The following is a 110,875-nucleotide window of genomic DNA, read 5'->3' as shown; positions in this document are numbered from 1 at the left end:
GCCTGGCTGGAGGGGCTGCTCGTGCGCGCCCGGCCTGCCGACGCGCTGGATGCCGCGGCCGGCGCCTGGCGCCTGGACGGCGAAGAAGCCGCCGTGGCTGCCTGGGCACGACGCCTGGGTTGCAGCGAGCGGCATCTGCATCGCAGCTTCGTGGATCGCACGGGCCTGTCGCCGGCGCTGCATGGCCGGCTGCTGCGGTTCCAGGGCTTGATGGACGCGCACCTGCGCTCGCCGCGGGCGTCGTTGACAGAGCTGGCCCATGCGGCCGGCTATTTCGACCAATCGCACTGCGTGCGCGACTGCCGGGCTTTCACCGGCCAGCCACCGCGGGCTTTCCTCGCGGCCTGGCCGGACCTGGGCAGGCGCTAGCGTCGGCATGTCCGATCCATCCAATCGCCGCGGGCGGCACCTGCCTAGAGTGGGGCCATGTGCCTTCCGCAGCCCCGCCTTGCCCTGCCGTCACCCCGCCGCCGTTCCTGGCTGCAGCAGGCGCTTGGCGCCGCCAGCCTGCCCCTGATCGGAACCCTGTCCATGCCCACGCCCGCCAGCCCCGCCCTTGAACCCGCCGTCACCGAGCTGCTGCGGGTGATGGAAGACACCTGGAACGCGTCGGACATGGACGCGATGTTTGCCGTCGCCACGCCGGACATCCACTGGGTCAACGTCGTCGGGATGCACTGGCAGGGGCATGCCGACGTCAAGAAGGCGCACGCGGTCTTCTTCGACCAGATGTTCCGTGGCGTGCCCCTGAAGCTGGAGGCGGTTGAGCATGTGAAGCCGCTGCCGGGCGGCCTGCGCCTGCTGGTGGTGCGCTGGCTGCTGGGGGCTTACAAGACGCCGTCGGGCGAGCCGCGCCCGGCCTCGCAGAACCGCATGTCCATCCTGGCCGTGCCTGGCCCGGCAGGCTTGCTGATCAGCCACGTCGCCAACATCGAGGTCAACGCGCACGCGGCGCGCCACAACCCGGTGTGACCGACGGCCGTGCCGGGTAACGGCGGCAGAATCGCGGCCTTCCCACAAGGAGAGGCCATGAAACCCGTGCTGATGACCCTGGCGGCGCTGTTGTGCGTTGCCGCGCAGGCGCAACCCAAGCTGCCCGCCCCCAACTTCCCCACGTTCGCGTCGACCGCCGACGTGAAGTCCCGCTGCGACGCCGGCCTGAAGGGCGCGAAGCAACGCGTGGCAGCTCTTGAGCGGCGCAAGGTGGACACCGGCTGGCTGGCCGCGCTGGACGACCTGACCGTCTACCTGGAAGACCACCAGTACCCGACCGACTTCGTGCTGAACGTCCACCCGGACAAGGCCATCCGCGACGCCGCGCAGGCCTGCTCGCTGCGCTGGGCCGATTTCGGCTCCAGCCTGGGCCAGAACGAGAAGCTCTACCGCGCGCTGCAGAAGGCGCCGAAGCAGGACGGCATCGACGCCGAGTTCGTGCGCTTGGCGTCCGGCCAGTTCGAGGACAGCGGCGTGGCGCTGCCGGGCCCGAAGCGCGCCCGCGCCAAGCAGATCCTGGACAAGCTGACCGAGCTGGACCAGCAGTTCAGCAAGAACATCCGCGACGCCGGCACGCGCGTGGCCTTCACCGAGGCCGAGCTGAAAGGCGTGCCCGCCAGCGTGTGGGAGAAGGCCAAGCGCGACGACCAGGGCCGCATCCTGCTGGGCGTGGACTACCCCAGCTACGTGCCCGTCATGCGCCTGGCCGAGAGCGGCGACGCGCGCCAGCGCATGTGGCTGGCCAAGACCAACGAGGGCGGCCAGGCGAACCTGGCGCTGCTGGCCCAGATCGTCACGCTGCGCGGCGAGTACGCCAAGCTGTTCGGCTTCGACAATTACGTGGACTTCAACCTGCGCCGCCGCATGGCCAAGGACGGCGCGACGGCCACGAAGTTCCTCGACTCGGTGACCGGCGCCGTCAACGCGCGCGAGAAGACCGAGCTGCAGGAGCTGCGCGCCGCCAAGGCCCAGCACCTGGGCACGCCGCTGGAACAGACCCAGGTCGAGCGCTGGGACGCCACGTTCTACAGCGAGCGCGTGAAGCTGCAGAAGTTCAGCGTCGACCAGAACGCCTTCCGCGCCTACTTCCCGCCGCAGGCCAGCCTGGAGTTCTCGATGCGCATCATCGAGAAGCTGATGGGCGTGAAGTACACGCGCATAGCCAACAAGCTGTGGCATGACGAGGCGCAGACCTACGTCGTCAGCGACGCGGCGTCGGGCCAGCCCATCGCGCAGATGTACGTGGACCTGTACCCGCGCGAAGGCAAGTACAACCATGCCGCCGTCTGGCCGCTGCGCGGCAGCGCCACGCGCATCAACCGCACGCCGACGGCCGCGCTGGTCGTCAACTTCGACCGCAGCGGCCTGACGCTGGACGAGGTGGAAACACTGCTGCACGAGCTGGGTCATGCGGTGCACGTGAACCTGTCCAAGACCCGCTACGCCGCCACGGCCGGCACGGCGGTGATGCACGACTTCGTCGAGGCGCCGTCGCAGATGCTGGAGGACTGGGTCTACGACAAGGACGTGCTGAAGCTGATGCTGGAGGTCTGCCCGACCTGCAAGCCCGTGCCCGACGCGATGGTGGCGCAGGCCCAGGCCGCCAAGCAGGACGGCAAGGGCGGCCAGTTCGGCCGCCAGCACCTGTACGCCAGCTACGACCTGACGCTGCACCAGCAAGCCAAGCCCGAGCCGCTGCCGCTGTGGGCCCGCATGGAAGGCGCCACGCCGCTGGGCCATGTGCAGGGCACGATGTTCCCGGCCGGCTTCGCGCACATCGCCGGCGGCTATGGCGCGGGCTACTACGGCTACCTGTGGAGCCTGGTGGTGGCGATGGACCTGCGCACCGCGTTCGCGGCCGACAAGCTCGGCGCCGACGTGGGCCGGCGCTACCGCGACGAGGTGCTGGGCCAGGGCGCGCAGAAGCCGGCGCCGGAGCTGGTGAAGGCCTTCCTGGGCCGCGAGTCGAACTCGCAGGCGTTCTTCGAGTACCTGAAGAAATAAACAAGGGCCGCGCAAGCGGCCCTTTCTTCATGCGCGCGGGGGCGTCAGTGCCCGCAGCTGCTGCTGCCGCAGCCGGCGGCGCCAACCTCGGCCGTGACCGCCTCGCGGCACTCGCCGGTGGCCGGGTCGAAGCCGCGCTGCTCCATCGTGAACACCAGCGCCGCATCCATCATCTCGGCATGCTGCGGGAACCAGCCCGCCAGCTCGGTGCGCAGGATGTTCAGCGGTTCGCGGTCGTTCAGCTCGGTGGCGTAGCGCAGCGCTTCACGCATCACGTTCAGCACCATCGCGTGCTGGCTGCTGTGGCAGTTCTGCGGCTCGAAGCCGCAACGCGCCATCCAGTCCTCCTCCATCGCGAAGTGGGCCTCGGTGTGGGCCAGCAGCGCGTGGTAGGCGGGCAGGGCGTCCTCGCCGGCATCCAGCGCCGCACCGAAGGCGTTCAGGTGCTCGACGAACTCCTGGTGGGTGGTGTCCAGCGTGGGCTGGTTGAGGACGAGGTTGTCGGTCCAGGCGAGGGTGGTCATGCGGGAATGCTAGTCAGGCGTTGTCGTGGCGGCGTTGAGCCAGCTCAAGCGAGGCGAGCGCGGTGGCGGGCCACCTGGGCGCGTACCTGGGCCGGCGCCGTGCCGCCCAGCACGTTGCGGGCGTTCAGCGAGCCTTCCAGCGACAGCACGTCGAACACATCGGCCTCGATGCGGGCGTCGAAGGCCTTCAGCGCGTCCAGCGACAGCGCGGCCAGGTCCACGCCCTGGGCGGTGGCCGTCTTCACGGCGTGCGCGACGACTTCGTGCGCGTCGCGGAACGCCACGCCCTTCTTGACGAGGTAGTCGGCCAGGTCGGTGGCCGTGGCGTGGCCCTTCAGCGCCGCGGCGCGCATCGCCTCGGGCTTGGCGGTCAGGCCGGCCAGCATGTCGGCAAAGATGCGCAGCGTGTCCTTCAAGGTGTCCACCGTGTCGAACAGCGGTTCCTTGTCTTCCTGGTTGTCCTTGTTGTAGGCCAGCGGCTGGCCCTTCATCAGCGTGACCAGGCCAATGAGGTGGCCCACCACGCGGCCGGTCTTGCCGCGCGCCAGCTCGGGCACGTCGGGGTTCTTCTTCTGCGGCATGATGCTTGAGCCGGTGCAGAACGCATCGGGCAGCGCGATGAAGCCGAAGTTCTGGCTCATCCACAGGATCAGCTCCTCGGACAGCCGCGAGATGTGGATCATCACCAGCGACGCGGCGGCTGAGAACTCGATCGCGAAGTCGCGGTCGCTGACCGCATCCAGGCTGTTCTGGCACACGCCTTCCATGCCCAGCGTGCGGGCCACGCGTTCGCGGTCCAGCGGGTAGCTGGTGCCGGCCAGCGCGGCGGCGCCCAGCGGCAGGCGGTTCACGCGGCGGCGGGTGTCGAGCATGCGCTCGGCGTCGCGGGCGAACATCTCCACGTAGGCCAGCAGGTGATGGCCGAAGGCGACCGGCTGGGCCACCTGCAGGTGCGTGAAGCCGGGCAGGATGGTGTCGGCATACTGCTCGGCCTTGTCCACCAGCACGCGCTGCAGCTGCGTCAGCAGGCCGGTGATGTCGTCGATCTCGCCGCGCAGCCACAGCCGCACGTCGGTGGCGACCTGGTCATTGCGGCTGCGGCCGGTGTGCAGCCGCTTGCCGGCAATGCCCACGCGCTCCGTCAGGCGCGCCTCGATGTTGAGGTGCACGTCTTCCAGGTCCAGCTTCCAGTCGAACTGGCCGGCCTCGATCTCGGCGGCGATCTCGCCCAGGCCGCGCTGGATGGCCGCGTGGTCCTCGGCGCTCAGGATGCCCTGGGCCGCCAGCATCTCCGCGTGCGCCAGGCTGCCGGCGATGTCGGCGCGCCACAGGCGTTTGTCGAAGCCCACGCTGGCCGTGTAGCGCTTCACCAGGTCGCTCATGGGTTCAGAAAACAGGGCGGACCAGGCTTGGGACTTGTTGGCGAGTTGGTTGTCAGACATGGGGCGGGGCATCGAAGTTCCGCGCGCACAATCGCGCGCAGCCCGGCATTATCGAACGCGCCCCCACGCCCATGCCTCTGTCCTTCTTCAAGCGCCGGCACGCCGCGGCGAGACACAGCTCCTGGCAGGACTCGCTGCACGTCAGCCAGTGGGTGGGCTTTGCCAACACCGAGCTGCCGCCGCTGGCCTCCGCGCCGCTGCTGGACCCGACCCGCGCCTTCGACGTCTGCCACGTGGGCCTGGTGCTGCGCGCCGTGCTGGGCGTGCAGCTGCTGCTGGCGCTGGGCACGGCGCTGGTGGCGCGCGACGCCGCGCAGTGGCTGCTGCTGGCCGCCAACGGCACCTTCGTCACGATGTTCGCGACGCTGTCCTGGCTGGTCATCGTCTGCGCCGCCAAGCGGCTGTGGCCGCGCCTGCCCGAGCCGGCGCAGTGGGGCGTGCTGATGGCGCTGGGCGCCGTGGCGGCCGTGCTGGGGTTCGCGCTGCTGAGCTTCACCGACACCGAGCCCGCCGGCGCCTGGCGCTGGGGCAGCGTGGCGGCGGCCGGCGGCAGCGGCGCGGCGCTGCTGCTGGCCTGGCTGAAGCTGCGCGAGCACAGCCAGCGCCCGGCGGATGCGCTGGCGCAGCTGGTGGAGCTGCAGTCGCGCATCCGGCCGCACTTCCTGTTCAACACGTTGAACAGCGCCATCGCGCTGGTGCAGATCGACCCGGCCCGCGCCGAGGGCGTGCTGGAGGACCTGGCCGAGCTGTTCCGCGTGGCGCTGGCCGACGCCACCGCCTCCGTCACGCTGGCCGAGGAGGTGGAGCTGGCGCGGCGCTACCTGGACATCGAGCAGATCCGCTTCGGCGAGCGGCTGCGCGTGACCTGGGATGTGGACCCGGCCACCCGCCACGCCCGCCTGCCGCCGCTGCTGCTGCAGCCGCTGGTGGAGAACGCGGTGCGTCACGGCGTGGAGCCCAATGACGACGGCGGCGACCTGGAGGTGACGACGGTGAAGCGCGGCGACGAGGTGGAGATACGCATCGTCAACAGCGTCGGCGCGCCGGCCCGCACCATCGGCCACGGTCTGGCGCTGCGCAACGTGCGCCAGCGGCTCAAGCTCATGCACGATGTTGCAGCTCGTTTCGATGTCGAAGCCACCGAACACCGCTTCGCGCTGCGTATCCTCCTGCCGCTATGACGTCCCTGCGCACCCTCATCGTCGACGACGAACCGCTGGCGCGGCTGCGCCTGCGCGGCCTCGTGGAGGCCATCACCGAACCCCGCTGCGAGGTGGTGGCCGAAGCCGCCACCGGCTCGCAGGCCGCCGCCTGGCTGCGCGACCATGGCTGCGACCTCGTGCTGCTGGACGTGCAGATGCCCGGCATCGACGGCCTGCAGTTCGCCGACACGCTGACCGGGCGCGCCGCCGCCGGGCAGCCGGTGCCGCTCATCGTGTTCGTCACCGCGCACGCGATGCACGCGCTGCGGGCGTTCGAGCTGGAGGCGGTGGACTACCTCACCAAGCCCGTGCGCCGCGAGCGGCTGCAGGCGGCGCTGGCCCGCGTGTACCAGCGCCTGACCGAGCGCGCCGCCGTGCAGGCCCAGCTGCCGCCGGACGCGCCGGTCACCACCGACGCGGACTTCATCACCATCACCGACCGCGGCCGGCTCAAGCGCGTGCCGGTGTCGGAGGTGCTGTACTTCAAGGCCGAGCTCAAGTACGTGACGCTGCGCACCGCCAGCGAAAGCCATGTGATGGACGGCGCGCTGTCCGACCTGGAGCAGCGCCACGGCGACCGCTTCCTGCGCATCCACCGCAACGCGTTGGTGGCGCGCTGGGCTGTGCGCGAGCTGGAGCGCCACGCGCCGACGAACTTCGGCGAGCTGGACGGCGGCGACGGTGGCGAGTCGGCCGACAGCTGGGCCGTGCGCATCGTGCACGTCGACGAATGGCTGGCCGTGTCGCGCCGCCAGGTGGCCGCGGTGCGGGAGGCGCTGGCCGGGCAGGGGCGCTGAGCCGGCATGCGCCGGCATCGGGAGCGCCCACGGTCGTATTCACGCCGGCAGACCGCCGCGGCTTGCCTATGCTGCGGCGCCATGACTGTCCACTTCAACCTGGCCTGACCGAGCATGCGCCGCAGAGTTCTCGCCGGTGTGCTGGCCTTGTGCGTCGCTGCGGGTGCCGGATGGCACGCGCGTCGCTCGTCATCGGCGCCGGCCTCCGTGCCTGCCGATGGCGTTGCCGCGGCGGCGTCCACGGCTGCCGCGGCGGGTGACGCCGTGCCGCCGGCCGCCCGCGCGCCGTCGCCGGGCGCGAGCGTCGCCACCCCGGCCCTGCCGGCCAACGAGCGCACCGGGCTGGCCCGGCGCATGAAGGCCGACTGGTGCGGCTTCGGCGCGGCGGAAGAGGCGCGGCAGACGGAGTCGGTGCATGCCCGCGCGACGGACCAGCGCGGCGGCGTCGACATGCAGGCGCTGGACGAGGTGCGGCAGACGGTGGGCGGCGAGGTGATGGCCGAGGCCATGGCCGACGCGCGGCGCCGCTGGATGCAGGCGCTGGCCCGGCGCGGCGACGAGCGCTCGCTGGCGATGGCCGACTACCTGGGCGGTGATGACGATGACGACGCCGCTTCGGCCGGCGCCGCCCGGGCCCGCCTGCAGGCGCGGGCGCGCCGGTCGACCGACCCGATGGTGACGGCGCTGGCGCTGCAGCGTGCGTGCTCGCCGGGTGCTTGCGCCAATGTCGAGGCGGCGCAGTGGTCGCGGCTGGAGCCGGGGAACCTGGATGCGTGGCTGGCGCTGGTGAACGCAACCGGCACGGGCGCGTCGCCTTCTCACGCGGCCTATGCGCTGGACCGCCTGGCGCAGGAGGCCCGCTACTCGCGCAGCTATCAGCGCGAGATGTATGCGGCGCTGATCGACCTGCCGCAGACGCAGGCGCCCGGGCTGGCGAACGAAGCCGAAGCACGGCTTGCGATGGAGGTGGTGTCTGGCTGGCTGTTGTTCAACATCCGGCCGTTGCTGGACCTGTGCCGCGGCGTCGCGGCAGACGCCGGGACGGTGGCGCGCTGCGAGGCCGCGGCGCGGCTGATGGTGCAGTATGACAGCGGGATTCAGCGGGCGCTGGGGCTGGCGGTGGCGCGGGCCGTCGTCGCCGCGCGGCCGGATCGGCGGCCGCATTGGGAGGCGACTGCCCGGGCCTACGAAGCCTTGCAGGAATGGGCGCGCAGCGAGTCGGAGCGCCTCTCGAATGAGGCGGAGCCCGCGATGAAGGCCGCGGAGACTGCTGGACCGCGCGCGTCGCCCTGCGCGGACACGCCAGTGACACTCCGCATGCTGTACGACGCAGTCATGATCAGCGAATGGGAGCGCCGGCGCGAAGGCATGGACCGGTCCGGGCTCAGCGAAGCCACGCTGGCAGCGCGCTGGCGCCAGCGCGAAGGCCGTAGCGTGCTGGACCCTATGCTGGCAACCCGGCCAGCTTCGGCGCCGGCATCAGGCCGGTGATGGCGGCCCAAGGAGCGAGGCCGGTGCCGTGGGTGGAAGGCGCATGAGCAAAAGGCAGCGGTGGCTGGTGTGGGGCGGCGCGGTGGCCCTGCTGCTGGCCGGTGGCGGCTGGCTGAGTAGTCACGGGAGGCTTGCTGGCGAGGCCGCGGCGGGCCGTGCCGTTGCGGAGGCGGCCTCGGTCGCGTCGCCGGGCCACGCGCGACTCGCTGCCGACGCGCCCGCCAGTGCAGCGCCCCGGGCGAAGGTCGGCCCCGCAGGCGACAGCGTGGCGGCGAGCTCGCCCGCAGGCACCGATGACGACGCCATCCCGCCGGAAGGCCTGGAGGTCTGCGGCGTGCGCCGGGTCAGCGCCGACGAGCTGCGGCGCTGGAAGGCCGACCCGGCGCGCGGCCGCGCCGAAGCCGACAAGGTGTCCGAGCAGATGCAGCGGGTGGGCGACGCCGCCCTGGCACGGCTCGCCGCACGGCTGGCGGCGGGTGATGAGCGCCAGCAGGTCGCTGCGCGGCTGTTGATGCAGGACCGGGACGGCGCCGCGCTGCTGGCCGCGCGCAGCAGCGATGCGCTGGCCTACCAGATGGCCTTGACGGCCTGCGGCGGGCCCGGGGGCGACACGCCCCACTGCGCGCGCCTGACGCCGCAGCGCTGGGCGGCGCTGGACCCGTCGGACGCGCGGCCGTGGCTGCGCTTGATGGAGGCGGCCCAGCAGCGCCAGGACGCCGCCGGCGTGGCCACTGCGCTGGCCGAGGCGGCGGCGCGGCCCGGGTTGTCGCGCGGGCAGTTCCTGCTGGAGCGGCAGGCGGTCGTGGTAGCCGGCGCCGTGCCGGATGTCGCGGGCATCGGGAACGCGTTGGTCGCCATCCTCGGCATGGACGCCGCGTTGCCGGTGTTCGACCTGGGCGCGCCGCTCAGCGCCTGCAGTGGCGACGCGCTGCGCGACGCGACGCGGCTCGCGCAATGCCGTGCGTTGGCGCGCCAGGTGCTCGCGAACGCGACCGACCTGGACGAGGCCGCGGTCGCGCAGAAGCTGGCGGACCGCGTGGGCGTGCCCCGCGAGCAGCAGGCCCATGACGCCGCGACGCTGAAGGCCGCGCAGGACCGCTACTTGGAGCGGGAGTTGACGGACATCGGCAGCGGCTGTGCGGCGATGCAGCGCCTGACGCGGCTGTCCACCGAGCGGGCCGCGACGGGCGAGCTGGGCATGGCGCTGTCGCTGCTGCCGGCGCGATGAGCGATGCTGCGGGTGATGGACAGCGACGTCATGCAGACCAGGACCGCACGGCACAGGCGCTGGCGATGGGCGGCCGCCATCGTGCTGCTGTTGTCGGCGACGGGCGGCTGGCGGTGGTGGGCGGCCGGTGACCTGCCCCACCAGCCCGACCCGGCCGACGCGGCCAGCCAGGCGGCCAGTGCGGCAGCAGGGGATGCCGGCGCAGGCGGCCGCGCGCTTGCCGGCACGGCGGCGTCTGCGGCCTCCGGCGTGGCGGCGGCCCCGGCCGCTGCTGGCGCCGTGGTGAACCTGGCGCTGGGCGCGGAGACCGTTGCGGTGCCGGCCGACGGGTTCACGTTCTGCGGCGCGCGGCGCGTGTCGGTGGACGAACTGAAGCGCTGGGCGGCCGACCGCACGCGAGGCCGTGACGAGGCCCGGCGGCTCGAAGCGCAGATGCAGGTGGCCGGCAAGGCCGGGCTGGTCCGGGCGTCGGCGCGGCTGGCCATGGGCAGCGAGCGCCAGCAGGTGGCCGCGCGGCTGTTGATGCGCGACCTGGATGGCGCCGCCGCGCTGGCCGAGCACAGCCGCGACGCGCAGGCCTACCAGATGGCCTTGTCGGCCTGCCGCGGCATGGGCGGCAGCGGCGCGGGGCCGGCGTGCACGCGTCTGAGCCCCCAGCGCTGGGCCGAGCTGGACCCGACGGACGCGCGACCCTGGCTGCGTTTGATGATCGAGGCCCATCTGCGCCAGGACGCGGCCGGTGTGGCCGCGGCGCTGGCCGAGGCGGCGAAGCGGCCGCGCTGGTCGCGCGCGTCGTCGCTGCTGGAGGGCCAGCTGCTGGCGGTGGCTGACGCGGTGCCGGACGCTGGCGAGCTGGGCAACGCGCTGGTGCTGGCCATCGGCTTCGATGCGGCGATGGATGACACCTGGGACGTGGCGGTGCTGGCGAGCCGGGCATGCAAGGGCGAGGCCTTGCGCGATGTGACCCGCGCGGCTCACTGCCGCGCACTGGCGCCGCGCATCCTGGCCCAGACCTATGACCTCGGCGAAGCCCGGGCCGCGCAGGCGCTGGCCGACCGCGTGGGCGTGCCTCGCGAGCAGCAGGCGCACGATGCAGCGACGCTGCAGGCAGCCGAAGCACAACGCGTCGAGGCGATGCCGGACGTGAACCCGACCTGCGAGTCGCTGCAGGCCCTGCGCCAGTTCTCCGCTGCGCGCGTCGCCTCGGGCGACCTGGGCCTGGCGCTGGCGGCGCTGCGGGCCAGTCAGCCGGCGCGCTGAGTCAGCACCGTGCGCAGGTGTTCGAGGATGAGCGGGTTGACGCGCTCCGCCTCGGCGATGGGCGCCATGTGGCCGGCGCCTTCCAGCATCACCAGCTCTACGCGCGGCAGTGTCGCGGCCAGCGTCTGCGCGACGCGCCTGGCGCTGGCGCGCGTGGCACCGCCGCAGATCAGCCGCACCGGCATCTGCAGCGTGGTCAGCGCGGCGTCACTCCAGCGCGCGTCGCCCAGCGCCTCGAAGTGTCGCCGGATGGTGGGCATGGGCTCGGCCAGGCGGGCGCGCTGGCCCTCGTCCAGCTCCGGCCAGACGTCACGTCCCTGCCAGTAGCCGACGAAGCCGCGCGCGGCCTGGTCCAGGTCGCCACGGTCCAGCGCGGCGGCCACGTCCGCGGCCACCTGCTGGGCTTCCCGCCATTCGGGCAGGTTCTCGCCCAGCGCCGGCAGCACGCCGAAGGCGACGGGCTCGTACAGCGTCAGGGAGCGCACGCGCTGCGGGTGCAGCAGCGCGAGCTGCAGCGCCGTGGCACCGCCATAGCTGTGGCCCACGAGGTGCAGCGGCTCTTCCGGCGCCAGGCCCAGGCCGGCGAGCACGCCGTTGGCCTCGACGCGCAGGTCGCCGCGCTGGCCCTCCGGCCAGCCGGCGCGGCCGCCGTGGCCGATCAGGTCGGGCATGTGCCAGCGCCCGGGCAGGCCAGCGGCGCTGGCGTCGGCCTGCAGGCGGCGCCATTGCTTGCCGCCGGCGCCGCTGGAGTGCAGGCAGACGATGGGCAGGGCGAAGGGGTTGATCATGGCGGTCGTCGCGAATGTCGGGCGCACATCCTACGGGGCGGCGCGAGGCGCCGCAGCCAGCGCCGGCCGGTCAGCCCGTGTTGCGCAGGCCGGCCGCGATGCCGTTGATGGACAGGTGGATGCCGCGCTGCACGCGCTCCATCGCCGGGTCATCCGCCGCGATGTGGCGGTAGCGGCGCATCAGCTCGACCTGCAGGTGGTTCAGCGGGTCGATGTAGGGGAAGCGGTGCTCGATGGAGCGCGCCAGCGACGGGTTGGCCGCCAGGCGCTTGGCGTCGCCGGTGATGAGGCCCAGCGCCGCCTGCGTGCGCTCGAACTCTTCCTTGATGGCCGCGAAGATGCGCTTGCCCAGCTTCTTGTCTTCCACCAGCTCGACGTAGCGCTCGGCCAGCGCCAGGTCGGCCTTGGCCAGCACCATGTCGAGGTTGGACAGCACGGCGCGGAAGAACGGCCAGCCCTTCAGCATGCGCTTGAGCAGCGCGAGGTTCTTGGCGCGTTGCGCCGGCTCATCGCCGAGGAAGGCCTCCACGCCCGAGCCGAACCCGCACCAGCCCGGCAGCGCCACGCGGGCCTGGCCCCAGGAGAAGCCCCAGGGGATGGCGCGCAGGTCTTCGATGGCCCGCGTGGCCTTGCGCGATGCGGGGCGCGAGCCGATGTTCAGCTCGGCGATCTCGCGGATGGGCGTGGACGCAAAGAAGTAATCGGCAAAGCCCGGCGTGCCGTAGACCAGCTTGCGGTAGGCCTCGAAGCTCGCGTCCGACAGCGCCTGCGCGGCCTGCAGATAGCCCTTGGGTGCGCTCTGCGTCGGGTGCAGCAGCGTGGCCTCCAGCGTGGCGGCGACCAGCGTCTCCAGGTTGCGCCGGCCGATCTCGGGGTGGGCGTACTTGGAGGCGATGACTTCGCCCTGTTCGGTCAGGCGGATCTGGCCGTTCACGGTGCCCGGGGGCTGGGCCAGGATGGCCTGGTAGCTCGGGCCGCCGCCGCGGCCCACGGTGCCGCCACGGCCGTGGAAAAGGCGCAGCGTGATGGGGCCGACGCGCTTGAGCTCGTCGAACAGCTCGACCAGCGCGATCTCGGCGCGGTACAGCTCCCACGACGACGTGAACATGCCGCCGTCCTTGTTGCTGTCGGAGTAGCCCAGCATGATGTCCTGCTCGCCGCCCGAGCGGTCCACCAGGCCGCGCACGCCGGGCAGCGCGTAGAACTCGCGCATGATCTCCGGCGCGATGCGCAGGTCGCCGATGGTCTCGAACAGCGGCACGATGATGAGGTCGCTGGTCGCGTACTCGGCAAGCACGCCGCGCAGCAAGCCGGTTTCCTTCAGCAGCAGCGCCACTTCCAGCAGGTCGCTGACCGATTCGGTGTGGCTGATGATGTAGTGGCGCAGCGCCTCGCGGCCGAAGCGGGCCAGCGCCTCGCGGGCGGCCTCGAAGGTGGCGAGCTCGAACTGGGTCTTGTCGGTGTAGCTGGCGCCGATGACGCGCAGCGGGCGGGCGTCGTTGAGCAGCTTCAGCAGCAGTTCGCGCTTGGCGGCCTCGTCCAGCGCCGAGTAGTCGCTCTCGATGCGCGCGACGGTCAGCAGCTCGGCCAGCACCAGCTCGTGCTGGTCGCTGCTCTGGCGCAGGTCCAGCGTCGCGAGGTGGAAGCCGAACACCTGCACGGCGCGCATCAGCGGCGCCAGGCGCGGCGCGATCAGCGCCTCCGCGTGGTGGGTCTTGAGGGACGCCTCGATGATGCGCAGGTCGGCCAGCAGTTCGTCGGGCGTGCGGTAGGGGTCCTGCGGCGCGACGGCGTGGCGCAGTGCCTCGGTGCCGGTCAGCGCGTGCAGCGTGGCGGCCAGGCGGGCGTACATGCCGGTCAGTGCGCGGCGGTAGGGCTCGTCCAGGCGGTGGGCGTTCTGGTCGGGGCTGCGTTCGGCCAGCGCCTGCATCTCGGGTGACACGCCGGTCAGGCGCAGCGAGATGGACAGGTCGGCGCCCAGCTCGTGCAGCTCGGTCAGGTAGTGGCGCAGCGCGACCTCGCTCTGGCGCTGCATCGCGCGCTTCAGCGTGGCGGCACCGACGTTGGGGTTGCCGTCACGGTCGCCACCGATCCAGTTGCCCATGCGCAGGAAGCTGGGCAGCTTGGTGCCGGGCAGGTGCTCCTCCAGCTCGGCGTAGAGCTTGGGGATCTGGCGCAGGAAGGTCGAGTGGTAGTACGACAGCGCGTTCTCGATCTCGTCGGCCACCGTCAGCTTGGAGTAGCGCAGCATGCGCGTCTGCCACAGCTGCGTGATGCGGGCGCGCAGCAGGCTCTCGGTCTCGCGCTGCTCGCGCTCGGTGCCGTCACGGTCGCGCTGCTCCAGCAGGCCGGCGACGGCGCGCTCGGCGTCCAGGATGCTCTTGCGCTGCACTTCGGTCGGGTGGGCCGTCAGCACCGGCGAGATGAAGCCGCGCTGCAGCACTTCGGCGATCTCGGTCGGGCGGATGCCGGCCTCGTGCAGATGCTCCAGGCAATAGGCCAGCGAGCCGGGCTGCAGGCTGCCGGCGCGCTCGTGCACATCGCGGCGGCGGATGTGGTGGCGGTCCTCGGCGATGTTGGCCAGGTGCGAGAAGTAGCTGAACGCGCGGATGACGCTGACGGCCTGGTCGCCCGACAGGCTCTTCAGCAGCTTGTCGAAGCGCTTGCCGGCTTCCTTGTCGTGCTTGTGGCGGTAGGCCACCGACAGCTGGCGCACGCGCTCGATGAGCTCGAACACCTCGCGGCCTTCCTGCTCGCGGATGACCTCGCCGAGCAACCTGCCCAGCAAGCGGATATCTGCCACCAACGGTTCGTTTTTGTCGGTCTTCTTGTCGACATCGGGGCGGGCAGGGGCGGCTCGTGAGGGCATGGCGGGGCGTCCGATCGGAGGAGGGAATCAAAAAGGTAACCAAGTTACCTAATTGTCACTCTAGCAGTTTCTTCTTCGAGGCGGGCCCTGCCGATGTCGTGTTGTTGCTCGAGTTACAGCCCGCCTGCCGTGGGCACGAAGCCGTCGGTCAACGTGTTCAGGAAGGCGACGACGTCGGCCACGTCCTGCGGCGTGAGCGCCGCTGGCTGGCCGGCGCGCCGGAATGGGGCGCCTTGCTCCACGTTGGCGCGGTAGGCCGCGGGCAGGTCGTTGAAGCGCTGCACCTGGCCGCCCGCGACCGGGTACCAGCGCGCCGGATCGAGGTCGCGCGTGGCGTAGAACGCAACCGTGTCTTCAAGCGTCGCGAAGCTCGCGTTGTGGAAGTACGGCGCGGTTACGGCCACGTTACGCAGCGACGGCGTGCGGAACAGGCCGCACAGCTCGGCGCGGCCGGCCAGGTCGGGCCGGCCGCACAGGCCCAGGTCGAAGAACGTCGGGTCTTGCGTGGCGCGGCTGGCGTTGCGCGGCACGCCTAGCGCGTGATAGCTGAAGTTGGTGAACAGCGCGCGGTTGAGGCCCTGGGCCGGGCGGCTGTCGTGGCAACTGGCGCAGTTGCCGCGTTGCGGGTCGTTGAAGACGTCCAGGCCGCGCTGCTCCTGGGCGGTGAAGGTGGCGCGGCCGTCCTGCACCGCGTCGAACTTGCTCGTGAACGGATGGAACCTCGCGTCGTCGGCCTGGTGGCGCGCCAGCGCGGTGGTGGCGGCGTCAACGAGCTGTTCGTCGGTGGCGGCCGCGGGCAGTGCGGCGGCCGTGCGCAGGTCGGCCGCGTAGGGCAGGGCGCGCAGCCGTGCGGCCAGTGCGGCGACGCTGGCGTTGGCCATTTCGTCGGCGTTGAACAGCGGGCCGCGGGCCTGCTCGGCGCGGCTGCTGGCGCGGCCGTCCCAGAACAGGCCGCCGCGCGGCCGGCCCTGGGCGTCGAAGGTGAACGGGCCGGCCTGGTCCAGATAGCGGGCGCTGGACGAGCTGCGCAGACCCTGGTGCGTGCCGTCCGCGCCGCCCAGCGGCAGGAAGCCGCCCGCCGCATCGGCATGGCCGCGGGCCTCGACGTGGCAGCTGGCGCAGGCGAGCCGGCCGCTGGCGGACAGCGTGGTGTCGTCGAACAGCCGCGCGCCGACCTGGGCCAGCGTGGGCGCGGGCGTGGGGGCCGCGGTGGCCGTCATCGTCGCGGCCGCGGTGCCGGGGCTGCTGTCGCCACCGCCGCCGCAGCCTCCGAGCAGGCACAGCAGCAGCAGGGCGAACGGGCGGTGGCAGGTGGGCATGGCAGTCTCCGGGTGGTGATGCCCGCGAGGATGGCGGCCGACGTGGCGCCGACGATGGAGGAACTGTGGAGGCCGGCTCCACAGTTGCCCGGCAAGATGCGCGCATGCGTCTTGTTCACCAGCTCTCCCTGCTCCTCATCGCCACCGCGCTGGCCGCCGTGGCCGCCGTGGCCGGCCTGGTCGTCTGGAATCTGCGCGCCGGATTCACCGACTACCTGCAGGCGCAGGACGGCGAGCACCTGTCGCGGCTGATGGACGCCGCCGAGCGCGACCTGGCCCAGCGCGGCGAGTTGCCGCAGGACTGGCGGCCCGTGCTGCGGACGTGGCTGGAGGCGGCGCGTGTCGTCGCGCAGCGCGGCGGCCCGCCGGAGGGCCCGCCCGATGGCCGGCCGGACGGCCGACCGGAAGGGCGGCCCGACGAGCCGCCGCCGCCCGGGCACGACGGCCCCGAGGACCGCCCGCCGCCGCCCGAGGCGCGCCGCGACCCGCCACCGCCGCGCCGCGATCCGTCCAACTTCGGGCCGCGCGTCGTCGTGCTGGCGGCCGACGGGCGCACGCCGCTGGCCGGCCGCCGCGAGACGCTGGACCGGCCGGGCCAGACCCGAGAGGTCAAGCTGCGCGGCCGGACGGTGGCGGTGCTGCGCCTGGCCGAACGGGCCGGCCCGGCCGAGGGTGTGGATGCGAGCTTCCTGCGGCGGCAGTACCTGGGGCTGGCGGCCGTGGCGGCCGGCGTGCTGGTGGTGGCGCTGGTGCTGGCCCGCTTGCTGGCGGTGCGCTGGGCACGGCCGCTGGCCGAGGCGCAGGCGGCCGCGCGTCGCATCGCGGCCGGCGAGTTCGGCGTGCGCCTGCCCGAGCCGCGCGTGGGCGACGCCAGCGAGATCGCCGCGCTGCACGGCGACATCAACGCGATGGCCGGCGCGCTGTCGCTGCTGGAGAGCAGCCGGCAGCGCTGGATCGCCGAGCTGTCGCACGAGCTGCGCACGCCGCTGGCGGTGCTGCGCGGCGAGGTGGAGGCGCTGGTGGACGGCATCCGCCCGCTGGACCGCGCAGCGCTGGCGTCGCTGCAGGAAGAGGTGAAGCGGCTGTCGCGGTTGGTGGAGGACTTCCATCTGCTGGCCACGTCGGAGCTGCGCTCGCTGCCGTGCGAGTTCGAATCGGTCGCGCCGGCGGCGTTGCTGCAGTCCGCCATCGAGCGCGTCGCGCCGCGGGCGAAGACGCTGGGGCTGGTCATCGAGGCAGCGCTGCCCGCCGTGCTGCCGGCGGCGCGATGGGACGCCGTGCGCGTCTCGCAGCTGCTGGCCAACCTGCTGGAGAACAGCCTGCGCTACACCGAGGCGCCGGGGCTCGTGCAGGTGACGGCGCGGGCGCTGGGCGCGGCCATCGAGATCCGGCTGGACGACACGCCGCCGGGCGTGCCCGAGGGCGAGCTGGAGCGTCTGTTCGACCCGCTGTACCGTGCCGACCCGTCGCGCAGCCGCGCGTTCGGCGGTTCGGGCCTGGGCCTCGCGATCGCCAAGGCCATCGCGCAGGCCCACGGCGGGCGGCTGCGCGCCGAGCCGTCGTCGCTGGGCGGACTGGCCGTCGTGCTGACACTGCCGCTCAAACCGCAGGGAGGTGGGGCATGAGCGAACTCATCCTGGTGGTCGAAGACGAACCCAAGCTGGCCGCGCTGGTACGCGACTACCTGCAAGCGGCCGGCTACCGCAGCGAATGGCTGGCCGATGGCCGCGAGGCGCTGGCCCGGCTGCGCGCCGGCCCCATGCCGGCCGCCGTGCTGCTGGACGTGATGCTGCCCGGCCTGGACGGGCTGGAGGTCTGCCGCGCCGTGCGCGCGTTCAGCGACGTGCCCATCCTCATCAATAGCGCGCGTGTGGAGGAGCTGGACCGGTTGCTGGGCCTGGAGCTGGGCGCGGACGACTACGTCTGCAAGCCCTTCAGCCCGCGGGAGGTGGTGGCGCGGGTGAAGGCGCTGCTGCGGCGTGCACAGGGGCGGCTGGCGCCGGTGACGCTGGTGCCGGTGGGCGGCGGCTTCGCCGTCGACGAGGCGGGCCAGCGCATCCTGTGGCAGGAGCAGGAGCAGGCGCTGGCGCTGACGCCGGTGGAGTTCCGCCTGCTGCGCCAGCTGCTGCAGCACCCGGGCCGCGTCTTCGAGCGCGCGCAGCTGCTGGAACTCATTCATGAGGACTTCCGTGACGTGTCGGACCGCGTCGTCGACAGCCACATCAAGAACATCCGCCGCAAGCTCGCGGCGCTGGACCCGCCGCAGGAATGCATCGCGTCGGTCTACGGCGTGGGGTACCGGCTGGACCTGGCCTGACCACGACGGCGCGGGCACAGCGGGGCGGGTTGCCGGCGCGGACGGGGCTTGATGCCGATGCCGCGGGCGGCTTTGGGGCGGGGCGGACAGGGCGTGTGGTTGATGTCACCTTGGTGATTGCCCGGGGTCGTTGCGTTTTCGCCATCCTGGGGGGTGTCATGCAAACCCGATTGCAGCGCCAAATGGAATCGACTATCGTTGACAGCGTTGTCAATTCATTGCCGGGACGGTTGTTTTCGATCAGCACGGGATCGTGCTGAGATCGCTACCAATTTCTGTCCGGAGAGTCGTGATGCCTTGCACTTCCTGCGGCAGAGTTGCACGTCATCCGGGCGCGTCGGCGGGTGTTGCGATTTGCGCTAAGTCACTGCTGCAACTCGCGTAAACCCCAGCAGAACGCGGTGGGGCAAAAAAATACAGTACGTTTGGCATTTGAGGTGACAGCTCTGTCCAGAGGTTGTTTGTTAACGCTAACAATCTTGGTATCAACAAGCCATAGCCAGCGCCCTCCGGCGCGGGTGCTTGGTCCAAAGCAAGCAAGGAGACAAATGAAACACCCCCAGATTTCCAAGACCCGGCGTCAGTCCGCGCAAGTGCGTCTGAACCCTGTGGCGCTGGCCTCGACGCTGGCACTGCTGACGGGTGCAGGCGCCGTCCAGGCCCAGCAGGCCGCAGCGCCGAACCAGTCGCTGGAGACCGTCGTCGTCACGGGCATTCGCAAGTCCCTTGACAGCGCTGTCACCCTCAAGCGCGAATCGCGCGGCCTGGTCGACGGCATCGTGGCCGAAGACATCGGCAAGTTCCCCGACACCAACCTGGCCGAGTCGATGCAGCGCATCGCCGGCGTGTCCATCGACCGCAACGCCAGCGGCGAAGGCTCCAAGGTGACGGTGCGTGGTGTCGGCCCCGACTTCAACATGGTGCTGCTGAACGGCCGCCAGATGCCGACGGCCGTCATCAACCCGTTGAATCAAGGCGCCAGCGGCTCGCGCGCCTTCGACTTCGCCAACCTGTCTTCCGACTCGATCTCGGCGCTGGAGGTCTACAAGACCGCACGTGCCGAATCGCCGACGGGTGGCATCGGTGCCACCATCAACGTCAAGACGGCTCGTCCGCTGGATGTGCGTGAGCGCCTCGCCAGCATCGGCATCAAGGCCAACTACGACGACTCCAACAACCGCCTGCCCGACTCGTTCAAGGGCGACAAGGTGACGCCGGAAATCTCCGGCATCTACAGCGACACGTTCCGCGACCGCACGCTGGGCATCGCCATCAGCGGCAGCTACTCCAAGCGCGCTTCGGGTTCTAACAACGCCTACACGCAGAACGGTTGGCACACGAACAACCCCAACGTCATGAACGTTGCGCCGGCCAGCAACATCCCGGTCAAGCCGACCGGTCTGTATGCGACGACCAACGACATGCGTTACTCGTTGACGGCGCTCGACCGTGAGCGGCTGAATGGCCAGGTCACGCTGCAGTTCGCTCCCACCAAGGAAGTGAAGTTCACCGTCGATCACACCATGGCCGTCAACACGGTCAAGGCCAAGAACGCCGAGAACTCGGCCTGGTTCAACAACGAGTTCTCCGGCGACCTGAAGACCAGCCCGCCCACCAAGTTCACGACGGGCCCGGTCCAGACGCCCATCGTGCAGACGGTGATTTGGCCTGGCACCCACGACTACGGCATGAACATCGGCCAGTTTGCGCAGAAGAGCAAGCTGAATTCGACCGGCTTCAACGTGGACTGGAAGATCAGCGACGCGCTGAGCGTGGACCTGGATGCGCACCATTCCAAGGCCAAGACGTCGCCCGACAGCCCGTACGGCACGTACGCGATCCTGGACCTTGCCTTGTTCAATCAGGGCAACATCACCGCGTACTACGACAAGGATCTGCCGATCATGACCTCGCCGGGTCTGGTCTATGACGCGAACAAGACCACGGTGACGGGTTCGCAGTTCAACAGCAACCTGAGCGACCAGCAGGTCGACCAGTTCCAGGCGCGCGGCACCTACAAGCTGGGTACGGATGACAAGCTGCTTGCAGGTCTGGGCTTCTCCAAGCTCAAGAACCGCGCGGCCAACGTGAACAACTTCCACGGCGACTGGAGCGGTGTCGGCGCACAGGGCTCGTTCAAGAACGTGCCGGTGGCCATCTCCAACCTGGGCGGCTACTTCAGCCGGATTCCTGGCCACGACGACCCGCGGCTGTTCCCCTACTTCTTCACGCCCGACTTCGACGCCGTGCTGAAGCAGTCGGTCGCCAACTCGCAGATCACCGGCACGCAGAGCACCGGCAACGTGCCGTTCACGAAGGCGCAGGCCGAGGCCTACTTCCGCGCGCTGCCCGACTACTCGTCCGCCGGTGCCAACGACTGGCGCACCACGGAAAAGACGACGTCGGTGTATGGCCAGTGGGACCATTCCTTCGACACCAAGATCCCGATGAACCTGTCGATGGGTCTGCGTTACGAAACCACCAAGGTCGAGTCCTCCTCCAAGGTCACCGCCTACTCCGGCACCAACTGGAATGCCGAGAACGAGGTGATCCTGACCGGCGGCACCAGCAGCTTCGGCACCAAGTCCGGCAAGTACTCCTACTGGCTGCCGAGCATCGACTGGGATGCGGACCTGGCCGACAACGTCAAGGTGCGCGCCAGCTTCGGCATCAACATCGGCCGTCCCGGCTGGGATCAGATGCTGGGTGGCGTGACGTTGAACCAGGTGGCCAACCGCTCGACCGGCGGCAACGGCTCGACCGGCGATCCGACGCTGAAGCCCCTGAAGTCCAAGAACCTCGACCTGTCCGCCGAGTACTACTACGCGAAGTCGAGCTATGTGGCGGCAGGTGCCTTCTACAAGAAGATCTCTGACTTCATCGGCGCGACGACCGTCACCACGACGATCACCGGTCTGAATCAACCGGCCAGCGGCACGTACTACAACGCGGCTCGCGCGGCGGGCAATACGTCGTCGATCGACATCCGCAACTACATCTTCAACAACTACGCGGGCCAGGCGGGCGTGAAGATCACCGATGGCAGCAATCCGGCCTTCATCATTGGCGACATCACCGGGGCGGTTGCCGGTGCGCAGCCGATGGTGTTCCAGATCAACAGCTACGCCAACGGTGACGGTGACAACGTCAAGGGCCTGGAGCTGAACTTCCAGCACATGTTCGGCAGCAGCGGCTTCGGCATCTCGGGCAACTACACCTATGTCAAGAGCGGCCTGAAGTTCAACAACACCAGCACGGGCACCCAGGCCCCGTTGCTCGGACTCAGCAATTCCGCCAACCTGGTCGGCTTCTTCGAGAACGACTCGTGGTCGGTTCGCGGTGCCTACAACTGGCGCGGCCAATTCCTGGCAGCGCGCACGTACGACAACGCCAACGATCCGATCTACACCGAAGCCTATGGTCAGGTGGACCTGTCCGTCGGCTACAAGATCGGCAAGAACCTGACCCTCCAGGCTGACCTGCTGAACCTGAACGATGGCTACATCCGCCAGCACAGCCGCACGAAGGAAATGCTGGTCTCGGCACAGCAGACCGGCCGTCGCTACCTGATCGGTGCCCGCTATCGCTTCTGAGCGATAGGTTCCGCCGCACGGTGACCACCCCTCGGGGTGGTCTGCCGGCGGCAGACATTGGCCGGGGCGGGCGCGCAACGCCTGCCTCGGCCAAATCTCTTTGCAGAATTCCCCGGTCTGCGCAGCCCGCAAGGCGGCCGCGCTGACCCTCATTTCGAGATGAACGCCGAGTTGACAGCGGTTCGACGCATTGTGGTGCTGGGTGGCGGGTCGGCCGGTTGGCTGACGGCGGCGACGTTGGCCGCGGAGCTCGGCGGCGACGGCCCCGATGCGCTGCAGATCACGCTGATCGAGTCGCCCGACGTGCCGTCCATCGGCGTGGGCGAGGGCACCTGGCCCACGATGCGCGCCACGTTGCACCGTATCGGCCTCAGTGAGGTTGACCTGATCCGCGAGTGCGATGCCGCCTTCAAGCAGGGCTCCCGCTTCGAAGGCTGGGTGCACGGCGGTGAAGGCGACCGCTACGACCACCCGTTCACGCTGCCTCACGGCTGGGGCGATGTCGACCTGGCTGGCGCCTGGCAGCAGGGCGACCGCGCGCAGCCTTTCGCTGCCAGCGTGGGCGCGCAGCCTTCGGTTTGCGACGCGCATCTGGCGCCCAAGCAGACGACGACGCCCGACTTCGGCGGCGTCCTGAACTACGGCTATCACTTCGACGCCGTCAAACTGGGCCAGCTGCTGCAGCGGCATGCGACGGCCAGGCTCGGCGTGCGCCACATCGTCGACCACTTCACCGCGGTGCGTTCGCACGAGAACGGCGACATCGCCGCGCTCACGACGCGCCAGCATGGCGACGTCGACGGCGACCTCTTCATCGACTGCTCGGGCCTGGCCAGCTTGCTGCTGGGTGGGCACTACGGCATCAAGCTCCGCTCCGAGAAGGGCGTGCTCTTCAACGACAGCGCGCTGGCCGTGCAGGTGCCGCATGCCGACGCGCAGGCGCCGCTCGCGTCGGCCACCATCTCCACCGCGCATGCCGAAGGCTGGACCTGGGACATCGGCCTGCCCACGCGGCGTGGCATCGGCCTGGTCTATTCCAGCAGCCACGTGGACGACGATGCCGCCGAGCGCGCGCTGCTGGGCCATCTGCGGCGCAACGGGCTGTCGCTGGCCGACGCGACGCCGCGCCGGCTGCGCTTCGACCCCGGCCATCGCGAGCAGTTCTGGCACCGCAACTGCGTCGCCGTCGGGCTGGCGGCCGGCTTCATCGAGCCGCTGGAGGCGTCGGCGCTGGCGCTGGTCGAGCTGTCGGCCGCCTTCATCCGCGACGAGATGCCGGCCGACCGCGCCGACATGGCGCTGGTGGCCAGGCGCTTCAACGAAGCCTTTGCCTACCGCTGGTCCCGCATCATCGATTTCCTGAAGCTGCACTACACGCTGAGCCGCCGCGAGGATGCCGATGGCGCCGACTACTGGCGCGAGCACCGAGCACCGGCCACGCAGCCGGACGCGCTGCGCGAGCTGTTGCAGCTGTGGCGCCATCGCGCACCGTCGCGCAACGATTTCCATCGCGTCGACGAGGTCTTCCCCGCCGCGAGCTACCAGTACATCCTCTGCGGCATGCAGTTCGAACCCGCGGCGCGCCCGCTGCGGGCCGACCGGCTGGCTGCCGCCCGTTCGGGCATGAAGGACGTGACGACAATCACCCGGCGCTTGCTGGGTGGTCTGCCCCGCCATCGCGACCTCATCCAACACATCCGCGCGCACGGCATGCCGCCGGCCGCCTGACCCACCGACGAAACCCCATGCTGCAACTGCTCAACAACATCCAGCACAAGGACCTGCGCGTCATCACCCAGCGCGGCGCGCCGTGGGGCGACGACTTCATGTCGGCGCCCGTCACCGTGGACGAGTTCCGCAAGCTCCAGGCGCATTACCCCATCGTCTTCCAGCCGGACGACCGGGGCGGCTTCGTGCCGACCGCGCTGTTCGGCCTGCAACAGGGAGAGAACCTGTTCCTGGATGGTCAGGGCTGGGACGGCGACTGCCTGCCGCTGTCGGTGCAGCGCCTGCCGTTCTCCATCGGCATCGCCGACGACGAGCTGCGCATGATGGTCGACATGGACAGCAAGCGCATCTCCCACGGCGCCGAGGGCGAGGCCGTGTTCCTGCCGCACGGCGGCACGACCGACTTCACCGAGAACGCCAACGCCGTGCTGCGCACGCTGCACGAGGGCCTGCAGGCGACGACCGATTTCGTGCAGACGCTGATGCGGTACGAGCTGCTCGAACCCTTCGTGCTCGACGTCGAGCGCCCGGACGGCTCGCGCGGCCAGCTGGTGGGCTTTCACATCATCCATGAGGAGCGCCTCGCCGCGCTGGACGCCGCCACCGTGGGCCTGCTGCACCAGGCCGACTACCTGCAGCCCATCTACATGGCGATCGCGTCGCTGTCCAACTTCACGGTGCTGATCAAGCGCCACCTGGCGCGCGAGGCCTGAGGCCCATGATGGCGCGCGCCGAAGTGAGTGCCGAGGCCCCCGGGGCCCTGCCCGCCGACGTGCTGCAGTCCACGCGGCCGGTGCTGCTGCGCGGCCTGGTGAGGCACTGGCCGCTGGTGCAGGCGGCGCTGCGCTCGGACGCCGAGTTCTGCGACTACCTGCGCGGTTTCGGGGCCGACGCGCGTTTGAACCTGTGGCGCGGCGCGCCGGAGATCGCCGGGCGCTTCTTCTACAACGCCGACTTCACCGACTTCAACTTCCGCCGCGAGACCCACTCCTTCGGCGCGCTGCTGGACGAACTGCTGGCCGGCACGCCCGACGCCGTCTACCTCGGCTCCACCGGCATCGACTACTGCTTCCCGGGCCTGCGCGAGCCCAACGATCTGCCTGCGCTGGCCCCGTTCAACCCGCATGTGAGCCTCTGGCTGGGCAACCGCATGCAGGTGGCCACGCATTTCGACCTGCCCGACAACATCGCCTGCGTCGTCGCCGGCCGGCGCCGCTTCACGGTGTTCCCACCCGAACAGGTCGCCAACCTCTACGTGGGGCCGCTGGACCTGACACCGGCCGGCCAGCCCATCAGCCTGGTGGATCACGCGCGGCCTGATCTCGACCGTTTCCCGCGGTACGCACAGGCGCTGGCGCATGCGCAGGTTTTTGAACTGCTGCCCGGCGACGCGCTTTTCATTCCCAGCCAGTGGTGGCATGGCGTGGAGTCGCTGGAGCCCGTCAGCGGCCTCGTCAACTTCTGGTGGCGGCAGTCGCCGCCGTTCATGGACACGCCGCTGAACACGCTGATGATGGCGCTGCTGACGCTGCGCGACCTGCCACCGGCCCAGCGCGACGCCTGGCGCGCGCTGTTCGACCACTACGTCTTCGACGCCGACGACCGGACGGCGGCCCACATCCCGTCCGCCGCGCGCGGCGTCCTCGCGCCGATGAACGACACCAGCGCGCGCCAGCTGCGCGCCATGCTGCTGAACCGGCTCAACCGCTGAACCGCCATGACCCTGCACACCCCGTCCCAACCCATCCGCCGCGTCGTCATCGCCGGCGGCGGCACCGCCGGCTGGATGGTGGCCGCCGGCCTGTCCAAATGCCTGGGCAAGCAGGTCGACATCCGCCTCGTCGAGTCTGAGGAGATCGGCACCGTGGGTGTGGGCGAGGCCACCATCCCGACGCTGCACTTGCTGCACGAGATCCTGGATCTGGACGAAAGGGAATTCATCCAGGCCACGCAAGCCACCTTCAAGCTGGGCATCAGCTTCGAGAACTGGCGCAACGTCGGCGAGGACTACTTCCACTCCTTCGGCAAGACCGGCCAGGGGCATTGGACGGCGGGCTTCCACCACTTCTGGCTGGAAGGCCGCCGGCGCGGCCTGGCCAGCAGCTACGCCGACTACTGCCTGGAGCTGCGCGCGGCGATGGAGAACCGCTTCGCGCTGCTGCCCGACAACGGCATCAACTACGCCTACCACTTCGACGCCACGCTGTACGGCCAGTACCTGCGCCGCTTTGCCGAGAACCTCGGCGTGCAGCGCCTCGAAGGCAAGATCGCGCGGGTCCACCAGGATGCCGACAGCGGCTTCCTCACCGGCCTGCAGCTGGCCGACGGCACGCTGGTGGAGGGCGACTTCTTCATCGACTGCACCGGCATGCGCTCGCTGCTGCTGGGCGAGACGCTGGGGGTGCCCTACGAGAGCTGGTCGCACTGGCTGCCCTGCGACAGCGCGCTGGCCGTGCAGACCACGCGCGTCGGCGAGCCCGTGCCCTACACGCGCTCCATCGCCCACCCCTGGGGCTGGCAGTGGCGCATCCCGCTGCAGCATCGCGTCGGCAACGGCGTCGTCTTCAGCAGCCAGCACATCAGTGACGACGAGGCCAAGGCCGCGCTGCTGGCCAACATCGAGGGTGAGGTGCTGCGCGAGCCGCGCGTCATCCGCTTCACGCCGGGCCAGCGCGAGCGGGTCTGGGAGAAAAACTGCGTCGCCATCGGCCTGTCCAGCGGCTTCCTGGAGCCGTTGGAGTCCACCAGCATCCACCTGATCCAGAAGGGCCTGACGCGGCTCGTCGAGCTGTTCCCCACCGACGGCGTGCGCCAGAGCGACATCGACGAATACAACCTGCAGACCCGCGACGCCATCGAGGTCGTGCGCGACTTCATCATCCTGCACTACCACGTCACCCACCGCGACGACTCGGCCTTCTGGCGCGGCTGCCGTGACATGGCCGTGCCGCCGCTGCTCGCGCACCGCATCCAGCACTTCCGCGACACGGCGCGCATCATGCTGCGCCAGGGCGAGCTGTTCGCCGAGAACTCCTGGGTGCAGGTCATGATGGGGCAGGGCATCCTGCCCGCCAGCCATCACCCGATCACGCGCAACATGGACGACCGCGCGCTGGGCGACTTCCTCGGCAGCATCCGCAAGGACGTCACCCGCACGCTGATGAAGCTGCCCAGGCACCAGCAGTTCATCGACCAGTTCTGCCCCGCGCCCCATGCCAGCGTGCAGGGCGGCGTACCGCAGCTGCACCTCAACCCCGACGCACGCGTGGAGGTGATGACGCTGGCGGACGGTGCCCGCGTTTTCATCGTCGACGACTTCGCGCAGGACCCCGACGCGCTGGTCGCGCTGCTGCAGTCCGACCGGCAGCGCTTCAAGGCCGTGCCGGGCCATCCGTACCCGGGCCTGCAGCTGGGCCTGCCCGACAGCATGCTCGCCGAGCTGGACGCGTTCTTCCGCCAGCGCCTGGGTGGCGCGCTGCAGCTGGGCGCGTCGCTGGGCGCGATGGCGCGGTTCTCGCGCGTCGTGCAGGACCCCGCCACGCTCGACGCCCGCCAGCGCATCTGCCACCGCGACGACTCCGGCATGGCCGCCGACGAGACCGTTGCCGCCGCGGTGCACTACCTGTTCAAGGACGAGCAGCTGGGCGGCACGGTGTTCTTCCGCTCGCTGATGTCGGAGGCCGACACCGCGCGCCTGCGGCACGACGCCGACGTGCTGGACGTCAGCGCCTTCGGCGACAAGTACGGCCTCGCGCCCGGCTACATGACCGAGAGCAACCGCTACTTCGAGGTCATCGGCCGCGTGCCGGCGCGCTGGAACCGCGCCATCTTCTACGACGGCGGCATCTTCCATTCCGGCGACATCCGCTGGGCCGCCGCCCGCGCCGGCTACCTCGCCGACCCCGGCCGGCTGACGCTCAACGCGTTCTTCAAGAGCCGCAAGCGCTGAAGCCGCGCGCCATGGCCTCGATAATCGTCGCCATGACCACCTCCATCACCATCGCCACGCGCGAGAGCCGCCTGGCGCTGTGGCAGGCCGAGCACGTGCAGGCCCGCCTGGGCCGCGAGCTCGGCATCACCACCACGCTGCTGGGCATGACCACCCGCGGCGACCAGATCCTCGACCGCACGCTGTCCAAGGTCGGCGGCAAGGGCCTGTTCGTCAAGGAGCTGGAGACGGCCCTGGCCGAGGGCCGCGCGCAGCTGGCCGTGCACTCGCTGAAGGACGTGCCGATGGAGCTGCCCGAGGGCTTCGTGCTCGCGGCGGTGCTGGAGCGCGAGGACCCGCGTGATGCCTTCGTGTCCAACGACTACGCGTCGCTGGCCGAGCTGCCCGAGGGCGCCGTCGTCGGCAGTTCCAGCCTGCGCCGTGTGACGCAGCTGCTCAGCCTGCGGCCCGACCTGCGCGTGGAGCCGCTGCGCGGCAACCTCGACACCCGGCTGCGCAAGCTCGACGACGGCGGCTACCACGCCATCGTGCTGGCCGCCGCCGGCCTCAAGCGGCTGGACCTGGCCCACCGCGTGCGCGCGGTGTTCGAGGTGGACCAGATGCTGCCCTGCGCCGGTCAGGGCGCGCTGGGCCTGGAGATCCGCGCCGACGACGCCGCGCTGGCCGACGCGCTGGCCCGGCTGGCGCACCAGCCCACGCAGCTGGCCTGCGAGGCCGAGCGTGCCGTGTCCCGCGCGCTGGGCGGCAGCTGCAGCCTGCCGCTGGCCGCCCACGCGCGCTGGCAGGGCGGCACGCTGCGCCTGGCCGCGGCGCTGGGTCATGCCGAGGCGCACACCTCGCCGCTGTTGCGCGCCGAGGCCGCTGGCGACGTGACCGACGTCGCCGGCGCCCGTGCGCTGGGCCAGCAGGCCGCCGCGCAGCTGCGCGAGCGCGGCGCCGGCGCCTACCTGCCCGGATGACCACCCTCATCGTCACCCGGCCCCGCCCGCAGTGCGAGGCCTGGCTGGCGCGGCTGGCGGCGCTGGGCGTGCCCGCCGGGGCGCTGCCGCTGATCGAGATCCTGCCGGCCGGCGACGCGGCCCCCGTGCAGGCAGCCTGGGCCGCGCTGGCGGCCGTGGACCTGGCGGTGTTCGTCAGCCCGAACGCGGTCGAACAGTTCTTCGCCCGCGCCAGCGCCGCTGTGTGGCCGGCGCACACGCTGGCCGCCTGCGTGGGCCCCGGCAGCGCGCAGGCGCTGGCCGCGCATGGCGTGCCGGCGGCCCTCATCGTCCAGCCCGCGGCGGATGCCGCCAGCCTGGACTCCGAGCACCTGTGGCAGCAGCTGGCCCCCCGGCGCGACTGGACCGGTGCCCGCGTGCTGCTGTTGCGCGGCGACGGCGGCCGTGAATGGCTGGCCGAACGCCTGGCCGAGGCCGGCGCGCAGGTGGAGGCGGTCACCGTCTACCACCGCAGTGGCCCGCACTTCGACGCCGCCGAACAGGCGCTGCTGGCCGACGTGCTGGCCCGGCCGACCGCCCATGCCTGGCTGTTCAGCAGCGCCGAGGCCGTGGGCCACCTGCAGGGCCTGCCACTGGCCGGCCAGCGCGCCATCGCCACCCACCCGCGCATCGCCGAGGCTGCCCGCGCCGCCGGATTTCATCCTGTGGTTTTGGCGCGACCCGACCCCGAAGCGGTGACGCAGGCCCTGAAAGCCCTCTGACAGAATCCGTCGCACTGTGACCGAGCCGATTTCCGCTGTTGTTCCCGCGGCCGAGCCCGCGGCCCCGCCGCCCCCCGCCACCCCTTTGCTGCCAGCCTGGCTCCCCTGGCTGCTGGCGCTGCTAGGTGCGGCCGTGCTGTTGTGCGTCGTGCTGGCCTGGCAGAGCCTGTCGCGCCAGCAGTCGCTGGAGCAGGAGCTGGTGCGCCGCCAGGAAAACAGCCACGCCGAGGCTACCGAGGCACGGCTCGCCGCCAAACAGTCCGCCGACCTGGTGCGCGACACGGCCGCCAAGGTCTCGCTGCTGGAGGCGCGCCTGGCCGAGGTGGCGCTGCAGCGCGGCCAGCTGGAGGAGCTGATCCAGTCCATGTCCCGCTCGCGCGACGAGAACGTCGTCGGCGACATCGAGGCCGCCATCCGGGTGGCGCTGCAGCAGACGCAGATCACCGGCAGCGCCGAGCCGCTGGTGGCCACGCTCAAGCAGGCCGACGAGCGCCTGCTGCGCTACAAGCAGCCGCGGCTGGAAGGCGTGCGCCGCGCCGTCGCCCGCGACCTGGACCGCGTGAAGGCCGTCGCCACTGTCGACGTCTCCACGCTGACCATCAAGCTCGACGAGGTCGTGCGCATGGCCGACGAGCTGCCGCTGGTGTCCGGCGGCGACGTGGCCACCACGCCGCGCGAGGAGCGCCGGGCCGACGCCGCAGCCAAGGAGCGCGAGCGCGCGCTGCAACTGCAGCGCGAGCAGGCCGCCGCGGCCGCCGAGGGGCGCATGTCGCTGTGGTGGTGGCAGGCCACGCAGCAGCTGTCCAGCTGGACCGGCATCGCCTGGGGCGAGGCGAAGACGCTGTTGCGCGTGACCCGCATCGAGCATCCCGAGGCCGCGCTGATCTCGCCCGACCAGAGCTTCTTCCTGCGCGAGAACCTCAAGCTGCGTCTGCTCAACGCGCGCCTGGCGCTGCTGAGCCGCCAGTTCGACACCACGCAGTCCGACCTGCGCGATAGCCAGGAGATGCTCAGCCGCTACTTCGACACGCGCTCGCGGAAGGTCGCCAGCGTCGCCGAGCTGCTGCGCCAGGTGGCCGGCCAGGCCCGTCAGGTCAGCGTGCCTCGCCCGGACGACACGCTGGCCGCGCTGACCGCCGCCGCGGCCGGCCGCTGAAGGGGAGGGCACCATGCGCCTCGTCATCTGGCTGGTCCTTCTGTTCGTCGCCGCCGTTGTTGCGGCGCTGATGCTGGGCTCCAACGATGGCCTTGCCAGCTTCTACTGGAAGAGCTGGCGGCTGGACATCTCGCTGAACCTGTTCCTGCTGCTGCTGGTGGCCAGCTGCTTCGCGCTCGTGACGGCAATCCAGGCCATCGAGGCGCTGACGACGCTGCCCAAGCGTGCCCGCGAGTGGCGGCTGGCGCAACGCGAACGCAGCGCTCAGCTTGCGCTGCGCGAGGCGCTCGTTGAGTTCTTCGGCGCCCGTTTCAGCCGCGCGCAGAAGGCGTCGCAGAAGGCGCTCAACATCCAGTCCGCCACACCCGAGCTGGCCGCCGACCAGGCCTTCATGGCGCTGGCCCACCTGCTGGCCGCCGCCAGCGCGCATCGCCTGCAGGACCGCCGCCACCGCGACGAGCAGCTGAACCGCGCACTCGAGCTGGCCCGCCGCACCGGCGGCGCCCGCGCGCAGGAAGACGGCGCGCGCCTGCTGGCCGCCGAATGGGCGCTGGACGACCGTGACGCCACCCGTGCGCTCGGTTTGCTGGCCGAACTGCCGCCTGGCGTCGCGCGCCGCACTCAGGCGCTGCGGCTGCGGCTGCAGGCGTCGCGGCTAGCCCGCCAGCCGCTGGACGCGCTGCGCACCGCGCGCCTGCTGGCCAAGCACCAGGCCTTCTCCAAGGTGGCCGCTCAAGGGCTGCTGCGCTCGCTGGCCTTCGAGGCGCTGGACGGCGCCCGCGACGTCGACCAGCTGCGCACCGCCTGGCAGCAGCTGGACCCGGCCGACCGCCGCGATCCGCTGGTGGCCGCGCGTGCCGCCCAGTGCGCCGCCCATCTCGGCGCGCCGGACGACGGCCGCGGCTGGCTGCGCCCGTTCTTCGATGACCTCGGTGACCTGCAGGCCGACGACCGCGCCGAGCTCGCGCTGGCGCTGGTGCCCGTGCTGGCTGGCTGCGGGCCGGACTGGCTGCAGCGCCTGGAGTCCGCACAGTCGCGCTTCCCGCGCGAACGCGCGCTGGCCTACGCGCTGGGCCACGCGCTGGCCGAGCGCCAGCTGTGGGGCAAGGCCCGCCTGATGCTGGATACCGTCGCCGAAGACGTGGCCATGCCGGCCGCCGCGCGTCGGCGCAGCTGGTTGGTGCTTGCGACGCTGGCCGAGCAAGAGGGCGACGACGCCCGCCGCGCACGCTGCTTCGAGGCGGCCGCGCGGCTGCCCTGAGGCGCCTGCCTTGCCGCCGTCGTCGGCCTCACGAGTCCGTCGCGACAGAAAACCGGCGAACTCTTGCTGACGGTATGAAAATCTGGTTATACTGTGAGGCTTGCAGAGCGGCTGTAGCTCAGTTGGATAGAGTACTTGGCTACGAACCAAGGGGTCGTGGGTTCGAATCCTGCCAGCCGCACCAATAACAAGAAAGAACAAGAAAAATCGAACGGATCGGTTCCTCACGGACGGGCCCGTTTACAAACCGTCAGATTCAGCGGCTGTAGCTCAGTTGGATAGAGTACTTGGCTACGAACCAAGGGGTCGTGGGTTCGAATCCTGCCAGCCGCACCAAAATAGAAGATGTTGAAACGCCTCGGAGCTTGCTCCGGGGCGTTTTTCTTTGTGCGCGCGGACTGCCCGCGTGCGAGGCCTAGCGCGAGAAGCGGGGCGCGGCCGCTGGCTGCCAGTGGCCGGCGTCGTCCTGCACGAAGCTGCCACGCGCCTGCGCGTGCGGATGCAGCGGCGCCTCGGCCAGCGTCAGCACCGGCGCGAAGCAGACGTCACTGCCCTCCAGCAGCGCGGTCCATTCGTCGCGCGTCTTCTCGCGGATGCGTGCCGCCACACGCTCGCGCAGCGCCGGCCATTGGCGGGTGTCGTGCTGGGCCGCGGGGTCGACATCGGTGAGGCCCAGGCGCTGCAGCAGTGCTGCGTAGAACTGCGGCTCCAGCGCGCCCAGCGACACGTGCCGGCCGTCGGCGCACTCAAAGCAGTCGTAGAAGGGCGAGCCGTGCAGGAAGAAGTTCCGTGCCGGGTCGTCGGCCCACTGGCCGGCGGCGCGCAGTGAGTGCAGCAGGCTGGACATCAGCCCCACGCCGTCCACCATGGCCGCGTCCACCACGCCGCCGCGGCCGGTGCGCTGCGCGTCCCACAGTGCGGCCATCAGGCCGAAGGCCAGCAGCATGGCGCCGCCGCCCATGTCGCCGATCAGCGTGGCCGGGATGCTAGGCGCCGTGCCGGCCCGTGATGCGACGGACAGCACGCCGGTCAGCGCCACGTAGTTGATGTCGTGCCCGGCCGCCTGCGCCAGCGGACCGGTCTGGCCCCAGCCGGTGACGCGGCCGTAGACGAGCCTTGGGTGGCCAGCCGCAAACATGTCGGGCCCCAGCCCCAGCCGCTCCATGACGCCGGGGCGGAAGCCCTCGATGACGGCATCCGCGCCCTCGATGAGCCGGCGTGCCTCGGCCATGCCGCCCGGCGTCTTCAGGTCCAGCATGACGCGGCGCTTGCCGCGGTCCAGCCCGGTGCCGGTGGCGATGGCCGGCTTCCCCGGGCGGTCGATGACCAGCACGTCGGCGCCGTGGTCGGCCAGCAGCATGCCGGTCAGCGGGCAGGGGCCGAGGCCCGCCATCTCGATGACCTGGAGGCCGGCCAGCGGGCCGCGGGAGGAGGGCGCTTGCATCGGACAATGTTGTCATGAACAAGGCCTTCACCAAGGAATCCGACGCGCCTGATGACGATGATGGCGACGGCCCCTCGCTGCCCGCGCTGCCGGCCGGCTCGCGCAACTACATGACGCCCGGCGGCTACGCGCGGCTGCGTGCGGAGTTCATGCAGCTCATCGACGTGGAGCGGCCCAAGATGGTGGAGACGGTGTCGTGGGCGGCCAAGAACGGCGACCGCTCGGAGAACGGCGACTACCTTTACGGCAAGAAGCGGCTGCGCGAGATCGACCGCCGGCTGCGCTTCCTGACCAAGCGGCTGGACATCGCCGAGGTGGTGGACCCGAGCGTCCATCATGGCAGCGAGCAGGTGTTCTTCGGCGCGACGGTGACGTACGCCACCGCCCGTGGCGACGAGAAGACGATCACGATCAAGGGCATCGACGAGTCCGACAGCCTGGCCGGCGAGGTCAGTTGGATCTCGCCGATCGCGCGCACGCTGCTGAAGGCGCGCGTGGGCGACGAGCTCAATCTCGTGACGCCGGTGGGCGTCGAGAAGATCGAGGTCGTCGAGGTGACTTACCCGGCGCCTGCCGCCGGGGAGTGATCAAGCCCCCCGGCGCCGGCGGCCGGGGATGGATCAGGACTTCTTCGGCGCCGGCTTGAGCATCGCGTTGGCGCGGGCCTTCTCGTCGGGGCTGAGCTTGGCGGCGATGGCGGGCAGGGCGGCGGCTGCCTGCTCGTGGCCCTGGCTCCTGGCCAGCGCGCACCAGGCGTAGGCGGCGGCCATGTCCTTGTCGCCGCCCTGTCCCTGGGCCAGCATGACGGCGAGGTTGAACATCGCGTCCGGCTGCCTGCCCCGGGCCGCGGCCTGGAAGAGCTGGCGCGCGGTGACGTAGTTCTGCGGCACCACCTCGCCCTGGTAGAAGAAGGTGGCCAGCGCGTTCTGCGCTTCGACATGGCCCTTGACGGCGGCTTCCTTGTAGAGCGCCAGGGCCTGCTCGGGCGCCCTAGCGGTGCCTTCGCCAAGGTCCAGCATGCGGGCGGCCGCATAGGTGGCCTCAATGTTGCCCGCCCGCGCGGCGGCGCCGTAGTAGCCGCCGGCCTTCTCCAGGTCCAGCGGAATGCCGGCTGGCTGCTTGGGGACTTGGTGGTGATAGAGCTGGCCCAGCAGCAGCATGGCTGGGGTGTGGCCAGCGGCGGCGGCGGCGGTGAGCGCCTCGATGGCCTTGGGGCCGTCCGCAGCCGTGCCGACGCCGCTCACATAGGCCTGGCCGATCAGCGTGTTGGCGGGCTCGAAGCCGAATTCCAGCGCCTTGCGCCACAGGCGCAGCGCTTCCTGGGGGTTGCGCTTGGTGCCCTGGCCGCTCAGGTAGACGCGGGCCAGCAGCAAGGTGGCCTCGATGCGGGTGTTGATCTGGTCGGGCTTCTTGGGGTCGTAGCGCAGCCGGTCATCGACCGGGTGGTAGCGTGCATTGATGACCTCGTTGAGCCACTCGACAGCCTTGGGCGTGCTGGCCGGCGTGCCCAGGCCCAGCAGGTGCAGGCGGCCGAGCATCATGGCGGCTTCTTCGTAGCCCAGCTTCTTCCAGCCTTCCTCGAAGCGGGTGCGGGCCTCGGCGAATTTGCCGGCCTCATAGGCCTCGAAGGCCTGGGTCAGGGATTTGTCCTTGCGGGCAATCCAGTTGCGGCCGGCGGCGAAGCGGCGATCCGAGCCGGCGCAGGCTGCCGAGGGCGATGTCGGCATGGCGTTGGTGCCGTCGGACGACTCGGAGGCAGTTGCCGTCTTGGCACTGCCGTCGGGTGACACATCGTCGAAATCCCCGTCCAGGTGACCGAAGTGACGCAGGTAAGCCAGCGTGGCGTCGTCTTCTTCCGGCACGTAGCCGCTCATGAACCCGCATGACGAGGCGTAGTTGCGGGACAACACCTTGCTCTTCGCCGCGACGACGGCGCTGGGATCGGCGGCGCGGTCACGCTTGCCAGTGACCTTGACGGCCTCCAGCGACTGTTTATCGGTGCTTGGGGCTGGTGCACTGGCGGCCGCCTGCTGCGCATGCAGAGGCGTCGCCAGCAGCGTTGAACACAGAGCCAGGACGGAAAAAGCCGTCCGGCTCAGCTTGAAGTTGCGTCGGACGGCTTGTGGCATGGCGTCTGGCTGATCAGCGCGGGCTGCGATAGCTCGCGGTGATTTGGTAGATGCGGCCGTAGTAGCCGTCGCTGTAGATGCTCGGGATGCCGTTTGCGTAGTTCTGGTAGCCGCCCGTGTCGTCCTGGTTGCGCTCGCCGGTGAGGTTGCGCGCTTCAGCAGCCAGCTCCAGCCCGTTCTTGAAGCGGTAGCTCACCTTGGCGTCGATGAACGCCGTGCGCTTGGCGAACACCGGCGCACCGGGGTTGTAGGGCGCGCGCCAGTTCGGGATGCCCACACCCGGGAAATTGTTGATACCCACCGAGTTGCTGCTACCCGCTGGCGAGTAATTCCACAGGCGTTTCGCCACGACTTGCTGAGCGATCTTGAACTGCAGCGCACCATCGTCGTACCACAGCGATGTGTTGAACGAGTACTTGGGCTGGCCGAGCAGCGGCAGGGTCTCGCCGCTGATCTGGTCGATCATCGGCACGCCGCCTGCGTTGCGCAGCTGGCTGTAGTTGGCATCCATGCCGGTGTAGCGCAGCACGGAGGGCAGGAAGGTGAAGGCCGTCTTGCCGCTGAACTCCACGCCGCGCCGCTTGCCGGTCAGGGGATTGTTGGTCCACATGCCGATGTTGAACTCCTTGTTGGCCATCGACTCACCCGTCAGCGGATCCACGAGATTGCTGTTGGCGAAAACGCGCACGCTGCTGAGCGCGAGCCGCGTGGTGGGGGCCCCCACCACGTCGCGTTGCTGGAAGACCCCAGCCGACAGCGACGTGTCGCGGTTGACATACCACTCCAGCGACAGATTCTTGTTGATCGTGGTCTGCGGCTTCACGGCCGGGTTGCCGAAGGTTCTGTTGCAGCTTTGGTCGGCGGCCGAGCCGTCGCTCTCTGGGGGCAGGTCGTCGACGAAATCGCTGTTGGTGCAGGTGATGACGCCGTCGCCGGTCGGCGCGAGCCGGCTCAAGGGCACGGTGCCGATATTCTTGGACCAGGAGAAACGCGTCACCAGCTTGTCGGGCACCGGCCACAGCGCCAGGTTCAAGCTCGGGCTGACGTCAGTCCGGGAGCCCTTGAAATCGATGTTCTGCGAAACCTGGGCGACTTGCACGTTCCGCGTTTCGCCATCGGTTGGCTGCCAGGCGCTGGTTTTCTGCACGGAACGGAAGACCAGGAAGCCGGTGGAGGCCATGGTGGTGCGCAGGACGCGCGCGCCGACGTTACCCGCAAGCTCCAGGCCGAAGGGCAGGCGTTGGTCGGTGAACGGCCACCTGTCAACCTCGAAATTGGTCATCAGGTAGCCCGCCACCTTCTTGTCCATGAAGGCACTCTTGGGCGCGTCGTAGTACTTGCCGTCGCTGGCAATGCAGCCCTCGAAGCAGTCCGGCACCTTGAAGCCAGCGAGGTCGACCAACTTGTAGACATCGATGGTGTTGAAACCATTCAACAGTCCCGCCGGGCGATCCTTGGAGCCGCCGTAGTACTGGCCAGACGGCGGAACGGTCAGGGTCTGCGTCACGAGCTGCTTGATCTGATCCGGCGTCAACGTGGTGGTGCCTGCCACCGCGTTGCCGGGATAGGCATTGATCATCGTGCCTTGTTTGACGCCATAGGCGCAGGCCTGGCCACCCGCTGCCAGCGATCCGGCAGTGTCCTGGCAGCCCACCACGTTCCAGCGCGTATTGACCGCTGGCAGATACACGCCGGGCACAAACCCGGCTTGCCCGAAGGTGCCGACGGGCGCCTTGATCTCCGGGCCATTGCCGCTGTAGCGGTCAGCATCGTTCTGGATGTGCTGAAAGCCGGAGCTCAGTTTGGTCAGGAACGGAATCTTGTCCGTCAGGTTGTAGTCCAGATCAACCTTGAGGTTGGTCTCGGCATTCTTGTTCAAGAACGCGCGGGCGACGTTCAGCGTCGTGACGCCGGTATAGAGGGCGCGCTGGGCAGCCGTGTATTGCGGCGTGGCCACGGGATCGAGGGCGCTTCCAGCGAAAGCATTCTGCTGTGCAACGGGGAACACCGCCGCATAGCCAGCCATGTTGCTGAACTGGTCCAGCGCGCCGCCGTCAGGCCGCGTGATGCTCCACAGGCCATTGCCCCCCAGCTCGGCGCGGCCCAGTCCGTAATAGGTACCGAACCCCGCACGGATATCGATGCGCTTGCCCGTGGTTTCGTTGCGCGCCGCCATGAACCGCACGCGTACCCGGTCATCACGGTACTCGCCACCCAACTGCAGGGTTTTGCTCGTGGTGTCGATCTTGGAGACGATGCTGTCGGTGCCCACGGAGTTGCCATCCGTCGTGAAGCTCGTCACGTGGTGGCTGCTGTCTACCGTGTAGCCGGGCAGGATGTTGGTGGTCGTGCCCTGGATCAGCGGCGCGTTGTTGGCGCGCCAGGTATACGTGCCGGGCAGCGTGGAGCCCGAGGCGCCAGCCGTCAGCGTGCGGGTGTTGGTGGTCAGGTTGTCCGTGACATTCCCGTTGAACGTCGGGGACACGCCTGGCGCCAGGAAGGCGACCAGGTCCTCGACATGGCGGGAGCTCTGGGCCCACTTGCCATAGACGGAGAGCTTGTCGTTGACCTTCCAGTCCAGGCGGATGTCGCCGCCGGTGCGCTTGTCGTCATTGCGCCGCAGGTTGTAGCGGATCCCGTTCGAGTTGACCGGCGTGTAGTCGTGCCACTGGTTCAGGCAGGTCAGTTGCTCGTTGAGCCGGAAGCTCTGGGCAGTGGTGCGATTGGTAGAGCTCGTGATGCCGGCAACGTCGGCAGCGGTGAGCGTCGGGAACGCAGTGAAGCAATCAGCCTTGGTTTGCGCCGCACCCGACTTGTCGAGGATCTGGCGCGGTGTGGCCGACATGAACATGCCGCCGGTGGAGGTGGCCCACTGACCGACCGGCACGTCGGCCGCGCCTGGATCCAGCGCGCGCGAGCTGTTGACGAAACTGAAGGTCTTCTCGGGCGAGTTGTCGAAGTCCGCGTACCGGGCCAGGCCTTGCGCGGCGTTGCTGCCGCCTTGGTTGATGGAGTGGTTCTCCCGGAAATTGCGCGTGTAGTTGAAGTTGGCCAGCACGCCCAGGGTGCCACCGAGGAAGTTGTTCGCGGCGGTCAGGTGGGCGTTGGGCGTGGTCTTCTTGGCGAGATCGCTTTGGCTGGCGCCCAGCTTGAGCAGGTAGAAGGGTTTCTTGAAATCCAGGCCGTTGCGGGTCTCGATGAGGACGCTGGCGCCCAGGGAGCCCGTGGTCATGGCTGCCGTGGCACCCTTGACGACGTCCACGCTCTTGATCAGCTCGGCCGGCAGCTCGCGGAACTCCGTGCCACGGCCATCGCCACCGCCCAGCAGGTCGGTCCCGGCGCCCGAGCTCACGCCCAGGCCGTCCATTTCAACGCGCGTGTTTTCCGGGCCGTTGCCACGGATGGTGACATTCATGCCTTCGCCGTACAGACCGCGATCCAGGGCCACGCCGGCGATGCGCGAGATGGCCTCGCCGATGTTGTTGTCCGGGAAGGAGCCCACGTCGTCAGCGACGATGGAATCCTGGTGCGTGTCGGCGTTCTTCTTCCGCGCGATGCTGGACTGCTGCGACTGGCGGGTGCCGACGACCAGCACGGTCTCCAGCTCGTTGATCGGTGCCTTGGCCTTGTGTGCCTCGGCCGGCTTGGCGGCAGCGGTCGGCGCCGACGCGGCAGCCGCGGGAGCGGCGGGCGTCTGGGCCAGGGCGGCCTCGTGGGCCATCAGCGCGAGGGCGATGGAAACAGCGGTACCGATGTGGCTGCGCTGCAGCAGGGGGGTGCTGGTCATGGTCTCTCTCCGTGTTGGCCGGTCCCGGTCCGGCCGTCGTTGTTTTCAGGGGTTTTGCCCGTCACGGAGAGCTGTTCAGGTCACTCCGTTTCTGGCGTCGGAGCGGACCTTAAACATGGGGTTACATCGCGAGAAATACGATTTCCAGAAATTGCTATCTCGTCAAGGAATACCGAGGTCAGAAACAATGGTTAACCCGTGGACTTGAACAGAAACACTCACGGCGCTGAGCGGCCGCGGTGTCAACCAGCAACACCGACAACGGTGTCAGGGGCGGGTGCGGGAGACGCGCTGCACGGCCGGTGTGCGGCGCAGCACGCGCAGCACGTCGGCCAGGTGCAGGCGGTCGCGCACGGCGATGAGCAGGCTCATCTCCACCTCCTCCAGCGCCGGCGCCTCGTCGCCCATGGCGATGTGCGTGATGTCGGCCTCGGCCTGCGCCACCGCCTGCGCCACCTGGGCCAGCACGCCTTTGCCGTTGGTCAGCAGCAGCGACACGCCTACCTCGAAGCTGCGCGTTAGCTCCTCGGCCCATTCCACGCGTATCCAGTGCTCGCTGTCGCGCTGGAACAGCCGCTTGCCGACGGCGCATTCGCAGGTGTGCACCACCAGCCCTTCGCCGCGGCCGAGGTAGCCGCGCACCTCGTCGCCCGGGATGGGGCGGCAGCAACTGGCCAGTTGCACGGAGGCGCCTTCGCTGCCGTCGATGGTGACGCTGGCGCGGTCCACCGGCGTCTCGGTGAAGCGGCCCAGCGTCAGCGCCAGCGCGTCGGGGCGCTGGCCCTGCTCGGCCATCAGCCGCGCCAGCTTCTTGGCGATGATGGCGGCGATCTTGCGGCCGGCGCCGATGTCCACCAGCAACTGCTCGGTCCCGGCGCTGCCGGCCCATTCGGCCAGTGCGTGCCATATGGGCGCGGCCGGGTCGTCCAGTTCCAGGCTGGGCAGGGCCAGGCCTTCCACGCGCATGGCCTGGGCCAGCATCTTCTCGCCCAGCTCGCGCGATTCCTCCTGCTCCAGGTCCTTCAGGTAGTGGCGGATCTTGGAGCGTGCGCGGCCGGTGCGCACGAAGCTCAGCCAGGCCGGGTTGGGGCTGGCACCGGGGGCGGTGACGATCTCGACGATGTCGCCGCTCTTGAGCTCGGCCCGCAGCGGCACGGCCTCGCCGTTGACCTGGGCGGCCACGCAGTGGTCGCCGACGTCGGAGTGGATCGCGTAGGCGAAGTCCACCGGCGTCGCGCCCTTGGGCAGCGCCATGATCTTGGACTTGGGCGTGAAGACGTAGATCGAGTCGGGGAACAGGTCGATCTTGACGTGCTCCAGGAACTCGTTGGCGTCGCGCGTCTCGTCCTGGATGTCGATGAGGCTCTGCAGCCAGCGGGCATTGGCCTGCTGCGCGATCAGCGCCGACGCCTGTTTGCCGCGGCTCTTGTAGATCCAGTGCGCCGCCACGCCCTGTTCGGCGATCTGGTGCATGCCCTCGGTGCGCAGCTGGAACTCCAGCGGTGTCGCCAGCGGCCCCATCAGCGTCGTGTGCAGCGACTGGTAGCCGTTGTCCTTCTGGTTGGCGATGTAGTCCTTGAAGCGCCCGGCCTGCGGCTTGTAGAGCTGATGCAGCACGCCCAGGGCCGTGTAGCACTGCAGCGGCTCCTCGGTGAGGATGCGGAAGCCGAAGATGTCGCTGACCTGCGCGAAGCTCATGAGCCCCTTCTCGCGCATCTTCTTGTAGATGGAATAGACCGTCTTCTCGCGGCCCTGCACCTCCACGCGCATGCTGGCCTTGGCGAAGGCGGCGCGGATCTCGCCCTCGATGCGCGACACCAGGTCGCGCCGGTTGCCGCGCGCCTTGGCCACGGCCTTGGACAGCGCCGCGTAGCGCCAGGGGTGGAAGTAGCGGAAGGACAGGTCTTCCAGCTCGCGGAAGGTCTGGTTCAGGCCCAGCCGGTGGGCGATGGGCGCGTAGATGTCGAAGGTCTCGCGCGCGATGCGGCGCGCCTTGTGCGGCGCCATCGCGCCCATCGTGCGCATGTTGTGCAGCCGGTCGGCCAGCTTGATGAGGATGACGCGCAGGTCGCGCGCCATCGCCAGCAGCATCTTGCGGAAGGACTCGGCCTGCGACTCCTCCTTGGTGGAGAACTGCAGCTTGTCCAGCTTGGTGAGGCCGTCCACAAGGTCGGCCGTCGTCGCGTCGAATTTCTCGATCAGCTCGGTCTTGGAGACGCCGCAGTCTTCGACGACGTCGTGCATCAGTGCCGCCATCAGCGCCTGGGCGTCCAGCCGCCACTCGGCGCAGATGCCGGCCACGGCGATGGGGTGGGTGATGTAGGGCTCGCCGGTGGCCCGCTTCTGGCCCAGGTGGGCCTCGTCGGCGAACTTGTAGGCCTCGCGCACGCGCTTGACCTCGGCCTTGCTCAGGTAGCCGAGCTTGGGGAGGAGGGCGTCGAAGGAGGCGGCCTCCGCCGGCGTTGGCGGAGCCGGCTGGCGCAGACCCGGGAGGGTGAACCAGGCGGTGAGGGAGCGTTGGGCCATAGGTGCCCGAATTTAGCCGAAGCCGAAATGGCAACGGGCGTCCGAGGACGCCCGTTTCATGTTCAGCGCGTGGTGGCTTAGACCGGCACCTTGCGCAGCATCTCCAGGCCCACTTCGCCGGCGGCGATCTCGCGCAGCGCGGTCACGCTGGGCTTGTTCTTGCTCTCGATGCGGGGGCTGTGGCCCTGGCTCAGCATGCGGGCGCGGTAGGTCGCGGCCAGCACGAGCTGGAAGCGGTTGGGGATCTTGGTCAGGCAGTCTTCGACGGTGATGCGGGCCATGGTGTTCCTTGAGAAAAGCGGGTCAGGGCAGATCGAGCGCCTGAAAGACGGCAGAGCGGTTGCGCCGCTGAGCCACATATTTTAGCCGCTGCGCGTGGACGATGGCCTTGAGGTCGAAAACGGCCGTGTCGAACACCGCGTTCACGACGACGAAGTCGAAGTTCTGCGCTTGCGCCACCTCGATGCGGGCGTTGTTCATGCGCTTGGCGATGACCTCCGGCGCGGTGTCGCCGCGGCGGCTCAGGCGCAGGCGCAGTTCGTCCCAGCTGGGCGGCAGGATGAAGATCAGCACGGCGTACGGGAACAGCTGCTTGATCTGCAGCGCGCCCTGAAAGTCGATCTCCAGCACCACGTCCTCGCCGGCCTGCAGCCGCGTCTCGATGCCGGCGCGCGAGGTGCCGTAGAGGTTGTCGTGCACCTCGGCCCACTCGAAGAACTCGCCGCGGGCGGCCATTGCGCGGAACTCGTCCGGCGAGATGAACCAGTACTCGCGGCCGTGCTGCTCCTGGCCGCGCGGTGCGCGCGACGTGTGGGAGACGGAGACGGCCAGGCGGGCGTCCAGTTCCAGCAGCGCCTTCACGAGGCTGGATTTGCCGGCGCCGCTCGGGGCGGCGACAACGAAGAGATTGCCGGGGTATTCCATGTCGGGGTCGGGTTCGGTGGGCCGCGCCCGGGTGTCGGGCCGCGCGGCCAAGTCCTTGTGCAGTCACAAGTTTTCGTTCGCGCAAGGCCGGAAATCCTGGGCGGACGGCAGCCGCTGATCTTAGCGTGCGCCCGCGAGGCCGCCCGACGCGTGGGCGCGCCCACCGTGATCCGGTCGCGGTTTGACGGAAGTCAATTCGCCGCAGCGGTCGCTTCTTCAAAATGTGCATGCAAAATGCATATTAAGAGGAGCAGTCATGACACTGACCAGCTACGGCACCCGGATCGACCTTCGCCCGCTGTCCCCCCGCGAGCGACACCCGTTGGTCTTCAACACCTTTCGCAGTCTCGCCGCCGGTGAATCGGTCGAGCTGATCAACGACCACGATCCCCGGCCGCTGCTGGCGCAGTTCCGCGCCGAGTGGGCCGAGCGCTTCACCTGGGACGACGTCGAGCGTGGCCCCGAGGTCTGGCGCGTGCGCATCGTCAAGGTCGCAGCCCACGGCGACGGCCGCTGCTGCGGCTCCTGCGGCGGCGCCTGATGGCTGGCCGCTTCACCCACTACGAGGGCACATCATGAACACCGCAAGCAGGCTCTGGCGCTGGCTGGGCCTCATCTTCGTCCTGTCGTTCGGCGCCTTGGGCTACCTGGGCTGGCAGATCTATCTTTCCGCGCCGCCCATCCCCAGGCAGGTCGTCACGACCGATGGCGAGGTTCTTTACACGGCCGAGCAGATCCAGCTCGGCCAGCAGGCCTGGCTGTCGGCCGGCGGCCAGCAGCTGGGCACCGTCTGGGGTCATGGCGCCTATGTCGCGCCGGACTGGTCGGCCGACTGGCTGCACCGCGAGGCCGTGGCGCTGGGCAACCTGCGCACCGCCGAGCAGCAGCAGGGCGGCCGGGTGCTGAGCGCCGCCGATCAGGCGGCCGTCGCCCAGACCGTGCGCGACGAGATGCGCCGCAACACCTATGACGACAGCAATGGCGTCGTGAAGGTGTCGGCCGCGCGCGCCAAGGCCATCCGCGACGTGGCGGCCCACTACGACGCCCTGTTCGGCACCGACCCGCGCCTGGACAAGCTGCGCGAGCAGTACGCGATGACGTCGGGCAGCCTGCCCGACGCCGAGAACCGCCAGGCGCTGACGGCGTTCTTCTTCTGGTCCGCCTGGGCGGCCACGACGGACCGGCCCGGCGAGACCGGCCTGTCCTACACCAGCAACTGGCCGCATGAGCCGCTGGTGGGCAACGTCATGAGCACGTCGGCGGCGATGTGGTCCATGGCCAGCATCGTGCTGCTGCTGGCCGGCATTGCCGCGATGCTGTGGCTGCACAAGGGCGATGCCCATGAGCAGGAAGCCGCCGTGCCCGCGGCCGACCCGCTGCTGGGCGCCAAGGCCACGCCGTCGATGAAGGCGACGCGCAAGTACTTCTTCATCGTCATCGCGCTGATGCTGCTGCAGATCGGCATGGGCGTCATCACCGCCCACTACGCGGTGGAGGGCCAGTCCTTCTTCGGCCTGCCGCTCGCGGACATCCTGCCCTACACCATCAGCCGCACGGTGCACACGCAGATCGGCGTGTTCTGGATCGCCACCGCGTGGCTGGCGACGGGCCTGTACGTGGCGCCGCTGCTGTCGGGCCGCGAGCCCAGGTTGCAGAAGCTGGGCGTCGACGCGCTGTTCTGGGCGCTCATCATCGTCGTGCTGGGCTCCACCATCACCGGCTGGCTGGGCACGCTGCAGCACCGCGGCGTGGACTTCAGCTTCTGGTTCGGCAACCAGGGCCTGGAGTTCACGAGCATGGGTCGCTTCTGGCAGATCCTGCTGTTCGTGGGCCTGCTGTTCTGGGTCTTCCTGCTGGGCCGCGCGCTGTGGCCGGCGTTGAAGAAGCCCTCGGAAACCCGCGGCCTCATCGCGATGGTGTTCCTGTCTGCCACCTGCATCGGCGGTTTCTACGCGACCTCGCTCGCCTGGGGCCAGCACACGCACTACTCGATGGTCGAGTACTGGCGCTGGTGGCTGGTGCACCTGTGGGTGGAGGGCTTCTTCGAGGTCTTCGCCACCGCCGTGGTCGCGCTGATCTTCACCAACCTGGGCCTGATCCGCGCCGCCTCGGCCAACCGGGCCATCGTCGCGGAGACCATCGTGTTCCTGTTTGGCGGCATCCTGGGCACGCTGCACCACCTGTACTGGACGGGCACGCCGACCTCGGTGATTGCCGTCGGCTCGGTGTTCTCGGCCCTCGAAGTGGTGCCGCTGACGCTGATCGGCCTGGAGGCGCTGCAGACCTGGCGCCGTTCGCAGGGCGTGGCCTGGCTCTCGGCCTACAAGTGGGTCATCCTGAGTTTTGTCGCCGTGGGCTTCTGGAACACCGTCGGCGCCGGCCTGCTGGGCTTCGCCATCAACCCGCCGGCCTCGCTGTACTACGTGCAGGGCCTGAACATGACGGCGGCCCACGGCCACGCGGCGCTGTTCGGCGTCTACGGCATGCTGGGCGTCGGCCTGATGCTGTTCTGCCTGCGCGGCCTGTATGACCGAGCGCTGCATGCCGACCGCTTCCTCAAGCCCGCCTTCTGGAGCCTGAACATCGGCTTGGGGCTGATGGTCTTCATGTCGCTGCTGCCGGCCGGCATCTACCAGGCCTACCAGAGCATCACGCAGGGCCTGTGGTATGCCCGCTCGCCCGAGGTCATCCACTCGCCGGTGATGGAGACCCTGGTGTGGCTTCGTGTGCCGGGCGATATCGTGTTCGCCGCCGGCAGCGTCTTCCTCGCCGTCTATGCCCTCTACCTGCTGCGCCGCCCGGCGGCGCGCCAGGTGCCGGCCGGGGCCGCGGCGATCAAGCCTTGAACCCATGAAGCTCACCGCCTTCACCGACTACAGCCTGCGCGTGCTGATCTATCTGGCGACGGAGCCCGACCGCCGGGCCACCGTCGCCGAGATCAGCGCCGCCTTCGACATCAAGGCCAACCACCTGACCAAGGTGGTCCACCACCTCGGCCGCTGCGGCTGGGTGGCCACGGTGCGGGGCAAGGGCGGCGGCCTGGTGCTGGCGATGCCGGCCGAGCAGATCAGCGTCGGCCGCGTCGTGCGCGACGCGGAAGGGTTGGACCAGCCGGCCGAGTGCTTCAGCAGCGAGCAGAGCCAGTGCGCCATCGTGCGCAGTTGCCGCCTGAAGGGCGTGCTGGCCGAGGCCGTGAGCGCCTTCCACGCTGTGCTGGACCGCTACACGCTGGCCGACATCACCCGCAACCGCGAGGTGCTGGCCGGCGTGCTGCAGATCCATCCCGCGAGGGCCGCATGACGCGCGACGAGAACTACCCCTACGCCGGCACCGAGGCGCTGCGCGCACCCATCCTCGCGGCGCTGCACCGCGTCGTCGACCCGGAGGTGGCGATGAGCATCGTCGACGTGGGGCTGGTCTATGGCGTCACGGTGACGCCCGAGCGGCTGCACGTGCTGATGACGATGACGTCGGCCGCCTGCCCGGTGGCGGACGTCATCCTCGACGAAGCCTTCACCGAGCTGGAAGCCGTCACGCCACCCGGCATGGCGGTGGACATCGAGCTCGTCTGGGAGCCGCCCTGGACGACCGACCGCATGAGCGCCAGCGCCAAGGCCTTCATGGGCTGGTGAGGCGGGATCCACCCATGCGCCACGGCCGACACCCCCACGGACGCTGGCTCGCACCGCTGGCGCTGGCTGTGCCGGTCTTGCTGGCGGCCGGCATCGCCGGCGGCCTGCTGCGCGCCGGCGTGGCGCTGCCCGCCGCGGGCGGCGCCTGGCTGGGGGCCGCCGTGCAGGCGCATGCCTTCCTGATGATCAGCGCGGTCCTCGCGACCGTCATCGCCGTCGAGCGCGCGGTGGCCGTGCGGCACCCGCTGTGCTTCGCCGGCCCGCTGGCGTCGGCCGCCGCGGGCCTGGCCCAACTGGGCGGGGCAGCGGACGTGGCTGCCTGGCTGGCCGTGGCGGCGTCGCTCGCCTTCGTGGCGGTCAACGTGGTCATCGTCGCCCGCCAGCGCGCGGCGCACACGGCGCTGCTGATGCTGGGTGGGCTGTGCTGGGCCGCCGGCAGCCTGCTGCACGCACTGGGGGCGTCGGCCACCACGGTCGTGCCCTGGTGGTTCGCCTTCCTGGTGCTGACCATCGCCGCCGAGCGGCTGGAGATGACGCGGCTGATGCGCCGCCGGCCCGGGGCGTCGTGGGCGCTGTACGCCATCCTGGCGGCGCTGCTGCTGGGCGCCGCGGTGTCGGGCCTGCTGTTCGGCGTGGCGCTGGCGGCATTGGCCGTCTGGCTGCTGGCGTTCGACATCGCGCGCCGCACCGTGCGCGCCCACGGCCTGAGCCGCTACATGGCCGTCTGCCTGCTGCTGGGCTACGGCTGGCTGGCCGTGGCGGGGCTGGCCTGGGCGGCCACGGCGCTGGGCTGGCCGATGCGCGACGCGGCGCTGCACGGCCTCGGGCTGGGCTTCGTCATCGGCATGGTGTTCGGCCATGCGCCGGTGATCCTGCCGGCCATCGCCCGCATCAAGCTGCGCTTCGGCTGGGCGTGGTACCTGCCGCTGGTGCTGCTGCACGGCTCGCTGGCCGTGCGCTTGTTCGGCGGCGCCGACCTGCTGGCCGCCGGCGCGGCCGGCAACGCGCTGGCCATTGCCGGCTTCGCGGCCACCGTGGTTGCCGCGGCGCTGGCCTTTCGACATTCGCCGTCAAGGCAAGGACTCCATGGCATTGATTCCTCTTGAGGAGCCGCCGCGCGCGCCGCGGCCCGGCTTCGCGCTGCTCGCGCTGGGCTTCCGCCCGTTCTACCTGCTGGCCAGCGTGTTCGCCGCGCTGTCCATCCCGCTGTGGGCGCTGCAGTTCTCGGGCCTGCTGGGGCACGCCTACCTGGCCGGGCCGCTGTGGCATGCGCACGAGATGCTGTTCGGCTTCACGCTGGCCGTCATCGTCGGCTTTCTGCTCACGGCCGGCCGCAACTGGACCAACCTGCCGACGCCCACCGGCGGGCCGCTGGCGGCGCTGGCGCTGCTGTGGCTGGCTGCCCGCGTCCTCGTGCTGACGCGCTGGGGCGTGGCCGCCGCGGCGGCCAACATCGCCTTCCCGCTGGCCGCCGCAGGCGCGCTGGCGATGCCTTTCCTCCGCTCGCGCAACCGGCGCAACTACTTCTTCATCGGCCTGCTGCTGCTGCTGGCCGCTGTCGCCGCGGTCTTCCACCTCGGGCAGCTGGGGTTCATCACGGTGGCGCCGCTGCCGGGCCTCCAGGTGGCGCTGGATGTGGTGCTCTTCATCCTCGCCGTCATGGGCGGGCGCGTGATTCCGATGTTCACGAACAACGGCGTGCCGGGCGCGGCCGCGGCGCGGCGGCCGGTGGTGGAGAAGGCGGCGCTGGGCCTGGTGCTGGCGCTGGGCGTGGCGGACCTGCTGGGCCTGGGCGGCTGGCCGGTGGCCGCCATCGCGGCCGCCGCCGGCGCCGCCCACGCCGTGCGCTGGGCGCTGTGGCAGCCGTGGAAGACGCTGCGCGTGCCGCTGGTCTGGGTGCTGCATCTGGCCTACGCCTGGATTCCCGTGCACCTGCTGCTGCGCGCCGGGGGCGCGCTCGGCTGGGTGACGCCGTCACTCGCGACGCACGCGCTGACGGTCGGCGCGGTCGGCGGCCTCGTCATCGGCATGATGACCCGCACGGCCCGCGGCCACACCGGCCGGGCGCTGCGGGCCGACGGCTTCGAGACGGCCTGCTACGTCGCCGTGCTGCTGGCCGCGCTGGTGCGGGTGGCGCTGCCGCTGCTGCAGCCGGCCTGGACGCTGCCGGCCGTGCAGGCCTCCGCGGCGCTGTGGTCGGCTGGCTTCGGCCTGTACGCCTGGCGCTACTGGCCGGTGTTGTCGCGGCCGCGCATCGACGGCCGGCCGGGTTGAAACCTAGTCGTACAACTGACCGGAGAACGATGGCTTGACGCCCGTCAAGCCGGTGGGAACCGCCAGCGCAGACGATGCGGTCTCCCTCTCAACTCGCACGACGCCCAGGAGCCCCATGAAGCTGCAGCCGTTCTTCGACGAGGTGCCCCGGATCGTGGTGCAGGACCCGCTCGCCCGCCTGCTGGGCTGCGCCGAGGATGGCCTGCTGGAGTACGGCTTCGCGGATGCCGTGCGCCTGACGGGCCATGCCTGCCCGACCGTGGCGGCCGCCTACTGGATGACCTGCCTCGCGCTGGAACACCTGCACCCCGACACGCTGCCGCAGCGCGGCCAGATCAAGGTCGAGTTTCGCGATGACGCCCGGTCGGGCAGCAGCGGCGTGATGGCCACCGTCGTGCAGATGCTGACCGGCGCCGCCGGCGGCTCGGGCTTCAAGGGCATTGCCGGGCGCTTCGCGCGCGCCGGCCTGATCCGCTACAAGCCCGACCTGCTCAGCGCGCTGCGCTTCACGCGCCTGGACACGCAGGAGGCGGTGGACGTCAGCGTCGACATGGCCCATGTGCCGGCCGACCCGCGCCTGGAGCCGCTGTTGGAACGCTGCGTCGGCGGCCGCGCGAGCGCGCAGGAGGAGGCCGAGTTCGCGCGGCTGTGGCTGCAGCGGGTGCGCACCCTGCTGTTGGACTGCGCGCGCGACCCCGCCGTCTTCCAGCTCAAGCCGGTCAAGCGCACCGCTGCCCTGGCGGCCTGACGGCTCAGCCCGGCGGCTTGTCGCCGTCCGCGGCCGGCGTCGGCGCGTCCAGCCCCCAGTCCATCCAGTCGTCGCCGAACAGCTCGGACGGGTGCGGCGTGGCGAGGCTTCCGTTGCCGCACTGCATCGCATCGGCGGCGCAATAGCGGTCACAGCCCCAGCAGATGCGTTCCGGGTGCGCGGGCTTGATCGGGAACTTGCGGGCCATGGCTTTGCAGCGTGCCCGGGAGCGGCGGCGCGCGCCTTGACCTCGCGCAACCGGCGTGCGCTTGCCGCCGGGGCGGGCGCCAACGCCGGCCTATTCGGCCTGGCTTTGCACCACGTCAAGGCGGCCGCGCTTTTCTGGCCGCAGCATCGCCGTCTTCGTCGTTCAACCCCGGACCCGCCATGACCTCTCTCTCGCTCCTGGAACGCATGACGGCCGCCGGCCTGCGCCCCCTGCAACTGGCCGGCCGCCAGCTGCTGCCCATCGTGCAGGGAGGCATGGGCGTGGGCATCTCGGCCCACCGGCTGGCCGGCAGCGTCGCCGCCCAGGGCGCCTGGGGCACCATCGCCTCGGTGGACCTGCGCCGCCACCACGCCGACCTGATGGCGCGCAGCGAAGGCCTGCCCGACGGCGCCGAGAAGAAGGCCGTCATCGAGCAGGCCAACCAGGAGGCGCTGGCGCGCGAGATCCGCGGCGCGAGCGAGATTGCCGGCGGGCGCGGCCTGGTGGCCGTCAACGTGATGCGCGCCGTCAGCGATTACGCGGCCTCGGTGCGCACGGCGCTGCAGCAGGGCGCGCAGGCGCTGGTCGTCGGTGCCGGCCTGCCGCTGGACCTGCCCGAACTCGCGCAGGACCACCCTGACACGGCGCTGATCCCCATCCTCAGCGATGCCCGCGGCGTGGCGCTGCTGTGGCGCAAGTGGGAGCGCCGCCAGCGCATTCCCAGCGCCATCGTCATCGAGCACCCGGCCCACGCCGCCGGCCACCTCGGCGCGGCCCGCGTGGCCGACCTCGGCGATGCGCGCTTCGAGTTCGAGACCGTGCTGCCGGCCGTGCGTCAGCACCTGCGCGATGCCGGTGTCGAAGGCCAGGTACCGCTGATCGCCGCGGGCGGCGTGCGCCGCTGCGAGGACATCCAGCGCCTGCAGTCGCTGGGTGCGGATGCTGCCCAGCTCGGCACGGCCTTCGTGGCCACGCAGGAGTGTGACGCCCACCCCAACTTCAAGCAGGTGCTGGCCGAGGCGCGCGACGAGGACCTCGTCGAGTTCACCAGCGTCGCCGGCCTGCCGGCCCGCGCCGTGCTGACGCCGTGGCTGAAGAAGTACCTGAAGGCCGAGGAGCGGCTGCAGGCCGTGGCGCAGCTGAAGCAGCGCTGCACGATGGCCTTCGACTGCCTGGCCCAGTGCGGGCTGCGTGACGGCCTCAAGGGCTGGGGTCAGTTCTGCATCGACCAGCGCCTGGCCGCCGCACTGCGCGGCGAGACGGCCAAGGGCCTGTTCTTCCGCGGCCGCGGCGACCTGCCGTTCGGCCCGCAGATCGCCAGCGTCAGCCAGCTGCTGGAGCGTCTGCTGACACCGGGCGTGCCGCTGGGCACGCCGGCGTGACGGGCGATTCGCCTCAGGTGTTGAACAGCAGCGCCTGATCGCGCGGCTGCTCGATGCGCAGCGGCTGGCTGGCGTCCGGCGCGGCGGCCAGCCCGGCGGCGGTCAGGCGCTCGCGCCAGGGCTCGGCGCCCAGCTGAGGCGCTGCGCGCAGCACCACGCCCAGCTGCCACGGCCAGTCGTCGGAGCCCGGCCCGGTGATGACGCGGTCGATGCCGCGCTGCTCGCGCAGCCGCTGCAGCAGCGCGGCCGACGGTTCGAGGCGCCGCCACAGCGCCAGCGTGCCCAGCTGCGGCACCGGCGTGGGCGGCGGCTTCAGCACCAGGCCTTCGAGCTGGCCCTGGCGCCGCCAGGCGCTGAGGCTGGACAGCACGTGATGCTCGCTGCAGCCCAGCTGCCGCGCGCACTCGGCAAACGGCTTGGAGCTGACCGGCAGGCCCTGCTCCACGCAGGCGGCCAGCTGCGGGTCGTCGCAGCACAGCGTGGTGTCCGGTGACGGCAGCCGCAGCCGCGCCAGGGGTTGCAGCGCCAGCCGCGCGAGCTGGCGGCCCAGCGCGGCCTCGTCCAGCGCCTCGATCTCGGCCCACAGCGTCGGCAGCCCGTCGCCGGCCTGCGCACGCTCGATGCGGAAGCAGCCGGGCAGAGCGGCCAGCGCGGTGGCGAAGCCGGGGGGCGCGTCGAACGCCAGCCGCCAGCGCCCGCGCCGCAGCGTGGCGCCCCAGCGCACGCGGATGGGCTGCAGCGCGCCGCTGCGGTTCAGCTCGCGGCAGGTGCTGAGCAGCTCCCGCGGCGTCGCACCGCTGCGCGCGGCCATCTGCCGGAAGGGCGAGGGATGCAGCGGGAAGTCCTGCTGCCAGCCCTGGATCAGGGTCTGGCGCAGTCCGGCGCAGCAACTGGGCGGAGACGCGGGCATGGGCATGGTGGCCTATGCTCGTCCGCCCATCGAGGCACGACCTTGATCTGCCTTAAATCGGGCCGGCTCCGGCCTTGAGCAACGTCAAGCTCTTGCGCCGGGGCGGCTCAGGCCTGGCTGGCCGCCACCAGCGCCTGCGTGTAGGCGTGCCGTGCCTCGCCCCGGCACAGCGCATCGCTGCTCAGCGTCTCGACGATGCGCCCCTGCTGCATGACGGCGAGGCTGTCGCACAGGTGGGCCACGACGCCCAGGTCGTGGCTCACCAGCAGATAGGTCAGCCCGTGCCGTTCGCGCAGGTCGGCCAGCAGGTTCAGCACTTCGGCCTGCACCGACACGTCCAGCGCCGAGGTGGGTTCGTCCAGCAGCAGCAGGGGCGGCTGCAGGATGAGCGCGCGGGCGATGGCCACGCGCTGGCGCTGGCCGCCGGAGATCTGGTGCGGGTAGCGAAAGCGGAAGTGCAGTGGCAGGCCGACCTGCTGCAGCACCTCGTCGATGCGCTCGTCGACGCGGTCCAGCCCATGCACGTGCAGCGGCTCGGCCAGCGCGGTGCGCACGGTGTGGCGCGGGTGCAGGGAGCCGTAGGGGTCCTGGAACACCATCTGCGCGCGGCGCGCGTGGGCGCGGCTGCGCTCGCCCCGGTAGGCCTCGCCGGCGATGGCGACCTCGCCCTGCCAGTGGTGGTACTGGCCGGCCAGGCAGCGCAGCACGGTGGTCTTGCCCGAGCCCGATTCGCCCACCAGCCCGAAGGCCTGGCCGCGCGCCACGTCGAGGCTCACGCCGTGCAGCACGGTGCGCGCCTGCGGGCCCTCGCCGAAGGCCAGGCGCAGGTCGCGCAGAGACAGCATCGGCGCCGTCATGCCGCGCTCCAGGCCGCGTCGCGCTGCAGCACCGGCAGCACCGCGCGGCGCTGTTGCAGGCTGGGCAGCGAGGCCATCAGGCCTTGCGTGTAGGGGTGGCTGGCGTGCGCGAGGTCGGCCGCCGCCAGCGTCTCGACGATGCGGCCGGCGTACATCACCAGCACGCGGTCGCAGAAGTGCTTCACGAGGTGCAGGTCGTGGCTGATGAACAGCAGCGCCAGACCCTGCTCGGCGACCAGCTCGTCCAGCAGGCCCAGCACCTCCTGGCGCACCGACACGTCCAGCGCCGAGGTCGGCTCGTCGGCGATCAGCAGCTGCGGGCGCTGCGCCAGCATCATCGCGATCATCACGCGCTGGCCCATGCCGCCCGAGACCTCGTGCGGGTACTGGGCCGCCACGCGCCCGGGGTCGCGGATGCGCACGCGCGCCAGCAGCGCCTGGACGCGCTCGTCGCATTCGGCGCGCGACAGCTTGGCCGAACGCTGCACCGCCTCGCCGATCTGGCGGCCGATGCTCATGACGGGGTTCAGCGAGTACTTGGGGTCCTGCATGATCATCGACAGCCGCCGGCCGCGCAGCGCCTGCATGTCGCGCTCGCTGGCGCGCAGCAGGTCGATGCCGTCGAATTGCAGGCGCTCGGCGGCGATGCGGGCCTGGCCCGGCAGCAGCTTCAGCAGCGCGCGGCCGACGGTGGTCTTGCCGGAGCCGGACTCGCCGACGACGGCGACCTTCTCGCGGCCCAGGGTGAAGGACACGCCGCGCACCACGGGCACGGGCGCGGCAGGGCTGCCGTAGGCGACGTGGAGGCCTTGCACGTCGAGCAGGGGAGATGTCGTCATGACGATTGCCTCGGGTCGAGCGCGTCGTTGAGGCCGTCGCCCAGCAGGTTGAAGGCCATGCTGACGGCCAGGATGGCCGCACCCGGCGCGGCCACGGTCCACCAGCTGTCCAGCATGTAGCGGCGGCCCTCGGAGATCATGGAGCCCCACTCGGGCAGCGGCGGCTGCGCGCCCAGGCCCAGGAAGCCCAGGCCGGCGGCGGTGAGCACGACGGAGGCCATGTTCATCGTCAGCCGCACCAGCACCGACGGCAGGCACAGCGGCGCCAGGTGCCGGCACAGCACGCGCAGGTGCGAGGCGCCCTGCAGCTGCGCCGCGACGATGAAGTCGGCGTTGCGCAGCGTCATCGCCTCGGCGCGGGCCAGGCGGGCGATGGCCGGCCAGGCGGTCAGCGCGATGGCGAGCACGGCGTGGTCCAGCCCCGGGCCCAGGGCGGCGACGAAGGCCAGCGCCAGCACCAGGCTGGGGAAGGACAGGAAGACGTCGGCCACGCGCATGCACAGCACGTCGACCCGCCCGCCGAAGTAGCCGGACACGACGCCGATGGCCATGCCCAGCGGGCCGACGACGACGGTGACCAGCGTGACGATGAACAGCGTGATGCGGGTGCCGTGCACCAGGCGGCTGAAGACGTCGCGGCCGAACTCGTCGGTGCCGCACCAGTGCGCCGGGCTGGGCGGCAGCAGCGCGGCGCCGAGGTCCTGGCGCAGCGGGTCGTGCGTGGCGATCCACGGCGCGAACAGCGCCACGGCCGCGAGCAGCGCGATGACGGCAACGCCGACGGCGGTCAGCGGGTTGGCCAGCAGCTTGCGCGCGGTGGCAGCGGCATCGGCGCGCCAGGCCTGCCAGGCACCGGTGGGGGCGGGGAGGGTGGAAGCGGTCATGTGCGGGCTCGCGGGTCGAACACGCGGTACAGCGCGTCGGCGGTCAGGTTGAGGGCCACGAACAGCAGGCCGATGACGAGCACCGAGCCCATCACCGCGTTCATGTCGCCCAGCAGCAGGCTGCCGGTCAGGTAGCTGCCGAAGCCGGGCCAGCCGAACACGGTCTCCACGAGCACGGCCCCCTCCAGCAGGCCGCCGTAGGCGAGCGCCAGGATGGTGAGCAGCTGCACCCGGATGTTCAGGAAGGCGTGGCCCCAGACGACCTGGCGGCGGCTCAGGCCCTTGACGCGCGCGGTGGTGATGTATTCCTGGCTGAGCTGGGCCAGCATGAAGCTGCGCGTCATGCGGCTGAGGTAGGCCATGGAGTGCAGCCCCAGCACGCAGGCCGGCAGCAGCAGGTGGCGCAGCGCGCTGCGGAAGGCGGCCGTGTCGCCGGCCAGCAGCGTGTCGATGAGCATCAGGCCGGTCACGCGCGGGATGGCGCCTTCAAAGCCCAGCCCGATGCGGCCGATGCCGCCGGCCCAACCCAGCCAAGCATAGAACACCAGCAGGCCCATCATGCCGAACCAGAACACCGGCGTGGAGTGGCCCGCCAGGCCCAGGATGCGGGCGAGGTGGTCGGGCCAGCGCTTGTGGTGGCTGGCGGCCCACACGCCCAGCGGCACGCCCAGCAGCGCGCCGAGCAGGATGGCCAGCGTGGCCAGCTCGACGGTGGCGGGCAGCACGCGGGCCAGGTCCTCGGTGACGGGGCGGCCGGTCAGCAGCGCGCGGCCCAGGTCGCCCTGCGCGAGGTCGCCGAGGTAGCGGCCGAACTGCGCCCACAGCGGCCGGTCCAGGCCGAGCTGCCTGTAGACCTGCTCGTAGGTGGCGCGGTCGGCGTCGGGGCCGACGATGGCCAGCACCGGGTCCAGCGGCATCACGCGGCCGATCATGAAGGTCAGCAGCAGCAGGCCCAGCAGGGCCAGGGCGGCACTGCTGCTGCCGCGCAGCCATTTCGCGCTCATGGGCGAGCCTCCTTGTAGACCTCGCGCAGCCGCGTGGCGCCGCTGGGGTGGCCGTGGTAGCCCTTCACCGCGCGGCGCATCACCTGCGTGTCCAGCATCTGCGCGATGGGCTGGATGGCGCCGACATGGGTGTCGAAGCGCTGCTGCGCCTGGCGGTACAGCGCGGCCTGCGCGGCGGCGTCGGGCGTCAGCAGGGCCTGCTCGATGAGGCGGTTCAGTTCGGCGTCCGCATGACCGGTGCGCCAGCCCTGGAAGTTGCTCAGGCGTGCGCTGTCGCGGTTGTCGGGGTTGTAGACCAGCGCGCGCAGGCTGGAGTGCGGGTGCGCCTCGGCACCGCCGCCGCCGCGACCGACGATGATCTCGAAGCTGCGTTCGCGCATCGAGCCGTACACCTGATTGCCGGTGCCGGGCAGGATGCTGGCGCGGATGCCGGCTTCGGCCAGCGTGGCCTGCAGGCTGGTGGCGATGCCGGTGAAGGGCGCCTCGGCGACGACGCGGATGGTGGTGTCGAAGCCGTCGGCGAGGCCGGCCTCGGCCAGCAGCTTGCGTGCGGCGGCGGGGTCGAAGCGGTAGGCCGGCTGGGGCAGGGACGCCGGCAGGCCGGGCGGCACGGGCCGCATCTGCAGTTCGCCGTAGAAGGGCAGCACGCCGCTGGCGACGCCCTGGAAGTCGATCAGGTGGCGCAGCACCGCGCGGCGCACGCGCTCGTCGGCAAAGCGTGGGTGGCGGGCGTTGACGGCCACGTAGTACATCGTCGCGCGGCGCACCTCCTCGACGACGAGGTCGGGACGCTTGGCCAGCGTGCGCACGTCGGGTGCCGACATGCCGCCGGCGATGTCCAGGTCGCCGCGCATCAGCATCAGCCGCAGCGTCTGCGACTCGGTCATGTGGCGGAACACGACGCGGCGCAGCCGGGCCGCGGGCTGCCAGTAGGTGGCCACGCGGCGCATGGTCAGCAGCTCCTTGGGCCGCCACTCCTCCAGCTCGAAGGCGCCCGAGCCGGCGGCGTGCGTGGTCAGCCAGGCATTGCCGAGGTCGCCGCGCTGCTCGTGCGCGAGCACGGTGTCGCGGTCGACGACGTAGCCGCTCATGGACGTGGCCAGCGTCATCAGCACCAGCGTGGGGTCGGTGGGCTGGGGCAGGTCCAGCACCAGCGTCTGTGCATCCTCGGCGCGGATGTTCGTCGTCGCGTTGGCAGCCGTGAAGCCGTAGCTCTTCCACACCGACGCCAGCGCCAGGTTGAGCTTCAGCACCCGGTGCAGCGACCAGGCCGCATGCACCGCCGTCAGCGGCTGGCCTGTCGCGAAGCGCACGTCGCTGCGCAGCTTCAGCGTGAGGCGCCGGCCGCCTTCGCTGACGTCCCAGGCCTGCGCCACGCTGGGCCGCAGCCGTGTCGGGTCCGCCGCGTCGACTTCGAGCAGGCTGTCGTAGAGGTTGCAGGCGACGGTGGCCGCGTCCAGGCCGGTGGCGGCGGCCGGGTCCAGCGAGAGCAGGTTGTTCATGCTCATGCCGATCAGCAACTGGTCGTCGGGGGAGTTGGCGTTGGCTGCGCCCCCGGCGAGCAGCGCGGGCAGCGCGAGCAGGCGGCGGCGGCGCAGCGGCCACGAGGATGCCGGGAACATGGCGGCGCTCAGTAGGTGGCCGTCGTGTGGCGGGCGATGTAGTCGAAGTTGATGTCTTCGCCCAGGCCCGGCCCGGTAGGCAGGTGCACGAAGCCGTCGGCGTCCATCGGGTCGACGAGGGCGTTCAGGTAGGCCGGCACTTCGTCGTAGTCCAGGAACGGGTGCAGCAGCCCGCGCTCGTACCAGCGGCAGTTGCGGATCGCGCCACAGACGGCCAGGTTGGGCGCGCCGTTGCCGTGCACCTCGCAGTTCATGCCGAAGGATTCGGCCAGGTGAGCCACCTTCATCGTCGGGCCGATGCCGCCGCAGCCGGTGACGCCGGCGCGCAGGATGTCGCTGGCGCCGGCCTTGACCCAGTCGGCGCGGGCGTAGTGCTTGCCCGACAGGCTTTCGGGGCCCAGGAGGGGCACGTCGAGCTGCCCGGCCAGCCAGGTGTACGAGGCGGTGCTCTGCTCGTTCATCATTTCCTCGAACCACGAGAAGTTCAGCTCCTCCAGCGCGCGGCCGATGCGCAGCGCGTCGGTGCGGCTGTACTCGTGGTAGCCGTCCAGCATCAGCTCGATGTCCGGCCCGACGGCCTCGCGCACGGCGGTGCAGGCCTTGATGTCCATGGCGACGCTGGGCGCGAAGGAGACGGGCGGCATCCAGGTGTGCAGCTTGATGGCCTTGTAGCCGCGCGCCACGAGCTGACGCGCGAAGTCGGCGTATTCCGCGGGCGTGGACAGCCCGCCCGCCAGTTCGTCGCCGCACATGGTGCTGCCGTAGGCCGGCACCTTGTCGCGGTAGCCGCCCAGCAGCTGGTGGACCGGCACGCTCAGCGTGCGGCCGATGAGGTCGTAGAGCGCGCTGTCCACCGCGCCCAGGGCCCGGTCGGTTAACTGGCCGGCGCTGCCGCGCTGCCAGTGCTCCAGCTCGCACCACAGCTTCTCGCGCTGCAGCGCGTCGCCGCCCACCAGCACGCGGCGCACGAACTGGTCCAGCACATGCGGGCGCACGACCTGTGGCGGCGCGAAGCAGTGGCCTTCCACGCCGTCGGTGCTGCGGATGCTCAGCAGCGCCAGCTTGGCCTGGCCCAGCGGGCCGGGGTGGGAGTGGCCGGCGGCGTCCACCAAGCGGCGGGTCGGGTGGGTGAACTCAACGGCGCGCACGCTTTCGATCTTGATCATGGATATCTCGTCAGTCGTCTGATGAGTTGGAGTGTAGCGATGCTCGGGCGTTTTGGCCTTGTTTAAAGGGAAAACGATAGGTTTTTCAATGAAACTGCGCCGCCAATCCGCGAGCGTGCTGCCTATACTGACGTCAGTCGTCTGATGACGTGGCGACAACCAAAGCACCCACATCGTGAGCACATCGCCTTCTTTCCATTCCGGTGGCCGTGGCCCCAGCCTGTCGCAGCGGGTTGTTGATGGCATTTCCGAGCGCATTGCCGACGGCGCGCTCAAGCCGGGCGACCGCGTGCCGCCCGAGCCCGTGCTGATGCAGGAGTTCGGCGTCAGCCGCAGCGTCGTGCGCGAGGCGATCTCGCGGTTGCAGGCCGGCGGCCTGCTGCGCACGCAGCAAGGCGTGGGCAGCTTCGTGCTGGCGCCCCGGGTGGGTGTGCCCGCACTGCAGCAGGCGGCCGGCGCCGAGCCCCAGTTCCAGCAGAAGCTCGCCATGCTGGAGTTGCGGCTGTGCCTGGAGCCGGAGGCCGCCGCGCTGGCCGCGCAGCGGCGCACGCCGGAGCTGCTGGGCGCGATGGAGCAGGCGCTGGACGACTTCGACACCCAGCACACCACCGGCGAGGCCACGGCCGAGGCCGACTACCGCTTCCACGAGTTGCTGGCCCAGGCCACCGGCAACGAATATTTCTCGCACGTGCTGCGCTCGCTGAGCAGCGCCACCATCCCGCGCCAGGCAGCCGTGCGGCGCGGTGGCGCCAAGCCGGCCCGCTTCGGCGAGTCGTCGCCCGAGCTGCGGCCGGGCAAGGAGATCACCGCCCAGGAGCACTGGGCCGTGCTGGAGGCCATCCGCCGCGGCGACGCCGCCGGCGCGCGGGCCGCCATGTTCATGCACCTCAACAACAGCCGGGAGCGCATGAAGAGCGCCAGCCGTTGACCTTCCCCCCGGGGCCAGGCACGCAGAGGCCGGCCCTGCCAGATCCCACAGGAGACAAGCCATGCAACACCCCCGCCGCCCGCTGGGCGCCCGCCCCACCGCCATCGCCCTGGCACTGTTCAGCCTCGCCGGTGCGCACCCGTTCGCGCTGGCCCAGCAGAACCAGGTCATCGAGCGTGTCGAGGTCACCGGCTCCATCATCCGGCGCTCCATCAATGACGAGGCCGCGCTGCCCGTTACGTCCATGAAGGCGACCGAGCTGAGCGCCCGCGTCAACACCGAGCTCAAGGACATGATGCTGGAGCTGCCGCAGGCCAACTCGCTGGGCAGCAACGCCGGCACGGCCGGCCCGATGACCAGCCTGCGCGGCTTCGGCCCCATGCGCACGCTGACGCTGCTGAACGGCCGCCGCCTGGCCAAGGAGCCGCTGACCAACCAGTACGTCAGCGTCAACGTGATGCCGCGCATGGCGCTCAGCCATGTGGACATCCTGCGCGACGGGGCCTCGTCCAGCTACGGCTCCGACGCGATGGGCGGCGTGCAGGCCTTCTACACGCTGCCGGCCTACAAGGGTGTGGACATCAAGCTGGAGGCGATGCAGCCCGAGCGCTCCGGCGGCGGTGCGACGCGCGCGCTGGGGCTGATCGCCGGCGTCGGCGATCTCGCCGAAGACCGCTGGAACGTCTACGCCGCCTTCGACATCCAGCGCCGCGAGGAGTTGCCCCGCTCGGCGCGACCCGAACTGACCGACGGCTCGGCGCTGACGCTGCTCGGCATCAGTACCGCCCCCGGCCTGGGCGCGAACGCGACGCCGGGCAACTTCACCGACCCCACCAACCCCACCACCTCGCTGCGCACCGTGCGCTACAACCCGATGTATGCGGCGGGCTGCCTGCCGCCGTATTCGGTGCCCAGCACGTCGGGCGGGCGCCAGACCTGCTTCCTGGATGCCAACACGCAGTACACGACGTTCAACAACAAGAACGGCATCCTGAACTTCTACGCCCAGGGCAAGCTGCAGCTGCCGGGCGATCACCTGATCACGGCCGAGTTCAACCACAGCCAGTTCGAGGTGGACCAGTACAACAACCCCGCAGCGCCCACGGTGCGCCTGACGAGCGCCCACCCCTACTACCCGGGCAACGGCAAGGTGCCCGCCGTGCCGGGCCTGAACCTGGCCGGCCGGCCCATCGACGTGCTGTGGTCCGTGGCGGACGCCGGCGCGCGCATCCGCAACGACGTGCACAGCAACGACCGCCTCGTGCTGACCGCCGAGGGCGCACTGGCGGGCTGGGACTACCGCACCGGCCTGAACTACGGCCGCTCCGAGCGCAACACCAAGGCCGGCTCCGGCTGGCTGAAGGTGACCGGCATCGCCAGCGTGCAGGGCACCACGTCGCGCACGCTGTTCCTCGACCCCAGGCTCAACCCCTTCGGCCTGCAGGATGCCGCCGGCCTGGAGCTGCTGGCCGGCGCATCGCTGGACGGCCAGACGCTGCGCCTGCACAAGGCCGAGAACAGCAGCATCGACGCGACCTTCTCGCGCAGCGTCATGAAGCTGACCGGTGGCGACATGATGCTGGCCGTCGGCGGCGAGCTGCGCCGCGACAACTGGCAGCCCATCGGCCAGGCTGCCAACGACTTGTCGACCGCGCTGAACGGCCAGATCGACCTGCTGGGCGGCGACAACCTGGCCAGCGGCGCCACCTCCACTACCAGCACCAAGATCGGCCGCACCATCACCTCGCTGTATGCCGAGCTGGACGCGCCGCTGCGCCGCGACCTGACGCTGAACGCCTCGGTGCGCGGCGACAAGTACGGCGACCTCCACGAGACGACGGTGAACCCCAAGCTCAGCGCGCGCTGGACGCCGCTGAAGAGCCTGGTGCTGCGCGCCTCGGCCAACACCGGCTACCGCGCGCCCAGCCTGCCCGAGATCTACACCAAGGAGACCGAGCGCACGCTGATCCCGGTGTTCAACGACCCGCTGAACTGCCCCACGGTCAACGGCGTGCCGACGGCCAAGCCCGGCTTCGCGCCCGAGCTGGTCTGCAGTCTGACCGGCTACAACCAGATCACCAAGGTGCCCAACAACGCCGGCGTGAAGCCCGAGACCTCGCGCAGCCTGACCTTCGGCGGCGGCTTCGAGCCCATCAAGAACCTGACGCTGACGCTGGACTACTGGCGCACGCAGATCGACGACGTCATCGGCAACCGCGCCATCGACTACATCCTTGCCAACCCCGCCACCTATCCCGGCCTGTTCCTGCGCAACACCGACGGCACGCTGGGCGTGCTGTCCGCCTCGGGCTCGCGCGATGCCGTCGTCAACACGCCGTCCAACGTCGGCTCCATCCGCGGCGCCGGCATCGACGCTAGCCTCAAGTACATCGCGCCCAAGCAGAGCTGGGGCACGCTGTCGGGCGGCATCGACATCGCCTACCTGACGCGCTGGGACGCGCGCTCCGAGGGTGTCAACAACGGCGACTGGGTGTCGGCGCTGGGCTACTACAACGACGTGGTGCCGGTGAACCCCAACGCCGGCCTGTCCAACGCCACGCGCGGCCTGAACAACCGCTGGCGCCACACGGCGCAGGTGGCCTGGCAGAACGCCGAGTGGATGGTGCAGCTGTCGCAGCGCTACCAGAGCAAGATCGCCGACCAGAACCTGCCCGCCGCCACCGGCGCCGGCACCACCGGCCCGCGCAACGTGTCGGCCTATTCGCAATACAACCTGATGGTGAAGTACAGCGGCTTCAGGAACATCAAGCTGTCGCTGGGCGTCAGCAACCTGCTCGACAAGGAACCGCCGCTGACCAACCACACCGCCTACCGCGGCTACCTGACCAGCGTGGCCGACGTGCTGGGCCGGGCCTACGTGCTGAGCGCGGAATACAAGTTCTGACCCGCTGATCCGCCGAGGCCGCCACGGCAGGCCTCATCCCCCCCCCCCTCCCGGTGAGTCTTCAAGCCTGCATGGCATGCCGCGCAGCGATGGTGAAGACCTTGGCCCCTGGTCGTGCTGACCAGGGGCTATTTTTTTGCGCCGCCTGCAGGCCCGGCGCGTGGAATTTCCGCGCAGCGGCGCGGGAGGGGGAGTTTTCCGGCTGCCGCAGGGGTGGGCGTGCCGGCAACCTACTCGATGTTCTGCACCTGCTCGCGCATCTGCTCGATGGCGACCTTCATCTCGACCGAGATATTCGTCAGCTCCAGCGCCGCCGATTTCGAGCCCAGGGTATTGGCCTCGCGGTGCAATTCCTGGATCAGGAAGTCCAGGCGCTTGCCCAACTCGCCGCCTTTCTTCAGCAGCCGGCTCAATTCCTCGAGGTGGGCGCGCAGCCGGCCCAGTTCCTCGGCCACGTCGATGCGGATCGCGAACGCGGCCGCTTCGTTCAGTGCGCGTTCCTGCAGCGCCTCCTTCGGCACGCTGCTGGCGGCGCCGGTGCTGGCCAGCGCCTCCTGCCAGCGCTCCAGGAAGCGCTGCTGCTGGCGCGCCACGACGGCGGGCAGCAGCGGCTCGGCCTCGTCGGCCAGCGTGCGCAGACGCTGGATGCGCTCCGCCAGGATGGCCACCAGCTTCTCGCCCTCGCGTTCACGCGACTCCGCCAGGCCCTCGACGCAGGCGCGGGCGGCCTCCAGCGTCGGTGCGTCCAGCGTCACGGTCGTGCTGCCGCCGCTCTTGCACCAGTTCAAGACTTCCTGGACCGACAGCGGCGCCGCCTGCGGCAGCCAGGCACGCACCTTGGATTCCAGATTGGCCAGGCGGTTCAGCTGTTCCGGCAGTGGCTGCGGCCAGCCGCCGTCGGCCTCGCGCTGGGTGTTGATGCGCAGTTCGATCTTGCCGCGCTTGAATCGCGCCGCGATCAGCTCGCGCAATTGCGGTTCCAGCCCGCGCAGCTCTTCCGGCATGCGCATGGACAGGTCCAGAAACCGGCCATTCACCGAGCGCAATTCGACGCTGACGCTGGCTTGTGTGGAGTTGTTGCCGTCCTCGGCTTTAGGGGGTTGCGCCACGGAATTGGCGTACCCGGTCATGCTGTAGACTGGCATTTCGCATCTCGCAAAACAGACAAAACGCGATTATGTCCAAGCCGAAGCCGGCGCCATTGCCCGCAGGCACGGTGGTTGGGGGCTATCAGATCATCAAGCGACTGGCGGCGGGCGGTTTCGGCGTGGTGTATCTCGCTGAAGACCCGGACCACCACCTCGTCGCGTTGAAGGAATATCTGCCCTCGTCGCTGGCCGAACGTTCGCCCGGCGAACTGACGCCTCGCGTCAAGCCGGAAAAGCAGCCGCTTTACCGGCTGGGCCTGAAGAGCTTCTTCGAAGAAGGGCGCTCGCTCGCGCAAATCTCGCATCCCAGCGTCGTTTCGGTGCTGAATTTCCTGCGCGAGAACGAAACCGTCTACATGGTCATGAACTACCTGCAGGGCGACACGCTGCAGGACTTCATCGTGACCGCGCGCGACATGAAGCGCGACAAGGTGTTCCGCGAGTCCACCATCCGCAGCCTGTTCGACGAGATCCTGCGCGGTCTGCGCATCGTGCACCAGCACAAGATGCTGCACCTGGACATCAAGCCGGCCAACATCTTCATCACGAACGACAACAAGGCCGTGCTGCTGGACTTCGGCGCCGCGCGCGAGGTGCTGAGCAAGGAAGGCAACTTCATCCGCCCGATGTACACGCCCGGCTTCGCCGCGCCCGAGATGTACCGCCGTGACGGCTCACTGGGCCCGTGGACCGACATCTACGCCATCGGCGCCTGCATCTACGCCTGCATGCAGGGCTACCCGCCCAACGACGCGCCGCAACGGCTGGAGAAGGACCGCCTGAACCTGAGCCTGTCGCGGCTGCGCAATGTCTATTCCGACAACCTGCTCGAAGTGACCGAGTGGTGCATGTCGCTGGACCCGCTGGCGCGCCCGCAGAGCGTGTTCGCGCTGCAGAAGGAACTCGCCCGCGAGACCGAGCGGCGATATACCAAGCTGTCCTTCAGCGAGCGTTTGAAACTCCAATTGGAAAACCTTAAGTCCGGGGCAAAAGCTTGAGATTCAGCGTCTTCCAAGTCAGCCGCCGCGGCGGCCGTGAGACCAATGAAGACCGCATGGGCTATTGCTTCACGCGGGAGGCGGGTCTGTTCGCGCTGGCCGACGGCATGGGCGGTCACCCCGAGGGCGAGGTCGCCGCGCAGATCGCGCTGCAGACACTGGCCGCGCTGTTCCAGCAGGACGCCCGGCCGGTGCTGGACGACCCGCAGCGCTTCCTGCAGGAAACCATCGTCATCGCCCACCAGCAGCTGCTGCGCTACGCACAGAGCAAGGGACTGACCGACACGCCGCGCACCACCGTCGTCGCCTGCATCTTGCAGGGCAACCAGGCCTGGTGGGCGCATTGCGGCGACTCGCGCTTGTACCTCGTGCGCGGCGGCAAGCTGATCGCCCGCACGCGAGATCATTCGTACTCCGAACTGCAGGAGGCGCTGGGCCGTGTCGGCCGCGGCGCCGAGCCGTTCAACCGCAACGTGCTGTTCACCTGCCTGGGCAGCCCCGGCAAACCCATGGTGGACTGCCAGGGGCCGCTGGTCATGGAGCCGGGCGACCGCATCCTGCTGTGCTCCGACGGCCTGTGGGGCAGCGTGGAAGACCATGAGATCGTCCAGCACATGGCCGACCAGATCATCTCGGAAGCCGTGCCCGACCTCGTCGAGCAGGCGCTGCGCCGTGGTGGCGAGCGCAGCGACAACGTCACGCTGCTGTCCGTCGAGTGGGAAGGCGAGGGCGACCCCGCCGGCGACACCACGCAGAACCTCGGCAACTCCGGCTTTGCGTCCACCATCCAGGGGGCGCTGGACGCCGACCTGGTGGCGGGCATGGCCGCGATGGACGACGAGGAGATCGAGCGCTCGGTGCGCGAGATCAACGAAGTCATCCGCCAGTCCGGCCGCGGCCTGAACCGCCGCTAACCTTTTTCTCCCGTCATGACCAAGACCTTCACGCGCAGCGCTGGCCGCGCTGCCAATCAATTGCGCCCGGTGCGCATCACCCGCGGCTTCACCGTGCATGCCGAGGGCTCCGTGCTGATCGAGTTCGGCTCGACGCGCGTGCTGTGCACCGCGTCGGTGGAGGAGCGCGTGCCGCCGCACAAGCGCGGCTCGGGCGAGGGCTGGGTGACGGCCGAGTACGGCATGCTGCCGCGCGCCACGCACACCCGCAGCGACCGTGAGGCCGCCAAGGGCAAGCAGAGCGGCCGCACGCAGGAGATCCAGCGCCTCATCGGCCGCTCGCTGCGCGCCGTGTTCGACCTGGCTGCCCTGGGCGAGCGCACCATCACGCTGGACTGCGACGTGCTGCAGGCCGACGGCGGCACGCGCACGGCCGCCATCACCGGCGCCTTCGTCGCCGCGCAGGACGCCGTCGCCAAGCTCATCGCCGACAGCAAGCTGTCGCGCTCGCCGATCAAGGACTCGGTGGCCGCCATCTCGGTGGGCATCGTCGACGGCGTGCCGCTGCTGGACCTGGAATACACCGAAGACTCGGCCTGCGACACCGACATGAACGTCGTCATGACCGGCTCGGGCGGCTTCGTCGAGCTGCAGGGCACGGCCGAGGGCGTGGTCTTCACGCGCGACGAGATGAACGCGCTGCTGGACCTCGCGGACAAGGGCATCCGCGAACTGATCGCGTTGCAGAAGAGCGCATGAAGCTGGTCCTTGCCTCCAACAACGCCAAGAAGCTCGTCGAGCTGCAGGCGCTGTTCACGCCACTCGGTATCGAGCTGGTCACCCAGGGTAGCCTGGGCATCCCGGAGGCGGAGGAGCCGTTCGACACCTTCGCCGAGAACGCGCTGGCCAAGGCCCGGCATGCGGCCCGGCTGAGCGGCCTGCCGGCGCTGGCCGACGACTCCGGCATCAGCGTTGATGCGCTGGGCGGGGCACCGGGCGTGCGCTCGGCGCGCTATGCACTGGACGCCGGCGGCGAGAAGAGTGATGCCGCCAACAACGAGCGGCTGTTGCGCGAACTCGCCAGCGTGGCCGACCGCCGCGCTCGCTTCGTCTGCGCGCTAGTAGCGGTGCGCAGCGCCGACGACCCGGAGCCGCTGATCGCGATGGGCCGCTGGATGGGCGAGATCCTGACGGCGCCCAGCGGCGAGGGCGGTTTCGGCTACGACCCGCTGATGCACATCCCGGCGCTGGGCCAGACGGTCGCCAGCCTTGGCGCCGAGACGAAGAACCGGCACAGCCACCGCGCACTCGCGGCGGCGCAACTGATCGATCAGTTCCGCGACGTCTGGCATCTGGGCTAACGCCATGGCCGATCTCCAGCACCTGATGCGCCCGGGCACGCTGCAGCTGCCGGCGCTGCCGCCGCTTGCGCTGTACGTGCATCTGCCGTGGTGCCTGCGCAAATGCCCGTACTGCGACTTCAACTCCCACGAGGTGAAGAACGGCGGGCTGTCAGCCGACACGGCCGAGGCCTATCTCGCGGCGCTGCGGACCGACCTGGAGGCCGCGCTGCCGCTGATCTGGGGCCGGCCGGTCGTCAGCATCTTCATCGGCGGCGGCACGCCCAGCCTGTTCAACCCGGAGCAGATCGGGCAGCTCATCAGCGACATCCGCGCCCGCCTGCCGCTGGAGGCCGGTTGCGAGATCACGCTGGAGGCCAACCCGGGTACGTTCGAGCGCGAGCGTTTTGCCGGCTTCCGCCAGGCCGGCGTCACGCGGCTGTCGGTCGGCGTGCAGAGCTTCGACGATGCGCAACTGAAGACGCTGGGCCGCGTGCACAGCTCGGCCCAGGCGCGAGAGGCGCTGACCGAGGCGGCCGGTGCGTTCGAGACCTGGAACCTCGACCTGATGTACGCGCTGCCGGGCCAGACGCTGGACGACCTGTCGCGCGAGCTGGACACGGCGCTGGGCTTCAAGCCGCCGCACCTGTCCATCTACCACCTGACCATCGAGCCCAACACGGTGTTCGCGACGCGCACGCCCGAGCACCTGCCCGACCCCGATCTCGCCAGCGACATGCTGGACCTCATCACCGCGAGGACCGGCGCGATGGGGCTGTCGCGCTACGAGGTGTCGGCCTATGCCCGCGACGGCCACCGCTGTGCGCACAACCTGAACTACTGGCAGTTCGGCGACTACCTGGGCATCGGCGCCGGCGCGCACAGCAAGCTGAGCTTTCCCCACCGCGTGCTGCGCCAGGTGCGCTGGCGCGAGCCGGCGGCGTTCATGGCGCAGGACAACAAGGTCAGCAACGAGCACGAGGTGGCGCGCAAGGACCTGCCGTTCGAGTTCATGCTGAACGCGCTGCGGCTGAAGGACGGCGTGACCGTCCTTCAGTTCCTGGAGCGCACGGGCTTGCCGCCGTCCAGCATTGCCAAGGCACTGGAAACGGCGCGCGGCCGCGGGCTGCTGGCCGCCGACCCCGCACGGATCCAGCCCACCGAGCGCGGCTTCGACTTCCTCAGCGACCTGCAGCAGCTGTTCCTCTGACGGCTCGGCGGGTCGCACCCGCGCGCCGTCACTCCCCTCGCGGGGCCGGCGGGCTCAGGCGCACCTGGGGCGCTTCATGCAGCCGCTGCTCCAGCGCGGCGATCTCGGCATGCAGCCAGTCGCAGAAGGCCCGCACGGCCGGGTCGCCGCGCAGCGCCTCGGGGTAGACGACCTGGTAGTCGCGCGTCTCGTCCTCGTCGACGGCCTGCGCCGACACGCGCACGAGGCGCCCGTCCAGCAGCGCGTCCGCCGCGAACAGTTCGCGCGTCAGTGCCACGCCCATGCCTTGCTCGGCGGCCTGACCCAGCAGCGCGGCGTCATTGAACGAGGCCACCGGCGTGGGCACGGCGCCCGTGTGGCCGGCCTCGTTGAACCACTGCCGCCACAGCTCCGCGTCGCCCAGCAAGGGCTGCTGCGCCAGCACGGTCGGTGCGGCGCCCACCAGCCGCTGCCCCAGCACCGGTGCCGCGACAACGATGTGCGGCGAGTGGAACAGCGGCTCGCTGACGAGCCCCGGCCAGTGGCCGCGCCCGATGCGCAGGCCGAGGTGGAAGCCCTCGCGCTCCAGGTCCACTACCTGTTGCGACGCGTGCAGGTCCAGCGTGATGCAGGGCTGCAGCACCTGCCAGCGCGGCAGGCGCGGCAGCAGCCAGCGCTGCGCGAACGAGGGCAGGGCGGTCACGCGCAGCGTCTGCGCTGCGTTGCCGTGCGCCTGGGTGGCCGCCAGCAGGCCGGCCTGCAGCTCGGCGAACATCTTGATGACGGTGCGCTGCAGCGCCTGCCCGGCGGGGTTGAGCGTCAGGCGCCGGCCCTGGCGTGTGAACAGCTCGAAGCCCAGCTGCGTCTCCAGCCCGCGGATCTGCTGGCTGACGGCGCTGTGCGTGAGGTGCAGGCTTTCCGCAGCGGCGCGCAGGTTCTGCGTCTGCGCGGCAGCGCGGAAGGCGGCGAGGTAGTGCAGCGGGAAGCGGTCCAGCGAAGCCATCTGGTAAGAAAAATCGACCAGTCAGTGCAGAAACAAGCGCTTGGTGGCGCCGCGGTGGGTGCCTAGCATAACCAGCACACCAAGGAATCGCCATGAACCTGTTGAATCTGCCCTACCGCTGGATCGTGCTGTTGTCGGCGGCGGCGGCCGTCGTGCTGACGGTGTCACCTGCCCAGGCGTTCACCGACTCGAACGCCGACCTGAAGGACGCCGCACCCGACCGCTCGGCCCGCGTCGTCGTCGTGGCCAAGGCCGCGCCGCCCGTTCAGGCGGCCTGGGTGCCGCCAACGGCCAAGCGGCTGGACGGCTTCAAGCCGGTGCTGCCACCCGAGCGCGATGCTGCGGCGCGGCGGCCGTCTGGCCAGACGCAGCTGGCCAAGGCGGACGCGCGCTGAGGCTCAGCGCTTGCGGCGCGATGCCAGCAGGCCGGCCAGGCCCAGCCCCATCAGCAGCACCGAGGCCGGCTCGGGCACGGCGCTGACGTACACCTTGTCCAGCCCATAGGCCTCGTCCAGGCCGGTCACTGTCAGCGTGACCTGCGTGAACGCCACGTCCTGCGTGAAGCCGACGAAGCGCACATTGCCATCGGGCAGCAGGGGTGGGTGCGTGCCGACGATGAGGTCGCTGGAGAAGGCGCCGGCGTTGGTGCGCAGGATGATCTGGCCATCGGTCTCGCCGATGTCCGTCAGGTACAGGCCGAAGGCCTTGCTCGGCGCCGCGAGGGTGAATGTGAGCGTGCCCTGCGATACGTTGGGCAGGTAGGCCGACACGTAGTGGATGCCATCCGTGGCGGTCGAGCCATAGCCGTCAACCGGCGAGTTCACGCCAGTCTGCAGCACGCCGATGGGCGTGCTGACGGTGCTGATCGTGAACAGCGGCGTGGTGATCGGCGAGAGCGCGCGCTCGCCGGTCGGCAGTCGCTCGAAGCTCTCGAACGACGTGGCGCCCGCTGCAGCAATGAAAGCGCCCTCGCTCGTGAAGCCGGCATCGGCCGCGTGCACGGCGGTGGCCCCCAGCAGGGCGAGGGCGAGCAGGTGGCGGTGCAGCTTCATGGGCGAGCTCCTAGGCGAAGCGCGCACCGTAACCGAACCGGCACCGTCCCGGTGCCGATGAACTAGGGATCAGACGCGGTTCAGCGACATGCCCGACGTGGCGCGCAGGCGCTCCAGCACCTTGGTGGCGATCTGGCCCAGCGGCAGCACCTCGTCGGCTGCGCCGGCCGCAATGGCCTCGCGCGGCATGCCGAAGACGACGCAGGTGGCCTCGTCCTGGCAGTAGTTGTAGGAGCCGGCGTCCTTCATGACCTTCATCGCCTTGGCGCCGTCCGCGCCCATGCCGGTCAGCATGATGCCGATGGCGTTCTGGCCCACCACGCGCGCCGCCGACAGAAACAGCGCCTCGACGGACGGCTTGTGGCGGTTGATGGGGTCGCCGTCCTGCACGCGGGCGATGTAGTTCGCGCCGCTGCGCTCCACGGTCAGGTGAAAGCCGCCCGGCGCGATGTAGCCGTGGCCGGGCAGGATGCGCTCGCCGTCCTGCGCTTCCTTGACGCGGATCTTGCACAGGCCGTCCAGCCGCGCCGCGTAGCTCTTCGTGAAGCCGGGCGGCATGTGCTGCGTGATGACGACGGCCGGGCTGTCGGCGGGCAGGTTGATCAGCACGTCCTTGGTGGCTTCGGTGCCGCCGGTGGAGGCGCCGATGAAGATGAGCTTCTCGGTGGACGCGCGGCCCAGGCTGGCCATCGTGACCGGCTTGGCCGGCGCCGGCGCCGCGGCACCCGGTGCGGCCGGCGGCGGGGCGCGGCGGATGTGGGCCTTGGAGGCGATGCGGATCTTGTCGGTGATGTCCTGCGCCAGCAGCTTGATGCCGTCGGCGACACCGATCTTGGGCTTGGCGACGAAATCCACCGCGCCCAGTTCCAGCGCCTTCAACGTCACATCGGCGCCGCGCTCGGTCAGCGTGGACACCATCACCACCGGCATCGGGCGCAGCCGCATCAGGCGTGACAGGAAGTCCAGCCCGTCCATGCGCGGCATCTCCACGTCCAGCGTGATGACGTCGGGGTTGAGGTTGCGGATCATCTCGCGCGCGACCAAGGGGTCGGCCGCGGCACCGATGCATTCCATGTCGGACTGGCGATTGATGATCTCGGTCAGGATGGACCGCACCAGCGCGGAATCGTCCACCACGACCACTTTGGTCTTGGCCATCGTTGGCCCTCCTCGACAACTCTCTAGAACAGATCGATGGAGCCGCCGCTGCTGGCGACGGGCTGCACCTTCTGGATCGCGGCCCTGTCCTGCTGGACCAGGGCGTCGGTATTGGTCGGTGCCAGGCGCTTGACCATGGCCTTGCCGCTCGCGGGCAGGAAGCACACCTTGCGCGGGTACACGTCCATCACGTCCTTGGACACGATGGGGATGCGCTCCAGCTTCAGGAAATCGATGACGAAGTTGGTGTTGCGCTCGCCGACGTTCAGCGAGTTCATGCCCGAGATGACGGCGCCGCCGCCGAAGATCTTGGCTTCCATGCGCGACTTGCTGGCGCCGCGCTTCATCATCTCGTTGATCAGCAGTTCCATCGCGAACGAGCCGTAGCGGCCCGAGTCGCCGTTGCCCTCGGGCAGCATGAAGTGGTTCATGCCGCCGACCTTGGCGACGCGGTCCCACAGGCAGGCCGCGATGCACGAGCCCAGCGTCGTCATGACGAGCAGGTCCTCGGTGTCGACGAAGTACTCGCCCGGCAGGATCTTGACCGCCGCATTCTTGAAGTGGGCGTCGTAGAAGAAGAACGAGGCCTCGCCCTGCTTGCGCGGCTGGGCCTTGAGCTGGTTGACCTTGGCGACGGCGACAGGGTTGCCCAGTCCGATCGTCGCTGTGGAAGCGAGGGGCGTGTTCATGGTCAGACCCGTTCGTAGATGGTTTTGCCGCGCAGCTTGAACAGGTCGCGCGATTCGGTGAAGTTCTCGGAATGACCCACGAAGAGCAGCCCGCCCGGCCGCATGACGCGGTGGATGCGCTCCAGCACCTTGCGCTGGGTCGGGCCATCGAAATAGATCATCACGTTGCGGCAGAACACCATGTGGAAGGGGTCACCCAGCTGCCACTGCGCGTCCATCAGGTTCAGCGGGCGGAAGTCCACCCAGCGCTGCAACTCGGGCTTGATGCGGATCTTGCCGCCGTTGGCGCCCGTGCCGCGCATGAAGAAGTTCTTCAGCCGCGTGGCGTCCAGGCCGCGCGAGTCGGCGTTGTAGACGCCACGCCTGGCGGTGGCCAGTACGTTGGTGTCGATGTCGCTGGCAACCAGCTGCACAGAGGCGCCCGCGCCCAGCGCCTCGCTGCACGTCATCAGGATGGAGTAGGGCTCCTCGCCCGTGGATGCCGCGCAGCACCAGATGCGCACCTGCTTGCCGACGAAGGGCTTGAGGTCGTCCTTCAGCGCATGGAAGTGATGCTCCTCGCGGAAGAACGAGGTCAGGTTGGTCGTCAGGCAGTTGACGAATTCCTGCCACTCGGCCGCGCCGGAGGGGCCGGTGGACGCCTCCAGCCACTGCAGATAGCTCGCGAAGCTCTTGTGACCGGTCTCGCGCAGGCGGCGTGACAGCCGGCTGTAGACCATCGCATGCTTGCCGTCATGCAGGCTGATGCCGGCATGCTTGTAGATCAGCTCGCGCACGCGGTCGAAGTCGGCCTTGCTGAAGCTGAACTCGTGGTCGAGAGAGTCGTTGCCTTGGGCGAGGTCGGGTGCGGGCATGTCTCGTGGATCAGATTTATGGGTGCTCGCAGCAGTTATGGCGTCGGCGCACCGATTCTGCACCGCGGGCCCGTGGATACGGGCCTGGGCCGGGCCAGCATAGTGCAAACAGGCCGCAGGAACGTGCCTGTTTCACGACCCGTGCGCCCTGGCCCCGCTGCTAGACTGGCTTGGAACCCCAATCCCGTCCGCTCGCCGTACCGCCAGCCTTTGGAACATCGCCTGCCCACCCCGACGCTGATCGACGCCCAGGCGCTCGATCTGAACCAGGCCCTGCAGTTGTTGCAGCAGGCCGGCGCGCTGCTTCCGGACCAGGCGCCGGGCAGCGTCGCCTGGCTGCAGGCCGTCGTCGATGCGTTGTGCGACCTCTCCAGCAAGGACGCGCTGACCGGGCTGGTCAACCGCCGCAGCTTCGAGATGGCGCTGGCCCGCGAGGTGGACCGTGTCGCCCGCTCCGGCGAGGCGGCGCTGCTGCTGATGCTGGACATCGACCATTTCAAGGCCGTCAACGACACCCATGGCCATGGCGCCGGCGACCAGGTCATCCGCGCCGTCGCGACGGCCGTCGCGCAGACCGTGCGGCCCATGGACCTCGTGGCCCGCGTGGGCGGCGAGGAATTCGCCATCATCCTGCCCAACTGCGCCACGCATGTGGGCCTGGCCGTGGCCGAGCGCGTGCGCGAGCGGGTCTCGGAGCTCAGCATCGAGATCGCACCAGGGCAGATGCTGAGCGTCACCGTCAGCCTGGGTGGGGCGTTCGCACCGCAGTGGGTGCGCTCGTCGCCGCTGTTGTGGACGGAACGCACCGACCGCCAGCTCTACCGCGCCAAGGCCGAGGGCCGTAACCGCGCCTGCCTCGAACCCCAGATCGAGTCCCTGGTCAGCGCCGAAGAAAAGGGCATGTTGTTCGCCTCCCTGAATCTCGAAACGCAACAGGACCTGCCATGAGCACGACCAACGATCCTGCTGCTCCCCGCCCCACGCGCCCCGGCGCCCGCACCCTGGCCGTCACGAGCGGCAAGGGTGGCGTCGGCAAGACCTTCGTCACCGCCAACCTCGCTGCCGCGCTGGCTGCGCGTGGCCAGAAGGTGCTGGTGCTGGATGCCGACCTCGGCCTCGCCAACCTCGATGTGGTGCTGAACCTGCACCCCAAGCTGACGCTGCATGACGTCTTCACCGAAAAGGCCACGCTGGAGCAGGCCATCCTGCCCGCGCCCGGCGGCTTCAGCGTGCTGCTGGCCGGCTCGGGCATGGTGGAGTACTCGCGGCTGACGCCCGAGGTGCGCGACAAGCTGCTGCACATCATCGACCTCGTGAAGCCGCGCTTCGACTGGGTGCTGCTGGACACCGGCGCCGGCATCTCCGACGTGGTGCTGTACGCGATCTCGCTGGCCACCGACGTGCTCGTCGTCGCGACGCCCGAGCCCACGTCGCTGACCGACGCCTACGCCACCATCAAGGTGCTGGCCACGCAGCAGGAGCGCCGGCATGTGGGCCTGGTCGTCAACCAGGCCAACCGCGTCGGCGAGGGCAAGCTCATCTGTGGCCAGCTGCAGCAGGTGCTGCAGCGCTTCGTCGGCCCGACGCCGGGCCAGACCTTCAAGCTTGAGCTGCAGGCCGAGATCAAGGCCGACGTGGCCGTGCGCCAGGCCGTGCTGAAGCGCCAACTGATGCTGGAGCATTACCCCGGCTGCGATGCGGCCCAGGCCATCAAGGCCCTTGCGAGCAAACTGCTTGGCTGACATGGAGCCCCTCGCCCAGTCGCGCCGCGCTGTGCGCCGGCATGCCTGGTCGGTCCCCCGCGGGGACGGCGATGCATGCGGCATTGAGCCGCACGCACATCGCCTTGGGCGGGCCGGCTCGGGATCGGCCCAGCGCTCGGCCCGCAAATGAGTGCATCGCCATGACTGAAGTGAATGCCGGCAGCGCCTTCGAGTGGATCGGCGGCGAGCCGCGCGTGCGCGAGCTGGTCGACCGCTTCTACGACCTGATGGAGCTGGAGCCCGCCTACGCGCGGCTGCGCGCCGCGCATGGTGACTCGCTGGAGTCGGCGCGCGACAAGCTGTTCTGGTTCCTGTGCGGCTGGCTGGGTGGCCCCGACCACTACATCAGCCGCTTTGGCCACCCGCGGCTGCGGGCGCGCCATCTGCCGTTTCGCATCGGCATCGCCGAGCGCGATGAATGGCTGGCCTGCATGGGGCAGGCGATGCACGAGGTGGGCGTGGACCCGGCGCTGCGGGACCGGCTGGCCGAGTCGTTCGCCGGCACGGCCGACTGGATGCGCAACGTCGGCGCCTGAGGCGGCAGCCGCCATCGGCGGCCGCCGCTTTCAACTCAATCCAGGCGGAACGCGAAGTCCTGCTGGAACATCGCGTCGCCCTGGCACTGGTAGCCGGCCAGTGCCGCTTCGACGGAACGCTGGAAGGAGCGGCGGGTCTTGCTGTCCAGCGCGCCCTGGGTGACGCGGATCTCCGTGCCGACGACCTTGCCGCCGCGCACGGTGGCGATGACGTTGAACACGGCTTCACCCGCCCAGTTGACGGCGGGTACGTCCGGCTTGGGCATGACAGCGCAGACGGCGCCCGGCGTGCGCATCAGCGGTTGCTCGGCCGGCGGGTTGTGCGCAGGCGTCACCGTGCCGGCCGTGCTGCCGCCAGTGAGAGGCGGCGCGTCGTCGCGTAGCGCGGTGGTGGTGACGGTGGTTGGTTGCTCCACCTGCCACGGCTGTGCGGGAATTTCGGGCACCTGGATCGTCGAGAAGCTGGGCTTGTCCGGCGTGACCGGCTTGCGCAGCGTCTCGGGCTCCCGGGGCTTGTCCGGGATGGGCGGCAGCAGCACCGTGGGTTCCTTGACCCGGACCGGCGGGTGGATGAGCCCGGCGCTGAACGCGTAGATGGCGGCGATGTGCAGGGCCACGACCAGACCGACGCCGACATAACGCTGGGGTTGCGGGGGGCGGTGGGCATGCGTGTGGGACAGGTTCATGGGCTCTCCTCTCTGCTGCGGTTGATGACACCAGGGCCGCACGTCCGGCGGCTTGAGCCCAGGCTACGCCCGCGGCGGCCGACGGGTCAATGGTGGCTTTGCCCGTCGGCGGCGCGCCACGTGTGGCAAAGCGCACGCCGCGGCGTCAGTGCGGTGTCAGGCCGTGCCGGTGAGCAGCACGATGAGGGCGCCTGCGCCGCCGTCGCTGGCGCGCGCCTGCACGAAGGCCATCACCTCGTTCTTCTGCACCAGCCAGCGCCGCACGCGGCCCTTGAGCACCGGTTCGCGACCGGGCGAGCCATGCCCCTTGCCGTGCACGACGCGCACGCAGCGCAGGCCGCGTCGGGCGCTGTCGTGGATGAAGTGGCTCAGCGCCTCGCGCGCGCCGTCGCGGCGCAGGCCGTGCAGGTCCAGTTGGCCCTGCAGCGCCCAGTGGCCGCGGCGCAGCTTGCGTACCACCTCCAGGCTGATGCCCTCGCGGCGGAACGACAGCGTCTCGTCGGTCTCCAGCAGGCTGTCGATGTCGATCTCGTCGGACAGCGCCTGCAGCAGCACCGCGCGCTCGTCGGCCTCTCGCTGGCGCGGCTCGGGCGGCGGCTGTTCCAGGTCGTGCAGCACGCGGTCGACGCGGCGCAGCGGCGTCACCGGGCCCACGCTCAGCTCGAACACGCGGCGCTCCTGATCCGCCAGCCGCAATGCGGCGGCCACGCGCTCGCGCTCGGCTTCCGCGGCCAGCCGGGCCGCGGCCAGCTCGCGGGCCAGCGGCTTCAGGTCGGCCAGGCTGCGTGCGATGCGGCTCACAGCAGGCCCCGCTCGGCAAACGACACCACGTCGGCAGCGCCGACGATGAAGTGATCGACGACGCGCACGTCCACCAGGGCCAGCGCCTGCACGAGCTGCCGGGTGAGCAGCTCGTCCGCGCGCGACGGTTCGGCCACGCCGCTGGGGTGGTTGTGCGCCAGGATGGCCGCGCCGGCCCCCAGCGCCAGCGCGCGCTTGATGACCTCGCGCGGGTGCACGGTCGTGGCCGTCAGCGTGCCGTGGAACAGCGTCTCCATCGCGATGAGCCGCAGCTGCGCGTCCAGGAACAGCACCGCGAACACTTCCTGCCCCAGTCCACCCAGGTGCAGGCGCAGGAAGGTGCGCACGGCGGCGACGTCGTTCATTGCCGGCTTCTCGGCCAGTTGCTGGTTCAGCGAGCGCCGCGCGATCTCCAGCACCGCGGCGATCTCCGCCCGCTTGGCCGGCCCCAGGCCCTTGACCTTGCCCAGGTCCTGCACGCTGGCGGCCAGCAGCCCGGCCCAGCCGCCGAAGCGGTCCAGCAGGCTCTGCGCCAGCTGCAGCACGGGCATGCCCTTGAGCCCCGTGCGCAGCAGCAACGCCAGCAGTTCGGCGTCCGCCAGCGCCTGCGGCCCACGGGCGAGCAGCTTCTCGCGCGGGCGGGCATCGGGGGGCAGGTGGGTCAGCGACATAAAATCGGCCGCAGTCTAGCCAAGCGCCCCATCTCTCGCATGAACCCCATCCAGGCCGGGTCCTTCCTGACCCTGCATTACCGGCTCACGGGCCCGGACGGTGCCGACATCGTCAATACCTTCGACGACAAGCCCGCCACGCTGTCGCTCGGTGCCGGCCAGCTGTCGCCCGCCATCGAGGCGCGCCTCATCGGCCTGCCCGAGGGCGCGCACGAGCGCTTCACGCTGGCGCCCGGCGAGGCCTTCGGCGAACGCAACCCCGAGTTGCTCCAGCGTGTGAAGCTGACGCTGCTGCGCCAGCTGGGCGATCCGGACGAGACCTACAACGTCGGCGACGTCGTGCAGTTCCCCGGCCCGGACGGGCAGGGTGGCTATGCCGGCGTCGTGCGCGAACTGGGCGACGAGTCGCTGCTGTTCGACTTCAACCACCCGCTCGCCGGCCAGCCGGTCAGCTTCGAAGTGCAAGTGATCGGGGTGCTGTGATGAGCTCAGTCGTGCAACCCCAGGAAGTGCTGCTGGCCGAGCCGCGCGGCTTCTGCGCCGGCGTGGACCGTGCCATCGAGATCGTCGAGCGGGCGCTGGTCAAGTTCGGCGCGCCCATCTACGTGCGCCACGAGATCGTCCACAACACCTACGTCGTCAACGACCTGAAGGCGCGCGGCGCGATCTTCATCGAGGAGCTCGCCGAGGTGCCGGCCGGCGCGACGCTGGTGTTCAGCGCGCACGGCGTCAGCCAGGAGGTGCGCCGCGAGGCCACGGCGCGCGGCTTCCAGATCTTCGACGCCACCTGCCCGCTGGTCACCAAGGTCCACGTCGAGGTGGCCAAGCTGCACCGCGAGGGCTTCGAGTTCATCATGATCGGCCACAAGGGTCACCCCGAGGTCGAGGGCACGATGGGCCAGCTGTCCGATGGCATCTTCCTGGTGGAAGAGGTCGAGGACGTTGCCAAGGTCACCGTGAAAGACCAGTCCAAGCTGGCGGTCGTCACGCAAACCACGCTCAGCGTCGACGACGCGGCCGAGATCCTGGCCGAGGTCAAGCGCGTGTTCCCGCGGGTGCGCGAGCCCAAGCAGCAGGACATCTGCTACGCCACGCAGAACCGCCAGGACGCCGTCAAGGTGCTGGCGCCGCAGGTCGACGTCGTCATCGTCGTCGGCAGCCCCACCAGCTCCAACAGCAACCGCCTGCGCGAGCTGGCCGAGCGGCTGGGCACGCCGGGCTACATGGTCGACGCTGCCGAGGACCTGAAGGCCGAATGGCTGGACGGCCGCGCCCGCGTGGGCCTGACGGCCGGCGCCTCGGCCCCCGACGTGCTGGTGCAGGCCGTCATCGACCGCCTGCGCGCGCTGGGCGCCACCACCGTGCGCAGCCTGCCGGGCGTGGAGGAGCATGTGCGCTTCCCGCTGCCCATGGGCCTGGGCGACAAGTCCATGGCCGAGGTCAGCGCATCCCGATCTTGAAGCCGGTGCTTCCAGCTTCCGGCGGCGCCTGACATCGGCGCCGCTTTCGTATTCGACTTGAAGGACACCCATGCTTGACATCACCCAACTGCGCAAGGAGCTCGACACCGTCGTCGAGCGCCTGACCGCGCGCAAGAACCCGCAGCCGTATCTCGACGTTGAGCGCTTCAAGGCGCTGGAAGCCGAACGCAAGGGCGTGCAGACCCGCACCGAGGAGTTGCAGGCCCGCCGCAACGCGCTGTCCAAGCAGATTGGCATGGCCAAGGGCAAGGGCGAGGACGCCTCGGCGCTGATGGCCGAGGTGGGCGGCATCGGCGACGAGCTGAAGGCCGGCGCCGATCGGCTGGAGGCCATCCAGGTCGAGCTCAGCCAGATGCTGATGAGCGTGCCCAACCTGCCCGACGCCAGCGTGCCGGCGGGCGCCGACGAGACGGGCAACGTGGAAGTGCGCCGCTGGGGCGCTCCGCGCACGTTCGACTTCGACGTCAAGGACCACGTCGACCTGGGCGCTCCGCTGGGGCTGGACTTCGAGACCGGCGCCAAGCTGTCGGGCTCGCGCTTCACGTTCCTGAAGGGGCCCGTGGCGCGCCTGCACCGCGCGCTCGCGCAGTTCATGCTGGACGTGCAGACCACCGAGCACGGCTACACCGAGTGCTACACGCCCTACATCGTCAACCGCGAGATCCTGGAGGGCACGGGCCAGTTGCCCAAGTTCAAGGAAGACATGTTCTGGGTGCTGCGCGGCGGCGACGACGAGCAGGTGGAGCAGTACCTGATCTCCACGTCGGAGATCTCGCTGACCAACACCGTGCGCGAGAGCGTGCTGAAGGCCGAGGAGCTGCCCGTCAAGCTGACGGCGCACAGCCCCTGCTTCCGCTCGGAAGCCGGCTCCGCCGGCCGTGACACGCGCGGCCTGATCCGCCAGCACCAGTTCGACAAGGTGGAGATGGTGCGCATCGAGCAGCCCGAGCACAGCATGGCCGCGCTGGAAGAGATGACGCAGCACGCCGAGGCCATCCTGCAGAAGCTCGGCCTGCCGTACCGCACCATGCTGCTGTGCACCGGCGACATGGGCTTCGGCTCGACCAAGACCTACGACCTGGAAGTCTGGGTGCCGGCACAGAACGCATACCGCGAGATCAGCTCCTGCTCGAACATGGGAGCCTTCCAGGCCCGTCGCATGCAGGCGCGCTTCAAGAACGCGCAGGGCAAGAACGAGTTCGTGCACACGCTGAACGGCTCCGGCCTGGCCGTGGGCCGCACGCTCGTCGCGGTGCTGGAGAACTACCAGAACGTCGACGGCAGCATCACCGTGCCCGAGGCGCTGCGCCCCTACATGGGCGGCGTAGAGGTGTTGCGCGGCTGATTCGTAGCGGGTGGGAAAAAGCTGGCTATAATGGCAGGCTTCGCACCAACGCTCACCGAATCAGGAGAGGTGGCAGAGTGGTCGAATGTACCTGACTCGAAATCAGGCGTACGGTTTCCGTACCGAGGGTTCGAATCCCTCCCTCTCCGCCAAGAACAGCCCGCCGGCAACCCCGGCGGGCTTTTTCTTTTTCGGACGCTCAGCGAGGCGTCTGCTGCAGCTCGACGCTGACCTTCACGGCCTCGGCGGTCTTGTTGGTCCACATCCAGCAATGCGCGGGCTCGGCGTCGAAGACCTGCAGGCCCTGCGCCTTCTCGGCCTTGTCCAGTTGCGCCGGATACACCACGGCCTTGCCCTGGTGGACATGGATGTTGAACGGCAGCGGCGCGCCGGCCTCGAAGGACCAGGCCACGCGGCCGCCCCGGGGCAGCTTGCCGCACACCTCCAGCAGCTCGCGCGGTGCCAGCGTCGCCGTGTGCGTGAAGCGGCCCTCGGGCGTCCAGGCGATGTCGACGACCTGGGCGGCCGCCGCTGCGGAGCCGCCAGCGGCCAGGCACAGCAGGGCGAGCGCCGCCCTCACTTGGCCGCCTCGATGGCCGTGACGATGAACTGGCCGCCGTCATGCGCGGCCTTGAAGCGCACCTTGTCGCCGACCTTGAGGCCGTCCAGCAGCCGCTTGTCGCGGGCCTGGAACACCATCGTCATCGCCGGCATGTCCAGCGACCTGATCTCGGCGTGGCGCAGCGTGACCTTGGCCGTGGCCAGGTCGACCTTGCGCACCTCGGCATCGGTCATCGCATCGGCGGCGGAGGCTGGTAGGGCCGGCGGCTCGGCTGCATGCGACAGCACGGGTGTCGCCAGCAGCGCGGCGCACAGGAGGAGTTCTTTCATGGCAATTCCTTGATGAATTTCAGCGCGCGCGGACGACGATGCTGCCGCGCATGCCGGCCTGGAAGTGGCCGGCGATGAGGCAGGCGAAGTCGAACTCGCCTGCCCGGTTGAAGGTCCAGACGATCTCGCCGGTCTGGCCCGGCGGCACATGGGCCATGTAGGGCTCGTCGTGCGCCATGCCGGGGAACTTGAGCATCAGCGCCGCATGCTCTTCCAGTTCCCGGGGCGTGCCGATGACGAGTTCGTGGAGCACGGCGCCGGTGTTGCGCAGCACCAGGCGCAGCGTCTCGCCGCGGCGCACGTTGATGCGCGATGGCGTGAAGCGCATGTCGTCGCTCATCGTGATCTCGACAGTGCGCCGGGCCGCGCGGGGTTCGCCGGCAATGCCCCAGGCCTTCTGTTCCTGCTTGACGACGACCGGCGCGCTGGCGGCGTGGGCGCCATGCGCCTGTGCTGCCGCGGCGGCGAGGGCCAGCGTGAGGGAGGTGATGAATGTCTTCATGCGGGCCTCAATGGTTGTGGTGGCCTTGAGGCTTGCGCACCTGCACCTCGACGTCCGAAGCGTGCGCGGCCGGCGCTGGCGCGCTTGTCGCAGGCGGCGCATCGCCCACCTCGCGCGCCACGGTGCCGGGCGGATGCTGGAACCAGCCGGGGTCCGTGTAGTCGCCGCGCCTGAGCCCGCGTCGCACCTTCAGCATGCTGAACATGCCGCCCATCGCGACCGGGCCGAACGGGCCGTCGCCGGTCATCATGGGCGCCGTGTTGTCGGGCAGCGGCATGCTCATCTCGGTCATGTCGTGCATGCCGCGCTCGCCCATGACCATGTAGTCGGGCACCAGCTTGCGGATCCTGGCGGCCAGGCCGCTGTGGTCCACGCCGATCATCGTCGGCACGTTGTGGCCCATCGCATTCATCGTGTGATGCGCCTTGTGGCAGTGGAAGGCCCAGTCGCCTTCCTCGTCGGCGATGAACTCCAGCTGCCGCATCTGGCCCACGGCGATGTCCGTCGTCACCTCGGGCCAGCGCGCTGATCGAGGCACCGGGCCGCCATCCGTGCCGGTCACCTCGAACTCGTGGCCATGGATGTGGATGGGGTGGTTGGTCATCGTCAGGTTGCCGACGCGGATGCGCACGCGGTCGCCCTGGCGCGCCACCAGCGGCGCGATGCCCGGGAACACGCGGCTGTTCCAGCTCCACAGGTTGAAGTCCAGCATCGTCATGACCTTGGGCGTCGCGCTGCCTGGGTCGATGTCGTAGGCGTTCAGCAGGAAGGCGTAGTCGCGGTCGACGTCGGCGATGTGCGGGTGCTTCGCCTTGGGATGCGTGATCCACAGGCCCATCATGCCCATGGCCATCTGCACCATTTCGTCGGCATGCGGGTGGTACATGAAGGTGCCGGGCCGACGGGCGACGAACTCGTAGACCCAGGTCTTGCCGGGCGGGATGGGCGGCTGCGTCAGGCCGCTGACGCCGTCCATGCCGTTGGGCAGGCGCTGGCCGTGCCAGTGCATGCTGGTCACCTCGGGCAGGCGGTTGGTCACGTAGATGCGCACGCGGTCGCCCTCGACGACCTCGATGGTGGGCCCGGGGCTCTGGCCGTTGTAGCCCCACAGGTGGGCCTTGAAGCCGGGCGCCATCTCGCGCACGACGGGCTCGGCCACGAGGTGGAACTCCTTGACGCCGTCCTTCATGCGCCAGGGCGCCGTCCAGCCGTTCAGCGTGACGACGGGGTTGTAGGGCCGCCCGGTGGGCGGGATGAGCGGGGCTTGCGTGTCGGGCGAGGTCTGGATGACGGGCTCGGGCAGGGCGGCCATCGCCGCCTTGGAGACGGCGGCCAGCGATGCCAGCGTCGACCCCGCCAGCAGGGAACGTCGGTTGAACATGGGGTGTGTCCTCGGGGTTCAGTGGGCCGCCGCCGCGGCAGCGGCAGCGGCGGGGCCGGCGGAGGGCAGGGCGGGCGTGGCGCGGCCCAGCAGGGCCTGGTCCAGGTCGGCCTGGGCCAGCCAGAAGTCGCGCAGCGCGTCCTGCGCGGCGGCCACGGCGGCCACCTGGGCACGGGCATCGGCCAGCAGCTCGAACACGCCGATCAGCATGCCGTTGTAGCGCAGAAGCTGCTCGTCGGAGATGCGCCGCGCCAGCGGCAGCAGCTCGTCGCGGTGCTGGCGCGCGATGTCCCACGCGCCGTGGTACAGGCCGTAGGCCTCACGCACCTCGGAGCGCGCGCGGATGGCCGTGTCGGCCGCGTCGTGCGCCGCCTCGCGGGCCAGCGCCTGTGCGCGCGGCAGCGGGCCGGGGCCGAACAGCGGCAGCTCCAGCGTGACCTCCCAGCCGCGCTGCACCGGCGCCTCGTTGGACGTGTTGTGCACGACGCCCAGCTCCAGCATCGACACGAAGCGGTTGATGCGGCCGGCATCCAGTTGGCGTGCGGCCTGCTCCAGCCGCAGCCGCGCCGCCTGCACGTCCAGCCGCTGCGCGAGTGCCAGCGTCTCGATGTCGGGCTGCTCGCGGGCGGTCGTCGGCAGCGCGGGCAGCCGGTCGGGCACACGCAGCGCGGCGGCGTCGTCGCCCCACAGGCCCAGCAGGCGCACCAGGCGCTCGCGGGTCGCGAGGCGCTGGCTCTCCGCGCGCGCCAGCGCCAGCCGCGCCTCGGCCGCAAAGCCCTGCTCGCGCGCGCGAGCCAGTGCGTTGAAGTTGCCGACGGCCTGCATGCGGCGAGCCAGCTCGGCGCCGGCGTCGGCGGCGTCCAGCACCTGGCGGCGATACGTCAGCGCCTCCTCCGCGGCAACGGCGGCCACCCAGGCGCGGCGCGTGTCCGCCGCCAGCGCCAGCACATCAGCCGCGGCCTGCTGCTGCTCGGCCTGCAGGCGGCGCTGCTCGGCCTGGCGCACCAGCGGCAGCGTCAGCAGCCGGGCCAGGTTGACGTGCCAGCCGCGCTCCAGCTCCACCTCGTCGCCGCGGGTGAGGCGGCTGAAGCTGAAGCCCGGGTTGGGCAGCCGGCCGGCCGCGTCCACCTCGGCGGCCGTCACGCCCAGGCGGGCCAGGCGGGCCTGCAGCGCGCGGCTGTTCTGCAGCGCCAGCTGCACGGCGGCGTCGGCGCTCAGCGGCTCGCGCAGGCGGGCGGCCAGATCGTCGGCCGGCAGCGGTTCGGCAGCCAGCGCCTGGCCGGTGTGCGGCTGCGTCAGGCGCGTGACATCGCCGACCTCATCGCCGGGCGTCAGGCTGGCGCAGCCGGTCAGCGCCAGCGCCAGCGCGGTCAGGGACAGCGCGCGCTTCATGGCGTCTTCTCCGGCGGCAGCGTTTCGCGGGCGTAGGTGCGCCAACCGCCCACGCGCTCGACGCGGGCATTGGCGGCGCGCCAGTCGGCGGGCGGCGGGTCATCGGCAGCCTGCGGTGGCGGGGCCTGGCGGGGCGCGACGCGCGGCACCTGGGTGCGCGCATCGGCGGGATCGGGGCGGGGCGTCTGGGCGGTGGCGCTCAGCGTCAGGCCGGCGGCGAGCAGCGCCGCGACGCGGGGGAACAACAAGGGCATGACAGCCTCTCTGAACGGGTGGTCGACCCACCAGGCGCAACCAGGCGCGCGGCGGGAGGGCAGCGTTGGGAGGGGCTCAGGCCCGGGGTGGCGGGTCGGGCAGCGGCGGCACGACGCCCGTCCAGCGCTCGGCGGGCACCTGCGCGGCGCGCTGGGCCGGTGCGCTCGTCACGGTCAGCGCCAACGCCGGTGGTGGCGCGGCGGCCAGGCAGCAGGGGGCGCACAGCTTGCACGCCTGGCTGTGGTGGGCGTCGGCCGGGTCATCCATGTCCTGGTGGTCGTGATGCGCGTGCTCCGCATGGGCCATCACGGCCGGCGTCGGCTGCGCCGGCCCGCATTCCAACTGCGCAGCCGCCAGCACGCTGCGCAAGGGCAGCAGCACGAGCAGCAGGCAGAGGACGAGGAAGCGGCCGGGGCGACGCATGGCCGGCACTTTAACCGCGCTGCTGCCGCCAGGCCCGGGCCGACAGCCCGCCGTGCCGCTGCGAGAACAGCCGGCTCAGCGCCGACGCATTCGCGTAGCCCAGCTCCGCGGCCAGCGTTTTCAACGGTTTGCCCGCGCGCAACTCGGCGCGGGCGATGGCCAGGCGCCAGTCTGCCACGTAATCGGCGGGCGTCGTGCCGACGGCGTCGCGGAAGGCCTCGGCAAAGCGGCTGCGCGACATGCCGGCCTCGGCGGCCAGCCGCTCCAGCGTCCAGGCCTCGCCGGGGCGGGCGTGCACGGCGGTCAGCGCCCGGGCCAGGCGCGCATCCGCCAGGCCGTTCAGCAGGCCCACCGGCAGCGGGTTGTCGCGCTGGTCCAGCATCCAGCGCAGCAGTTGCAGCAGCAGCACCTCGAACAGCCGGTCCGCCAGCAGCCGCTGGCCACAGCGCACGCGCTCGGCCTCGCCGAACAGCAGCGTCAGCGTCTCGTTGAGGCCGACCACGCGGGCCAGCGGCAGCACCACCAGCGGCGGCAGCGCGCGCACCAGCGGGTGGGCGTCGCCCTGGTCGAAGTCCAGCGTCGCGCAGACGAAATCCGCGCCCTCTGTGGGCGCGTTGTGGAAGTCGTGCGCCAGCGGGCGCGGGTAGAACACCAGGCTGGGTTCGCTCACCACCAGCTGCTCCACGAGCCCGCTGCCGACCGCGTGGCGAACTGCCATCTCGCCGTTGCGCATGACGTGCAGGAAGCCCCGCCCGGGCTGCGCGTCGAAATGCGTCACGCCGCACAGCGGCCCGGCGTGGAACAGGCTAGCGCGCACGCGGAAGCGCTCCAGCAGCGGGCTTAGGCGGTCCAGCGGCGAGGCGTCGTTCATGGGATGAATCGGTATGTTGTGCGGACTGAATGATACCTATCGACCTGAGCCGGCGCGCACAGTGGAGGCCTTCCTCCACAGCAACCGAAAGGTGACGCCATGACCTCCCGCATTCCCCTCGTCTCCGCCGCCGATGCCCCCGCCGCCAGCCGCCCGCTGCTGGATGCGGTGCACGGCGCCTTCGGCGCCACGCCCGCGATGTTCCGCGCCGTCGCCAATTCGCCGGCCGCGCTGCAGGCGATGTGGGGCTTCTTCGGCGCGCTGGGTGGCGGCAGCATCCCGGCCAAGCTGGGTGAGCAGATCGCCGTCGCCGTGGCCGACCGCAACGGCTGCGAGTACTGCCTGGCCGCGCACACGGCGTTGGGCCGCAAGGCGGGCGCGTCGGCCGCCGAGATGAGCGCCGCGCAGGCCGGCGAATCGGCCGACCCGGCGACGGCCGCCGCGCTGCGTTTCGCGCTGAAGCTCGTCGAGCAGCGCGGCCAGGTGGGCGATGCCGACGTCGCGGCGCTGCGCGCGGCCGGTTTCGGCGACGGCCAGATCGTCGAGATCCTGGCGCACGTCGCGCTGAACCTGTTCACGAACTACGTGAACGTCGCGTTCGCCGTGTCGGTGGATTTCCCTGGTGTGAAGCTGCGCTCGGCTGCTTGAGCGGGCAGCCGCTGGTCGACCCCGCCCAAACAACAAGGCCCCGGACTCGCCGGGGCCTTGGAGCGGTTCGTGCAGCGCTGGCTAGACCAGGCCCTGCTTTGACGCCAGCACCGCCGCTTCGGCGCGGCTGCTGACGTTGAGCTTCTTGTAGATGCTCTTGATGTGGTCGTTGACGGTGAACCACTTGATGCCCATCAGGTTCGCGATCTCCTTGATCGTGAAGCCCTTGCTCAGGTAGGTCAGCACTTCGCTCTCGCGCGGCGTCAGGCGTTCCCACTCGGGCGGCGGGTCCAGCGCGACGTTGCGGCTGTTGCTGAACGGCGCGTGCGACGACGACAGCGAGCCGAAGCCGGAGTTCAGCGGCATGGTGCCGCTGTCGCCGGACGACGACGGGCGGAAGTGCGACAGCAGCCGGCGCGCGATGGCCGGCGACAGCGGTGGCTGGCCGCGCACGATGCGTTGCAGCTCCTCCACCAGCACCTCGAAGCGGTCTTCCTTCAGCAGGTAGCCGTCGGCGCCGCATTGCAGCGCGGGGAAGAGATGGTCGTCGTCGGAGTACAGCGTCGTGACGATCTTGATGGCCGCCGAGCCGGACAGCTCGGTGAGGAACTCCATGCCGTTGCCGTCGGGCAGTTCCAGGTCGACGAGGACGAGCTTGAAGCCGTGATCCGGCGCATTGCCGAACTTGGCCACCTGGCGGCGGGCGTTTTCGAGATCGCCCACCTCGGTGATCTCCATCGCGTCGCTGAAGCTCTCGCGCACCACGCGGCACAGGAAGCTGCGGGCGACGGGGTTGTCTTCGATGATCAAGACTTTGACGGTCATGGGAGAGCGGCGGCTGTCATTTCGACCAACGAATGTAGCGCAGGCCCCGTGCCGCGATGGGCCGAGACTGCGGGGGGCTGAGCCCCCGTTTCAGGCTTCACGATTGGTAAGAACTACCTTGCCGACCACCTCGCGCGCGGCCATCCGTGCGAAGGCCGCGGGCAGGTCTGCCATGGGCAGCACGCGGTCCAGCACGGGCTTGATCTTGCCGGCGGCATACCAGCCGGCCAGTTCGCCCAGCATCTTCGCGTTGCGGCCCGGTTCGCGCTTGGCGAACTCGCCCCAGAACACGCCCACCAGCGACGCGCCCTTCAGCAGTGCCAGGTTCAGCGGCAGCGCCGGGATGCTGCCCTGCGCGAAGCCGATGACGAGATAGCGGCCGCGCCAGGCGATGGAGCGGAAGGCGGCCTCGGCCAGGTCACCGCCGACCGGGTCGTAGACGACGTCGGGGCCCTTGCCTTCGGTGAGCGCCTTCAACTCGTCGCGCAGGTTCTGCGTCGCGTAGTTGATGACGGCGTCGGCGCCCAGCGCCAGGCAGGCCTGGCACTTGGCATCGCTGCCGGCCGCGGCGATGACGCGGGCGCCGGCGGCCTTGGCGATCTGGATGGCCGCCGTGCCGACGCCGCCCGCCGCGCCGAGGATGAGCACCGTCTCGCCGGCCTGCAGCGCGCCGCGGTCCATCAGCGCGTGGTGGCTGGTGGCGTAGGTGCAGATGAACGCCGCGGCATCCTCGAAGCTGAAGGCGTCCGGCAGCGGCATGGCCAGCACGGCCGGGATGCACACCTCGGTGGCGAAGCCGCCCAGCCCGCCGAAGGCCGCGACGCGCTGCCCCACGGCGAAGCCCTTCACGCCGTCGCCCACCTCGGTGACGACGCCCGAGAACTCCGTGCCCGGCACGAAGGGCAGGGGCGGCTTCATCTGGTACTTGTTCTGCACGATGAGCAGGTCAGGGAAGTTCAGGCTGGCGGCGCGGATGACCACGCGGATCTGGCCCGCGCCCAGCGGCGGTGCGGGCACATCGCGCCATTGCAGCGCCTCGACGCCCACCGGGTTCTCGCAGACCCATGCCTTCATTGCTGTCTCCTCGTGGAATGAAGCGGCCATGATAGGAATCAGCGTGGTTACACCCGGTCTCGCAGGTGACGCGCTCCCTACAATTGGCCCCCATGCGCATCCTGATTTCCAACGACGACGGCTACCTCGCCCCCGGCCTCGCGGCCCTCGTGAAAGCCTGCGAGGGGCTGGGCGAGATCGACGTCATCGCCCCCGAGCAGAACGCCAGCGGCACGTCCAACTCGCTGACGCTGAACCGCCCGCTCAACGTCTACCGCGCCGCCAACGGCTTCCGCTACGTCAGCGGCACGCCGTCGGACGGGGTCCACCTCGCGCTGAGCGGCCTGCTGGGCTACCGGCCCGACCTGGTGCTCTCCGGCATCAACAACGGCGCCAACATGGGCGACGACACGCTGTACTCAGGCACCGTGGCCGCGGCCACCGAGGGCTATCTGTTCGGCATCCCGTCCATCGCGTTCTCGCAGGCCGAGAAGGGCTGGGTGGAACTGGAGGCCGCGGCCCGCACGGCGCGCAGCGTCGTCGAGCAGGTCATTGCCGGCGGGCTGGGCCAGAGCTTCCTGCTCAACGTCAACATCCCCAACCGGGCCGACGCCGACAAGCTGCCGCGCAAGATCACGCGGCTGGGGCGTCGCCATTCCGCCGAGGCCATCATCGAGCAGGTCAACCCGCGCGGCGAGACCATCTACTGGATCGGCCCGGCGGGCGAAGCCAAGGATGCCGACGAGGGCACGGACTTCCACGCTACCGCCAACGGCCAGGTGTCGATCACGCCACTGCAGGTGGACCTCACCGAGCACGCGTCGCTGGGCGCCTGGGCGCAACGCCTGGGCCTCTGAGCCGATGTCCACGCCCAAGCGTTTCCCGGCCAGCCTGAAGTCGGCCGCGGCGCCGCAGCGCGAGCTGCTGATGCCGCAGCGCCACCTGCACCAGGCAACGCGGGACGCGGCCCGGCTGGCCCGCCCCAGCGGCACGGGGCTGGACGGTGGTGCCGTGCGCCAGCGCATGGTCGACCGGCTGCGCGCCGAGGGCCGGTTCGACGAGCACGTGCTGGCCGCCATGGCCGCCGTGCCGCGCCACGAGTTCGTCGACAGCGCGCTGGCCGCGCAGGCCTACGAAGACACGGCCCTGCCCATCGGCCATGGGCAGACCATCTCCAAGCCTTCCGTCGTGGCCCACATGCTGGGCCTGCTGATGGCCGGCGCCGGCGCCCGGCAGCGCGGCTCGCTGGGCCGCGTGATGGAGATCGGCACGGGCTGTGGCTACCAGGCTGCGGTCATCGTGATGCTGGCGCGGCACGTCACGTCCATCGAACGGCTGCAGGGGCTGCATGACAAGGCCCGGGCCAACCTGCAGCGTCTCGTGCTGCCGCGCTCACCGCGCCTCATCTGGGGTGACGGCCGCGTCGGCCACGCGGCCAGCGGGCCGTTCGACAGCATCATCGCGGCCGCCGGCGGCGAGGACATCCCGCCCGCCTGGACCGAGCAACTCGCGCCCGGCGGCCGTCTCATCGCGCCCACCGCGTCCAGTGGCCGCGGCCAGGTGCTGGTGGTGCTGGATCATGTCGTCGAAGGCGGGGTCAGCCGCTGGCTGCGCAGCGAGCACGAGGCCGTGCTGTTCGTCCCCCTAAAATCCGGCGTCGTCTGACGGAGCCGCTGGCGCACCGCGCCACACAATCCGGGCGGCCCCCAACGTGCCTCACACGATGCCCTCACGCCTGCGTCCCCTTCTTGTCCTCACCACCTCGCTGCTGCTCAGCGCCTGCGGCACGTCGCTGCACCGGGCGCCCGTCGAGGACCGCAACCCCCAGCCCGCGAAGGCTGCCGTGCCTGCGCCGGCGCCCGCTGCATCCGCCCCCGCGGCGCCCGAGGCCAAGCCACTGCCCGGCGCCGAGAACGCCGGCAAGCCGGGCTACTACACCGTCAAGCCGGGCGATGCGCTGATCCGCATCGCGCTGGACAACGGCCAGAGCTGGCGCGACGTCGCCAAGTGGAACAGCCTGGAGAACCCCAACCGCATCGAAGTGGGCCAGGTGCTGCGCGTCGTGCCGCCGGGTGTCGATGCGGGTGCCGTGGCGGCCAAGCCCATTGCGACCGCCAAGGTCGAGAGCCGGCCGCTGGACGCCAAGCCGCCGCAGGCGTCGGCCAGCGCGGCGTCTGCCGTGGCGGCTGCGCCCAAGGAGCCTGCGAAGGAATCGCCGAAGGAGGCGGCCGCGTCGGACGACGACACGCTGGCGTGGTCGTGGCCGGTGTCCCATCCGGTCAGCGCCGGCTTCGACGAGCAGCGCAACAAGGGCCTGGACTTCGCCGGCAAGCCGGGCGACCCCGTGCTGGCGGTGGCCGACGGACGCGTGGTTTACGCAGGTTCGGGCTTGCGCGGCTACGGCAACTTGGTCATCATCAAGCACAACAACACCTACCTGACGGCGTATGCCCACAACCGGGCGATGCTGGTCGAGCAGGATCAGGTGGTACGCAAAGGCCAGAGGATTGCCGAGATGGGTTCCACCGAAAGCGACACCGTCAAGCTGCACTTCGAGGTGCGCAAGCTCGGCAAGCCTGTCGATCCGTCCAAGCTGTTGCCGGCGCGCTGAGACAGCGCGTTAGCGAACCAAGCACGCCGGGCCAGCGATCACGTCATGAAACGCGCTGCGCCCTCCCTGACGAACGGTCACAACGGCCATGACGGCGCGGCCCACGAGCCGGCCGTCATGCTCGCCATGAACGGCGGCGCCGACACCGAGCCCGCCGCTGATGCCCCGGACGAAGACGCACAAGCGCTGCGCAACGGCAGTGGCCACGACGTCGAGTTGGGCAACGCGCTGCAGGCCTATCTGCGCGACATCCGCCGCACGCCGCTGCTGACGCCGCAGCAGGAGTTCGACACCGCGGTGGCCGCTCGCGCGGGCGATTTCGAAGCCCGCCAGGCCATGATCGAGCACAACCTGCGGCTCGTCGTCAGCATTGCCAAGAACTACCTGGGCCGCGGCCTGCCGATGAGCGACCTCATCGAGGAAGGCAACCTCGGCCTGATGCACGCCATCGGCAAGTTCGAGCCGGAGCGGGGCTTCCGCTTCTCCACTTATTCGAGCTGGTGGATTCGCCAGAGCATCGAGCGCGCGCTGATGCACCAGGCCCGCCTCGTGCGGCTGCCGGTGCACATCGTGCGCGAGCTCAACCAGGTGCTGAAGGCACGCCGCGCGCTGGAGGCGTTGCAGAGCGCGCAGGGGGCGGAAGGCCGCGTGCGCGCCGAGGACGTGGCGCAGGCGCTGGGCCGGCCCGTCGACGAGGTGGCCGAGCTGCTGGCCTATGCCGAACTGCCCAGCTCGCTGGACTCACCGGTGGACCGCAACGGGGAGGGCGGCGAGTCGATGCTGGACCTCGTCGCCGACGACCAGGCCGTCGACCCGATGGGCCTGCGGCTGTCGCACGAGGTCGAGGAGCTGCTGCAGCACGGCCTGGCCAGCCTGAACGACCGCGAGCGCGAGGTGCTGGCCGGGCGCTACGGCCTGTCGGACCGCGAGCCCGAGACGCTGGACGTGTTGGCCATCCGCCTGAAGCTGACGCGGGAGCGCATCCGCCAGATCCAGATCGAGGCGCTGGCCAAGCTCAAGCGCAACATGATGCGGCACGGGGTCGACCGGGACAGCATCTTTTGAGCCCCTCGCCCCGCCTTGCCCCGGCTGAACGCCGGCAAGTCTGGTCGGTCCCCCGAGGGGGCGGCTTGGGAGCGGCCCAGCGCTCGGCCCGGAAAACTGAGGCCAACCAGCCTCCTCCGATAATCGGGGGATGACTCAAACGACAGATTGGCTCAAGGTCGAAAGCATCGAGCTTGAAGCGCAGGGCGTGGCGCACAACGCCGAAGGCAAGGTGGTGTTCATCGACGGCGCCTTGCCGGGCGAGATCGTCAAGGCGCAGATCGCGCGCCGCAAGAACAACTGGGAGCAGGGCCAGCTCACCGAGATCAAGAAGGAAAGCCCGCTGCGCGTGACGCCGGGCTGCCCGCACTTCGGCCTGCACGCGGGTGCCTGCGGCGGCTGCAAGATGCAGCACCTGCAGGCCGGCGCGCAGGTGGCCGTGAAGCAGCGCGTCGTGGAAGACCAGCTGTGGCACCTCGGCAAGGTCAAGCCCGAGGTGCTGCTGCGGCCCATCGAAGGGCCGACCTGGGGCTACCGCTACCGCGCGCGCTTCTCGGTGCGTTATGTGCAGAAGAAGGGCGTCGTGCTGATCGGCTTCCACGAGCGCAAGAGCCGTTACGTGGCCGACATGCAGGTCTGCAAGGTCGTGCCCAAGGTGGTCAGCGACCTGCTGATGCCGCTGCGCGAGCTCATCGCCAGCATGGCCGAGCGCGACCGGCTGCCGCAGATCGAGCTGGCGATGGGCGACGAGGTCATCGCGCTGGTGCTGCGCCACCTGAACCCGCTGCCGGACGGCGACATCGCGCTGCTGCGCGCGTTCGCCGCCCGGCACGGCGTGCAGTGGTGGCTGCAGCCCAAGGGGCCGGACACGGTCAAGCTGCTGGACGAAGGCGGCCCGCAGCTGGCCTACCGGCTGCCCGAGTTCGGCGTGACGATGCCGTTCAAGCCGACCGACTTCACGCAGGTCAACCCGCACATCAACGCGGCGCTGGTGGGCCGCGCGCTGCGGCTGTTGGCGGTGCAGAAGGACGACCGCGTCATCGACTGGTTCTGCGGCCTGGGCAACTTCACGCTGCCGCTGGCCACGCAGGCGCGCGAGGTGCTGGGCATCGAGGGCAGCGAGACGCTGGTGCAGCGTTCGCGCGAGAACGCGGCCGCCAACGGCCTGGCGCACAAGACCAGCTTCGTCGCCCGCAACCTGTTCGAGATGACGCCGGCGCTGCTGGCGCTGGACGGCACGGCCGACCGCTGGCTCATCGACCCGCCGCGCGAGGGCGCATTCGCGCTGGCCAAGGCGGTGGCCGACATCGCGCAGGATCCGTCGCTGGCGCCGGGCTGGACGGCGCCCAAGCGCATCGTCTACGTCAGCTGCAACCCGGCGACGCTGGCGCGCGACGCTGGGCTGCTGGTCAATGTGGCGGGCTACCGCTGCACGGCGGCCAGCGCGGTGAACATGTTCCCGCACACGGCCCACGTGGAAAGCATTGCGGTCTTCGACCGCGTTTCAGTCGACTGATTAGTAAACAAATGGCCAGCTGAAGCCGTGGTGCGCGGCTTCTTGAGGTTCTCCTGGGGACAACCCGGGCGCGTTGCGCCGGGAAATGGGAAAGAATGAATAAACAAAGAAGTTTGTTTAGTTCATTCCTGCCGGAGGCCGGGTGCGATGTCCGCCCGGTCCCGGTGCCATCACCCCTCAGGAGACAAGAGGCTGGCCATGTTGAGAACCCATCTTCCGCGCCTGTTCGGCGCCGTCTGCCTGGCGCTCGGCCTGGCGTCCACTGCGCTGGCGCAGGGCGTGAGCCTGCCGGCCCAGGCGCTCAAGCGCGGCGTCAATGTGCTGGGCTATGACCCGATCTGGAAGGAGCCCGCCAAGGCGCGCTTCCAGATGCGGCATCTGCAGGCCATCCGCGACGGTGGCTTCGATCACGTGCGGGTGAACCTGCATGCCTTCGAGCACATGGACGCCGCGGGCCAGTTGCCGGCGAGCTGGTTCAAGCAACTCGACGAGGTGCTGGCCGCGTCGCTGGACGCCGGTCTGCAGGTCATCATCGACCAGCACAACTTCATGGACTGCGCCAAGTCCATCGACACCTGCCGCAGCAAGCTCAAGGCTTTCTGGCGCCAGGTGGCGCCGCGCTACAAGGACGCGCCGGACGGCGTGCTCTTCGAGATCCTGAACGAGCCCAACGGCGCGGCCGATCCGCTCTGGAACGACATCCTGGCCGAGAACCTGCAGATCATCCGCGAGACCAACCCGAAGCGGCGGGTCGTCGTGGGCCCGAAGTTCTGGAACTCGATGGATCACCTGGACAGCCTGAAGCTGCCCGAGGCCGACCGCAATCTGGTGGTGACCTTCCACTACTACTCGCCATTCCCGTTCACGCACCAGGGGGCGCACTGGGTGGAGGAGTTCAAGAACACCTCGGGCATCACGTGGGGCACGGCCGCCGAGCGCGAGCAGATCGGGAAGGATTTCGACAAGGTCAAGGCCTGGGCGCAGAGGCATGGCCGGCCCATCCTGCTGGGCGAGTTCGGCGCGCTGGAGACCGGGGCGCTTGCGCAGCGCGTGGCGTGGACGTCAACCGTCGCTCGCGCGGCGGAGGCGCGCGGCTTCGGCTGGAGCTACTGGCAGTTCGACTCCGACTTCATCGTATGGGACATGAAGGCGGACGGCTGGGTCAAGCCCATCCTGAACGCGCTGGTGCCGTCGCCCGGCGCCCCGGTGGCCGCGGCAGCACCCGCCGCCGGGCGCAGCGGCGACCCGGCGCTGGACCACCTCATCAACGTCAACAAGGTCAGCGCCTGGTCGGTGTACGGGGACGGGCAGTCCACGCAGCAGGTGGCCTGCGAGGCCTCGGGCAAGACCTGCCTGCGTGTGGCCTTGCAGGGCAAGCGTGCCAACCCGTGGGACATCGGCGCCATGGCGCCCATCACCGGTGACATCCGCAAGGGCGACAAGCTGCAGGTGCTGCTGTGGGCGCGGCTGGACATGGACGACGCCAAGGCCCAGGTCACCGTGCCGGTGTCGCTGCAGCTCAACACGGCGCCGTACACCGCCGTGGTGTCGGGCTCGGCGGTGCTGACGAACAAGCTGGAGCCGGTCGTGCTGACCGGCACGTCCCAGGTGGATCAGCCGGCCGGCAGCGTGGCGCTGTCGGTGCAGATCGGGCAGGTCGGCCAGTCCCTCTGGCTCAGCGCGCCGTTCGTGCTGCGCAACTTCGTGCCGGCCAAGTAGGGGCGGGGTCGTCGCTCACGCCGCGTGCCCTGGTCACGTCGGCGCAGCGGCGATGACATCCGGATGAGCAAATGAAAAAGGCGGCCCGCGGGCCGCCTTGTCGTTGGTGGCGAGGGCGCGTCAGTCGCGGTCGCCGCCGAAGATGCCAAGCAGCGACAGCAGGCTCTGGAACACGTTGTAGATGTCCAGGTAGATGGCCAGCGTGGCGCTGATGTAGTTGGTCTCGCCGCCGTCGATGACGCGCTTGATGTCGTACAGCATGAAGGCCGAGAAGATGCCCAGCGACAGCACCAGCATCGTCAGCAGCAGGGCCGAGGACTGCAGGAAGATGTTGGCGATGCCCGCGATCATCAGGATGACGGCGCCGACCACCAGGAACTTGCCCATGGACGACAGGTCGCGCTTGATGACGGTGGCGAGGCTGGCCATCGTGAAGAACACGGCCGCGGTGCCGCCGAAGGCGGTCATCACCAGCGACGTGCCGTTCTTGAAGCCCAGCACGTGGCCCACCAGGCGCGACAGCATCAGGCCCATGAAGAAGGTGAAGGCCAGCAGCGCGGCGACGCCGGCGGCGCTGTCCTTGGTCTTCTCGATGACGAACATCAGGCCGAACGCGCCAGCGAAGAAGATGATGGCGCTCATGCCGGCGCCCATCGTCCTGAACATGCCGGTGGACACGCCGATCCAGGCGCCCAGCACGGTCGGCACGAGGGACAGGGCCAGCAGCCAGTAGGTGTTGCGCAGCACGCGCTGACGGTCGGCGGCCAGGCCCGGGGCGGCGTAGCCGTATTGGGTTTGCAGGCTTTCGTTCATGTGAATCCTCCGAGGGACGAATGGGAAACCGCGGGCATTCTAGGGCGGTGTTGACGGGCTACATTGGGGGCTGTCCCTGGGAAATCAAGACCATGAAACAGCAAGCCCAACTCGAACTCTCCGACGTCAAGCGCATCGCCGCCGCCGCCGAGGCCCATGCCCTGGAAAAGGGCTGGGCAGTCTCCATCGCCATCGTCGATGCCGGCGGCCATCTGCTGTGGCTGCAGCGGCTGGACGGCGCCTCGCCCAGTTCTGCCATGTTCGCGCCGGCCAAGGCGCACACATCGGCGCTGGGGCGCCGCGAGTCCAAGGTCTACGAGGACATGATCAACGGCGGCCGCGTGTCCTTCCTCAGCGTGCCCGGCATGTACGGCACGCTGGAGGGCGGCGTGCCCATCCTGGTCGACGGGCAGGTCATCGGTGCGGTGGGTGTCAGCGGAGTCAAGTCCAGCGAGGACGCGGAGATTGCCAAGGCCGGCATCGCGGCACTTTGAGGCGTCACGAAGCCGTCGCGGAGCGGTCACGAAGCCTCCGTACTTACCCGCGTCGGCTATACTCGATGGGTTTACCTGAACCCTGCGCTGCCCGGCGGAAACCTGTAAGGTTTCTAGAAAACCTACCCCTCGGTTTCTACAAGTTGACCTGTCGCCCGACGGGTTGATGCTGGGCACGCGATCCACTTGCGGAGACCCTTTGTGCTGACCGACCTGCTCCATCCCCCTCAAGCAATCCTGGCTCTGGCGGATGGGACGGTGTTCCGAGGCCAGTCGATCGGCGCGACCGGCAAGACGGTCGGCGAAGTCGTGTTCAACACCTCGCTGACCGGCTACCAGGAAATCCTGACCGATCCCAGCTACTGCCGCCAGATCGTCACGCTGACGTATCCGCACATCGGCAGCTACGGCATCAGCGAGGAAGACGTCGAGGCCGGCAAGGTCTTCGCCGCCGGCCTGGTCATCAAGGACCTGCCGATCCGCGCGTCCAACTTCCGTTCGGGCAAGACGCTGGACGCCTACCTGCGTGAGCAGGGCACGGTCGCCATCGCCGGCCTGGACACGCGCCGCCTGACGCGCGTGCTGCGCACCAAGGGCGCCCAGAACGGCTGCATCCTGGCGCTGCCCGCGGGCCAGGCGCTGACGCAGGCGGACATCGACGAAGCCGTGGCCCAGGCCAAGTCCGCGCCGTCGATGGCCGGGCTGGATCTCGCCAAGGTCGTCAGCCGCGCCGAGCGCGAGACCTGGACGCAAACCGAGTGGAAGCTCGGCAGCGGCTACGGCACGCAAGCGGATCCGAAGTTCCACGTCGTCGCCTATGACTTCGGCGTCAAGCTCAACATCCTGCGCATGCTGGCCGAGCGCGGCTGCAAGGTCACCATCGTGCCCGCGCAGACGCCCGCCGCCGACGTGCTGGCGCTGAACCCGAACGGCGTCTTCCTGTCCAACGGCCCCGGCGACCCGGAGCCCTGCGACTACGCCATCAAGGCGACCGCCGAACTGATCGAGTCCGGCATCCCCGTCTTCGGCATCTGCCTGGGTCACCAGATCCTGGCGCTGGCCTCGGGTGCCAAGACCTTCAAGATGAAGTTCGGCCACCATGGCGCCAACCATCCGGTGAAGGACCTGGACAGCGGCCGCGTCGGCATCACCAGCCAGAACCACGGCTTCGCGGTCGACCCCGACACGCTGCCGGCCCATCTGCGTGCCACGCACATCAGCCTGTTCGACGGCACGCTGCAGGGCATCGCCCGCACCGACAAGCCGGCCTTCAGCTTCCAGGGGCACCCGGAAGCCAGCCCCGGGCCGCACGACATCGCCTACCTGTTCGACCGCTTCATTGGCCTGATGAGCAAGGCCTGATCGGGAGCCTCGCATGTTCGGCATCACCGACCTCGGCACCTTCCTCGCAGCAGCGATCTTCATCATCCTGCTGCCGGGGCCCAACTCGCTGTACGTGCTGTCCGTTGCGGCGCAGCGCGGCGTGCGCGCGGGCTACACGGCCGCGTGCGGCGTGTTCGTCGGCGACACGGTGCTGATGACGGCCGCCGCGGCCGGGGGCGCCTCGCTGCTGATGGCCAGCCCGCAGATCTTCTTCGTCGTGAAGATGGTCGGCGCGGCCTACCTCGGCTGGCTCGGCCTCCAGTTGCTGCGCGGTGGCGTGAAAAGCTGGCGCGGTGAAGCGCAGGCCGCCGAGGCGCCGCGCGCCGTCGACGCCAACCAGCCGTTCAAGAAGGCGCTGGTCGTCAGCCTGCTGAACCCCAAGGCCATCGCCTTCCTGCTGTCGTTCTTCATCCAGTTCGTCGATCCGGCCTACCCGCATCCCGCGCTGACCTTCCTGATCCTGGGTTCCATCATCCAGGTGCTGAGCTTTGTCTATCTCTCGACGCTGATCTTTGCCGGTGCCCGCCTTGCGGCGGCGTTCCGCGCGCGGCGTCGCCTCTCGGGCGCCGCGAATGCCGGCGTCGGAGCCCTCTTCGTTGGATTCGGGGCCAAGCTGGCCACGGCCACCCTCTAAAAAGTTCCAAGAGCGCAGACCGCCATGCCGAAACGTACAGACCTCAAGAGCATCCTCATCATCGGCGCCGGCCCGATCATCATCGGCCAGGCCTGCGAGTTCGACTACTCCGGCGCCCAGGCCTGCAAGGCGCTGCGCGAGGAGGGCTACAAGGTCATCCTCGTCAACAGCAACCCGGCGACGATCATGACGGACCCGGACACGGCCGACGTCACCTACATCGAGCCCATCACCTGGCAGGTCGTCGAGAAGATCATCGCCAAGGAGCGGCCTGATGCGGTGCTGCCGACGATGGGCGGCCAGACCGCGCTGAACTGCGCGCTGGACCTGCACAAGCATGGCGTGCTGGCCAAGTACAACGTCGAGATGATCGGCGCCAACGAGGTCGCCATCGAGAAGGCCGAGGACCGCCTGAAGTTCAAGGACGCGATGACCAAGATCGGCCTGGGCTCGGCCAAGTCGGGCATCGCGCACACGCTGGAAGAGGCGTGGGCGGTGCAGAAGCAGATCCACGCCGAGATCGGCGGCAGCGGTTTCCCGATGGTCATCCGCCCCAGCTTCACGCTGGGCGGCACGGGCGGCGGCATCGCCTACAACCCGGAAGAGTTCGAGACCATCTGCAAGCGCGGCATCGACCTCTCGCCGACAAACGAGCTGCTCATCGAGGAGAGCCTGATCGGCTGGAAGGAATACGAGATGGAAGTCGTCCGCGACAAGGCGGACAACTGCATCATCGTCTGCTCCATCGAGAACCTGGACCCGATGGGCATCCACACCGGTGACTCCATCACCGTGGCGCCGAGCCAGACGCTGTCCGACAAGGAATACCAGCTGCTGCGCAACGCATCGCTGGCCGTGCTGCGCGAGATCGGCGTGGACACCGGCGGCTCCAACGTGCAGTTCTCCATCAACCCGAAGGACGGCCGCATGGTCGTCATCGAGATGAACCCGCGCGTGTCGCGGTCCTCGGCGCTGGCCTCCAAGGCCACCGGCTTCCCGATCGCCAAGGTCGCCGCCAAGCTGGCCGTGGGCTACACGCTGGACGAGCTGAAGAACGACATCACCGGCGGCGCCACGCCGGCCTCGTTCGAGCCCAGCATCGACTACGTCGTCACGAAGATCCCGCGCTTCGCGTTCGAGAAGTTCCCGATGGCCGACTCGCGCCTGACGACGCAGATGAAGTCCGTTGGCGAAGTGATGGCCATGGGCCGCACCTTCCAGGAGTCCTTCCAGAAGGCGCTGCGCGGCCTGGAGACCGGCATCGACGGCCTGACCGAACGCTCGACCGACCGTGAAGAGATCGTGCAGGAGATCGGCGAAGCCGGCCCCGAGCGCATCCTGTTCCTGGCCGACGCGTTCCGCATCGGCATGACGCTGGACGAGGTCTACGAAGAGACCGCGGTGGACCCGTGGTTCCTCGCGCAGATCGAGCAGCTCGTGCAGATCGAGGGCGAGCTGAAGGGCCGCAGCCTCGAGTCCATCAGCGAGGCCGAGCTGCGCCTGCTGAAGACCAAGGGCTTCTCGGACAAGCGCCTGGCCAAGCTGCTGGGCACGAACCAGCACGCCGTGCGCGAGCGCCGTGTGGCGCTGAACGTGCGCCCGGTCTACAAGCGTGTGGACACCTGCGCCGCCGAATTCTCCACGCAGACGGCCTACATGTACTCGACGTACGAAGGCGCGGACGCCGAGTGCGAGGCCAACCCGACGGACAAGAAGAAGATCATGGTGCTGGGCGGTGGCCCGAACCGCATCGGCCAGGGCATCGAGTTCGACTACTGCTGCGTGCACGCCGCGCTCGCGATGCGCGAGGACGGCTACGAGACGCTGATGGTCAACTGCAACCCCGAGACCGTCTCGACCGACTACGACACGTCCGACCGCCTGTACTTCGAGCCCGTCACGCTGGAAGACGTGCTGGAGATCGTCGACAAGGAAAAGCCGGTCGGCGTCATCGTGCAGTACGGCGGCCAGACGCCGTTGAAGCTGGCGCTGGACCTGGAGCGCGCCGGCGTGCCCATCATCGGCACGACGCCCGATTCCATCGACATCGCCGAGGACCGCGAGCGCTTCCAGAAGCTGCTGCACGAGCTGGGCCTGAAGCAGCCGCCCAACCGCACCGCACGCACCGAAGAGCAGGCCGTCACGCTGGCCAACGAGATCGGCTACCCGCTGGTCGTGCGCCCCAGCTACGTGCTGGGCGGCCGCGCGATGGAAATCGTGCACGGCGACAAGGATCTCGAGCGCTACATGCGCGAGGCCGTGCGCGTGTCCGAGAAGTCGCCGGTGCTGCTGGACCACTTCCTGCAGGACGCCGTCGAGGTTGACGTGGACTGCATCAGCGACGGCGTCGACACGATGATCGGCGGCATCATGGAGCACATCGAGGCGGCCGGCATCCACTCCGGTGACTCGGCCTGCTCGCTGCCCCCGTACACGCTGGCCGCCGACGTGCAGGACGAACTGCGCCGCCAGACCGCGGCGATGGCGATGGCGCTGAAGGTCGTCGGCCTGATGAACGTGCAGTTCGCGATCCAGGGCGACGTCGCCAAGGGTCTGGCCCACTGCACGATCTACGTGCTGGAAGTGAACCCGCGCGCCTCGCGCACGGTGCCCTACGTCAGCAAGGCCACCGGCCAGCAGCTCGCCAAGATCGCCGCCCGCTGCATGGCCGGCCAGAAGATCGCCGACCAGCGCGACCGCAAGGGCCGCGTGCCGGCCGAGGTCGTGCCGCCGTACTTCAGCGTCAAGGAAGCCGTCTTCCCGTTCAACAAGTTTCCGGGCGTGGACCCCATCCTCAGCCCCGAGATGCGTTCGACCGGCGAGGTGATGGGCGCCGCCCGCACCTTCGGCGAAGCCATGCTGAAGAGCCAGATCGGTGCCGGTTCGCGCCTGCCGCGCTCGGGCAACGTGCTGATCACCGTGAAGAACAGCGACAAGGCCCGCGCCGTCGCCATCGCCAAGGACCTGCACGCGCTGGGCTTCGGCATCGTCGCCACCAAGGGCACGGCGGCGGCCATCGCGGACGCCGGCGTGCCGGTCAAGCTGATCAACAAGATCAAGGACGGCCGCCCGCATATCGTCGACGCGCTCAAGGGTGGCGACATCCAGCTCGTCTTCACGACGGTGGACGAGACCCGCACGGCCATCGCCGACAGCCGTTACATCCGCCAGGCCGCGCTGGCCAACCGCGTCACCTACTACACGACGATGGCCGGCTGCGAAGCCGCCGTGGAAGGCATGAAGCACCAGGACGGCCTGCTCGTGCAATCCCTGCAAGAGCTGCACGCCGAACTCGCCTAAACTCCGCGTCCATTGATTCCGCCGCCGCCGTCCGGGCCCTCCGGATCGCAGCGGCGGTCTCTTTTTTGCCTGACCCAGATAGAGCTATGAGCACCATCCCCCTGACCAAGCGCGGCGCCGAGGCGCTGAAGGAAGAGCTGCACCGCCTGAAGACCGTGGAGCGCCCCGCCGTCATCCTGGCGATTGCCGAAGCGCGTGCGCAGGGCGACCTGAGCGAAAACGCCGAGTACGACGCCGCCAAGGACAAGCAGGGCTTCATCGAAGGCCGCATCCTGGAAGTCGAGGGCAAGTTGTCCGTCGCGCAGATCATTGATCCGTCCACGCTGGATGCCGGCGGCCGCGTGGTCTTTGGCGCCACGGTGGACCTGGAAGACGAGGACAGCGGCAACGCCGTGACCTACCAGATCACCGGCGACGATGAGGCCGACATCAAGCAGGGCCGCATCTCCATCGGTTCGCCCATCGCCCGTGCGCTGATCGGCAAGGAGGCTGGCGACACGGCCGAGGTGCAGGCCCCGGGCGGCGTGCGCCGCTACGAGATCATCGAAGTCCGCTACGTCTGATGCTTGTCAGGCTGCAGGCCCTGCTGGCCGCCCTCTGGGGCGGCTTTTTGCTTTGCATCGCCTTCGTAGCCACGCCCGCCGCGTTCGCCGTGCTGGAGCGCGCGCAGGCCGGCGCCTACGTGGCGCGCGTGTTTTCGGTGGAAGCGCAGGTCAGCCTGGCGCTGGGCCTGGTGTTGATGATGATCGAGCGGCGCATCGCGCGCGACGCCGAAGAGGCGGGCGCGGTCAGCAGCCAGTTCTCGGCCCGGCTGCTGCTGCCGGTCGTTGCGCTGTTCTGCACCATCGCCGGCTACTACGGCCTGCAGCCGCTGATGGCGGACGCGAAGGCTGGTGCAGGCGTCGCGTCGTTCGGCGCGCTGCACGGCGCCTCGCTGGTGTTCTTCGGCGTGAAGGGCCTGGCGGTGCTGGCCCTCGCGTGGGTCAGTCAGCGACGTTCTTCTTGACGCTGGTCATGCGCCGCTTGGCGCGCTTGATCTCGCCACCCTGCGCCACGCGCTCGTTGCCCAGCACCTTGAGCTTGGCCACCTGGGGACGGCCGTTGCCGTTCTTGGAGAACTTGACGATCTTGACGACGCGCGGGCCGGGGCGGGCATCGGTGCGTTCGACCGCCGCCTTTTCCGGAATCGGCCGCCACAGCACCAGCAGCTTGCCGATGTGCTGGATGGGCGCTGCGTTCAGCTCGTCGCAGAGTTGCACGAACATCGCTTCGCGGGCCGCGCGGTCGTCGCCCAGCACCCGCACCTTGATCAGGCCATGGGCCTTCAGCGCGGCGTCGGTTTCCTTCACGACGGCAGGGGTGAGGCCGTCGCCGCCGATCATCACGACCGGGTCGAGATGGTGGGCGTCGGCGCGCTTGTCCTTGCGCTGGGCGGGTGTCAGATTGATTTGAGGCATCACCGTATTATCCCGTAGGCATGAAAACGCAGACAAAAAGCAAGAAGCTCAACAAGGCGTGGTTGAACAACCATGTCACCGATCCCTACGTCCAGCAGGCGCAGAAGGACGGCTATCGCTCGCGTGCGGCCTACAAGCTGAAGGAAATCGACGAGGAGCTCAAGCTGATCCGCCCGGGCCAGGTCGTCGTGGACCTGGGCGCCACGCCGGGCGCCTGGAGCCAGTACCTGCGGCGCAAGTTCGCGCCCACGGAAGCAGGGCGGGGCGGGGCGGCGGTGGGCCAGCTCAACGGCACCATCATCGCGCTGGACCTGCTGGACTTCGAGCCCATCGAGGGCGTGCAGTTCATCCAGGGCGATTTCCAGGAAGACGCGGTACTGGCCCAGCTCGAAGAGGCGCTGGCCGGCAAGCCGGTGGATGTCGTCGTGTCGGACATGGCGCCCAACCTGTCGGGCATCGCCGTGACGGATTCCGCGCGCATCTCGCTGCTCATCGAGCTGGCCGTCGATTTCTCCGACAAACACCTGAAGCCCGAAGGGGCTCTGGTGGCCAAGGTCTTCCACGGCAGCGGCTACAACGAGCTCGTACAGCTGTTCCGTGCCCACTTCAAGACGGTCAAGGTGGTGAAGCCCAAGGCCTCGCGGGAACGCTCTTCCGAGACATTCTTGGTCGGCATCGGATTGAAAAACCGGTGATTACAGGGCTTGCCCCCTTGCCGCCCCTAAAATCGCCCCCACTGTCCTGAAACCCGCGCTGGGCCATCAGGGCCAAGGAGTCGCAGTGAACAATCAATGGTTTTCTAAGTTCGCCGTCTGGATCGTGATCGCGCTGGTGCTGTTCACGGTCGTGAAGCAGTTCGGCGGCACCACGGCACCCGGTAAGCAAGTCACGTATTCCGAGTTCCTGGATCTCGTGCAGGCGCGCCGCATCAAGTCGGTCACGCTGCCTGACGGCTTTGCCGGTGACGTCACCGCCGAGGACACGGACGGCAACAAGCTGCGCACGCTGGCCACGGCCAAGGATCAGGGCCTTGTTGGCGACCTGATCAAGAACGGCGTGAGGTTCGACGTCAAGCCTCGCGAAGAGCAGGGCTTCCTCGTCAGCATGCTGATCAACTGGACGCCGATGCTGCTGCTGATCGGCGTCTGGGTCTATTTCATGCGCCAGATGCAGGGCGGTGGCAAGGGCGGGGCGTTCAGCTTTGGCAAGTCCAAGGCTCGCATGCTGGACGAGGCCAACAACTCCATCACCTTTGCCGACGTCGCCGGTTGCGACGAGGCCAAGGAAGAAGTGAAGGAGCTGGTCGACTTCCTGAAGGACCCGCAGAAATTCCAGAAGCTCGGCGGCCGCATCCCCCGTGGCGTGCTGATGGTGGGCCCTCCGGGCACTGGCAAGACGCTGCTGGCCAAGTCCATCGCCGGCGAGGCCAAGGTGCCGTTCTTCACGATCTCGGGTTCCGACTTCGTTGAGATGTTCGTCGGCGTCGGCGCGGCCCGCGTGCGCGACATGTTCGAGCAGGCCAAGAAGAGCGCGCCCTGCATCATCTTCATCGATGAAATCGACGCCGTCGGCCGCCACCGTGGCGCCGGCCTGGGCGGCGGCAACGACGAGCGCGAGCAGACGCTGAACCAGATGCTGGTCGAGATGGACGGCTTCGAGACCAACCTCGGCGTCATCGTCATCGCGGCCACCAATCGCCCGGACATCCTGGACCCTGCACTGCTGCGCCCGGGCCGCTTCGACCGCCAGGTCTACGTGACGCTGCCGGACATCCGCGGCCGCGAGCAGATCCTGAACGTGCACATGCGCAAGGTGCCCATCGGTCAGGACGTCAACGCGTCCATCCTGGCCCGCGGCACGCCCGGCATGAGCGGCGCCGACCTGGCCAACCTCGTCAACGAGGCCGCGCTGTTCGCCGCCCGCCGCAACGGTCGTCTCGTGGAAATGATCGACTTCGAGCGCGCCAAGGACAAGCTCTACATGGGCCCCGAGCGCAAGAGCATGGTCATGACCGAGGACGAGAAGAAGGCCACGGCCTATCACGAGTCCGGCCACGCCGTCGTCGCCGAGCTGCTGCCCGGCACCGACCCGGTCCACAAGGTCACCATCATGCCGCGCGGCCGTGCGCTGGGCGTGACGTGGCAGCTGCCGGAGCGTGACCAGCACAGCCTGTACTTCAAGCAGATGCTCAACAGCATCAGCATCATGTTCGGTGGCCGCATTGCCGAGGACCTGTTCGTCCACGACATCTCCACTGGCGCGTCCAACGACTACGAGCGCGCCACCCGCATGGCCCGCGACATGGTCACGCGCTACGGCATGAGCGAGGCGCTGGGCCCGATGGTCTACGCCGAGAACGAGGGCGAAGTCTTCCTCGGCCGCAGCATGACCAAGACGGCCAACATCAGCGAGAGCACGCAGCAGAAGGTCGACAGCGAGATCCGCCGCATCCTCGACGAGCAGTACGCCGTGGCGCAGAAGATCCTCGAGGACAACCGCGACAAGGTCGAGGTCATGACCGCCGCGCTGATGAAGTGGGAAACCATCGACCGCGACCAGATCCTGGACATCATGGCTGGCCGCCCGCCGCGTGAGCCGGGTGGCGGCTCGCCGCTGGCCAGCAACGGCCCGAGCGGCGGCACCCCGCCGGTCAGCACCGACGGCGCCCCGGCCGCGGCCTGATCCTCCCGACACGACGGGCCCGGCTTTCACCGGGCCCGTTTTTCATTGGCGAACAAGAACATGCACTGGCAGACCCGCCGTTTCCGCATCGACCTGGCCCGCCCCCGGGTCATGGGCATCGTCAACGTGACGCCCGATTCCTTCTCCGACGGCGGCCGGCATGACGACAGCCGCGCGGCCATCGCGCATTGCGAGCGGCTCGTCGCCGAAGGGGCCGACATCCTCGACCTCGGCGGCGAGTCCACGCGGCCCGGTGCGCCCAGGGTCGATGCCGACAGCGAGTGGGCGCGCATCGCGCCGGTGCTGGCGGCGGCCGTCACGCTGGGGGTGCCGGTCTCCGTCGACACCTACAAGCCGGAGGTCATGCGCCGCGCGCTGGACGCGGGTGCCGACATCGTCAACGACGTGCAGGCGCTGCAGTTGCCCGGAGCGCTGGCGGCGGTCGCCGGCAGCGGTGCGGGCGTGTGCCTGATGCACATGCGTGGCGAGCCGGCGTCGATGATGGAGCTGGCGGTCTATGGTGACGTCGTGGCCGAGGTGGGCGCGTTTCTCGCGCAGCGTGCCAGGGCTGCACATGAGGCCGGCATCCCGGCCGACGCCATTGCGCTGGACCCGGGCTACGGTTTTGCCAAGTCCGCCGAGCACAACCTGAGCCTGCTGGCCGGGCAGCGCGGCCTGGCTGAACTGGGCTACCCGCTGCTGGTCGGCTGGTCGCGCAAGCGTACGCTGGGAGACATCACCGGCAAACCCGTCGACCAGCGTCTGCCGGCGAGCCTCGCGGCCGCGCTGAGGGCTGTCAGCGCCGGTGCGCAAATCGTCCGTGTGCACGATGTTGCCGCCACGGTTGACGCCATCAAGGTGTGGGCCGCCGTCGATGCGGCGAAAATCTCCCCCACTGCATCCAAGGGAATCGCTCAATGAGCCGCAAGTATTTCGGGACTGATGGCATTCGAGGCACGGTCGGTCAGTCCCCCATCACGCCAGACTTCATGCTGCGCCTGGGCCATGCCGTCGGCCGCGTGCTGCGCAAGACGAGCAACCGCCCGACGGTGTTGATCGGCAAGGACACGCGGATTTCCGGCTACATGCTGGAGTCGGCGCTGGAAGCCGGTTTCGCGTCCGCCGGGGTCAACGTACTGCTGACGGGCCCGCTGCCGACGCCCGGCGTGGCCTACCTGACCCGCGCGCTGCGCCTGGACCTGGGCGTCGTCATCAGCGCCTCGCACAACGCCTTCCAGGACAACGGCATCAAGTTCTTCTCGGCCAAGGGCGAGAAGCTGCCCGACGCGTGGGAGCTGGCCGTCGAGGCCGCGCTGGACGAAGAGCCGCAGTGGGTGGACTCCGCCAGCCTGGGCCGCGCCAAGCGCCTGGAAGACGCGCGTGGCCGCTACATCGAGTTCTGCAAGAACAGCTTCGGCTCCGACCTGACGCTGAAGGGCCTGAAGATCGTCGTCGACGCGGCCAATGGCGCGGCCTATCACGTCGCGCCGGACGTCTTCCATGAGCTGGGCGCCGAGGTCGTTTCCATTGGCTGCAAGCCCGATGGCTTCAACATCAACGCCGGCTTCGGCGCGACGTCGCCGGGCGCGCTGGTCGAAGCCGTCAAGGCCCACGGCGCCGACTACGGCGTGGCGCTGGACGGCGACGCCGACCGGCTGCAGCTGGTGGACGGCAGCGGCCGCCTCTACAACGGCGACGAGCTGCTTTACGCGATGGTGTCGGACCGCCTGGCCCAGGGCCAGCGCGTGCCCGGCGCCGTCGGCACGCTGATGACCAACATGGCGGTCGAGCTGGCGCTGCGCTCGCGCGACGTCGAGTTCGTGCGCGCCAAGGTCGGCGACCGCTACGTGCTGGAGGAACTGGCCGCGCGCGGCTGGCAGCTGGGCGGCGAGGGCTCCGGCCACCTGCTGGCGCTGGACAAGCACACCACGGGTGACGGCATCGTCAGCGCGCTGCTGGTGCTGCAGTCCGTCTGCCGCAGCGGCCGCAGCCTGGCGGAGCAGTTGCAGGGCGTGGATCTGTTCCCGCAGACCCTGCTCAACGTGCGCCTGCAACCGGGCCAGGACTGGAAGAGCAGCACGCGGCTGGCCGAGGAGCAGTCCGCCGTCACGGCCGAGCTGGGCAACAAGGGCCGCATCCTGATCCGCGCCTCGGGCACGGAGCCGCTGTTGCGCATCATGGTCGAGGCGTCCGACGCCGGCGTGTCGCAGCGCTGCGCGCAGCGGCTGGTGGACGCCGTGTCTGCTTGAGCGCATCGCGCCACGACAAAAAGGCCGCCTTCGAGGCGGCCTTTTGCGTTGTCGGGCGAGGCCTTACTTCTTCGCCGGGATCAGCACGCGGTCGACGACGTGGGCCACGCCATTCGTCGCGACGATGTCGGCCTGCTGCACGACGGCGTCGTCCACCGTCACGAAGCTGCCGGCCTTGGCCAGCGCCAGGGTGCTGCCCTGGCGGCTCTTGGCGGTGCCGGGCTTGACGTCGGCGGCGGCGACACGGCCGTCGATGACGTGGTTGCTCAGCACGGCCTTGAGCTGGGCGCGGTCGGCAGCCAGGGCTTCCATCGTCTTGGCCGGCACGGCCTTGAAGGCCTCATCGCTGGGCACGAAGACGGTCATCGGGCCGGCCGCGCGCAGTTCCTCGGCCAGGCCGGACTGGGCGGCCAGGCGGTTGAAGGTGCTGAGCTGCGGATCGCGCGCCAGCGTGTCGGCCAGCGGCGCCGGGGCGGGCGTGGTGGCGCAGGCGGACAGCAGGGCTGCGGCGGCCAGGGCGATCAGGGTCGTGGTTCGGGTCATCGGAAGCTCCGTCGGGGCTGGAATGGGTCGAGCGGCACTCTAGGAGCCCAATATGACCGTCACATGAACTCAAAATGACAGTGTCATAAAGAGCCGCCATGGGCTTCACACGGGCATCGCATCACGCTCCAATCGCCGGATGGATGACATGGCGGTCACCGAATCGTCACATTCCGTCCCTAGGATGCAGGGCATCGTCAAAACCGCTGTGCGGAAGGTGTCTCAGATGAAGTTTGTCCAGGTCAGCAAGTCGCTCGCGCTCGTCGTGGGCTTGGTCGGCACCCAAGCGGTCTTCGCCCAGGACGTGACCGGCGCCGGCGCCACCTTCCCGGCGCCCATCTACGCCAAGTGGGCCGACGCCTACAACAAGGCCACCGGCGCCCGCATCAACTATCAGTCCGTCGGCTCCGGCGCCGGCATCCGCCAGATCAAGGCCAAGACGGTGGACTTCGGTGCTTCCGACATGCCGCTGAAAGACGAAGAGCTGGCCAAGGACGGCCTGGTGCAGTTCCCCACCGTCATCGGTGGCGTCGTGCCGGTCATCAACGTCAAGGGCATCACGCCTGGCCAGCTGAAGCTGACGGGTGCCGTGCTGGCCGACATCTACCTCGGCAAGGTCACGAAGTGGAACGACGCGGCCATCACCGCGCTGAACCCTGGTGTGGCGCTGCCTGACGCGGCCATCGCGCCGGTCGCCCGCGCCGACGGCTCCGGCACCACCTTCATCTTCACGAACTACCTGTCCAAGGTCAGCGAAGACTGGAAGAGCAAGGTCGGCGAAGGCACGACGGTCAAGTGGCTGGCCGGCACGGCCGGCAAGGGCAACGAGGGCGTCGCCGCCTTCGTGCAGCGTCTGCCTAACTCCATCGGCTACGTCGAGTACGCCTATGTGAAGCAGAACAAGATGACCTACGTCCAGCTGAAGAACAAGGACGGCCAGTGGGTCAACCCGAGCGACGACGCCTTCAAGGCCGCCGCGGCCGGCGCCGACTGGAACAAGACCTTCTACCAGATCACGACCGACCAGCCCGGCAAGACCGCCTGGCCGTTGACCAACCCGACGTACATCCTCATGTACAAGTCGCAGGACAAGGCCGCGCAAGCCAGCGCCGCGCTGAAGTTCTTTGACTGGGCCTACGGCAACGGCGACAAGATGGCCGACGACCTCGACTACGTGCCGCTGCCCGCCAGCGTGAAGGACCTGGTGCGCAAGCAGTGGGCCGACCAGATCAAGGACAGCGCCGGCAAGCCCGTCGCCTTTAAGTGATCCCAGGGCGCTGAGCCAGGCCCGGCGAATGCCGGGCTTTGGCGTGTCCACAGCGCCCGTTTTGTCTGACCCCACCCGCAGGAGGTTCCTTGGCAGCCATCCTTCCAGCCGGCGACGCCGGCCTCAACCGAAGAAGCGAACCGCAGACCGCGCCGATGAGCCCTCAACCCCAGCGCCGCCGCGTCGCCCCGTGGGCCGACACCCTGTTTGCCGCGCTCTCCCAGGGTGCTGCCTGGCTGACGCTGCTGCTGATGGTCGGCATCATCGGCTCGCTCATCATCGGCGCCACGCCGGCGCTCAAGGCCTTCGGCCTGGGCTTCCTGACCAGCGCGGAATGGGACCCGGTGCAGGAGAAGTTCGGCGGCCTGGTGATGATCTACGGCACGCTGGCCAGCTCGTTCATCGCGCTGATCATTGCCGTGCCGGTCAGCTTCGGCATCGCCATCTTCCTGACCGAGCTGTCGCCCAGCTGGCTGAAGCGCCCGCTGGGCATCGCCATCGAGCTGCTGGCGGCCGTGCCCTCCATCGTCTACGGCATGTGGGGCCTGCTGGTGTTCGGCCCCATCCTGGCCACCTTCGTGCAGCAGCCGCTGCAGGCCGTGTTCACGGGCGTGCCCTTCATCGGCGCGCTGTTCTCCGGCCCGCCGGTGGGCATCGGCATCCTGTCGGCCGGCATCATCCTGGCGATCATGATCATTCCCTTCATCGCGTCGGTGATGCGTGACGTCTTCGAGGTCACGCCGCCCATGCTGAAGGAGTCCGCCTACGGCCTGGGCGCGACGACCTGGGAGGTCGTCTCCCGCGTCGTGCTGCCCTACACCAAGACCGGCGTCGTGGGCGGCATCATGCTGGGCTTGGGGCGCGCTTTAGGCGAGACGATGGCGGTCACCTTCGTCATCGGCAACATGAACCAGCTGAACTCGCTGTCCGTCTTCGAGGCGGCCAACAGCATCACGTCCACGCTGGCCAACGAATTCGCCGAAGCCGGCGAGGGCCTGCACCAGGCGTCGCTGATGTACCTCGGCCTCGTGCTGTTCCTCATCACCTTCGTCGTGCTGTCCATCTCCAAGCTGCTGCTGCTGCGCCTGAAGAAGAACGAAGGAGCACGTTCATGAGCTCTACCCTCGACGCTCGCCGCCTGGCGATGCACAAGAAGCGCAAGCGCACCAACGCGATCGCGCTGGCCCTGTCGCTGGGCGCCATGGCCTTCGGTGTGTTCTGGCTGATCTGGATCCTGTTCGAGACCATCTACCTCGGCATTGGCGGCCTGAACCTGGCCACCTTCACGCAGATGACGCCGCCGCCGCAAGGCGAGGGCGGTGGCCTGGCGAACGCCATCTTCGGCAGCTTCGTCATGGTTGGCCTGGCCACGCTGGTGGGCACGCCCGTGGGCATCATGGCCGGCGTGTATCTCGCCGAGTACGGCCAGAAGAACTGGCTGGGCGCGGCGGTGCGCTTCATCAACGACATCCTGCTGTCGGCGCCGTCCATCGTCGTGGGCCTGTTCGTCTACGCGGTCGTCGTCG

103 protein-coding genes and 3 tRNA genes (2 of these 106 only partly in view) are annotated in these 110,875 nt (G+C 69.7%); 65 read left to right on the top strand and 41 right to left on the bottom strand.

The genetic code is table 11. The annotated features are described in order from the left end of the window. From AC1Q7O_RS07510 to AC1Q7O_RS07500, 3 genes are all read left to right on the top strand, one after another. Positions 1-369 carry the 3' end of an AraC family transcriptional regulator gene (locus AC1Q7O_RS07510; protein WP_492659744.1) on the top strand. 438 nt of this gene lie to the left of the window's left edge, so the window shows 369 of its 807 coding nt (coding positions 439-807); its start codon lies off the left edge, out of view; its stop codon occupies positions 367-369. Between the two features lie 162 nt (positions 370-531). Beyond that, positions 532-972: an SgcJ/EcaC family oxidoreductase gene (locus tag AC1Q7O_RS07505; protein WP_492659745.1), complete on the top strand. Its 441-nt coding sequence runs from the start codon at positions 532-534 to the stop codon at positions 970-972. Between the two features lie 57 nt (positions 973-1,029). Beyond that, positions 1,030-2,997, top strand: a complete 1,968-nt coding sequence (locus AC1Q7O_RS07500) for a M3 family metallopeptidase (RefSeq protein ID WP_492659746.1) — start codon at positions 1,030-1,032, stop codon at positions 2,995-2,997. A gap of 44 nt (positions 2,998-3,041) precedes the next feature. Here AC1Q7O_RS07500 and AC1Q7O_RS07495 read toward each other — a convergent pair whose 3' ends face one another. Next, a complete protein-coding gene (locus AC1Q7O_RS07495) occupies positions 3,042-3,521 on the bottom strand; it encodes a hemerythrin domain-containing protein (protein ID WP_492659747.1) in 480 nt (159 codons plus the stop codon). Between the two features lie 44 nt (positions 3,522-3,565). Then, positions 3,566-4,963 carry an argininosuccinate lyase gene (gene argH, locus AC1Q7O_RS07490; RefSeq protein WP_394396493.1) on the bottom strand — a complete coding sequence of 466 codons (1,398 nt, stop codon included), beginning with the start codon at positions 4,961-4,963 and terminating at the stop codon, positions 3,566-3,568. A gap of 71 nt (positions 4,964-5,034) precedes the next feature. On the opposite strand from argH, the gene AC1Q7O_RS07485 reads away from it, so the two are divergent. From AC1Q7O_RS07485 to AC1Q7O_RS07465, 5 genes are all read left to right on the top strand, one after another. Continuing rightward, positions 5,035-6,144 carry a sensor histidine kinase gene (locus tag AC1Q7O_RS07485; RefSeq protein WP_492659748.1) on the top strand — a complete coding sequence of 370 codons (1,110 nt, stop codon included), beginning with the start codon at positions 5,035-5,037 and terminating at the stop codon, positions 6,142-6,144. After that, complete coding sequence (locus tag AC1Q7O_RS07480) at positions 6,141-6,962, top strand: LytR/AlgR family response regulator transcription factor (RefSeq protein WP_492659749.1); 822 nt, start codon at positions 6,141-6,143, stop codon at positions 6,960-6,962. The genes AC1Q7O_RS07485 and AC1Q7O_RS07480 overlap by 4 nt, the downstream gene beginning before the upstream one ends. A gap of 264 nt (positions 6,963-7,226) precedes the next feature. Further along, positions 7,227-8,453, top strand: a complete 1,227-nt coding sequence (locus AC1Q7O_RS07475; RefSeq protein WP_492662681.1) for a hypothetical protein — start codon at positions 7,227-7,229, stop codon at positions 8,451-8,453. A gap of 43 nt (positions 8,454-8,496) precedes the next feature. Further along, the gene (locus AC1Q7O_RS07470) at positions 8,497-9,681 is read left to right on the top strand and encodes a hypothetical protein (RefSeq protein ID WP_492659751.1); all 1,185 of its coding nucleotides are present in this window, start codon (positions 8,497-8,499) and stop codon (positions 9,679-9,681) included. 15 nt (positions 9,682-9,696) lie between these two features. Continuing rightward, positions 9,697-10,941: a hypothetical protein gene (locus tag AC1Q7O_RS07465; RefSeq protein WP_492659752.1), complete on the top strand. Its 1,245-nt coding sequence runs from the start codon at positions 9,697-9,699 to the stop codon at positions 10,939-10,941. On the opposite strand, the gene AC1Q7O_RS07460 is transcribed toward AC1Q7O_RS07465, so the two are convergent. From AC1Q7O_RS07460 to AC1Q7O_RS07450, 3 genes are all read right to left on the bottom strand, one after another. Next, entirely contained in the window at positions 10,926-11,729 is an 804-nt protein-coding gene (locus AC1Q7O_RS07460; protein ID WP_492659753.1) for an alpha/beta fold hydrolase, read from the bottom strand. The genes AC1Q7O_RS07465 and AC1Q7O_RS07460 overlap by 16 nt on opposite strands. Before the next feature lie 70 nt (positions 11,730-11,799). After that, positions 11,800-14,598, bottom strand: a complete 2,799-nt coding sequence (gene ppc, locus AC1Q7O_RS07455; RefSeq protein ID WP_492659754.1) for a phosphoenolpyruvate carboxylase — start codon at positions 14,596-14,598, stop codon at positions 11,800-11,802. 113 nt (positions 14,599-14,711) lie between these two features. Further along, positions 14,712-15,917, bottom strand: a complete 1,206-nt coding sequence (locus AC1Q7O_RS07450; protein WP_492659755.1) for a cytochrome-c peroxidase — start codon at positions 15,915-15,917, stop codon at positions 14,712-14,714. 104 nt (positions 15,918-16,021) lie between these two features. Here AC1Q7O_RS07450 and AC1Q7O_RS07445 point away from each other — a divergent pair, with 104 nt between their 5' ends. The 13 genes from AC1Q7O_RS07445 (at position 16,022) to AC1Q7O_RS07385 (ending at position 31,956) form a co-directional block, all read left to right on the top strand. After that, positions 16,022-17,542 (top strand): ATP-binding protein, encoded by a 1,521-nt coding sequence (locus tag AC1Q7O_RS07445; RefSeq protein WP_492659756.1) that lies wholly within the window; start codon positions 16,022-16,024, stop codon positions 17,540-17,542. Next, positions 17,539-18,234, top strand: a complete 696-nt coding sequence (locus AC1Q7O_RS07440; RefSeq protein ID WP_492659757.1) for a response regulator — start codon at positions 17,539-17,541, stop codon at positions 18,232-18,234. The genes AC1Q7O_RS07445 and AC1Q7O_RS07440 overlap by 4 nt, the downstream gene beginning before the upstream one ends. A 548-nt stretch (positions 18,235-18,782) precedes the next feature. Then, positions 18,783-21,827 carry a TonB-dependent receptor gene (locus AC1Q7O_RS07435; protein ID WP_492659758.1) on the top strand — a complete coding sequence of 1,015 codons (3,045 nt, stop codon included), beginning with the start codon at positions 18,783-18,785 and terminating at the stop codon, positions 21,825-21,827. A gap of 159 nt (positions 21,828-21,986) precedes the next feature. After that, complete coding sequence (locus tag AC1Q7O_RS07430) at positions 21,987-23,555, top strand: tryptophan halogenase family protein (protein ID WP_492659759.1); 1,569 nt, start codon at positions 21,987-21,989, stop codon at positions 23,553-23,555. 17 nt (positions 23,556-23,572) lie between these two features. Continuing rightward, positions 23,573-24,268, top strand: coding sequence for a SapC family protein (locus AC1Q7O_RS07425; protein ID WP_492659760.1), 696 nt, complete (start codon positions 23,573-23,575; stop codon positions 24,266-24,268). Positions 24,269-24,276: 8 nt separating this feature from the next. Beyond that, the gene (locus AC1Q7O_RS07420) at positions 24,277-25,266 is read left to right on the top strand and encodes a cupin-like domain-containing protein (protein WP_492662680.1); all 990 of its coding nucleotides are present in this window, start codon (positions 24,277-24,279) and stop codon (positions 25,264-25,266) included. 6 nt (positions 25,267-25,272) lie between these two features. Further along, entirely contained in the window at positions 25,273-27,504 is a 2,232-nt protein-coding gene (locus AC1Q7O_RS07415) for a DUF6445 family protein (protein ID WP_492659762.1), read from the top strand. Between the two features lie 32 nt (positions 27,505-27,536). Then, positions 27,537-28,463 carry a hydroxymethylbilane synthase gene (hemC, locus tag AC1Q7O_RS07410; RefSeq protein WP_492659763.1) on the top strand — a complete coding sequence of 309 codons (927 nt, stop codon included), beginning with the start codon at positions 27,537-27,539 and terminating at the stop codon, positions 28,461-28,463. Beyond that, positions 28,460-29,203: a uroporphyrinogen-III synthase gene (locus AC1Q7O_RS07405; RefSeq protein ID WP_492659764.1), complete on the top strand. Its 744-nt coding sequence runs from the start codon at positions 28,460-28,462 to the stop codon at positions 29,201-29,203. Before hemC ends, AC1Q7O_RS07405 begins: the two co-directional genes overlap by 4 nt. 85 nt (positions 29,204-29,288) lie before the next feature. After that, positions 29,289-30,359: a uroporphyrinogen-III C-methyltransferase gene (locus AC1Q7O_RS07400; protein ID WP_492659765.1), complete on the top strand. Its 1,071-nt coding sequence runs from the start codon at positions 29,289-29,291 to the stop codon at positions 30,357-30,359. A 13-nt stretch (positions 30,360-30,372) separates the two neighbouring features. Continuing rightward, positions 30,373-31,620, top strand: a complete 1,248-nt coding sequence (locus AC1Q7O_RS07395) for a heme biosynthesis HemY N-terminal domain-containing protein (RefSeq protein ID WP_492659766.1) — start codon at positions 30,373-30,375, stop codon at positions 31,618-31,620. 107 nt (positions 31,621-31,727) lie between these two features. Continuing rightward, a tRNA-Arg gene (locus AC1Q7O_RS07390) sits at positions 31,728-31,804 on the top strand. A 75-nt stretch (positions 31,805-31,879) separates the two neighbouring features. Next, positions 31,880-31,956 (top strand) — tRNA-Arg (locus AC1Q7O_RS07385). 79 nt (positions 31,957-32,035) lie between these two features. On the opposite strand, the gene AC1Q7O_RS07380 is transcribed toward AC1Q7O_RS07385, so the two are convergent. Next, a complete protein-coding gene (locus AC1Q7O_RS07380) occupies positions 32,036-33,064 on the bottom strand; it encodes a CaiB/BaiF CoA transferase family protein (RefSeq protein ID WP_492659767.1) in 1,029 nt (342 codons plus the stop codon). A gap of 14 nt (positions 33,065-33,078) precedes the next feature. On the opposite strand from AC1Q7O_RS07380, the gene greB reads away from it, so the two are divergent. Beyond that, positions 33,079-33,651, top strand: coding sequence for a transcription elongation factor GreB (gene greB, locus AC1Q7O_RS07375; RefSeq protein WP_492659768.1), 573 nt, complete (start codon positions 33,079-33,081; stop codon positions 33,649-33,651). A 33-nt stretch (positions 33,652-33,684) separates the two neighbouring features. On the opposite strand, the gene AC1Q7O_RS07370 is transcribed toward greB, so the two are convergent. The 5 genes from AC1Q7O_RS07370 to gmk all read right to left on the bottom strand — a co-directional run bounded on the left by AC1Q7O_RS07370 (position 33,685) and on the right by gmk (position 42,430). Further along, positions 33,685-35,193, bottom strand: coding sequence for a tetratricopeptide repeat protein (locus tag AC1Q7O_RS07370; protein ID WP_492659769.1), 1,509 nt, complete (start codon positions 35,191-35,193; stop codon positions 33,685-33,687). 13 nt (positions 35,194-35,206) lie between these two features. Beyond that, positions 35,207-38,980 carry a TonB-dependent receptor gene (locus tag AC1Q7O_RS07365; RefSeq protein WP_492659770.1) on the bottom strand — a complete coding sequence of 1,258 codons (3,774 nt, stop codon included), beginning with the start codon at positions 38,978-38,980 and terminating at the stop codon, positions 35,207-35,209. A gap of 267 nt (positions 38,981-39,247) precedes the next feature. Then, the gene (locus AC1Q7O_RS07360) at positions 39,248-41,506 is read right to left on the bottom strand and encodes a RelA/SpoT family protein (RefSeq protein WP_492659771.1); all 2,259 of its coding nucleotides are present in this window, start codon (positions 41,504-41,506) and stop codon (positions 39,248-39,250) included. 77 nt (positions 41,507-41,583) lie between these two features. Then, on the bottom strand, positions 41,584-41,787 hold the full coding sequence (rpoZ, locus tag AC1Q7O_RS07355) for a DNA-directed RNA polymerase subunit omega (RefSeq protein WP_233371272.1): 204 nt from the start codon (positions 41,785-41,787) through the stop codon (positions 41,584-41,586). A gap of 22 nt (positions 41,788-41,809) precedes the next feature. Beyond that, entirely contained in the window at positions 41,810-42,430 is a 621-nt protein-coding gene (gene gmk, locus AC1Q7O_RS07350) for a guanylate kinase (protein ID WP_492659772.1), read from the bottom strand. Positions 42,431-42,686: 256 nt separating this feature from the next. On the opposite strand from gmk, the gene AC1Q7O_RS07345 reads away from it, so the two are divergent. From AC1Q7O_RS07345 to AC1Q7O_RS07315, 7 genes are all read left to right on the top strand, one after another. Then, positions 42,687-42,971: a DUF2249 domain-containing protein gene (locus AC1Q7O_RS07345; protein WP_492659773.1), complete on the top strand. Its 285-nt coding sequence runs from the start codon at positions 42,687-42,689 to the stop codon at positions 42,969-42,971. A gap of 34 nt (positions 42,972-43,005) precedes the next feature. Further along, the gene (locus AC1Q7O_RS07340; protein WP_492659774.1) at positions 43,006-45,276 is read left to right on the top strand and encodes a nitric-oxide reductase large subunit; all 2,271 of its coding nucleotides are present in this window, start codon (positions 43,006-43,008) and stop codon (positions 45,274-45,276) included. A 4-nt stretch (positions 45,277-45,280) separates the two neighbouring features. Then, positions 45,281-45,730: an Rrf2 family transcriptional regulator gene (locus AC1Q7O_RS07335; RefSeq protein WP_492659775.1), complete on the top strand. Its 450-nt coding sequence runs from the start codon at positions 45,281-45,283 to the stop codon at positions 45,728-45,730. Next, the gene (locus AC1Q7O_RS07330; RefSeq protein ID WP_492659776.1) at positions 45,727-46,062 is read left to right on the top strand and encodes a metal-sulfur cluster assembly factor; all 336 of its coding nucleotides are present in this window, start codon (positions 45,727-45,729) and stop codon (positions 46,060-46,062) included. Before AC1Q7O_RS07335 ends, AC1Q7O_RS07330 begins: the two co-directional genes overlap by 4 nt. A gap of 14 nt (positions 46,063-46,076) precedes the next feature. Further along, entirely contained in the window at positions 46,077-47,168 is a 1,092-nt protein-coding gene (locus AC1Q7O_RS07325; protein ID WP_492659777.1) for a DUF8744 domain-containing protein, read from the top strand. Beyond that, the gene (locus AC1Q7O_RS07320) at positions 47,149-48,336 is read left to right on the top strand and encodes an NnrS family protein (protein WP_492659778.1); all 1,188 of its coding nucleotides are present in this window, start codon (positions 47,149-47,151) and stop codon (positions 48,334-48,336) included. Before AC1Q7O_RS07325 ends, AC1Q7O_RS07320 begins: the two co-directional genes overlap by 20 nt. Before the next feature lie 115 nt (positions 48,337-48,451). Next, on the top strand, positions 48,452-49,084 hold the full coding sequence (locus tag AC1Q7O_RS07315) for an FmdE family protein (RefSeq protein WP_492659779.1): 633 nt from the start codon (positions 48,452-48,454) through the stop codon (positions 49,082-49,084). Between the two features lie 4 nt (positions 49,085-49,088). Here AC1Q7O_RS07315 and AC1Q7O_RS07310 read toward each other — a convergent pair whose 3' ends face one another. Continuing rightward, positions 49,089-49,292, bottom strand: a complete 204-nt coding sequence (locus AC1Q7O_RS07310; protein ID WP_492659780.1) for a DUF3079 domain-containing protein — start codon at positions 49,290-49,292, stop codon at positions 49,089-49,091. Between the two features lie 179 nt (positions 49,293-49,471). Here AC1Q7O_RS07310 and AC1Q7O_RS07305 point away from each other — a divergent pair, with 179 nt between their 5' ends. Further along, positions 49,472-50,674, top strand: a complete 1,203-nt coding sequence (locus AC1Q7O_RS07305) for an NAD(P)H-dependent flavin oxidoreductase (RefSeq protein ID WP_492659781.1) — start codon at positions 49,472-49,474, stop codon at positions 50,672-50,674. Positions 50,675-50,687: 13 nt separating this feature from the next. On the opposite strand, the gene AC1Q7O_RS07300 is transcribed toward AC1Q7O_RS07305, so the two are convergent. The 7 genes from AC1Q7O_RS07300 to AC1Q7O_RS07270 all read right to left on the bottom strand — a co-directional run bounded on the left by AC1Q7O_RS07300 (position 50,688) and on the right by AC1Q7O_RS07270 (position 57,956). Further along, positions 50,688-51,590, bottom strand: coding sequence for a hypothetical protein (locus tag AC1Q7O_RS07300; protein WP_492662679.1), 903 nt, complete (start codon positions 51,588-51,590; stop codon positions 50,688-50,690). Between the two features lie 101 nt (positions 51,591-51,691). Continuing rightward, the gene (locus AC1Q7O_RS07295; RefSeq protein WP_492659783.1) at positions 51,692-52,441 is read right to left on the bottom strand and encodes an ABC transporter ATP-binding protein; all 750 of its coding nucleotides are present in this window, start codon (positions 52,439-52,441) and stop codon (positions 51,692-51,694) included. Further along, positions 52,438-53,280 carry an ABC transporter ATP-binding protein gene (locus tag AC1Q7O_RS07290; RefSeq protein WP_492659784.1) on the bottom strand — a complete coding sequence of 281 codons (843 nt, stop codon included), beginning with the start codon at positions 53,278-53,280 and terminating at the stop codon, positions 52,438-52,440. The genes AC1Q7O_RS07295 and AC1Q7O_RS07290 overlap by 4 nt, the downstream gene beginning before the upstream one ends. Beyond that, the gene (locus tag AC1Q7O_RS07285; RefSeq protein WP_492659785.1) at positions 53,277-54,164 is read right to left on the bottom strand and encodes an ABC transporter permease; all 888 of its coding nucleotides are present in this window, start codon (positions 54,162-54,164) and stop codon (positions 53,277-53,279) included. The genes AC1Q7O_RS07290 and AC1Q7O_RS07285 overlap by 4 nt, the downstream gene beginning before the upstream one ends. Then, positions 54,161-55,168 (bottom strand): ABC transporter permease, encoded by a 1,008-nt coding sequence (locus tag AC1Q7O_RS07280; protein WP_492659786.1) that lies wholly within the window; start codon positions 55,166-55,168, stop codon positions 54,161-54,163. The genes AC1Q7O_RS07285 and AC1Q7O_RS07280 overlap by 4 nt, the downstream gene beginning before the upstream one ends. Then, the gene (locus AC1Q7O_RS07275; RefSeq protein ID WP_492659787.1) at positions 55,165-56,790 is read right to left on the bottom strand and encodes an ABC transporter substrate-binding protein; all 1,626 of its coding nucleotides are present in this window, start codon (positions 56,788-56,790) and stop codon (positions 55,165-55,167) included. The genes AC1Q7O_RS07280 and AC1Q7O_RS07275 overlap by 4 nt, the downstream gene beginning before the upstream one ends. An 8-nt stretch (positions 56,791-56,798) precedes the next feature. Next, positions 56,799-57,956 carry a mandelate racemase family protein gene (locus AC1Q7O_RS07270; protein ID WP_492659788.1) on the bottom strand — a complete coding sequence of 386 codons (1,158 nt, stop codon included), beginning with the start codon at positions 57,954-57,956 and terminating at the stop codon, positions 56,799-56,801. A 175-nt stretch (positions 57,957-58,131) separates the two neighbouring features. On the opposite strand from AC1Q7O_RS07270, the gene AC1Q7O_RS07265 reads away from it, so the two are divergent. Both AC1Q7O_RS07265 and AC1Q7O_RS07260 read left to right on the top strand, forming a co-directional pair. Continuing rightward, positions 58,132-58,884 (top strand): FadR/GntR family transcriptional regulator, encoded by a 753-nt coding sequence (locus AC1Q7O_RS07265; protein ID WP_492659789.1) that lies wholly within the window; start codon positions 58,132-58,134, stop codon positions 58,882-58,884. Between the two features lie 61 nt (positions 58,885-58,945). Beyond that, entirely contained in the window at positions 58,946-61,789 is a 2,844-nt protein-coding gene (locus tag AC1Q7O_RS07260; RefSeq protein WP_492659790.1) for a TonB-dependent receptor domain-containing protein, read from the top strand. A gap of 230 nt (positions 61,790-62,019) precedes the next feature. Here AC1Q7O_RS07260 and AC1Q7O_RS07255 read toward each other — a convergent pair whose 3' ends face one another. Continuing rightward, positions 62,020-62,934 (bottom strand): YicC/YloC family endoribonuclease, encoded by a 915-nt coding sequence (locus AC1Q7O_RS07255; protein ID WP_492659791.1) that lies wholly within the window; start codon positions 62,932-62,934, stop codon positions 62,020-62,022. A 32-nt stretch (positions 62,935-62,966) separates the two neighbouring features. On the opposite strand from AC1Q7O_RS07255, the gene AC1Q7O_RS07250 reads away from it, so the two are divergent. Genes AC1Q7O_RS07250 through hemW form a run of 5 tightly spaced genes read left to right on the top strand, consistent with a single transcriptional unit; the run spans position 62,967 to position 67,378 of the window. Continuing rightward, the gene (locus AC1Q7O_RS07250; protein WP_268150084.1) at positions 62,967-63,935 is read left to right on the top strand and encodes a serine/threonine protein kinase; all 969 of its coding nucleotides are present in this window, start codon (positions 62,967-62,969) and stop codon (positions 63,933-63,935) included. Further along, positions 63,932-64,849: a PP2C family protein-serine/threonine phosphatase gene (locus AC1Q7O_RS07245; protein ID WP_492659792.1), complete on the top strand. Its 918-nt coding sequence runs from the start codon at positions 63,932-63,934 to the stop codon at positions 64,847-64,849. Before AC1Q7O_RS07250 ends, AC1Q7O_RS07245 begins: the two co-directional genes overlap by 4 nt. A gap of 15 nt (positions 64,850-64,864) precedes the next feature. Beyond that, on the top strand, positions 64,865-65,587 hold the full coding sequence (rph, locus tag AC1Q7O_RS07240; RefSeq protein WP_394511272.1) for a ribonuclease PH: 723 nt from the start codon (positions 64,865-64,867) through the stop codon (positions 65,585-65,587). Then, a complete protein-coding gene (rdgB, locus tag AC1Q7O_RS07235; protein WP_492659793.1) occupies positions 65,584-66,189 on the top strand; it encodes an RdgB/HAM1 family non-canonical purine NTP pyrophosphatase in 606 nt (201 codons plus the stop codon). Before rph ends, rdgB begins: the two co-directional genes overlap by 4 nt. A 4-nt stretch (positions 66,190-66,193) precedes the next feature. Continuing rightward, positions 66,194-67,378 carry a radical SAM family heme chaperone HemW gene (gene hemW, locus AC1Q7O_RS07230; RefSeq protein WP_492659794.1) on the top strand — a complete coding sequence of 395 codons (1,185 nt, stop codon included), beginning with the start codon at positions 66,194-66,196 and terminating at the stop codon, positions 67,376-67,378. 28 nt (positions 67,379-67,406) lie between these two features. On the opposite strand, the gene AC1Q7O_RS07225 is transcribed toward hemW, so the two are convergent. Next, positions 67,407-68,360 (bottom strand): LysR substrate-binding domain-containing protein, encoded by a 954-nt coding sequence (locus AC1Q7O_RS07225; protein WP_492659795.1) that lies wholly within the window; start codon positions 68,358-68,360, stop codon positions 67,407-67,409. A gap of 92 nt (positions 68,361-68,452) precedes the next feature. On the opposite strand from AC1Q7O_RS07225, the gene AC1Q7O_RS07220 reads away from it, so the two are divergent. Beyond that, a complete protein-coding gene (locus tag AC1Q7O_RS07220; protein ID WP_492659796.1) occupies positions 68,453-68,755 on the top strand; it encodes a hypothetical protein in 303 nt (100 codons plus the stop codon). A 3-nt stretch (positions 68,756-68,758) separates the two neighbouring features. On the opposite strand, the gene AC1Q7O_RS07215 is transcribed toward AC1Q7O_RS07220, so the two are convergent. From AC1Q7O_RS07215 to AC1Q7O_RS07200, 4 genes are all read right to left on the bottom strand, one after another. After that, positions 68,759-69,412, bottom strand: a complete 654-nt coding sequence (locus tag AC1Q7O_RS07215) for a PEP-CTERM sorting domain-containing protein (protein WP_492659797.1) — start codon at positions 69,410-69,412, stop codon at positions 68,759-68,761. Positions 69,413-69,481: 69 nt separating this feature from the next. Then, entirely contained in the window at positions 69,482-70,570 is a 1,089-nt protein-coding gene (locus AC1Q7O_RS07210; RefSeq protein ID WP_492659798.1) for a protein-glutamate methylesterase/protein-glutamine glutaminase, read from the bottom strand. A gap of 23 nt (positions 70,571-70,593) precedes the next feature. Next, the gene (cheD, locus tag AC1Q7O_RS07205) at positions 70,594-71,259 is read right to left on the bottom strand and encodes a chemoreceptor glutamine deamidase CheD (protein ID WP_492659799.1); all 666 of its coding nucleotides are present in this window, start codon (positions 71,257-71,259) and stop codon (positions 70,594-70,596) included. Positions 71,260-71,261: 2 nt separating this feature from the next. Then, positions 71,262-72,113 carry a CheR family methyltransferase gene (locus AC1Q7O_RS07200; RefSeq protein WP_492659800.1) on the bottom strand — a complete coding sequence of 284 codons (852 nt, stop codon included), beginning with the start codon at positions 72,111-72,113 and terminating at the stop codon, positions 71,262-71,264. 210 nt (positions 72,114-72,323) lie between these two features. On the opposite strand from AC1Q7O_RS07200, the gene AC1Q7O_RS07195 reads away from it, so the two are divergent. From AC1Q7O_RS07195 to AC1Q7O_RS07185, 3 genes are all read left to right on the top strand, one after another. Continuing rightward, positions 72,324-73,061: a GGDEF domain-containing protein gene (locus tag AC1Q7O_RS07195; protein WP_492659801.1), complete on the top strand. Its 738-nt coding sequence runs from the start codon at positions 72,324-72,326 to the stop codon at positions 73,059-73,061. Continuing rightward, positions 73,058-73,855 (top strand): MinD/ParA family protein, encoded by a 798-nt coding sequence (locus AC1Q7O_RS07190; RefSeq protein ID WP_492659802.1) that lies wholly within the window; start codon positions 73,058-73,060, stop codon positions 73,853-73,855. The genes AC1Q7O_RS07195 and AC1Q7O_RS07190 overlap by 4 nt, the downstream gene beginning before the upstream one ends. Before the next feature lie 161 nt (positions 73,856-74,016). Next, entirely contained in the window at positions 74,017-74,412 is a 396-nt protein-coding gene (locus AC1Q7O_RS07185; RefSeq protein WP_492659803.1) for a group II truncated hemoglobin, read from the top strand. Positions 74,413-74,447: 35 nt separating this feature from the next. Here AC1Q7O_RS07185 and AC1Q7O_RS07180 read toward each other — a convergent pair whose 3' ends face one another. The 3 genes from AC1Q7O_RS07180 to radC form a co-directional block, all read right to left on the bottom strand. After that, positions 74,448-75,098, bottom strand: a complete 651-nt coding sequence (locus AC1Q7O_RS07180) for a hypothetical protein (RefSeq protein ID WP_492659804.1) — start codon at positions 75,096-75,098, stop codon at positions 74,448-74,450. Between the two features lie 156 nt (positions 75,099-75,254). Continuing rightward, positions 75,255-75,899: a Smr/MutS family protein gene (locus tag AC1Q7O_RS07175; protein WP_492659805.1), complete on the bottom strand. Its 645-nt coding sequence runs from the start codon at positions 75,897-75,899 to the stop codon at positions 75,255-75,257. After that, positions 75,896-76,570: a RadC family protein gene (gene radC / locus AC1Q7O_RS07170; protein WP_492659806.1), complete on the bottom strand. Its 675-nt coding sequence runs from the start codon at positions 76,568-76,570 to the stop codon at positions 75,896-75,898. Before radC ends, AC1Q7O_RS07175 begins: the two co-directional genes overlap by 4 nt. Positions 76,571-76,609: 39 nt before the next feature. On the opposite strand from radC, the gene AC1Q7O_RS07165 reads away from it, so the two are divergent. From AC1Q7O_RS07165 to AC1Q7O_RS07150, 4 genes are all read left to right on the top strand, one after another. Continuing rightward, entirely contained in the window at positions 76,610-77,053 is a 444-nt protein-coding gene (locus tag AC1Q7O_RS07165) for an FKBP-type peptidyl-prolyl cis-trans isomerase (RefSeq protein ID WP_492659807.1), read from the top strand. Further along, on the top strand, positions 77,053-78,030 hold the full coding sequence (gene ispH / locus AC1Q7O_RS07160) for a 4-hydroxy-3-methylbut-2-enyl diphosphate reductase (protein WP_492659808.1): 978 nt from the start codon (positions 77,053-77,055) through the stop codon (positions 78,028-78,030). The genes AC1Q7O_RS07165 and ispH overlap by 1 nt, the downstream gene beginning before the upstream one ends. Before the next feature lie 70 nt (positions 78,031-78,100). Next, on the top strand, positions 78,101-79,396 hold the full coding sequence (gene serS / locus AC1Q7O_RS07155; protein ID WP_492659809.1) for a serine--tRNA ligase: 1,296 nt from the start codon (positions 78,101-78,103) through the stop codon (positions 79,394-79,396). Positions 79,397-79,459: 63 nt separating this feature from the next. Continuing rightward, positions 79,460-79,548 (top strand) — tRNA-Ser (locus AC1Q7O_RS07150). A gap of 47 nt (positions 79,549-79,595) precedes the next feature. On the opposite strand, the gene AC1Q7O_RS07145 is transcribed toward AC1Q7O_RS07150, so the two are convergent. The 8 genes from AC1Q7O_RS07145 to AC1Q7O_RS07110 form a co-directional block, all read right to left on the bottom strand. Continuing rightward, positions 79,596-79,976, bottom strand: coding sequence for a hypothetical protein (locus AC1Q7O_RS07145; protein ID WP_492659810.1), 381 nt, complete (start codon positions 79,974-79,976; stop codon positions 79,596-79,598). After that, positions 79,973-80,287, bottom strand: coding sequence for a copper-binding protein (locus AC1Q7O_RS07140; RefSeq protein WP_492659811.1), 315 nt, complete (start codon positions 80,285-80,287; stop codon positions 79,973-79,975). The genes AC1Q7O_RS07145 and AC1Q7O_RS07140 overlap by 4 nt, the downstream gene beginning before the upstream one ends. A 19-nt stretch (positions 80,288-80,306) precedes the next feature. Then, positions 80,307-80,789, bottom strand: a complete 483-nt coding sequence (locus AC1Q7O_RS07135; RefSeq protein WP_492659812.1) for a cupredoxin domain-containing protein — start codon at positions 80,787-80,789, stop codon at positions 80,307-80,309. A 7-nt stretch (positions 80,790-80,796) separates the two neighbouring features. Then, the gene (locus AC1Q7O_RS07130; RefSeq protein ID WP_492659813.1) at positions 80,797-82,170 is read right to left on the bottom strand and encodes a multicopper oxidase family protein; all 1,374 of its coding nucleotides are present in this window, start codon (positions 82,168-82,170) and stop codon (positions 80,797-80,799) included. Positions 82,171-82,188: 18 nt separating this feature from the next. Next, positions 82,189-83,562 carry a TolC family protein gene (locus AC1Q7O_RS07125; protein ID WP_492659814.1) on the bottom strand — a complete coding sequence of 458 codons (1,374 nt, stop codon included), beginning with the start codon at positions 83,560-83,562 and terminating at the stop codon, positions 82,189-82,191. Then, positions 83,559-83,816: a hypothetical protein gene (locus AC1Q7O_RS07120; protein ID WP_492659815.1), complete on the bottom strand. Its 258-nt coding sequence runs from the start codon at positions 83,814-83,816 to the stop codon at positions 83,559-83,561. The genes AC1Q7O_RS07125 and AC1Q7O_RS07120 overlap by 4 nt, the downstream gene beginning before the upstream one ends. Before the next feature lie 76 nt (positions 83,817-83,892). Continuing rightward, positions 83,893-84,240 (bottom strand): hypothetical protein, encoded by a 348-nt coding sequence (locus AC1Q7O_RS07115; RefSeq protein ID WP_492659816.1) that lies wholly within the window; start codon positions 84,238-84,240, stop codon positions 83,893-83,895. 10 nt (positions 84,241-84,250) lie between these two features. Further along, positions 84,251-85,111, bottom strand: a complete 861-nt coding sequence (locus AC1Q7O_RS07110; RefSeq protein ID WP_492659817.1) for an AraC family transcriptional regulator — start codon at positions 85,109-85,111, stop codon at positions 84,251-84,253. Positions 85,112-85,210: 99 nt separating this feature from the next. On the opposite strand from AC1Q7O_RS07110, the gene AC1Q7O_RS07105 reads away from it, so the two are divergent. Next, positions 85,211-85,759 carry a carboxymuconolactone decarboxylase family protein gene (locus AC1Q7O_RS07105; RefSeq protein ID WP_492659818.1) on the top strand — a complete coding sequence of 183 codons (549 nt, stop codon included), beginning with the start codon at positions 85,211-85,213 and terminating at the stop codon, positions 85,757-85,759. 81 nt (positions 85,760-85,840) lie between these two features. Here the strand turns inward: AC1Q7O_RS07105 and AC1Q7O_RS07100 are convergent, their stop codons facing one another. Further along, positions 85,841-86,584, bottom strand: coding sequence for a LuxR C-terminal-related transcriptional regulator (locus AC1Q7O_RS07100; RefSeq protein WP_492659819.1), 744 nt, complete (start codon positions 86,582-86,584; stop codon positions 85,841-85,843). 90 nt (positions 86,585-86,674) lie between these two features. Further along, positions 86,675-87,658: an NADPH:quinone oxidoreductase family protein gene (locus tag AC1Q7O_RS07095; protein WP_492659820.1), complete on the bottom strand. Its 984-nt coding sequence runs from the start codon at positions 87,656-87,658 to the stop codon at positions 86,675-86,677. A gap of 92 nt (positions 87,659-87,750) precedes the next feature. Here AC1Q7O_RS07095 and surE point away from each other — a divergent pair, with 92 nt between their 5' ends. From surE to AC1Q7O_RS07065, 6 genes are all read left to right on the top strand, one after another. Continuing rightward, positions 87,751-88,494 (top strand): 5'/3'-nucleotidase SurE, encoded by a 744-nt coding sequence (surE, locus tag AC1Q7O_RS07090; RefSeq protein WP_492659821.1) that lies wholly within the window; start codon positions 87,751-87,753, stop codon positions 88,492-88,494. 4 nt (positions 88,495-88,498) lie between these two features. Continuing rightward, a complete protein-coding gene (locus AC1Q7O_RS07085) occupies positions 88,499-89,302 on the top strand; it encodes a protein-L-isoaspartate(D-aspartate) O-methyltransferase (RefSeq protein ID WP_492659822.1) in 804 nt (267 codons plus the stop codon). 58 nt (positions 89,303-89,360) lie between these two features. Beyond that, complete coding sequence (locus AC1Q7O_RS07080) at positions 89,361-90,248, top strand: peptidoglycan DD-metalloendopeptidase family protein (RefSeq protein WP_492659823.1); 888 nt, start codon at positions 89,361-89,363, stop codon at positions 90,246-90,248. A gap of 45 nt (positions 90,249-90,293) precedes the next feature. Further along, the gene (gene rpoS / locus AC1Q7O_RS07075; RefSeq protein WP_492659824.1) at positions 90,294-91,313 is read left to right on the top strand and encodes an RNA polymerase sigma factor RpoS; all 1,020 of its coding nucleotides are present in this window, start codon (positions 90,294-90,296) and stop codon (positions 91,311-91,313) included. Positions 91,314-91,443: 130 nt separating this feature from the next. After that, complete coding sequence (rlmD, locus tag AC1Q7O_RS07070; protein ID WP_492659825.1) at positions 91,444-92,808, top strand: 23S rRNA (uracil(1939)-C(5))-methyltransferase RlmD; 1,365 nt, start codon at positions 91,444-91,446, stop codon at positions 92,806-92,808. Positions 92,809-93,006: 198 nt separating this feature from the next. Further along, on the top strand, positions 93,007-94,527 hold the full coding sequence (locus tag AC1Q7O_RS07065; RefSeq protein ID WP_492659826.1) for a glycoside hydrolase family 5 protein: 1,521 nt from the start codon (positions 93,007-93,009) through the stop codon (positions 94,525-94,527). Positions 94,528-94,647: 120 nt separating this feature from the next. Here the strand turns inward: AC1Q7O_RS07065 and AC1Q7O_RS07060 are convergent, their stop codons facing one another. Then, entirely contained in the window at positions 94,648-95,340 is a 693-nt protein-coding gene (locus AC1Q7O_RS07060) for a Bax inhibitor-1/YccA family protein (protein ID WP_492659827.1), read from the bottom strand. Positions 95,341-95,432: 92 nt separating this feature from the next. Between AC1Q7O_RS07060 and AC1Q7O_RS07055 the strand changes: the two genes are divergently transcribed. The 6 genes from AC1Q7O_RS07055 (at position 95,433) to AC1Q7O_RS07030 (ending at position 102,157) form a co-directional block, all read left to right on the top strand. After that, on the top strand, positions 95,433-95,834 hold the full coding sequence (locus AC1Q7O_RS07055) for a GlcG/HbpS family heme-binding protein (RefSeq protein ID WP_492659828.1): 402 nt from the start codon (positions 95,433-95,435) through the stop codon (positions 95,832-95,834). Between the two features lie 201 nt (positions 95,835-96,035). Beyond that, a complete protein-coding gene (gene carA, locus AC1Q7O_RS07050) occupies positions 96,036-97,196 on the top strand; it encodes a glutamine-hydrolyzing carbamoyl-phosphate synthase small subunit (protein ID WP_492659857.1) in 1,161 nt (386 codons plus the stop codon). 13 nt (positions 97,197-97,209) lie between these two features. Beyond that, positions 97,210-97,851, top strand: coding sequence for a leucine efflux protein LeuE (gene leuE / locus AC1Q7O_RS07045; protein WP_492659829.1), 642 nt, complete (start codon positions 97,210-97,212; stop codon positions 97,849-97,851). A gap of 24 nt (positions 97,852-97,875) precedes the next feature. Beyond that, positions 97,876-101,151 carry a carbamoyl-phosphate synthase large subunit gene (gene carB, locus AC1Q7O_RS07040; RefSeq protein WP_492659830.1) on the top strand — a complete coding sequence of 1,092 codons (3,276 nt, stop codon included), beginning with the start codon at positions 97,876-97,878 and terminating at the stop codon, positions 101,149-101,151. 86 nt (positions 101,152-101,237) lie between these two features. Next, positions 101,238-101,714, top strand: a complete 477-nt coding sequence (greA, locus tag AC1Q7O_RS07035) for a transcription elongation factor GreA (protein ID WP_492659831.1) — start codon at positions 101,238-101,240, stop codon at positions 101,712-101,714. Further along, positions 101,714-102,157, top strand: a complete 444-nt coding sequence (locus AC1Q7O_RS07030) for a DUF4149 domain-containing protein (protein WP_492659832.1) — start codon at positions 101,714-101,716, stop codon at positions 102,155-102,157. The genes greA and AC1Q7O_RS07030 overlap by 1 nt, the downstream gene beginning before the upstream one ends. Here AC1Q7O_RS07030 and AC1Q7O_RS07025 read toward each other — a convergent pair. Beyond that, the gene (locus AC1Q7O_RS07025; RefSeq protein WP_492659833.1) at positions 102,135-102,608 is read right to left on the bottom strand and encodes a YhbY family RNA-binding protein; all 474 of its coding nucleotides are present in this window, start codon (positions 102,606-102,608) and stop codon (positions 102,135-102,137) included. The genes AC1Q7O_RS07030 and AC1Q7O_RS07025 overlap by 23 nt on opposite strands. Positions 102,609-102,628: 20 nt before the next feature. Between AC1Q7O_RS07025 and AC1Q7O_RS07020 the strand changes: the two genes are divergently transcribed. The 4 genes from AC1Q7O_RS07020 (at position 102,629) to glmM (ending at position 107,539) form a co-directional block, all read left to right on the top strand. Continuing rightward, positions 102,629-103,303, top strand: coding sequence for an RlmE family RNA methyltransferase (locus tag AC1Q7O_RS07020; protein WP_492659834.1), 675 nt, complete (start codon positions 102,629-102,631; stop codon positions 103,301-103,303). A gap of 85 nt (positions 103,304-103,388) precedes the next feature. Then, positions 103,389-105,290, top strand: a complete 1,902-nt coding sequence (gene ftsH, locus AC1Q7O_RS07015) for an ATP-dependent zinc metalloprotease FtsH (RefSeq protein ID WP_492659835.1) — start codon at positions 103,389-103,391, stop codon at positions 105,288-105,290. Between the two features lie 60 nt (positions 105,291-105,350). After that, the gene (folP, locus tag AC1Q7O_RS07010; protein WP_492659836.1) at positions 105,351-106,211 is read left to right on the top strand and encodes a dihydropteroate synthase; all 861 of its coding nucleotides are present in this window, start codon (positions 105,351-105,353) and stop codon (positions 106,209-106,211) included. Further along, positions 106,208-107,539, top strand: a complete 1,332-nt coding sequence (gene glmM, locus AC1Q7O_RS07005; RefSeq protein ID WP_492659837.1) for a phosphoglucosamine mutase — start codon at positions 106,208-106,210, stop codon at positions 107,537-107,539. Before folP ends, glmM begins: the two co-directional genes overlap by 4 nt. 63 nt (positions 107,540-107,602) lie before the next feature. Here the strand turns inward: glmM and AC1Q7O_RS07000 are convergent, their stop codons facing one another. After that, the gene (locus tag AC1Q7O_RS07000; RefSeq protein ID WP_492659838.1) at positions 107,603-108,082 is read right to left on the bottom strand and encodes a fasciclin domain-containing protein; all 480 of its coding nucleotides are present in this window, start codon (positions 108,080-108,082) and stop codon (positions 107,603-107,605) included. 226 nt (positions 108,083-108,308) lie between these two features. On the opposite strand from AC1Q7O_RS07000, the gene pstS reads away from it, so the two are divergent. From pstS to pstA, 3 genes are all read left to right on the top strand, one after another. Next, positions 108,309-109,349, top strand: coding sequence for a phosphate ABC transporter substrate-binding protein PstS (gene pstS / locus AC1Q7O_RS06995; RefSeq protein ID WP_492659839.1), 1,041 nt, complete (start codon positions 108,309-108,311; stop codon positions 109,347-109,349). 155 nt (positions 109,350-109,504) lie between these two features. After that, the gene (gene pstC, locus AC1Q7O_RS06990) at positions 109,505-110,464 is read left to right on the top strand and encodes a phosphate ABC transporter permease PstC (protein WP_492659840.1); all 960 of its coding nucleotides are present in this window, start codon (positions 109,505-109,507) and stop codon (positions 110,462-110,464) included. Further along, positions 110,461-110,875, top strand: partial view of a phosphate ABC transporter permease PstA gene (gene pstA / locus AC1Q7O_RS06985; protein WP_492659841.1) — the start only. The gene runs 449 nt beyond the window's last position; only the first 415 of its 864 coding nucleotides appear in the window; the start codon lies at positions 110,461-110,463; its stop codon lies off the right edge, out of view. Before pstC ends, pstA begins: the two co-directional genes overlap by 4 nt.

The organism is Roseateles sp. GW823-FHT07B05, assembly GCF_058794515.1.
This window is presented reverse-complemented; position numbering and strand designations above follow the sequence as displayed.

Coding starts and splice junctions, on each gene's coding strand:
- AC1Q7O_RS07505 (WP_492659745.1), top strand. CDS start 532: ATGCCCACGCCCGCCAGCCCCGCCCTTGAACCCGCCGTCACCGAGCTG.
- AC1Q7O_RS07500 (WP_492659746.1), top strand. CDS start 1,030: ATGAAACCCGTGCTGATGACCCTGGCGGCGCTGTTGTGCGTTGCCGCG.
- AC1Q7O_RS07495 (WP_492659747.1), bottom strand. CDS start 3,521: ATGACCACCCTCGCCTGGACCGACAACCTCGTCCTCAACCAGCCCACG.
- argH (WP_394396493.1), bottom strand. CDS start 4,963: ATGTCTGACAACCAACTCGCCAACAAGTCCCAAGCCTGGTCCGCCCTG.
- AC1Q7O_RS07485 (WP_492659748.1), top strand. CDS start 5,035: ATGCCTCTGTCCTTCTTCAAGCGCCGGCACGCCGCGGCGAGACACAGC.
- AC1Q7O_RS07480 (WP_492659749.1), top strand. CDS start 6,141: ATGACGTCCCTGCGCACCCTCATCGTCGACGACGAACCGCTGGCGCGG.
- AC1Q7O_RS07470 (WP_492659751.1), top strand. CDS start 8,497: ATGAGCAAAAGGCAGCGGTGGCTGGTGTGGGGCGGCGCGGTGGCCCTG.
- AC1Q7O_RS07465 (WP_492659752.1), top strand. CDS start 9,697: ATGGACAGCGACGTCATGCAGACCAGGACCGCACGGCACAGGCGCTGG.
- AC1Q7O_RS07460 (WP_492659753.1), bottom strand. CDS start 11,729: ATGATCAACCCCTTCGCCCTGCCCATCGTCTGCCTGCACTCCAGCGGC.
- ppc (WP_492659754.1), bottom strand. CDS start 14,598: ATGCCCTCACGAGCCGCCCCTGCCCGCCCCGATGTCGACAAGAAGACC.
- AC1Q7O_RS07450 (WP_492659755.1), bottom strand. CDS start 15,917: ATGCCCACCTGCCACCGCCCGTTCGCCCTGCTGCTGCTGTGCCTGCTC.
- AC1Q7O_RS07445 (WP_492659756.1), top strand. CDS start 16,022: ATGCGTCTTGTTCACCAGCTCTCCCTGCTCCTCATCGCCACCGCGCTG.
- AC1Q7O_RS07440 (WP_492659757.1), top strand. CDS start 17,539: ATGAGCGAACTCATCCTGGTGGTCGAAGACGAACCCAAGCTGGCCGCG.
- AC1Q7O_RS07435 (WP_492659758.1), top strand. CDS start 18,783: ATGAAACACCCCCAGATTTCCAAGACCCGGCGTCAGTCCGCGCAAGTG.
- AC1Q7O_RS07430 (WP_492659759.1), top strand. CDS start 21,987: ATGAACGCCGAGTTGACAGCGGTTCGACGCATTGTGGTGCTGGGTGGC.
- AC1Q7O_RS07425 (WP_492659760.1), top strand. CDS start 23,573: ATGCTGCAACTGCTCAACAACATCCAGCACAAGGACCTGCGCGTCATC.
- AC1Q7O_RS07420 (WP_492662680.1), top strand. CDS start 24,277: ATGGCGCGCGCCGAAGTGAGTGCCGAGGCCCCCGGGGCCCTGCCCGCC.
- AC1Q7O_RS07415 (WP_492659762.1), top strand. CDS start 25,273: ATGACCCTGCACACCCCGTCCCAACCCATCCGCCGCGTCGTCATCGCC.
- hemC (WP_492659763.1), top strand. CDS start 27,537: ATGACCACCTCCATCACCATCGCCACGCGCGAGAGCCGCCTGGCGCTG.
- AC1Q7O_RS07405 (WP_492659764.1), top strand. CDS start 28,460: ATGACCACCCTCATCGTCACCCGGCCCCGCCCGCAGTGCGAGGCCTGG.
- AC1Q7O_RS07395 (WP_492659766.1), top strand. CDS start 30,373: ATGCGCCTCGTCATCTGGCTGGTCCTTCTGTTCGTCGCCGCCGTTGTT.
- AC1Q7O_RS07380 (WP_492659767.1), bottom strand. CDS start 33,064: ATGCAAGCGCCCTCCTCCCGCGGCCCGCTGGCCGGCCTCCAGGTCATC.
- greB (WP_492659768.1), top strand. CDS start 33,079: ATGAACAAGGCCTTCACCAAGGAATCCGACGCGCCTGATGACGATGAT.
- AC1Q7O_RS07370 (WP_492659769.1), bottom strand. CDS start 35,193: ATGCCACAAGCCGTCCGACGCAACTTCAAGCTGAGCCGGACGGCTTTT.
- AC1Q7O_RS07365 (WP_492659770.1), bottom strand. CDS start 38,980: ATGACCAGCACCCCCCTGCTGCAGCGCAGCCACATCGGTACCGCTGTT.
- AC1Q7O_RS07360 (WP_492659771.1), bottom strand. CDS start 41,506: ATGGCCCAACGCTCCCTCACCGCCTGGTTCACCCTCCCGGGTCTGCGC.
- rpoZ (WP_233371272.1), bottom strand. CDS start 41,787: ATGGCCCGCATCACCGTCGAAGACTGCCTGACCAAGATCCCCAACCGC.
- gmk (WP_492659772.1), bottom strand. CDS start 42,430: ATGGAATACCCCGGCAATCTCTTCGTTGTCGCCGCCCCGAGCGGCGCC.
- AC1Q7O_RS07345 (WP_492659773.1), top strand. CDS start 42,687: ATGACACTGACCAGCTACGGCACCCGGATCGACCTTCGCCCGCTGTCC.
- AC1Q7O_RS07340 (WP_492659774.1), top strand. CDS start 43,006: ATGAACACCGCAAGCAGGCTCTGGCGCTGGCTGGGCCTCATCTTCGTC.
- AC1Q7O_RS07335 (WP_492659775.1), top strand. CDS start 45,281: ATGAAGCTCACCGCCTTCACCGACTACAGCCTGCGCGTGCTGATCTAT.
- AC1Q7O_RS07330 (WP_492659776.1), top strand. CDS start 45,727: ATGACGCGCGACGAGAACTACCCCTACGCCGGCACCGAGGCGCTGCGC.
- AC1Q7O_RS07325 (WP_492659777.1), top strand. CDS start 46,077: ATGCGCCACGGCCGACACCCCCACGGACGCTGGCTCGCACCGCTGGCG.
- AC1Q7O_RS07320 (WP_492659778.1), top strand. CDS start 47,149: ATGGCATTGATTCCTCTTGAGGAGCCGCCGCGCGCGCCGCGGCCCGGC.
- AC1Q7O_RS07315 (WP_492659779.1), top strand. CDS start 48,452: ATGAAGCTGCAGCCGTTCTTCGACGAGGTGCCCCGGATCGTGGTGCAG.
- AC1Q7O_RS07310 (WP_492659780.1), bottom strand. CDS start 49,292: ATGGCCCGCAAGTTCCCGATCAAGCCCGCGCACCCGGAACGCATCTGC.
- AC1Q7O_RS07305 (WP_492659781.1), top strand. CDS start 49,472: ATGACCTCTCTCTCGCTCCTGGAACGCATGACGGCCGCCGGCCTGCGC.
- AC1Q7O_RS07300 (WP_492662679.1), bottom strand. CDS start 51,590: ATGCCCATGCCCGCGTCTCCGCCCAGTTGCTGCGCCGGACTGCGCCAG.
- AC1Q7O_RS07295 (WP_492659783.1), bottom strand. CDS start 52,441: ATGACGGCGCCGATGCTGTCTCTGCGCGACCTGCGCCTGGCCTTCGGC.
- AC1Q7O_RS07290 (WP_492659784.1), bottom strand. CDS start 53,280: ATGACGACATCTCCCCTGCTCGACGTGCAAGGCCTCCACGTCGCCTAC.
- AC1Q7O_RS07285 (WP_492659785.1), bottom strand. CDS start 54,164: ATGACCGCTTCCACCCTCCCCGCCCCCACCGGTGCCTGGCAGGCCTGG.
- AC1Q7O_RS07280 (WP_492659786.1), bottom strand. CDS start 55,168: ATGAGCGCGAAATGGCTGCGCGGCAGCAGCAGTGCCGCCCTGGCCCTG.
- AC1Q7O_RS07275 (WP_492659787.1), bottom strand. CDS start 56,790: ATGTTCCCGGCATCCTCGTGGCCGCTGCGCCGCCGCCGCCTGCTCGCG.
- AC1Q7O_RS07270 (WP_492659788.1), bottom strand. CDS start 57,956: ATGATCAAGATCGAAAGCGTGCGCGCCGTTGAGTTCACCCACCCGACC.
- AC1Q7O_RS07260 (WP_492659790.1), top strand. CDS start 58,946: ATGCAACACCCCCGCCGCCCGCTGGGCGCCCGCCCCACCGCCATCGCC.
- AC1Q7O_RS07255 (WP_492659791.1), bottom strand. CDS start 62,934: ATGCCAGTCTACAGCATGACCGGGTACGCCAATTCCGTGGCGCAACCC.
- AC1Q7O_RS07250 (WP_268150084.1), top strand. CDS start 62,967: ATGTCCAAGCCGAAGCCGGCGCCATTGCCCGCAGGCACGGTGGTTGGG.
- rph (WP_394511272.1), top strand. CDS start 64,865: ATGACCAAGACCTTCACGCGCAGCGCTGGCCGCGCTGCCAATCAATTG.
- rdgB (WP_492659793.1), top strand. CDS start 65,584: ATGAAGCTGGTCCTTGCCTCCAACAACGCCAAGAAGCTCGTCGAGCTG.
- hemW (WP_492659794.1), top strand. CDS start 66,194: ATGGCCGATCTCCAGCACCTGATGCGCCCGGGCACGCTGCAGCTGCCG.
- AC1Q7O_RS07225 (WP_492659795.1), bottom strand. CDS start 68,360: ATGGCTTCGCTGGACCGCTTCCCGCTGCACTACCTCGCCGCCTTCCGC.
- AC1Q7O_RS07220 (WP_492659796.1), top strand. CDS start 68,453: ATGAACCTGTTGAATCTGCCCTACCGCTGGATCGTGCTGTTGTCGGCG.
- AC1Q7O_RS07215 (WP_492659797.1), bottom strand. CDS start 69,412: ATGAAGCTGCACCGCCACCTGCTCGCCCTCGCCCTGCTGGGGGCCACC.
- AC1Q7O_RS07210 (WP_492659798.1), bottom strand. CDS start 70,570: ATGGCCAAGACCAAAGTGGTCGTGGTGGACGATTCCGCGCTGGTGCGG.
- cheD (WP_492659799.1), bottom strand. CDS start 71,259: ATGAACACGCCCCTCGCTTCCACAGCGACGATCGGACTGGGCAACCCT.
- AC1Q7O_RS07200 (WP_492659800.1), bottom strand. CDS start 72,113: ATGCCCGCACCCGACCTCGCCCAAGGCAACGACTCTCTCGACCACGAG.
- AC1Q7O_RS07190 (WP_492659802.1), top strand. CDS start 73,058: ATGAGCACGACCAACGATCCTGCTGCTCCCCGCCCCACGCGCCCCGGC.
- AC1Q7O_RS07185 (WP_492659803.1), top strand. CDS start 74,017: ATGACTGAAGTGAATGCCGGCAGCGCCTTCGAGTGGATCGGCGGCGAG.
- AC1Q7O_RS07180 (WP_492659804.1), bottom strand. CDS start 75,098: ATGAACCTGTCCCACACGCATGCCCACCGCCCCCCGCAACCCCAGCGT.
- radC (WP_492659806.1), bottom strand. CDS start 76,570: ATGTCGCTGACCCACCTGCCCCCCGATGCCCGCCCGCGCGAGAAGCTG.
- AC1Q7O_RS07165 (WP_492659807.1), top strand. CDS start 76,610: ATGAACCCCATCCAGGCCGGGTCCTTCCTGACCCTGCATTACCGGCTC.
- ispH (WP_492659808.1), top strand. CDS start 77,053: ATGAGCTCAGTCGTGCAACCCCAGGAAGTGCTGCTGGCCGAGCCGCGC.
- serS (WP_492659809.1), top strand. CDS start 78,101: ATGCTTGACATCACCCAACTGCGCAAGGAGCTCGACACCGTCGTCGAG.
- AC1Q7O_RS07140 (WP_492659811.1), bottom strand. CDS start 80,287: ATGAAAGAACTCCTCCTGTGCGCCGCGCTGCTGGCGACACCCGTGCTG.
- AC1Q7O_RS07135 (WP_492659812.1), bottom strand. CDS start 80,789: ATGAAGACATTCATCACCTCCCTCACGCTGGCCCTCGCCGCCGCGGCA.
- AC1Q7O_RS07130 (WP_492659813.1), bottom strand. CDS start 82,170: ATGTTCAACCGACGTTCCCTGCTGGCGGGGTCGACGCTGGCATCGCTG.
- AC1Q7O_RS07125 (WP_492659814.1), bottom strand. CDS start 83,562: ATGAAGCGCGCGCTGTCCCTGACCGCGCTGGCGCTGGCGCTGACCGGC.
- AC1Q7O_RS07120 (WP_492659815.1), bottom strand. CDS start 83,816: ATGCCCTTGTTGTTCCCCCGCGTCGCGGCGCTGCTCGCCGCCGGCCTG.
- AC1Q7O_RS07115 (WP_492659816.1), bottom strand. CDS start 84,240: ATGCGTCGCCCCGGCCGCTTCCTCGTCCTCTGCCTGCTGCTCGTGCTG.
- AC1Q7O_RS07110 (WP_492659817.1), bottom strand. CDS start 85,111: ATGAACGACGCCTCGCCGCTGGACCGCCTAAGCCCGCTGCTGGAGCGC.
- AC1Q7O_RS07105 (WP_492659818.1), top strand. CDS start 85,211: ATGACCTCCCGCATTCCCCTCGTCTCCGCCGCCGATGCCCCCGCCGCC.
- AC1Q7O_RS07100 (WP_492659819.1), bottom strand. CDS start 86,584: ATGACCGTCAAAGTCTTGATCATCGAAGACAACCCCGTCGCCCGCAGC.
- AC1Q7O_RS07095 (WP_492659820.1), bottom strand. CDS start 87,658: ATGAAGGCATGGGTCTGCGAGAACCCGGTGGGCGTCGAGGCGCTGCAA.
- surE (WP_492659821.1), top strand. CDS start 87,751: ATGCGCATCCTGATTTCCAACGACGACGGCTACCTCGCCCCCGGCCTC.
- AC1Q7O_RS07085 (WP_492659822.1), top strand. CDS start 88,499: ATGTCCACGCCCAAGCGTTTCCCGGCCAGCCTGAAGTCGGCCGCGGCG.
- AC1Q7O_RS07080 (WP_492659823.1), top strand. CDS start 89,361: ATGCCCTCACGCCTGCGTCCCCTTCTTGTCCTCACCACCTCGCTGCTG.
- rpoS (WP_492659824.1), top strand. CDS start 90,294: ATGAAACGCGCTGCGCCCTCCCTGACGAACGGTCACAACGGCCATGAC.
- rlmD (WP_492659825.1), top strand. CDS start 91,444: ATGACTCAAACGACAGATTGGCTCAAGGTCGAAAGCATCGAGCTTGAA.
- AC1Q7O_RS07065 (WP_492659826.1), top strand. CDS start 93,007: ATGTTGAGAACCCATCTTCCGCGCCTGTTCGGCGCCGTCTGCCTGGCG.
- AC1Q7O_RS07060 (WP_492659827.1), bottom strand. CDS start 95,340: ATGAACGAAAGCCTGCAAACCCAATACGGCTACGCCGCCCCGGGCCTG.
- AC1Q7O_RS07055 (WP_492659828.1), top strand. CDS start 95,433: ATGAAACAGCAAGCCCAACTCGAACTCTCCGACGTCAAGCGCATCGCC.
- leuE (WP_492659829.1), top strand. CDS start 97,210: ATGTTCGGCATCACCGACCTCGGCACCTTCCTCGCAGCAGCGATCTTC.
- carB (WP_492659830.1), top strand. CDS start 97,876: ATGCCGAAACGTACAGACCTCAAGAGCATCCTCATCATCGGCGCCGGC.
- greA (WP_492659831.1), top strand. CDS start 101,238: ATGAGCACCATCCCCCTGACCAAGCGCGGCGCCGAGGCGCTGAAGGAA.
- AC1Q7O_RS07030 (WP_492659832.1), top strand. CDS start 101,714: ATGCTTGTCAGGCTGCAGGCCCTGCTGGCCGCCCTCTGGGGCGGCTTT.
- AC1Q7O_RS07025 (WP_492659833.1), bottom strand. CDS start 102,608: ATGCCTCAAATCAATCTGACACCCGCCCAGCGCAAGGACAAGCGCGCC.
- AC1Q7O_RS07020 (WP_492659834.1), top strand. CDS start 102,629: ATGAAAACGCAGACAAAAAGCAAGAAGCTCAACAAGGCGTGGTTGAAC.
- folP (WP_492659836.1), top strand. CDS start 105,351: ATGCACTGGCAGACCCGCCGTTTCCGCATCGACCTGGCCCGCCCCCGG.
- glmM (WP_492659837.1), top strand. CDS start 106,208: ATGAGCCGCAAGTATTTCGGGACTGATGGCATTCGAGGCACGGTCGGT.
- AC1Q7O_RS07000 (WP_492659838.1), bottom strand. CDS start 108,082: ATGACCCGAACCACGACCCTGATCGCCCTGGCCGCCGCAGCCCTGCTG.
- pstS (WP_492659839.1), top strand. CDS start 108,309: ATGAAGTTTGTCCAGGTCAGCAAGTCGCTCGCGCTCGTCGTGGGCTTG.
- pstC (WP_492659840.1), top strand. CDS start 109,505: ATGAGCCCTCAACCCCAGCGCCGCCGCGTCGCCCCGTGGGCCGACACC.